Source organism: Zestomonas ipomoeae, from assembly GCF_057128665.1.
This window is the reverse complement of record NZ_JBSKHQ010000022.1, coordinates 1-85,593: the sequence shown is the minus strand read 5'-3', so window position 1 is coordinate 85,593 and position 85,593 is coordinate 1. Positions and strand designations below refer to the sequence as shown.

The 85,593-nt window shown below is 63.0% G+C and carries 80 protein-coding genes, 3 tRNA genes and 1 pseudogene; 41 read left to right on the top strand and 43 right to left on the bottom strand.

Translation table 11 applies throughout. The annotated features are described in order from the left end of the window. Positions 1–145: 145 nt before the first annotated feature. Positions 146–898 (bottom strand): TfpX/TfpZ family type IV pilin accessory protein, encoded by a 753-nt coding sequence (gene tfpZ, locus ACWKV7_RS20490; protein ID WP_483859544.1) that lies wholly within the window; start codon positions 896–898, stop codon positions 146–148. 305 nt (positions 899–1,203) lie between these two features. On the opposite strand from tfpZ, the gene ACWKV7_RS20485 reads away from it, so the two are divergent. From ACWKV7_RS20485 to yacG, 6 genes are all read left to right on the top strand, one after another. Beyond that, positions 1,204–1,701 (top strand): pilin, encoded by a 498-nt coding sequence (locus ACWKV7_RS20485; protein WP_483859543.1) that lies wholly within the window; start codon positions 1,204–1,206, stop codon positions 1,699–1,701. Between the two features lie 287 nt (positions 1,702–1,988). Continuing rightward, a complete protein-coding gene (gene pilB, locus ACWKV7_RS20480; protein ID WP_483859542.1) occupies positions 1,989–3,701 on the top strand; it encodes a type IV-A pilus assembly ATPase PilB in 1,713 nt (570 codons plus the stop codon). A 3-nt stretch (positions 3,702–3,704) separates the two neighbouring features. Continuing rightward, positions 3,705–4,922, top strand: coding sequence for a type II secretion system F family protein (locus ACWKV7_RS20475; protein WP_483859541.1), 1,218 nt, complete (start codon positions 3,705–3,707; stop codon positions 4,920–4,922). 2 nt (positions 4,923–4,924) lie between these two features. Beyond that, the gene (locus ACWKV7_RS20470) at positions 4,925–5,797 is read left to right on the top strand and encodes a prepilin peptidase (protein ID WP_483859540.1); all 873 of its coding nucleotides are present in this window, start codon (positions 4,925–4,927) and stop codon (positions 5,795–5,797) included. An 88-nt stretch (positions 5,798–5,885) separates the two neighbouring features. Further along, a complete protein-coding gene (gene coaE / locus ACWKV7_RS20465; RefSeq protein ID WP_483859539.1) occupies positions 5,886–6,494 on the top strand; it encodes a dephospho-CoA kinase in 609 nt (202 codons plus the stop codon). Then, entirely contained in the window at positions 6,491–6,691 is a 201-nt protein-coding gene (gene yacG / locus ACWKV7_RS20460; RefSeq protein WP_483859538.1) for a DNA gyrase inhibitor YacG, read from the top strand. The genes coaE and yacG overlap by 4 nt, the downstream gene beginning before the upstream one ends. A 372-nt stretch (positions 6,692–7,063) precedes the next feature. Here yacG and ACWKV7_RS20455 read toward each other — a convergent pair whose 3' ends face one another. Further along, positions 7,064–7,753, bottom strand: coding sequence for an energy-coupling factor ABC transporter permease (locus tag ACWKV7_RS20455; protein WP_483859548.1), 690 nt, complete (start codon positions 7,751–7,753; stop codon positions 7,064–7,066). Positions 7,754–7,922: 169 nt separating this feature from the next. On the opposite strand from ACWKV7_RS20455, the gene ACWKV7_RS20450 reads away from it, so the two are divergent. From ACWKV7_RS20450 to ACWKV7_RS20435, 4 genes are all read left to right on the top strand, one after another. After that, positions 7,923–8,351 carry a thermonuclease family protein gene (locus ACWKV7_RS20450; RefSeq protein WP_483859537.1) on the top strand — a complete coding sequence of 143 codons (429 nt, stop codon included), beginning with the start codon at positions 7,923–7,925 and terminating at the stop codon, positions 8,349–8,351. 17 nt (positions 8,352–8,368) lie between these two features. Continuing rightward, complete coding sequence (locus ACWKV7_RS20445; protein ID WP_483859536.1) at positions 8,369–8,998, top strand: DUF1780 domain-containing protein; 630 nt, start codon at positions 8,369–8,371, stop codon at positions 8,996–8,998. Between the two features lie 107 nt (positions 8,999–9,105). Further along, positions 9,106–9,279 carry a DUF3094 domain-containing protein gene (locus ACWKV7_RS20440; RefSeq protein ID WP_483859535.1) on the top strand — a complete coding sequence of 58 codons (174 nt, stop codon included), beginning with the start codon at positions 9,106–9,108 and terminating at the stop codon, positions 9,277–9,279. Between the two features lie 63 nt (positions 9,280–9,342). Further along, on the top strand, positions 9,343–10,638 hold the full coding sequence (locus tag ACWKV7_RS20435; protein WP_483859534.1) for an NAD(P)/FAD-dependent oxidoreductase: 1,296 nt from the start codon (positions 9,343–9,345) through the stop codon (positions 10,636–10,638). A gap of 157 nt (positions 10,639–10,795) precedes the next feature. On the opposite strand, the gene ACWKV7_RS20430 is transcribed toward ACWKV7_RS20435, so the two are convergent. The 3 genes from ACWKV7_RS20430 to ACWKV7_RS20420 form a co-directional block, all read right to left on the bottom strand. After that, positions 10,796–10,871 (bottom strand) — tRNA-Lys (locus tag ACWKV7_RS20430). A 6-nt stretch (positions 10,872–10,877) separates the two neighbouring features. Beyond that, positions 10,878–10,954, bottom strand: a tRNA-Pro gene (locus ACWKV7_RS20425). Between the two features lie 9 nt (positions 10,955–10,963). Then, positions 10,964–11,039 (bottom strand) — tRNA-Asn (locus ACWKV7_RS20420). A 210-nt stretch (positions 11,040–11,249) separates the two neighbouring features. Here ACWKV7_RS20420 and ACWKV7_RS20415 point away from each other — a divergent pair. Next, on the top strand, positions 11,250–13,553 hold the full coding sequence (locus ACWKV7_RS20415; RefSeq protein WP_483859533.1) for a DUF1631 domain-containing protein: 2,304 nt from the start codon (positions 11,250–11,252) through the stop codon (positions 13,551–13,553). A gap of 11 nt (positions 13,554–13,564) precedes the next feature. Continuing rightward, positions 13,565–13,894: a PilZ domain-containing protein gene (locus tag ACWKV7_RS20410; RefSeq protein ID WP_483859532.1), complete on the top strand. Its 330-nt coding sequence runs from the start codon at positions 13,565–13,567 to the stop codon at positions 13,892–13,894. A 36-nt stretch (positions 13,895–13,930) separates the two neighbouring features. Here the strand turns inward: ACWKV7_RS20410 and clpB are convergent, their stop codons facing one another. From clpB to rluD, 3 genes are all read right to left on the bottom strand, one after another. Then, the gene (clpB, locus tag ACWKV7_RS20405) at positions 13,931–16,495 is read right to left on the bottom strand and encodes an ATP-dependent chaperone ClpB (protein WP_483859531.1); all 2,565 of its coding nucleotides are present in this window, start codon (positions 16,493–16,495) and stop codon (positions 13,931–13,933) included. A gap of 170 nt (positions 16,496–16,665) precedes the next feature. Then, positions 16,666–17,388, bottom strand: a complete 723-nt coding sequence (gene pgeF / locus ACWKV7_RS20400; protein WP_483859547.1) for a peptidoglycan editing factor PgeF — start codon at positions 17,386–17,388, stop codon at positions 16,666–16,668. A gap of 8 nt (positions 17,389–17,396) precedes the next feature. Then, positions 17,397–18,371: a 23S rRNA pseudouridine(1911/1915/1917) synthase RluD gene (rluD, locus tag ACWKV7_RS20395; protein ID WP_483859530.1), complete on the bottom strand. Its 975-nt coding sequence runs from the start codon at positions 18,369–18,371 to the stop codon at positions 17,397–17,399. A 147-nt stretch (positions 18,372–18,518) separates the two neighbouring features. On the opposite strand from rluD, the gene bamD reads away from it, so the two are divergent. The 4 genes from bamD (at position 18,519) to ACWKV7_RS20375 (ending at position 22,855) form a co-directional block, all read left to right on the top strand. Next, on the top strand, positions 18,519–19,502 hold the full coding sequence (gene bamD, locus ACWKV7_RS20390) for an outer membrane protein assembly factor BamD (RefSeq protein WP_483859529.1): 984 nt from the start codon (positions 18,519–18,521) through the stop codon (positions 19,500–19,502). Between the two features lie 203 nt (positions 19,503–19,705). Next, positions 19,706–19,933: a PP0621 family protein gene (locus tag ACWKV7_RS20385; protein WP_483859528.1), complete on the top strand. Its 228-nt coding sequence runs from the start codon at positions 19,706–19,708 to the stop codon at positions 19,931–19,933. Further along, the gene (locus ACWKV7_RS20380; protein WP_483859527.1) at positions 19,923–21,515 is read left to right on the top strand and encodes a sensor histidine kinase; all 1,593 of its coding nucleotides are present in this window, start codon (positions 19,923–19,925) and stop codon (positions 21,513–21,515) included. The genes ACWKV7_RS20385 and ACWKV7_RS20380 overlap by 11 nt, the downstream gene beginning before the upstream one ends. A gap of 2 nt (positions 21,516–21,517) precedes the next feature. Continuing rightward, entirely contained in the window at positions 21,518–22,855 is a 1,338-nt protein-coding gene (locus tag ACWKV7_RS20375; RefSeq protein WP_483859526.1) for a sigma-54-dependent transcriptional regulator, read from the top strand. Positions 22,856–22,862: 7 nt separating this feature from the next. On the opposite strand, the gene thiO is transcribed toward ACWKV7_RS20375, so the two are convergent. Further along, positions 22,863–23,975 carry a glycine oxidase ThiO gene (gene thiO, locus ACWKV7_RS20370; RefSeq protein ID WP_483859525.1) on the bottom strand — a complete coding sequence of 371 codons (1,113 nt, stop codon included), beginning with the start codon at positions 23,973–23,975 and terminating at the stop codon, positions 22,863–22,865. 86 nt (positions 23,976–24,061) lie between these two features. Between thiO and ACWKV7_RS20365 the strand changes: the two genes are divergently transcribed. The 8 genes from ACWKV7_RS20365 (at position 24,062) to ACWKV7_RS20330 (ending at position 31,372) form a co-directional block, all read left to right on the top strand. After that, positions 24,062–24,574: a GspH/FimT family pseudopilin gene (locus ACWKV7_RS20365; protein ID WP_483859524.1), complete on the top strand. Its 513-nt coding sequence runs from the start codon at positions 24,062–24,064 to the stop codon at positions 24,572–24,574. Between the two features lie 119 nt (positions 24,575–24,693). Further along, complete coding sequence (locus ACWKV7_RS20360; RefSeq protein ID WP_483859523.1) at positions 24,694–25,179, top strand: GspH/FimT family pseudopilin; 486 nt, start codon at positions 24,694–24,696, stop codon at positions 25,177–25,179. 10 nt (positions 25,180–25,189) lie between these two features. Further along, entirely contained in the window at positions 25,190–25,714 is a 525-nt protein-coding gene (pilV, locus tag ACWKV7_RS20355; protein WP_483859522.1) for a type IV pilus modification protein PilV, read from the top strand. Positions 25,715–25,722: 8 nt separating this feature from the next. Next, on the top strand, positions 25,723–26,526 hold the full coding sequence (locus ACWKV7_RS20350) for a PilW family protein (RefSeq protein WP_483859521.1): 804 nt from the start codon (positions 25,723–25,725) through the stop codon (positions 26,524–26,526). Then, positions 26,523–27,128, top strand: a complete 606-nt coding sequence (locus ACWKV7_RS20345; protein WP_483859520.1) for a pilus assembly PilX family protein — start codon at positions 26,523–26,525, stop codon at positions 27,126–27,128. Before ACWKV7_RS20350 ends, ACWKV7_RS20345 begins: the two co-directional genes overlap by 4 nt. Before the next feature lie 11 nt (positions 27,129–27,139). Then, positions 27,140–30,646: a pilus assembly protein gene (locus tag ACWKV7_RS20340; RefSeq protein ID WP_483859519.1), complete on the top strand. Its 3,507-nt coding sequence runs from the start codon at positions 27,140–27,142 to the stop codon at positions 30,644–30,646. 1 nt (position 30,647) lies between these two features. Continuing rightward, positions 30,648–30,941, top strand: a complete 294-nt coding sequence (locus ACWKV7_RS20335) for a PilY2 family type 4a fimbrial biogenesis protein (RefSeq protein WP_483859518.1) — start codon at positions 30,648–30,650, stop codon at positions 30,939–30,941. 2 nt (positions 30,942–30,943) lie between these two features. After that, positions 30,944–31,372, top strand: a complete 429-nt coding sequence (locus tag ACWKV7_RS20330; protein ID WP_483859517.1) for a type IV pilin protein — start codon at positions 30,944–30,946, stop codon at positions 31,370–31,372. Between the two features lie 131 nt (positions 31,373–31,503). Here the strand turns inward: ACWKV7_RS20330 and ispH are convergent, their stop codons facing one another. The 7 genes from ispH to ACWKV7_RS20295 form a co-directional block, all read right to left on the bottom strand. After that, the gene (gene ispH / locus ACWKV7_RS20325; RefSeq protein ID WP_483859516.1) at positions 31,504–32,448 is read right to left on the bottom strand and encodes a 4-hydroxy-3-methylbut-2-enyl diphosphate reductase; all 945 of its coding nucleotides are present in this window, start codon (positions 32,446–32,448) and stop codon (positions 31,504–31,506) included. Between the two features lie 74 nt (positions 32,449–32,522). Continuing rightward, the gene (locus ACWKV7_RS20320) at positions 32,523–32,960 is read right to left on the bottom strand and encodes an FKBP-type peptidyl-prolyl cis-trans isomerase (RefSeq protein ID WP_483859515.1); all 438 of its coding nucleotides are present in this window, start codon (positions 32,958–32,960) and stop codon (positions 32,523–32,525) included. Then, the gene (lspA, locus tag ACWKV7_RS20315) at positions 32,953–33,459 is read right to left on the bottom strand and encodes a signal peptidase II (RefSeq protein WP_483859514.1); all 507 of its coding nucleotides are present in this window, start codon (positions 33,457–33,459) and stop codon (positions 32,953–32,955) included. Before lspA ends, ACWKV7_RS20320 begins: the two co-directional genes overlap by 8 nt. After that, a complete protein-coding gene (ileS, locus tag ACWKV7_RS20310) occupies positions 33,452–36,283 on the bottom strand; it encodes an isoleucine--tRNA ligase (protein ID WP_483859513.1) in 2,832 nt (943 codons plus the stop codon). Before ileS ends, lspA begins: the two co-directional genes overlap by 8 nt. Before the next feature lie 16 nt (positions 36,284–36,299). Next, positions 36,300–37,235: a bifunctional riboflavin kinase/FAD synthetase gene (gene ribF, locus ACWKV7_RS20305; protein WP_483859512.1), complete on the bottom strand. Its 936-nt coding sequence runs from the start codon at positions 37,233–37,235 to the stop codon at positions 36,300–36,302. Between the two features lie 73 nt (positions 37,236–37,308). After that, positions 37,309–38,853, bottom strand: a complete 1,545-nt coding sequence (gene murJ, locus ACWKV7_RS20300; RefSeq protein ID WP_483859511.1) for a murein biosynthesis integral membrane protein MurJ — start codon at positions 38,851–38,853, stop codon at positions 37,309–37,311. A gap of 74 nt (positions 38,854–38,927) precedes the next feature. Beyond that, positions 38,928–39,110: a hypothetical protein gene (locus ACWKV7_RS20295; RefSeq protein ID WP_483859549.1), complete on the bottom strand. Its 183-nt coding sequence runs from the start codon at positions 39,108–39,110 to the stop codon at positions 38,928–38,930. Here ACWKV7_RS20295 and rpsT point away from each other — a divergent pair. Then, positions 39,031–39,306 (top strand): 30S ribosomal protein S20, encoded by a 276-nt coding sequence (gene rpsT, locus ACWKV7_RS20290; protein WP_483859510.1) that lies wholly within the window; start codon positions 39,031–39,033, stop codon positions 39,304–39,306. The genes ACWKV7_RS20295 and rpsT overlap by 80 nt on opposite strands. Positions 39,307–39,379: 73 nt before the next feature. On the opposite strand, the gene ACWKV7_RS20285 is transcribed toward rpsT, so the two are convergent. The 5 genes from ACWKV7_RS20285 to rplU all read right to left on the bottom strand — a co-directional run bounded on the left by ACWKV7_RS20285 (position 39,380) and on the right by rplU (position 42,969). Then, on the bottom strand, positions 39,380–39,838 hold the full coding sequence (locus tag ACWKV7_RS20285) for a CreA family protein (RefSeq protein ID WP_483859509.1): 459 nt from the start codon (positions 39,836–39,838) through the stop codon (positions 39,380–39,382). A gap of 9 nt (positions 39,839–39,847) precedes the next feature. Beyond that, positions 39,848–40,966: a glutamate 5-kinase gene (gene proB / locus ACWKV7_RS20280; protein WP_483859508.1), complete on the bottom strand. Its 1,119-nt coding sequence runs from the start codon at positions 40,964–40,966 to the stop codon at positions 39,848–39,850. Positions 40,967–41,052: 86 nt separating this feature from the next. After that, the gene (gene cgtA, locus ACWKV7_RS20275) at positions 41,053–42,273 is read right to left on the bottom strand and encodes an Obg family GTPase CgtA (RefSeq protein WP_483859507.1); all 1,221 of its coding nucleotides are present in this window, start codon (positions 42,271–42,273) and stop codon (positions 41,053–41,055) included. A gap of 103 nt (positions 42,274–42,376) precedes the next feature. Beyond that, positions 42,377–42,634 (bottom strand): 50S ribosomal protein L27, encoded by a 258-nt coding sequence (gene rpmA, locus ACWKV7_RS20270; RefSeq protein ID WP_483859506.1) that lies wholly within the window; start codon positions 42,632–42,634, stop codon positions 42,377–42,379. A 23-nt stretch (positions 42,635–42,657) separates the two neighbouring features. Next, the gene (gene rplU / locus ACWKV7_RS20265) at positions 42,658–42,969 is read right to left on the bottom strand and encodes a 50S ribosomal protein L21 (RefSeq protein WP_044410409.1); all 312 of its coding nucleotides are present in this window, start codon (positions 42,967–42,969) and stop codon (positions 42,658–42,660) included. A 244-nt stretch (positions 42,970–43,213) separates the two neighbouring features. Between rplU and ACWKV7_RS20260 the strand changes: the two genes are divergently transcribed. Together ACWKV7_RS20260 and ACWKV7_RS20255 are read left to right on the top strand one after the other, a co-directional pair. Beyond that, positions 43,214–44,182, top strand: a complete 969-nt coding sequence (locus ACWKV7_RS20260) for a polyprenyl synthetase family protein (RefSeq protein ID WP_483859505.1) — start codon at positions 43,214–43,216, stop codon at positions 44,180–44,182. A gap of 95 nt (positions 44,183–44,277) precedes the next feature. Beyond that, on the top strand, positions 44,278–44,502 hold the full coding sequence (locus ACWKV7_RS20255; RefSeq protein ID WP_483859504.1) for a PA4570 family protein: 225 nt from the start codon (positions 44,278–44,280) through the stop codon (positions 44,500–44,502). Positions 44,503–44,548: 46 nt separating this feature from the next. On the opposite strand, the gene bamJ is transcribed toward ACWKV7_RS20255, so the two are convergent. From bamJ to ACWKV7_RS20220, 7 genes are all read right to left on the bottom strand, one after another. Continuing rightward, the gene (gene bamJ / locus ACWKV7_RS20250) at positions 44,549–45,166 is read right to left on the bottom strand and encodes a BamJ family beta-barrel-assembly machinery protein (RefSeq protein WP_483859503.1); all 618 of its coding nucleotides are present in this window, start codon (positions 45,164–45,166) and stop codon (positions 44,549–44,551) included. A gap of 73 nt (positions 45,167–45,239) precedes the next feature. After that, positions 45,240–45,731 (bottom strand): TIGR00645 family protein, encoded by a 492-nt coding sequence (locus ACWKV7_RS20245; RefSeq protein ID WP_483859502.1) that lies wholly within the window; start codon positions 45,729–45,731, stop codon positions 45,240–45,242. A 184-nt stretch (positions 45,732–45,915) separates the two neighbouring features. Next, entirely contained in the window at positions 45,916–46,257 is a 342-nt protein-coding gene (locus tag ACWKV7_RS20240) for a PA4575 family protein (protein WP_483859501.1), read from the bottom strand. 188 nt (positions 46,258–46,445) lie between these two features. Then, a complete protein-coding gene (locus ACWKV7_RS20235) occupies positions 46,446–48,857 on the bottom strand; it encodes a Lon protease family protein (protein WP_483859500.1) in 2,412 nt (803 codons plus the stop codon). 114 nt (positions 48,858–48,971) lie between these two features. Next, entirely contained in the window at positions 48,972–49,304 is a 333-nt protein-coding gene (locus ACWKV7_RS20230; protein WP_483859499.1) for a TraR/DksA family transcriptional regulator, read from the bottom strand. Between the two features lie 75 nt (positions 49,305–49,379). Further along, the gene (rtcR, locus tag ACWKV7_RS20225; protein WP_483859498.1) at positions 49,380–50,993 is read right to left on the bottom strand and encodes an RNA repair transcriptional activator RtcR; all 1,614 of its coding nucleotides are present in this window, start codon (positions 50,991–50,993) and stop codon (positions 49,380–49,382) included. Beyond that, positions 50,990–51,595, bottom strand: coding sequence for a YiiX family permuted papain-like enzyme (locus ACWKV7_RS20220; RefSeq protein WP_483859497.1), 606 nt, complete (start codon positions 51,593–51,595; stop codon positions 50,990–50,992). Before ACWKV7_RS20220 ends, rtcR begins: the two co-directional genes overlap by 4 nt. A 238-nt stretch (positions 51,596–51,833) precedes the next feature. Here ACWKV7_RS20220 and ACWKV7_RS20215 point away from each other — a divergent pair, with 238 nt between their 5' ends. From ACWKV7_RS20215 to ACWKV7_RS20170, 10 genes are all read left to right on the top strand, one after another. Then, positions 51,834–53,384 carry a TROVE domain-containing protein gene (locus ACWKV7_RS20215; RefSeq protein WP_483859496.1) on the top strand — a complete coding sequence of 517 codons (1,551 nt, stop codon included), beginning with the start codon at positions 51,834–51,836 and terminating at the stop codon, positions 53,382–53,384. 808 nt (positions 53,385–54,192) lie between these two features. Then, positions 54,193–54,585 carry a zinc-ribbon domain-containing protein gene (locus ACWKV7_RS20210; RefSeq protein WP_483859495.1) on the top strand — a complete coding sequence of 131 codons (393 nt, stop codon included), beginning with the start codon at positions 54,193–54,195 and terminating at the stop codon, positions 54,583–54,585. A gap of 14 nt (positions 54,586–54,599) precedes the next feature. Then, positions 54,600–55,826: an RtcB family protein gene (locus ACWKV7_RS20205; protein ID WP_483859494.1), complete on the top strand. Its 1,227-nt coding sequence runs from the start codon at positions 54,600–54,602 to the stop codon at positions 55,824–55,826. Positions 55,827–55,828: 2 nt separating this feature from the next. Further along, on the top strand, positions 55,829–56,419 hold the full coding sequence (locus ACWKV7_RS20200) for a hypothetical protein (protein ID WP_483859493.1): 591 nt from the start codon (positions 55,829–55,831) through the stop codon (positions 56,417–56,419). Positions 56,420–56,433: 14 nt separating this feature from the next. Beyond that, positions 56,434–57,252, top strand: coding sequence for a nucleotidyltransferase domain-containing protein (locus tag ACWKV7_RS20195; RefSeq protein ID WP_483859492.1), 819 nt, complete (start codon positions 56,434–56,436; stop codon positions 57,250–57,252). Continuing rightward, a complete protein-coding gene (locus tag ACWKV7_RS20190; RefSeq protein ID WP_483859491.1) occupies positions 57,249–58,091 on the top strand; it encodes a hypothetical protein in 843 nt (280 codons plus the stop codon). The genes ACWKV7_RS20195 and ACWKV7_RS20190 overlap by 4 nt, the downstream gene beginning before the upstream one ends. Positions 58,092–58,264: 173 nt before the next feature. Then, entirely contained in the window at positions 58,265–59,302 is a 1,038-nt protein-coding gene (gene rtcA / locus ACWKV7_RS20185; RefSeq protein ID WP_483859490.1) for an RNA 3'-terminal phosphate cyclase, read from the top strand. Positions 59,303–59,307: 5 nt separating this feature from the next. After that, positions 59,308–59,622 (top strand): hypothetical protein, encoded by a 315-nt coding sequence (locus ACWKV7_RS20180; RefSeq protein WP_483859489.1) that lies wholly within the window; start codon positions 59,308–59,310, stop codon positions 59,620–59,622. 100 nt (positions 59,623–59,722) lie between these two features. After that, positions 59,723–60,574 (top strand): universal stress protein, encoded by an 852-nt coding sequence (locus tag ACWKV7_RS20175; protein ID WP_483859488.1) that lies wholly within the window; start codon positions 59,723–59,725, stop codon positions 60,572–60,574. Positions 60,575–60,698: 124 nt separating this feature from the next. Continuing rightward, complete coding sequence (locus ACWKV7_RS20170; RefSeq protein ID WP_483859487.1) at positions 60,699–61,826, top strand: GGDEF domain-containing protein; 1,128 nt, start codon at positions 60,699–60,701, stop codon at positions 61,824–61,826. Positions 61,827–61,883: 57 nt separating this feature from the next. On the opposite strand, the gene ACWKV7_RS23780 is transcribed toward ACWKV7_RS20170, so the two are convergent. The 5 genes from ACWKV7_RS23780 to ACWKV7_RS20135 form a co-directional block, all read right to left on the bottom strand. Beyond that, the gene (locus tag ACWKV7_RS23780) at positions 61,884–63,815 is read right to left on the bottom strand and encodes a methyl-accepting chemotaxis protein (RefSeq protein ID WP_487249229.1); all 1,932 of its coding nucleotides are present in this window, start codon (positions 63,813–63,815) and stop codon (positions 61,884–61,886) included. Positions 63,816–64,192: 377 nt separating this feature from the next. Further along, positions 64,193–66,514 carry a methyl-accepting chemotaxis protein gene (locus ACWKV7_RS23775; RefSeq protein ID WP_487249228.1) on the bottom strand — a complete coding sequence of 774 codons (2,322 nt, stop codon included), beginning with the start codon at positions 66,512–66,514 and terminating at the stop codon, positions 64,193–64,195. A gap of 115 nt (positions 66,515–66,629) precedes the next feature. Continuing rightward, positions 66,630–67,403: a substrate-binding periplasmic protein gene (locus ACWKV7_RS20145; protein ID WP_483859486.1), complete on the bottom strand. Its 774-nt coding sequence runs from the start codon at positions 67,401–67,403 to the stop codon at positions 66,630–66,632. Positions 67,404–67,477: 74 nt separating this feature from the next. Further along, the gene (pbpC, locus tag ACWKV7_RS20140; protein WP_483859485.1) at positions 67,478–69,793 is read right to left on the bottom strand and encodes a peptidoglycan glycosyltransferase PbpC; all 2,316 of its coding nucleotides are present in this window, start codon (positions 69,791–69,793) and stop codon (positions 67,478–67,480) included. Between the two features lie 161 nt (positions 69,794–69,954). Beyond that, positions 69,955–70,323 (bottom strand): darcynin family protein, encoded by a 369-nt coding sequence (locus ACWKV7_RS20135; protein WP_483859484.1) that lies wholly within the window; start codon positions 70,321–70,323, stop codon positions 69,955–69,957. A 78-nt stretch (positions 70,324–70,401) separates the two neighbouring features. Between ACWKV7_RS20135 and ACWKV7_RS20130 the strand changes: the two genes are divergently transcribed. Together ACWKV7_RS20130 and ACWKV7_RS20125 are read left to right on the top strand one after the other, a co-directional pair. Then, positions 70,402–71,085, top strand: coding sequence for a TetR/AcrR family transcriptional regulator (locus tag ACWKV7_RS20130; RefSeq protein ID WP_483859483.1), 684 nt, complete (start codon positions 70,402–70,404; stop codon positions 71,083–71,085). Positions 71,086–71,089: 4 nt separating this feature from the next. Then, positions 71,090–71,383: a hypothetical protein gene (locus ACWKV7_RS20125; protein WP_483859482.1), complete on the top strand. Its 294-nt coding sequence runs from the start codon at positions 71,090–71,092 to the stop codon at positions 71,381–71,383. 26 nt (positions 71,384–71,409) lie between these two features. Here ACWKV7_RS20125 and ACWKV7_RS20120 read toward each other — a convergent pair whose 3' ends face one another. After that, complete coding sequence (locus ACWKV7_RS20120) at positions 71,410–72,138, bottom strand: substrate-binding periplasmic protein (protein WP_483859481.1); 729 nt, start codon at positions 72,136–72,138, stop codon at positions 71,410–71,412. A gap of 202 nt (positions 72,139–72,340) precedes the next feature. Beyond that, entirely contained in the window at positions 72,341–77,248 is a 4,908-nt protein-coding gene (locus ACWKV7_RS20115; RefSeq protein ID WP_483859480.1) for an alpha-2-macroglobulin family protein, read from the bottom strand. Positions 77,249–77,390: 142 nt separating this feature from the next. On the opposite strand from ACWKV7_RS20115, the gene ACWKV7_RS20110 reads away from it, so the two are divergent. Both ACWKV7_RS20110 and ACWKV7_RS20105 read left to right on the top strand, forming a co-directional pair. Further along, positions 77,391–78,056, top strand: coding sequence for a hypothetical protein (locus ACWKV7_RS20110; RefSeq protein ID WP_483859479.1), 666 nt, complete (start codon positions 77,391–77,393; stop codon positions 78,054–78,056). 50 nt (positions 78,057–78,106) lie between these two features. After that, on the top strand, positions 78,107–79,456 hold the full coding sequence (locus ACWKV7_RS20105) for an MATE family efflux transporter (protein WP_483859478.1): 1,350 nt from the start codon (positions 78,107–78,109) through the stop codon (positions 79,454–79,456). 52 nt (positions 79,457–79,508) lie between these two features. On the opposite strand, the gene ACWKV7_RS20100 is transcribed toward ACWKV7_RS20105, so the two are convergent. The 8 genes and pseudogenes from ACWKV7_RS20100 to ACWKV7_RS20065 form a co-directional block, all read right to left on the bottom strand. Then, on the bottom strand, positions 79,509–82,181 hold the full coding sequence (locus ACWKV7_RS20100) for a T6SS phospholipase effector Tle1-like catalytic domain-containing protein (protein WP_483859477.1): 2,673 nt from the start codon (positions 82,179–82,181) through the stop codon (positions 79,509–79,511). Continuing rightward, positions 82,166–82,681, bottom strand: coding sequence for a Tli1a family immunity protein (tli1a, locus tag ACWKV7_RS20095; RefSeq protein WP_483859476.1), 516 nt, complete (start codon positions 82,679–82,681; stop codon positions 82,166–82,168). Before tli1a (ACWKV7_RS20095) ends, ACWKV7_RS20100 begins: the two co-directional genes overlap by 16 nt. Further along, positions 82,678–82,968, bottom strand: a complete 291-nt coding sequence (locus ACWKV7_RS20090; RefSeq protein ID WP_483859475.1) for a hypothetical protein — start codon at positions 82,966–82,968, stop codon at positions 82,678–82,680. The genes tli1a (ACWKV7_RS20095) and ACWKV7_RS20090 overlap by 4 nt, the downstream gene beginning before the upstream one ends. Continuing rightward, the gene (gene tli1a / locus ACWKV7_RS20085; protein ID WP_483859474.1) at positions 82,953–83,468 is read right to left on the bottom strand and encodes a Tli1a family immunity protein; all 516 of its coding nucleotides are present in this window, start codon (positions 83,466–83,468) and stop codon (positions 82,953–82,955) included. The genes ACWKV7_RS20090 and tli1a (ACWKV7_RS20085) overlap by 16 nt, the downstream gene beginning before the upstream one ends. Continuing rightward, positions 83,465–83,755, bottom strand: coding sequence for a hypothetical protein (locus tag ACWKV7_RS20080; RefSeq protein ID WP_483859473.1), 291 nt, complete (start codon positions 83,753–83,755; stop codon positions 83,465–83,467). The genes tli1a (ACWKV7_RS20085) and ACWKV7_RS20080 overlap by 4 nt, the downstream gene beginning before the upstream one ends. Continuing rightward, on the bottom strand, positions 83,740–84,270 hold the full coding sequence (tli1a, locus tag ACWKV7_RS20075) for a Tli1a family immunity protein (protein ID WP_483859472.1): 531 nt from the start codon (positions 84,268–84,270) through the stop codon (positions 83,740–83,742). The genes ACWKV7_RS20080 and tli1a (ACWKV7_RS20075) overlap by 16 nt, the downstream gene beginning before the upstream one ends. Positions 84,271–84,433: 163 nt before the next feature. Continuing rightward, positions 84,434–85,246 carry a toxin Tle1 chaperone Tla1 gene (tla1, locus tag ACWKV7_RS20070; protein ID WP_483859471.1) on the bottom strand — a complete coding sequence of 271 codons (813 nt, stop codon included), beginning with the start codon at positions 85,244–85,246 and terminating at the stop codon, positions 84,434–84,436. A 20-nt stretch (positions 85,247–85,266) separates the two neighbouring features. Continuing rightward, positions 85,267–85,593 (bottom strand): annotated as a pseudogene (locus ACWKV7_RS20065) (type VI secretion system tip protein VgrG); the annotation flags it as partial.

Genomic DNA, 85,593 nt, shown 5'->3' with positions numbered 1-85,593 from the left:
GGAGGTCATGCTTCTCTCGTCCTCATGGGGGGCTAATCATCCCCTAACGAGGTGTCCACGAGAATTAGACCAGGACAGACCTCCTTCACCTCGGCATGCACAGACTAAAAAGAGTTCAGGCTCGGCGCGAACCGAAGCCAGCAGCTCACCAAGGAGTTAGATCCACAATCGAAACGACTTCAGCGGTCTCCTTGTGAATTAAGACGACCATAGGACGTGCTCCGGCCATCAGAGGCAGCCAGGCATCAGCCTCAGGCCAGCGCTCAAGCTCGGCATCGACAAGACCAGCCTCATTGAATAAGGACAGCCTTTCCAGCGGAGCGGCTCTCGTCTTGATCGATGACACAAGCGCAGAAAGAGGGCGGTACAGTTCGGGGCGCTGGGGAATATCACTTCCTCCCAGGGCAGACTCAAACATCAGCTCCTGACGCTGCTCGGGATCCTTCGGGCTTTCAGCTCCCACCCAGCGCGGCCCCAACCATGGAGCGTCACGATACTCGGGCAGGGCATCATCAAGCCTGCGAGCATCGATATCCAGCGCGCGCACCACATCGAATCGATCAACGTTGTATACCAGCCAAGCCGGACGCCCCTCCGCAACCGTCCAAACACCATAGGCAAGCGCTGAAAGCTGCAATAGGAGAATCACCGCCAGATCGAACACCAGAGCCTTCTTGCCCACTTTGAAGACCAGCAGCGTCAACAGCGGCCCAATGGTCACATCGACCGCTAGCAGCATCACAAAAACATCGGTAACACCGACCGCCTCATGTAAAGGAGCGGGATACCAGACTGCAAAGACCAGCAACAACATGGCCAACGCGACCACAGCCGAACCACCGAGGTGAATAGCGAACGCCTTGAAGCGAGGAGAGCGGAGAAAGGATCCGAGCATCATGACTGCACCAGAACAAGAGACGCGTCATCTTACTATTGCAACGCCGCCGACTAGAAACCAGGGATGCTAAACTGGCAATACACTAGCGAAAACGTGGAGCACTTCAAACAGCGCTCGGACGAGTCACCACCGACATGACACTTTTCGTCAGTTATCGCCCCTCCCCTACCTGCCATTAAGCCGAATCACTCTCCGAAAGCTACGCCAGATGGCCGAAGGGCAAGGGATTGGAGAAATTGGCACGGGCTCTGCAAGTCCACCGACAGCGCAACGCCACGTTGCCACACACAAACTCGGAGAGACTCATGAAAGCACTGCAAAAAGGCTTCACATTGATCGAACTGATGATCGTCGTCGCGATCATCGGCATTCTGGCGGCGGTCGCGCTGCCGGCCTACCAGGACTACACTGTCCGCGCCAAAGTGTCGGAAGCCGCTATCGCAGCAAGCTCCATCAAAATTGGCGTTGCCGAAATGTTCGCCAACAGAGGCATGGCTGGCGTTGCCGCTTATGCGGCGGAAATTGCGGCTGATCAGGCGAACTTGCAAACCGATAAAATTAACGCCATCGCGGTTGGCGCCGACGGCACTATCTCGATCACCTTCCTGACTGCCGCTGCTGGCGAAAGAGAGGGCGTCCCGCAACTCGCCGCCAACAACGTACTGGCCTACTCCCCGTTCATTCAAGAACAGGCCATTTCTGACCAAAACGCCACCGGCAGCATTACTTGGCGCTGCAATCCAGCCGTGGTTGCCGCAACAACCATTCTCCCGAAATATCTGCCAGGCGAATGCCGCAACTAATCTAGTCGGCAAGCTCCATGGCAAGCGAGACCACGTTCTTCGAACGTGGTCTTTTTTTTTCCGCAAAACATGTTTTTCACTTCGGCCTTTGTCCCGCCGCCTGCTGAAAATGCGGACAAGCAGCCGAAATAAAATCAAAGCACCCCATAAAATGCAGCTTCATCGCAGATGAGCATTTGGATCCGAAACCGCTGCTCAGCTGGCTGCCAGCCACTCCTCCGCCCCTCTTACGTTTGGCACACCTCATGTAACTAGGCTATAAGGCAACAATAGTTATGGAGCCTACAATGAACGATAGCGTGTCCCTCACCGGGCTTGCCCGCCAGATGGTTCTGGCCGAATTGCTGGATGAAAAAACCGCTCAGCAAGCGCAAAACCAGGCCCAGCGCAACAAGCTGTCGCTGGTTACCTACCTCGTGCAGAACAAGCTGGTGAAGAGTCGCGCCCTCGCCGAGCTAGCGTCCGAGCAGTTCGGCGTCTCCTTCGTTGACCTGACCGCCATTGACAAAGAAGGCCAGCCTAAAGATTTAGTGAGCGAAAAGTTGGTGCGCCAACACCGCTTACTGCCGCTCTATAAGCGAGGCAATAAACTCTTTGTCGGCATATCCGACCCCACCAACCACCAAGCCATTACGGACGTTCAGTTCAGCACAGGCCTGAACACCGAGGCAATTCTGGTTGAGGACGACAAGCTCGGTGACGCCATCGATAAGTTCTTTGATAGCGCCACGAGCGGCATGGGGGATCTTGCCGATGTCGACCTGGACGGTTTGGACGGACTGGATGTCGAATCGGTCAATGATGATTCCGAGGCGCAAGGCGAAGCCAACGCCGCAGACGATGCTCCCGTGGTGCGCTTCGTCAATAAGATGCTGCTCGACGCCATCAAGGGTGGCTCCTCCGACCTTCACTTTGAGCCCTACGAAAAAGCCTATCGAGTGCGTTTCCGCACCGATGGCATCCTGCATGAAATCGCCCGCCCGCCCATCCAGCTGTCACCTCGTATCTCCGCCCGCCTGAAGGTTATGGCTGGACTGGATATCTCCGAGCGACGCAAACCTCAGGATGGGCGCATCAAGATGCGCATCTCAAAAACCAAATCCATCGACTTTCGCGTCAGCACCTGCCCAACCCTCTGGGGCGAGAAGATCGTGATGCGGATACTTGACTCTTCCAGCGCACAGATGGGTATCGACGCCCTAGGCTATGAAGAATCGCAGAAAGAGCTCTACATGTCCGCGCTCAAGCAACCCCAGGGCATGATTCTGGTAACCGGCCCCACAGGCTCCGGCAAGACCGTTTCGCTATATACCGGGCTAAATATTCTAAATACTGTGAGCGTCAATATTTCCACAGCCGAAGACCCGGTGGAAATCAACCTGGAAGGCATCAATCAGGTCAACGTCAACCCCAAGCAGGGCATGGACTTTACCGCCGCGCTCAAGTCGTTTCTGCGCCAGGATCCAGACATCATCATGGTCGGCGAAATACGTGACCTGGATACAGCCTCCATCGCCATCAAAGCAGCCCAGACCGGACACATGGTAATGTCGACCCTGCACACCAACAGCGCAGCAGAAACCTTGACTCGCCTGCGCAACATGGGCGTACCTTCCTTCAACATTGCCACCTCTGTAAACCTGATCATTGCCCAGCGACTGGCGCGCAAGCTCTGCAGCAATTGCAAGAAGGAAGTTCAGATTCCACGCGAGACGCTTATCGAGGAAGGATTCCCGGAGGACAAGATCGGCACCTTCAAGATTTATGGCCCGGTCGGCTGCGAAAGCTGCAATGGGGGCTACAAGGGCCGTGTCGGGATTTATGAAGTAGTTAAAAACACCCCAGCCCTACAACGTATTATCATGGAGGAAGGCAATTCCATTGACATTGCCACACAAATGCGTAAGGACGGCTTTAATGACCTGCGGACCTCGGCGCTGCTGAAGGCCATGCAAGGCGTTACTAGCCTCGAAGAAGTCAACCGCGTGACCAAGGACTAACCCATGGCGGAAAAAGCGTTAAAAACCAGTACTTTCGCCTGGGAAGGCACCGACAGGAAGGGCTCTAAGGTCAAGGGCGAACTCAGTGGGGTTAACCCTGCCTTGGTCAAGGCTCAGTTGCGCAAGCAGGGAATAAACCCCCTCAAGGTCCGAAAAAAGTCAGCCGCCTTATTTAGTGCTGGCAAGAAAATCAAACCCATGGACATCGCACTGTTTGCACGGCAGATGGCGACCATGATGAAGGCCGGCGTGCCCCTGCTGCAATCGTTCGACATTATCAGCGAGGGTTTCGACAACCCCAATATGCGTAAGCTCGTTGATGATCTGAAACAACAGGTAGCCGCCGGTAACAGTTTCTCCACTGCACTACGTACCAAACCAGAATACTTCGATGACCTCTTCTGCAACTTGGTGGATGCTGGCGAGCAGGCTGGCGCACTGGAGAACCTTCTGGACCGAATTGCAACCTACAAGGAAAAAACCGAGGCACTAAAAGCCAAGATAAAAAAAGCAATGAACTATCCAATTGCGGTAATTGTAGTAGCCGTGATTGTCTCCGCAATTCTACTCATTAAAGTAGTCCCCCAATTCGAATCTGTTTTTTCGAACTTTGGCGCAGAGCTTCCGGCTTTCACTCAAATGGTGATTGCCCTTTCCAAGGCTCTCCAGCAGTGGTGGTTCATTATTCTACTGGCCTTCTTTGCGTTAGGTTTTATTCTGAAAGAAGCGCACAAGCGCTCTAAAGGCTATCGGGACTGGGTAGATCGCACGGTACTCAAGGCCCCTATAGTTGGCGATATCCTTTATAAGTCAGCTGTAGCTCGATTTGCCCGTACCCTCTCAACCACTTTTGCGGCCGGCGTTCCACTTGTCGAGGCCCTGGATTCAGTTGCCGGAGCAACGGGCAACGTCGTCTTCGTCAATGCCGTTAATAAAGTGAAGCAGGACGTTACTACAGGCATGCAGCTCAATTTCTCCATGCGAACTACCGGAACCTTTCCCAGCATGGCCATCCAGATGACGGCCATCGGCGAAGAGTCAGGCGCACTGGATGAAATGCTGGACAAGGTAGCCAGCTACTACGAAGCGGAAGTTGATAATGCCGTGGATGGTTTGACCAGCCTTATGGAACCCTTGATCATGGCCGTGCTGGGTGTACTAGTCGGCGGTTTGATTATCGCGATGTACCTACCGATCTTCCAACTGGGTGCCGTGGTTTAACCATGTCGGTAATAGACTTCCTGGCCAGCCATGTGCTGGCCTTTGTTTTATGCGCTCTTCTCATCGGCCTGCTCATTGGCAGCTTTCTGAACGTAGTGATCTACCGCTTGCCGGTCATCATGCAACGCGACTGGCGGGCGCAGGCCCGTGAGGCTTTGGAGCTTCCAGAAGAAGCAAAGGGCGAGACATTCAACCTGATACTACCGAACTCCCGCTGCCCTCATTGCAGCCATGAGATCAAGCCTTGGGAGAATATCCCCGTAGTCAGCTATCTGTCCCTCGGCGGTAGGTGTTCCGCCTGCAAGGCGCCGATCAGCAAGCGTTATCCCTTGGTTGAGCTGAGCTGTGGATTGTTGTCGGCTTATGTCGCCTGGCATTTCGGCTTTGGCTGGCAGGCGGGGGCAATGTTGTTGGTTACCTGGGGCTTGCTGGCGATGAGTCTGATCGATGTCGATCATCAACTGCTGCCGGACGATCTGGTATTGCCGCTGCTATGGCTCGGGTTGATCGCCAATAGTTTCGGGCTGTTTACCAGCCTGGGGGATGCGCTTTGGGGGGCGGTGGCAGGTTACTTGAGCCTGTGGTCGGTGTATTGGGTGTTCAAGTTGATCACCGGCAAGGAGGGCATGGGCTATGGCGACTTCAAGCTGCTGGCGATGCTGGGCGCCTGGGGTGGCTGGCAGATTCTGCCGCTGACCATTCTGCTGTCTTCTCTGGTGGGCGCCGTGCTGGGCATTATCATGCTGCGCCTGCGCAATGCCGATTCCAGCACGCCCATACCGTTCGGCCCCTATTTGGCCATTGCGGGCTGGATCGCTCTGCTCTGGGGTGATCAAATAACCGGGATGTATTTGCAGTTCGCCCGTTTCCAATGACCTTCGCTTTTTCCCTATCCGAGCCGTTGCCGCCCATCGGCAGCCCTTTGGTTTTGCACACCGTTCCGCCAGCAGCCTAGGAGCCTTTATGAAACCCTGGATTCTAGGCCTTACCGGCGGCATCGGCAGCGGCAAGAGTGCTGTCGCCCAGCACTTCAGCGAACTCGGGGTGCATGTGGTCGATGCCGATCATGCCGCGCGCTGGGTAGTGGAACCCGGCAGACCGGCACTGGCGCAGATCGCTGCACATTTTGGCGAACAGGTACTGACCGCCGATGGCCAGTTGGACCGCACGGCATTGCGCCAACGCATCTTTCAGAACCCAGAAGAACGTCGCTGGCTGGAAGCCCTGCTTCACCCGCTGATTGGCAAAGAGATCACCACCCATCTGGAGCGAGCCTCCTCGCCCTACGCCATTCTTGTTTCGCCGTTGCTGGTGGAGTCGGGCCAGATCCCTTTGACTCAACGCGTTCTGGTCGTGGACGCACCAGAGCACGTGCAGGTGGAGCGCACCATGCTGCGCGACCAGACCACCGCAGAACAGGTGCAAGCCATTCTCAAGGTCCAGGCCACCCGCGAAGAGCGGCTGCGGCACGCGCATGATGTCTTGGTCAATGACCGAGACCTGGGATGGCTGCAGAATGAGGTCGAGCGACTGCATCGCTTCTATTTGACGCTACGCGGAGACCAGCCATGAGCAAGATCACCACCATCGACTGCCCGACCTGCGGCGCCCCCGTCGAATGGGGCCCGCAGAGCCCGCACAGACCGTTCTGCTGCGAGCGCTGCAAGCTGATCGACTTGGGCGCCTGGGCTGCCGAGGAGCACGCGATTCCCGGCGATCACCTGGAAGACGAGCTGTTTTCAGGGGACTTCCCGCCACAGGAACATTGAGCCGGACGCGCTCACCAAGATCGACGAAGGCAATGGGCAGATGTATGGCCGCTCCCGGAGGCGTCACGCGGCCAGCATGCAGTACGCCCAAGCGCAATCCCTCCCCTCCAGGTTGGGCAGCGAGAAACCTCCGCTCGCGAGCCAGGTAGGCAGAAGCGCGGATGCGCACGCTGCGCGCTCCCGCACAAATGCGCTCAGTAGCGCACCCAGAGCGGTCCAGCTTGTTCGCTGCACCTCTAGCGCATCTGGCACCTAGTCACGAACACCCACCCTTTCGCTCATTTAACAGACTCATCAGCATGGTGGACACTGCGGACACATGCCTGAGCCAGATCAAATGCCCTGCGCCATGCATTCAGCAAATGGCCGCGATTAATTACCCGGCTCGTCATCCCTCCAGGGGGCCTGTAGGTAGCGGGTACGGTTGAACGTTTCCAGCCAGTCGGGGCAAAACACCACCAGGGCCGTGACTACCGTGCCGTTGATGAACGCCTCGGGAAACATCACCAGCCAGAGATAGCCGGCGAAGTCTGCCAGCCAGGGCGGCATGGGGAAGCGCCCATCAAGCCATAGTACCGCCAGCCCGGCCAGCACACAGGTCAGCGCCGCCAAGGCCGCAGGAAAGAAGCCGGCGCAGAAGATATAGACAAACAGATTGCGGGGCTGCGCCCGCTCCACCAACTGAGCACAAACCTCTGTGACCAGCACCGGCAGTAGCACGATCAAGACCCCGTTCAGCCCCAACGCCAGGAAATCCTGATAGCCCAGGGTGCACAGGCCGAGCTGCGCAAGCAGCGCGCAAAGCAGCGCCAGCGGCCAATCAAGCAACAAGGTCACGGCGGTCATGCCAAGAAAATGCAAGGAAAGACCCGACTCGAAGTCACGTCTGACCAACCATAGCAGGAACAGCGCCACCACCGTGCCAAACAGCAGGTGCTGGCGCCGACTGTCGCTGAACAGCTCGAGCCAGGGCACGCGCCAGAGGGCCCAGCCCAGCGCCGCCAGGTACAGCACCCAGCCCAAGAGCAGGCTTACAGACGAAAGCAACTCGGCAGAGATCATGTATTCCTCTTCAATCAACGGCAAAGTCGTCGCGCGAGGGGCAGAACCCGCTCGATCCATCGCCCGATCTCATGCCCCTGCAACCGGCGCGATTCCCGGGCCAAGACACAGCTTATGACCGGCGCTTCGGCTAAAGTCGCCACCCTTCTCCGGCAGCCGAGTATTCGCCATGCGTTCGTTCACCCTTCTCCTTTCGCTCTGCCTGCTGCTTGCCCTGCCAGTGCAGGCCGCGGAAAAGACCTACGGCCGTGTGCGTGTCGATCAGATCGTCAGCATCTACGACGGCGATACCTTCCGCGTGACCATTCCCTCCTGGCCATCGGTAATCGGCCAGCGAGTGCCAGTGCGCATCTTCGGGATCGACACACCGGAGTTGCGCGACAAGCGTCCCTGGGTTCGCGAGCAGGCGCGCCGGGCCAAGCAGTTCAGCGTCGAGCATCTGCGCCGCGCCAAGCATATCGAGCTGCGGGAGATTCGCCGCGACAAATACTTCCGCCTCCTGGCCGAAGTCTGGGTCGACGGACGCAGCCTGGGCGACCTGTTGCTCAAGGCCGGGCTGGCCAAACCTTACGATGGCGGTACCAAGAGCGCATGGTAGCGCGCTAAGCTGAGGGCATGGATGACTCGGACTATCTGCGCCTGCTCACTCACCAGGCCGAACAAGCCAATGCCTTCCTTTCCAACGCGCGCAAGTGGGAGCGCGAGCGCTGGGTCTGCCAGCGCCTGCTGCAAGCGCTGAATGTCAGCCACCGGGTCGAGGAGTTCAGCCCCGCCGCCCAGGAGCCGCCGGACGTATTGTTCCGCGAAGCCAGCTTCGAGGTGTTCTTCGTACTCGACGAAGGCCGGCGCCTGAACGAGGAATGGCGGGTCGAACTGGAGCGACGTCGCAGCGCCTTCTCCCTGCGCCAGTTGGTACGACGCGAAGCCCGCCCTCGCCGCATCGGCGCAACCGAGCTGATCGCCCGCCTGGCCCCCACGCTGCGCAAGAAGGCGCACAACTATCGCGAACGGGGCCTCGATCTCGGCGAGCTGGATCTGGTTGCTTTCGTCAATCTCAAGCGCGCCGTGCCGGATTTCAACAGCCATTTTCCGCCCCCCACCGAATACCTGCGTCAGGGCTGGCGTTCGCTGTCGCTGGTAGGGCCGACCTTCGCCCGTGTGCTGTTCGCCCACCCCGACGCACCGGACTTCCTGCGCGCCAACCTCGGTCGCAGCGTACTGTTCGATGTCGGCATCAGCCTTTGAGAACCTTTGCTGCGGTAAAGCGCCAAACTTGGTTCGAATGTCGACCTGCGCATTGAGCCCGTGCAAAGCGCACCGCTAGAATGCCACCACTTGAGCGAGGCCCTGCCATGACCAGCCGTTTGACTCCAGAAGACCAACAGCGCGTCGACCAGTACCTGAGTGCACCGCAGCACCAGATCGAGCGCAAACCGTTTCGTCCCGGACTGCTGCTGCTGATCACCCTCGCCTCCGTCATCGGCCTCGGCTTGATCAGCCGCGCCCTGAGCAGCCTGGTGCTATGAGCCGCTTAGCGCTCGCCCAGCCGCCCACCTCCAGGATTCCCCAAAGCCTTATGAGATGTTTTCATGTCCCATCGCATAGTCATCGTCGGCGGCGGCGCCGGCGGCCTGGAGCTTGCCACCCGCCTGGGTAGAACCCTGGGCAAACGCGGCCTGGCCGAGATCGTATTGGTCGATGCCAACCTTACCCACATCTGGAAACCGCTGCTGCACGAAGTAGCCGCTGGCTCGCTGAACTCCACCGAGGACGAACTGAACTACGTGGCCCAGGCCAAGTGGAATCATTTCGAATTCCAGTTCGGCCGCATGCTGGGGCTCGACCGCGCGCGCCGCTGCATCACGCTATCGGTGACCCTGGGCGAGAACGGCCCCGAGTTGAGGACCGAACGCGAGCTGAGCTATGACACGCTGGTAATAGCTGTCGGCAGCACCACCAACGACTTCGGCACCCCAGGAGCCGCGGAGCACTGCATCTTCCTCGATACCCGCGCCCAAGCGGAGCGTTTCCATCGTCAGCTACTCAGCCACTATTTGCGCGCCCATGCCAGCGGGCTCGACGACAGCCAGGTCAGCGTGGCCATCGTCGGCGCAGGTGCCACGGGCGTGGAGCTGGCCGCCGAGCTGCACCATGCAGCCCATGAGCTTGCTGCCTATGGACTCAAGGGCATTCGCCCGGAAAACATGCGCATCACGCTGATCGAAGCAGGCCCGCGCGTATTACCGGCGCTGCCGGAGCGCATCAGCCAGCCCGTGCACAAGACCCTGGAAAAGCTTGGCGTGCGCGTGCTCACCGGCACCGCGGTCAGCGAAATCTCCGAGCAGGGTCTGAAAGCCGGCGAGACGATAATCCCCGCCAGCCTCAAGGTGTGGGCCGCCGGCATTCGCGCTCCGGCCTTCCTCAAGGAGCTGGATGGCCTGGAGAGCAATCGCATCAATCAGTTGGTAGTCCGTCCGACCCTGCAGACCACTCGGGACGAAAACATCTTCGCCTTCGGCGACTGCGCAGCCTGCCCGCAGGGCGACAGCGAGGGACGCAATGTGCCGCCGCGGGCCCAGGCCGCCCATCAACAGGCAACGCTGTTGGCCAAGGCCCTGAAGCTGCGCCTGCAAGGCAAGGAACTACCGGAATACCGCTATCGCGACTACGGTTCGCTGATTTCCCTGGCGAGTTTTTCCGCCGTCGGCAACCTGATGGGCAATCTGACCGGCAGTGTCATGCTCGAGGGCTGGCTGGCGAGAATGTTCTACATCTCGCTCTACCGCCTGCACCAGGTCGCCCTCTATGGCCCCTTCCGCACCCTGCTGCTGATGTTGACCGACCGCATTCGCCGCAGCACCGAACCGCGCTTGAAGCTGCACTGAACCACAGGGCGGCGCACGGGCACAGCCCTGCGCCGCCCGGCCCAGTCGACACGGCGCACAGAGCAAGAGCCAGCGCGGTCGCAAGAAATCAGGAGTGGGATCAGTTGCCACGTCTAGGACCGTTGCGGCCCTGGGCATTCAAAACAGAGTGGGAAAATGGTGGGTCGTGTAGGATTCGAACCTACGACCAATTGGTTAAAAGCCAACTGCTCTACCGACTGAGCTAACGACCCTGAAAATGGTCGGGGTAGAGAGATTCGAACTCCCGACATCCTGCTCCCAAAGCAGGCGCGCTACCGGACTGCGCTATACCCCGCTTGGAAGTTGGCTCCGCGACCTGGACTCGAACCAGGGACCCAATGATTAACAGTCATTTGCTCTACCGACTGAGCTATCGCGGAACGACGAGCTTCCAATCTCTTTACTGGCCCGGCATCGCCGGATTCCCGTATCAGAGGCGCGCCATTTTACGTTTCCCGGCGCCCCTGTCAACCCTTGGAAAGACCTTTTCGGACAATGCCTTGCGAACGGCCGTGTGACTGCTATATCTGATTCAAACGCAGTAACCCCTGCAGGCGATCCCGGCCTGCAGCGCCGCAAGCAGGAAGGCCATGAGTCCCCAGGACACCCCGCCCCCGCCCAAGCCCCTTGCCCCCCTGGCCAGCCGCGGCATCCAGCCACGCCACGGCCAGTTGGTGCAGGAATGCCGCAAGCTGGCGATGAATCATCTGGCCGAGCATCTGGGCAATGTATTCGCGCAGGTCGACGATGCCCTCTTCGAATGCGCCGAGCAGGCCGACAGCAACCAGTTGCAAACCCTGTTCTTCGACAGCATGCGCGATATCCGCAAGCAGCGGCCGCAGATGGAACGCCTCTACCACCAGCGGATCGCCCAGAGCCTCGCCGACTTTCTCGAAGGCCGACTCAGCTCACCGGAGCAACCAGCGGAGCCGGATATCGATCAGCTCGCCCTGGTAAAGGACGAAGACTACGAAGAGAGCCTGCTGATCACTAACATGGTCAGCCGGGTCAAGGGGCGCTGCGTGCAGCAACTCTTTGCCCTCGACCAGCGCATCGCGCTGCTCAACCGAGGACACAAGCTTGACGAGGACGCCAATCCGTTCGGGCCACAGGTGGTGGCGCAGGGATTTCGCGAGGCCTTGCTCGTCGGCGCACTGCCGCCTCGCATCAAGGCGGTCCTCTACGCGCTGTTCGAGCGCCACGTGATGCAGAGCCTGGGCGTTCTGTATGACGCACTGAACGAGCGCCTGATCGAAGGCGGGGTACTGCCGAACCTGAAGTACGCCGCCAAGCGATCCAGTGAGCCGCCGCCCGGCCCCCAGCCGTCCTCCGCCCAGGCGGCCAGCCACCCGGCGAGCGGCGCGACGCACGGTGCCCACTCGCCGCCGAACCTGAACGGGCCACCCCCCATTGAACCTGCCGCACTGCTCTCCGGTTTGGCCGCCCTGCTCAGTGAGCGGCGACAGCACGCACCCGATACGCCCTTGTTCGGCGAGACCCGCAGCATCTCCAGCTTCACGCCACCCGATGCGCGGCACACCTACAGCGTCAACGAACTCCTGGATGCCCTGAACCGCCTGCAGCGGCAATCGGCCCACGACCTGGCCCAGCGCCTGCATCGGCCGCAGCAGGTGATCAATCTCAAGGAGGACCTTTACCACCAACTCGAAGCCGGCAGCGCACTGCCCGGCCAGCAGAAGCTTTCCGAGCAGGAAGCCGATGTGATCGACCTGGTGGGCATGCTCTTCGACTTCATACTCGACGACGAGAACCTGCCGGACAGCTGCAAGACCGCGATCTCGCACCTGCATACGCCGTATCTGAAGGTTGCCCTGCACGACCAGGCGCTGTTTACCCATCACCAGCATCCGGCACGCCGCCTGCTCAATGCGATGGCACAAGCCGGCAATCTGCACGCCGGTGGAGAAGACGAACAGAGCCTGCTGGCGAAGATCCATTGGGTGATCGAGCGGGTGATCCACGACTTCAGCGGCGACATACAGCTCTTCGATGAGCTGCTGGAGGATTTCAATGACTACGTCGCGACCTTGCGGCACAAGGTGGAGCTGCGCGAACGGCGCGCCGTAGAGGCCGTCAAGGGCCGCGACAAGCTGTTCGCCGCCCGCCAGGAGGCCCAGGCGGTAATCGGCCGGGCCCTGGCCGAACGCACACCGCCGACATTGATACGCAACTTCCTCGAACAGACCTGGAGCGATGTGCTGGTTTTCGTGCTGCTGCGCCACAGCCAACGCAGCGCCGAGTGGCAACGCGCCTGCGATGTTGCCGAACAACTGGCCTGGAGCGGCACGCCCCTGGACACTGCCGGGCGCGAACGCCTGCAGGGCTTGCGGGTAGGAATGCTGAACGAACTGCGCGCCGGCCTGGAGCTGCTCGGCGGCTATCCCGAGGAAGCCATGCGTCGCCTGCTGCGCGAGCTGGTGGCCTGCCAGCACGCCGTACAGGGGCACCAACCCCAACTCGCCGCCCGCCTGCACTCCCCGCTGCCGGAAAGCCCACTGGGCGCCATGCTGGGCGAAGAAGCGGCCCTCCCCGCCGAAGCGATGAATGCCTCCGGCCTGTCGCCCAAAGCCCAAGCCCTGGCGCAGGAACTGGAGAATCTTGAGTTCGGCACCTGGTTCGAGTTCGCCACGGGTGCGGAACGCCAGACCCTCAAGCTCTCCTGGTTCAGCCCCACGACGCACAATTACATGTTCGTCGACCACAGCGGCCAGCGCGTGGCCATCAAACCTCTCAGCCTGCTGGCCTGCGAGATGGAGCAGGGACTGGCCCGCCTGGTACCGCCCGAGCGCAACGAGCCCCTGATGGATCGCGCGCTGCATGCGATCTATCGGGTATTGCAACGCCTCAGCGGGCATGCGCCCGCCGCCCACTGAAGGAGTTCTCCATGGAAGATCGCCGTCAGCACAGCCGCCATCACGCCGAGCTGCAGCTGGAAGTCTTCGATCTGCACAGTCCAAGGCGCTTCGGGCGAGTGGTCGACCTGTCCGCCGATGGCTTCATGCTGCTCAGCGAAGAACCGCTTCGCACCGACATGCTCTATGAATGTCGCCTGGTGTGCGAAAAGACAACCGATATGGTCGATATCCAGCTCACGGCGGACTGCCTGTGGAGCAGGGCCGGCGCCGACGAACAGCGTTGCTGGGCCGGCTTTCACATCATCGATATTGCCGACGACCAGGCCGAAGCCCTGGCACGCCTGTTGGCAAAACTGTAGGCGGCCGCTCGCGAGCAGGCCGCCTGAACGGAGCGATCACGCAAAGACGATCTCGCCGTCCTCCACCTTGGCTTCCACGCGCGCGCCCGGCTCGAATTTGCCGGCGAGGATCTGCTGCGCCAGCGGGTTCTCGATCCAGCGCTGGATAGCCCGCTTGAGCGGCCTGGCGCCGTAGACCGGGTCGTAACCGACGGCCACCAGCTTGTCCAAGGCGTCCTGCGACAGGTCCAGGGACAGCTCGCGCTCGGCCAGGCGCTGGCGCAGGCGTTGCAACTGGATTTCGGCGATGCCGACGATCTGTTCCTTGGCCAGCGGCTCGAAGACCACCACCTCGTCGATACGGTTGATGAACTCCGGGCGGAAGTGGCTGCTCACCGCGTCCATCACCGCCGCGCGCTGGGCCTCGTGATCGCCGACCAGCTCCTGGATCTGTGCCGAACCGAGGTTGGAGGTCATCACGATCACGGTGTTCTTGAAGTCCACGGTACGCCCGTGGCTGTCAGTCAGGCGACCGTCTTCCAGCACCTGCAGCAGCACGTTGAACACGTCCGGATGAGCCTTTTCCACCTCGTCCATCAACACCACCGAATAGGGTTTGCGCCGCACCGCCTCGGTCAGGTACCCGCCCTCTTCGTAGCCGACGTAGCCCGGAGGCGCTCCAATCAGGCGGGCGACCGAATGCTTTTCCATGAACTCGGACATGTCGATGCGCACCAGCGCCTCCTCGGTATCGAAGAGGAATTCGGCCAGCGACTTGCACAGCTCGGTCTTGCCGACCCCGGTCGGGCCGAGGAACAGGAACGAGCCGCTCGGCCGGTTCGGATCTGCCAGCCCGGCGCGGGAGCGACGCACGGCATTGGCCACCGCGGTGACCGCCTCGTGCTGGCCGATCACGCGCTTGTGCAGCTCATCTTCCATGCGCAGCAGCTTCTCGCGCTCCCCTTCGAGCATCTTGGAAACCGGAATGCCGGTCCACTTGGATACCACCTCGGCAATCTCTTCGTCGGTCACCTTGCTGCGCAGCAGCTGGTTCTCCTTCTTGCCGTGCTGGTCGACCATCTGCAGGCTGCGCTCCAGGTCGGGGATGATGCCGTATTGCAGCTCGGCCATGCGCTGCAAGTCGGACTTGCGCCGCGCAGCCTCGAGGTCGGCCTTGGCCTGCTCGATCTTCTGCTGGATCTGCGCCGAGCCCTGCACCTCGGCCTTCTCGGACTTCCAGATTTCCTCCAGGTCGGCGTATTCCCGCTCCAGCCTGGTGATGTCCTCCTCCAACTTGGCCAGGCGCTTGCGGGTGGCTTCATCCTCTTCCTTCTTCAGCGCCTCGCGTTCGATCTTCAGCTGGATCAGCCGGCGATCCAGGCGATCCAGGGCTTCCGGCTTGGAGTCGATTTCCATGCGGATGCGGCTGGCGGCCTCGTCGACCAGGTCGATGGCCTTGTCCGGCAACTGGCGATCGGTGATGTATCGATGGGACAGCTTGGCCGCGGCGATGATCGCCCCGTCGGTAATGCTGACCCCATGGTGCACCTCATAGCGCTCCTTGAGGCCCCGCAGAATGGCAATGGTGTCCTCTTCGGACGGCTCGTCCACCAGCACCTTCTGGAAACGCCGCTCCAGCGCGGCGTCCTTCTCGATGTATTGCCGATATTCGTCGAGCGTGGTGGCACCGACGCAATGCAGTTCGCCACGGGCCAGGGCCGGCTTGAGCATGTTGCCGGCGTCCATCGCGCCCTCGGCCTTGCCAGCGCCCACCATGGTGTGCAGCTCGTCGATGAACAGGATGACCCGACCTTCCTGCTTGGACAGCTCATTGAGCACGGCCTTCAAACGCTCCTCGAACTCGCCACGGAACTTGGCGCCGGCGATCAGCGCGCCCATGTCCAGGGCCAGCAGGCGCTTGTCCTTCAGGCCGTCTGGCACCTCGCCGTTGACGATGCGCTGGGCCAGCCCTTCGACGATGGCGGTCTTGCCGACGCCAGGCTCGCCGATCAGCACCGGGTTGTTCTTGGTGCGCCGCTGCAGGACCTGGATGGTGCGACGGATCTCATCGTCGCGCCCGATCACCGGGTCAAGCTTGCCGTCCTCGGCCCGCTTGGTCAGATCGACGGTGTATTTATCCAGCGCCTGGCGCGCTTCTTCGGCATTGGGGTCGTTAACAGCCTCGCCACCGCGCAGGTTGTTGATGGCGTTTTCCAGCGCCTTCTTCGATACGCCCTGGCTCAGCAGCAACTTGCCCAGCTTGGTGTTTTCGTCCATCGCCGCCAGCAGCACCAGCTCGCTGGAGATGAACTGATCACCCTTCTGCTGCGCCAGACGGTCAGCCTGGTTGAGCAAGCGCGCCAGGTCCTGGGACAGATTTACATCGCCGGTGGGATTCTGGATTTTCGGTAGACGGTCCAGCTCCTTGGTCAACGCCTCGCGCAGACCGTTGGTGTCGAAGCCCACCTGCCGGAGCAGGGGCTTGATCGAGCCGCCCTGCTGCTCGAGCAACGCCTGCATCAGATGCAGCGGCTCGATGGCCGGGTGATCAAGGCCGACGGCGACGGATTGGGCGTCGGACAATGCCAATTGCAGCTTGCTGGTTAAACGGTCGATACGCATGAACTCATCCTTCCTGTTGAACGCAGGCCGGTGCCACTACACGCACCCTGACGAAAACCTGCCTAGATGCAGGTTAGATGAGGACGATTGTGGCCGATTCAAGGCGACCGTCTTTGATGCAGGTCAGTTACCGTCGACGTATGCAGGCTGGACGCCGGCACCGCCAGATCTCAGTCCAGCCAGATCAGCGATGCGAAGCGCCCGGTGCGTGCGCTGCGGCGGTAGGAATAGAAGCGAGGATCACTGTAGGTGCAAAACCCTCCACCATAGACGGCGGTGACGCCTCGCGCGCCAAGGCGGATGCGAGCGAGCCGATAGAGATCAGCCATGAAGCGTCCGGCATTGCGACTGGGCAGGAACGCTTCCTCCGCCGCGGCGTGACCGGCGATGAACGCATCGCGCACCTCGGGGCCGACCTCGAAGGCGGCCGGCCCGATGGCAGGACCGAGCCACACCAGCACCTCGGCCGGCGCCACCGCCAGCGCATCGAGCGTCGCTTCCAGTACGCCGCCGGCCAGGCCGCGCCAGCCGGCATGAGCCGCAGCGACCCGCTGGCCGGCGCGGTCGCAGAACAATACCGGCAGGCAATCGGCGGTCAGCACGGTGCAAGCGACGCCCTGCTCGCCGGTATAGCTGGCATCCGCCTCAACCACAGCAGCCGGGTCGGCGGGAACAACGACCATGCCGTGAACCTGGCTCAACCAGGCCGGCCGACACCCCAGCGCGTCATCCAGGCGCACGCGATTTTCCGCCACGGCGGTGGGTTCATCATCGACGTGCGTGCCGAGGTTGAAGGTATCGAAAGGTGCGCGACTGACCCCGCCGCGACGGGTGGTGATGCACGCCCTGACCCGCGACGGAGCGGGCCAGTCGGGGATCAGCCAGTCATGCAGTGGGCCGCTCAACCGACAAAGGCCTCGCTGTCCTGGCGCAACAGCTCCAGCATGCCCACGAAGTCATCGGGCAAGGGCGCCTCCCACTTCATGCGAGCCCCCGTGAGCGGGTGATCCAGCTCGAGAAAGCGGGCATGCAGTGCCTGACGCGGAAAGTCCTTGAGCGCCTGCACCAGAGCCGGGCTGGCAGCAGGCGGGATGCGGAAGCGACCGCTATAGAGCGGATCGCCAACCAGCGGAAAGCCGACATGGGTCATGTGTACGCGGATCTGGTGGGTGCGCCCGGTTTCCAGCTTGACCCGCGAGTGGGTGTGGGAGCGAAAACGCTCCAGTACCCGATAGTGCGTGACGGCCGGCTTGCCCCCCTCGATCACCGCCATGCGCTGGCGATTGGCCGAACTGCGGCCGATCGGCGCATCGATCCGGCCGCCGGAGGTGATCACGCCGATCACGATGCACTCGTAGATGCGGCTCACCGTGCGCTTCTGCAACTGATCCACCAGCCGCGTCTGAGCCTGCAGGGTCTTGGCCACCACCATCAGGCCGGTAGTGTCCTTGTCCAACCGATGCACGATGCCAGCGCGCGGCACGTTGATCAGCTCCGGCACATGGTGCAGCAGGGCATTGAGCAGGGTGCCGTCGGCATGTCCTGCGGCCGGATGCACAACCAGGCCGGCGGGCTTGTTCAGCACCAGCAACTGGTCATCCTCGTAGACGATATCCAGCGCGATGTCCTGCGCCAGCCACTCGCCCTGGGCCTGCTGCTCGGCGGTCAGCTCCAGCAGCGAACCGCCGTGCACGATATCCCGCGGACGCACCACCGCGCCGTCGACGGTGAGCCGGCCGTCCTTGATCCAGGCGGCAAGGCGCGAACGCGAATGCTCGGAGAACAGCTGGGCGGCGACTTGGTCGAGACGTTGCCCGCCCAGTTCGGACGGCACCTCGGCACGGAGTTGAATCGTTTGCTCGGGAATCGGAGGCATGCTCTGCAACGGCGGGGGCGCGGCCTTTGGTTTCGGCGGCGCGCTTGTGGTTAAATACGGCGTCTTTGCCCTGGGGAAACCAGGGCGCCCATCATAACAGGACGGCTCCGCCCAAGACAGCCAGCCGTCACAGGGACGCAAGCCGCCATGCAAGTGAAACACCTGCTGCTGATCGCCATCCTCGCCCTCACCGCCGCCTGCTCCTCCAAGGAAGTGGTCGACGAGAATCTGAGCGAGACCGAGCTGTACCAGCAGGCACAGGCCGATCTGGACAATCGCAGCTATACCAGTGCGATCAGCAAGCTGAAGGCCCTGGAGTCACGCTATCCGTTCGGCCGCTATGCCGAGCAGGCGCAGCTGGAACTGATCTACGCCTACTACAAGAACGTCGAGCCGGAAGCCGCCAAGTCCGCCGCCGAGCGCTTCATTCGGCTGCACCCCCAGCATTCCAGCGTCGATTACGCCTACTACCTGAAGGGCCTGGCATCGTTCGACCAGGACCGCGGCCTGCTGGCGCGCTTCCTGCCGCTGGACATGACCAAGCGCGACCCCGGCGCGGCACGCGACTCCTACAACGAGTTCGCCCAGCTCACCAGCCGCTTCCCCAACAGCCGCTACGCACCGGACGCCAAGCAGCGCATGATCTATCTGCGCAACCTGCTGGCCGCCTATGAGATCCACGTAGCCCACTACTACCTGAAGCGCCAGGCCTATGTGGCCGCCGCCAACCGCGGCCGCTACGTGGTAGAGAATTTCCAGGAAACCCCCTCGGTCGGCGACGGCCTGGCAGTGATGACCGAAGCTTACCAGCGCCTTGCCCTGGACGAGTTGGCCGCCACCAGCCTCGAAACCCTGAGGCTGAACTATCCCGACCATGCCAGCCTGGAAAGCGGCCAATTCGTGCCCCAGGAAGAGGAGGCCGACAACCGCTCCTGGCTGGCCAAAGCCACCCTCGGCCTGATCGAAACCGACACCCCGCTGCCGCCGGGCGAAACCCGCGCCAGCCAGGACGTGATCCGCCAATATGAAGACGCCGAACAGGAAATCCCGGACGAATTGCAGCCGGAAAATCAGGAGCAAGAGAAGAAGCGTTCCTGGTGGAGCTACCTGACCTTCGGCCTGTTCGACTGAAGAGACCCACTCGCTTCGCCAAAGGAGGCTTCGGCCTCCTTTTTCATTACCCCACACTCTTCGCCCGGACCATCTCCGGCGCCCATCCAGGCAATTTGGCGCACATCGCAGCGAACAACGCACAGCACGCAACCAGAACGCTGTGCTGGCGCGTCGTCCTTGGCTAAACTGCCCGCTTGTTCATGAATAGAGCGTCTAAAGGCATGTTCCGCCTGTTGTTCTGGATCGCCGTGATCGCCGCCGCCGTTTGGCTCTGGCGTCGCTTCAACCGCCCCGCACAGCCCACTGCCAAACAGGACGGTGCCACGCCCATGGTGCGTTGCGCCCACTGTGGCGTACACGTGCCTCGCGACCATGCGCTGCCGGAAGGTCGGCTGTGGTACTGCAGCCAAGCCCATCTTGAGCAAGGCTCACGACCCAGTGATCACTGAAAGCCTGACACTGAGCGGTACTGCCGGCCGACGCATCCTGAGGCTCTATCACCTCTATCGCTTGAGTATCGGCCTGCTCCTGATACTGCTGATTTCCAGCGATCTGGACGATGAACTGCTCAATCTGGCCAACGAGCAGATGTTCCGCTACGGCAGCTGGGCATACCTGATCGCCAACATCCTGATCGCCGTGCTGGTACAACGTCCCAAGCATGTACTGCAGATTTTCAGTCTGGCGCTGCTGGACGTGACCTTGCTGTCCGGCCTGTTCTATGCAGCAGGGGGTACGCCCAGCGGCATAGGCAACCTGTTGATCGTCGCGGTCGCCATCGCCAACATCCTGCTGCGCGGACGTATCGGCCTATTGATTGCCGCCGCAGCCGCCATCGGCCTGATCTATCTGACCTTCTACCTCAGTCTCAACCATCCCGCAGCCTCCGGACAGTACCTGCAGGCTGGCGCCTTCGGCGCCCTCTGCTTCGCGGCAGCCTTGTTTGTCCAAGGCTTGAGCCGACGCCTGCAGCTCAGCGAAACCCTTGCCGAGCAACGAGCCGCCGATGTAGCCAGCCTGGAGGCGTTGAACGCCCAAATCCTGCAACGCATGCGGACCGGCATCCTGGTCCTGAATGCCCAGCATCGGGTGCTGCTTACCAACCAAGGGGCTCTCACGCTGCTCGGCTGTACCGAACTGACCGGCAAGATCCTCGACCCGCACTGTCCAGAGCTGGTCAAGCGCCTGCAACAATGGCTGCACAACCCCACCCTGCGCCCGCAAAGCCTGCAAAGCACGTCGGCCGGCCCGGTGTTGCAGCCGAGCTTCGTTTCGCTACAGCGCGGCGATGAACTGCACACCTTGATCTTCCTTGACGATATCTCGCAGATTGCACAGCAGGCACAGCAGCTGAAGCTCGCCTCGCTGGGCCGCCTGACCGCCGGCATCGCCCATGAAATCCGCAATCCGCTAGGCGCCATCAGCCATGCCGCCCAGTTGCTGCAGGAATCGGACAACCTGGAGGGGCCAGATCTGCGCCTGGCGCAGATCATCCAGGACCATTCGCGACGGATGAACCTAGTCATCGAGAACGTGCTACAGCTCTCCCGCCGGCGCCAGGCCGAGCCGCAGTTGCTGGACCTGAAATACTGGCTGCACCGCTTCGCCAGCGACTTCCGCAGCTCCATCGGCCCGGGCCAGACACTGCACCTGCAAACCGACGGCAGTAGCATCCAAACCCGCATGGACCCACACCAACTAACCCAAGTGTTGACCAATCTGGTACAGAATGGCCTTCGCTACAGCGCCCAGCGCCACCAGCAGGGCCAGGTCTGGCTCAGGCTGTTTCGCGACAAGAGCAGCGACCTACCAGTCCTGGAAGTTCTGGATGACGGAGCCGGGGTCCCTCCCGAGCAGGTACAGCACATCTTCGAACCCTTCTACACCACAGAAAACAAGGGCACCGGGCTAGGCTTGTATATCTCTAGGGAATTGTGCGAGAGCAACCAGGCCCGCCTCGACTACCAACCTCGCGAAGAAGGCGGGAGCTGCTTCCGCATTACCTTCGCCCACCCGCGCAAACTGAGCTGAACATGAGCCGCCAAAGAGCCCTGATCGTCGACGACGAACCCGATATCCGCGAACTTCTGGAGATCACTCTCGGCCGCATGAAGCTCGACACCCGCAGCGCCCGCAATCTCAAGGAAGCCCGCGAGTGGCTGGCCCGCGAGCCGTTCGACCTGTGCCTGACCGACATGCGCCTGCCCGACGGCACCGGCCTGGACCTGGTGCAACACATCCAGCTACGCCACCCGCAGGTACCAGTGGCCATGATCACCGCCTATGGCAGCCTGGACACGGCGGTCAACTCGTTGAAGGCCGGCGCCTTCGATTTCCTGACCAAACCCGTCGACCTTGGACGCCTGCGCGAACTGGTCGCCACCGCGCTACGCCTGCGGGCACCCGACAGCGAAGAAGCGCCGGTGGACAATCGGTTGCTCGGCAACTCCCCGCCCATGCGTACGCTGCGCAACCAGATAGCCAAACTGGCACGCAGCCAGGCGCCGGTCTACATCAGCGGCGAGTCCGGTAGCGGCAAGGAACTGGTTGCCCGCCTGATCCATGAAATGGGCCCTCGCGCCGAACAGCCATTCGTGCCGGTCAACTGCGGCGCCATTCCGTCCGAACTGATGGAAAGCGAATTCTTCGGACACAAGAAAGGGAGTTTTACCGGAGCGATAGAGGACAAGCAGGGCCTGTTCCAGGCCGCCAATGGCGGCACCCTGTTCCTTGACGAAGTGGCCGACCTGCCATTGCCGATGCAAGTCAAACTCCTGCGAGCCATCCAGGAAAAAGCCGTGCGCGCAGTCGGCGGCCAGCAGGAAAACATCGTCGATGTGCGCATCCTTTGCGCTACCCACAAGGACCTGGCGGCGGAAGTCGCCGCCGAACGGTTCCGCCAGGATCTCTACTACCGGCTGAACGTGATCGAACTGCGCGTTCCTCCGCTGCGCGAACGCCGCGAAGATATCGCCCAACTTGCCGACACGATGCTCAAGCGCCTGGCCGAAGGCAGCGGCCTGCCCCCCGCCACGCTCACCGACGAAGCCCTGGAAAAGCTCAAGAACTACCGCTTTCCAGGAAACGTACGGGAACTGGAAAACATGCTCGAGCGGGCCTACACCCTCTGCGAGGACGACCAGATCCAAGCCCGCGACCTACGTCTCACAGACACCTCCAGCGCCTCCGAAACAGGGGAAACAAGCCTGGCCCAGATCGCCAACCTCGAAGACTATCTGGAAGAGATTGAGCGGAAACTGATCATGCAGGCCCTGGAAGAAACCCGCTGGAACCGCACGGCAGCCGCGCAACGACTAGGCTTGACCTTCCGCTCGATGCGCTATCGGTTGAAGAAACTGGGGATAGACTGACACCGTCCTAAACAGTACTGAGACGCCCTACTGGTGCATATGGGGACGGGCTGACGATGGGTTCACGCCCAAGCAATAGATCGGCTAACAACCGGCATGACGCTGGCCCCAGCACCAAGCCGTTGCGGTAGTGCCCGCAATTAAGCCAAAGTCCACCAAGGCCCGGAACCGGCCCAATGAACGGGACGCCCTCCGGTGAACCAGGTCTCAGCCCCGCCCAATGCCCCACAGGCTCGGTATGCGCCAACGCTGGCAACATCTCGACAGCAGAGGACTTAAGACTATTCAGAGCGGCTGGCGACGGAGTCTTGTCGAACCCCTCATACTCAAGAGTACTGCCTATCAGAACATGACCGTCGCGCCGAGGAATCGCATAGCGCCCTCGGGCCAACACAATACTCGGTAAAAAATTTTCTGCGCACTTATAGAGAATCATTTGCCCTTTCACCGGCTCCACCGGAATCAGCAATCCCAGATGAGTCAAAAGACCAGCGCTCCAGGCGCCAGCCGCCAGCACCACATGAGGAGCAAAGAGATCCCCACCCGAGGTGCGTACGCCTTTAGCACGTCCGCGCTCGATCAATATTTCGTGAACAGTCACATGCTCTCGTAAGATGACATTCTCCCGGGCGACCAAGTCAGTCTTGAGCGCACGGAGAAGCCGTGGGTTACGAACATTAGCGATTTCCGACATATGAATTGCGTGAGAAAAACTCGGGCCAAGCGCGGGGATGGCAGACCTGACAGCTTCCATACCCACGGAACACATTGACCTCCCCTCCCGACTCGCCCACTCAAGCGCCTCTTTCTCATCATCAAGATCAAGCCAATACAAGCCACTTACTGAAACTTGCGCATCAATGCCCGCCCTTCGGAGCAGTCGCTCGGCCAAGAGGGGATAGAAACCTTGTGACCAATGGGCCAATGCGGTGACGGGCGTCGGGTAACGCCAGGGATATAACGGCGAAACGATCCCTCCTCCCGCCCAAGAGGCTTCCTTCCCGGCCTCCTGCCGATCCAAGACCATTACCCGAACTCCGTCGTCCGCCAACTCAAGAGCGGTCAGAAGACCAATCACCCCTCCCCCAACAATCAACACATCGGTTGCCGCCCCACGCATTCGATCTATCAACGCTTGCTCACCTCTGTGCAGAATGGTTTCCTATAGACGCCCATGGAGGGTTCATATATCAAAAGGATTTGATCATGACGGCACACTCGCAGAATGGCGTCACCCTATTTGAGCTGATCGTAACTCTCGCCTTAATCAGCCTGCTGTCCAGCATCGCGCTTCCAAGCCTCGCCGAACTTTTCATCGAAAATCAACTTACAGCAAGACGGGAAGCGCTGATTAGCTCCCTGCAAAATGCCCGCGCCTATGCAATCCTACAAAAAAGCGATGTGGAGGTGTGCGCCTCCGCCGATGGCATGACTTGTCAGTCCGATTGGAACAAGGGGTGGCTGACACGAATCATCAAGGACAGCCGTGTAATAGACCATCAAGCTTTCACTGACATACCGGCAAGCTTGAAATGGCATGGCTTCACACGAAGCATCCGCTACTTCCCTAACGGCACGAGTTCGATCAGCAACGGACGCTTTCTGCAATGCCACCAGAAAGCCCTCCGCTGGCTTGGTGTCCTGAACCGGCAAGGCCGGCTGGGACCGGGCAATCCCAACCAGGTCAAAGAAGCCGCCGCCCGATGCAGGGCGCAATAGCGAACCCGGTCACACTGCCGACGCCAGTCATCCGCCTCCTGAAACCGACCGTCAAAGCGACAACGACACATGCCGTACCGTTGTGCAAGATTGCAGCATCCGGAAAATAGGAGCTGTAAATGTACGTTCTCCATCGCAGCCGAGGGTTTACGCTAGTCGAGCTGATGATCGTAGTGACCCTGCTTGGAATCTTCGCAACCATCGCGGTGCCCAGCTTTCGAGACTTGATCGAGCGAAATCGCATACAAAGTGCGAGCGAGGAGCTTTACAACGCCTTCCTCTATGCCCGTAGCGAAGCACTGACAAGGAAAAAGTCCGTGACTCTAGAAACCAATAGTGGCAACGACTGGGGCAAGGGGTTCAGTATCAAAGAAGGGGCTACAACCCTCCAAGAACATCAAGGCTTCCCGCACCAGGGCATGACTGCCAACAGCACCCAGAATACATTTACATTCTTTCCAAATGGCACACTATCTCCCGCGGCACCCATGGAAATAGCAGTGTGTTTCGACGGCAATGCAGCCAAAGGCCGTCTAATGAAAGTCAATGCCAGTGGACGCATTACTTTACAGGCCGCGAACGAGCCCCCCGCTAGCTGTGGTTAAGGATTGAATAATGAAGAGCAAAAAAGGCTTCAGCATGATCGAAGTTCTGGTTGCACTGGTACTTATCAGCATTGGCGTGCTCGGATTGGTAACCATGCAAAGTCGTAGCATCCAATACACTCAGGACTCTGTGCAGCGCAATGCCGCAGCAATGCTCGGCAATGACTTGCTGGAGATTATGAGGTCCGACACTGATGAGTTGCTGGATGCGAAGGCGCGATTGGTAACCAACTCGAATTTCTATAAAGCCAAAGGCCAGGACTTCCCAGTCGCGCCAGCTAGCTGCACCCCTTTGCCGAAAGACTCCAAGAACAAACTTGCCTGCTGGGCTCAGCGCGCGGCAAAACTTCTTCCTGGTGCTACAGAGCTTCTCAATAGCCAGTTCTATGTTTGTCGGAGCCCCGAACCCGGCACCTGCGACAATAACAAGGGATCTGCAATCGAAATCCAGATTGCTTGGCGAGTACCTGACGGGGCCTGTTTTAACGAAAACGACCCAACACTTTGCACCTATAGTATCCGCTCTGAGCTATGAGGCCTAACATGATGCGACTTATCCATGCCGAGAAAGGACTCTCCTTGGTGGAGTTGATGGTAGCCTTGGCCATCAGCAGTTTTCTCATACTGGGGATTACCCAAATCTATATCGACAATAAGCGCAACTACCTATTCCAACAGGGACAGGCAAGCAACCAAGAAAATAGTCGGTTCACTTTACTCCTGCTGGAGCAACAGCTGACAAAGACTGGCTACCGTCGCATGCCGGACAACCTTTTTGAAAATGCGTTCAAGGCGGATGCTCCCGCAGACTGCGAAACCTTCGCAGCCGGCGAGTCGATCACCTTAGCAAAGGCGAAGAAAGCCGGCGAGTATGGAATATGTATACGCTACCAACCGGCCAGGAAAGGCGAGCATGATTGCCTTGGCAACGAAATCGCCGGCATTCCGGATGAACCTTTCGCAGCGGCAAATCCAGTTGTTACCAGATTGACTTTTGTACCTGGGGACCAGGGCGAACCTGGGATGCTACTCTGCAATGGCGCCGAACTCATCAGCGGATTGGCGGACCTCAGGTTCGAATTCGGTATTGGCCCCAATAAAGCGGATCGCAGTGTAGATAGTTTTGTAACGGCAGATGCATTAGCTGGCCGCCCCATTCGCGCCTTACGGTACTCCGCCCTAGCAGCAACAGAAGCCAAATATTTGCGAGACGGCGATGACAGTTTGGCGCGTAAGGAATGGATGACTATATATCCGGATAGTAAAAGCGCACTGGAAGCGAACGAAAATGGTCGCCTCTACCAGCTAGCCCAAGGAAACCAGACCCTTAGGAATCTGATGCCATGACTTACCGACCACCATCCCAACAAAAGGGCGCCACCCTGATCATCGCGCTGGTTATTTTGTTAGTAGTAACTTTGCTAGCAATATCCAATATGCGCGAAGTTACCCTTGAAAGTCGTATTACAGGAAACGTAGTTGAGCAGAGTCGCCTATTGAATGTGGCGGAAGCCGGTTTGAGGGAGGGCGAACGCCGCTTCTTCAATACCATCACTCCTCCGGAGCCGGGCACGGGTTGCGCCGATAGCAATGCTATTCGCCCCTGCGTATTGCATCTTGACACCATAGGCGTTTCGCGCGCCGCGATACATGACGACCCCAATAAGGCACTAACAGGTAAAACCGAAACCGGCGCCAATCGACTTTGGATGCGTTATCGCGGTACCGATCCTGACAACATCACCAAGATCGACACTGATCGAACGGCGGTCTGGCATACCTTCCCCGTCCCTGCTGGAGAGCAGAACAACGAAGCTGAAAATCCTGAATACGGCAACATGATGCGGGGGATTGGCACCTTCTATTACGAAACTAATAGCAAGGCCGAGAACAAGGCCGGCAATCAAACCATTCTCCAGGCGGCCCACGCGCGCCTCTACACCAATTGATTGGAGCACGTATGAATACCAGAATCGCAAGCGCCGGAAAGAGCTTGCTGGCAGCAAGTTGCGCCTGGACCATACTCACAATGGCCCAGCAGGCTCAAGCAGCTTCTACTCTAAGCGTGAGCCAGCAACCGCTCTTCTTGACCCAAGGTGTTGCCCCGAACCTACTGTTTACTTTGGACGACTCGGGCAGTATGGCTTGGGCCTATGTACCGGATGGCATCTCAGGAGATAGTGGTCGTCGTGCAGCGCGCTCCAATGATTACAACGCAATGTATTACGACCCCAACTACACCTATGAAGTGCCAAAGAAGGTTTCTCTATCCAATGGCGAAGTAGCAATCACGAATTACGCGGAACCACCGTTTACCGCTGCCTGGATAGATGGCTACGACACTTCGAAAGGCACGACAAACCTGTCCACCAGTTATAGGGCCCAATGGGGGAACAATGCATGGCTAAATTGCCTTGACAACTGCACCGGAAGCTATAGCCGTGCGTATTATTATACTTACAAGCCGAGCGGAACCTGCCCAACCAAACCGAACACAACGAACAGTTGCTACACCCACAACTTTGTTCAAGGTTCCGCACAAGAGCGAAACTTTGCAATCTGGTACTCTTTTTATCGAAATCGTATTCTAGCTACAAAAACCGCAGCAAACCTGGCATTTTATCGACTACCAGAAAGCGTACGGTTGACCTGGGGCGCCCTAAACTCTTGCAGCATTGGTGGTAACATTAGTGGTTGCCAGTACAACGCGCTGAAGCAATTCAATAAGCAACATCGCGTGAATTTTTTTCAATGGCTCGCCGACAGTCCAGCAAACGGCGGAACGCCGCTACACTCTGCCCTGAACCGGGCAGGACAATTTTTACAAAACAACTCTACCGCGTACGCAAGTGACGACGGGAAAACGTATTCTTGCCGCGCTAGCTATCACATCATGATGACCGACGGCATCTGGAACGGTCGCAGCGTAACTCCGGGAAATGTGGATAACCAAGGCCGAACCCTGCCGGATGGCAAGGCTTATACGCCTATTGCCCCCTATAAAGATGATAATGATAGCTCCCTAGCCGACCTAGCGTTTCTATATTGGGCAACCGACCTTCGACCTGGGATCGATAACAAGCTAAAGGCATATACCGCTTTCAAGAGCGGCAATGACAGTAAAGATTACACTGACCCACGAAACAATCCCGCCACTTGGCAGCACATGGTCAACTACATGGTGGGCGTGGGCCTGTCCAACTCCCTGACATTGTCGACCGCACCGACATGGCAAGGCAGCACATTCGCAAATTATGAAGAACTAATGACAGGAACAAAGACTTGGCCCGGTATTGGAAATGATACGATTCCTGGCAACGTGTACGATCTCTGGCACGCAGCCATCAACTCGCGAGGAGAGTTCTTTAGCGCTGACGCACCCGACACGCTGGTAAATGCGTTCGCCAAGATTTTGACTCGAATAGCAGAACGCAAAACCTCTGCTGCGAAACCTGCCATGTCATCAGCCTTAACCAACGATGGCACAGGCGACAAATTTGTTCGTTATGGCTACCAGTCCAGTTTCGCTAGCGATAAGAACTGGGCCGGCGACCTTGTCCGTAACAAAGTAGAAACCACGGCGAATGGATCAGTTAAAACCCAGGAATGGAGCGCAGCTGACAAGCTGGATGCCAAAGCCAGTAGCGGCCGCAATATCTACGTCTCCAGCCAGGAAGCGACCAGCAGCACCAAGCTAAAGCCATTTACCTGGGCAAACGTTCAGAACGATCCGCTTGGACAGTTACTCAATAGAAATCCGGATAAAAACAACCAAGCCGATAGCAATGGAGCGAAGCGTCTCGAGTTTATCCGAGGTGATCGTAGTCTTGAGGACAAGGATTTCCGCAAGAGGCATTCTGTATTGGGCGATATTGTTCACTCATCTCCCGCAGTAGTCGGCCCAGCACAATATCTAGCCTATCTGGCCGACCCCATCGAACCAGGCGGCGACTATGCAGCCTTCAAGAGCGCAATGCAGAGTCGCACGCCCCGAGTATACGTGGGCGCAAACGACGGAATGCTACATGGTTTCAATACAGCTACCGGCGAAGAGGAGTTCGCCTTTATTCCCACAGCCGTTTATGAAAAGCTCAATCGGCTTACCGGTGTAGGCTATCAGGGAGGCGCACACCAGTACTTTGTCGATGCAACCCCAGTGACAGCCGACGTCTACTTTGACGGGCAATGGCGAACCGTGCTGGTTGGCACCCTAGGCGCAGGCGGACGTGGCCTCTTTGCGCTCGACGTAACCAACCCCAGCCAGGTCAAGTTGCTCTGGGAATATGATGCAACCACCGACCCTGACCTTGGCTATACCTTCGCAAAACCCACTATTGCTCGCCTGCATAGCGGCGAATGGGCTGCGGTGCTCGGCAATGGCTACGGAAGTGATAATGACAAGGCGGCACTCTTGATGATCAATATCAAGACAGGCCAACTTATTAGCAAGCTCGAAGTCAAGGGAATCGAAGGAATAGCGAATGGCCTGTCCACGCCGAAATTAGCGGACAATAACAGCGATGGAATAGCAGATTATGCCTATGCGGGCGATCTCCAAGGGAGCGTTTGGCGCTTTGACCTGATTGGCAGTGTTCGAAACGACAACCCAGCCGCGAACCCCCAAGTGGATCCGCTTAAGCCAGGGAAAGTTTCGGCAAACCAATTCAAGGTATCGTTCAGTGGAGCGCCGCTGTTCCGCGCCACAGCGGCGAACGGAACCCGCCAACCGATAACAGCCCCGCCATCCTTGGTTCGCCACCCTACTCGTACCGGTTACGTAGTCGTCGTTGGGTCCGGCAAATACTTCGAAGATGATGACGCACAAGCGGACACCACTCGAGCGATGACGCTTTATGGTATTTGGGATCGCCAGACCCGCGGTGAAAGCGCCAACAGCACACCAAGCATTCAGCGCAGCCAACTGCTTGAACAAACCATGACATTGGAAACCAGCTCGAGCTTTGGCAAAGTTGCGCGCAACATAAGGTTGATCAGTCAAAATACGCCAAAGTGGTATAAAGACGGCAGTAGCGGCACTTCAACGGGTGACGTCAATCACTTTGGTTGGAGGCTTGATCTTGCCGTAAGTGGTGCCAAGAAAGGCGAGATGGTCTTGGAGGACATGTTTGCTGCTGGGCAGGTCCTCCTCTTCCAGACCCTTACCCCTAACGACGATCCATGCGCTGATGGTTCCACGTCTTGGACATATGGTATCGACCCCCATACAGGGGGCCGAACAAGCTTCACAGTCTTCAACTTGTCTCGAAGCACTACTACCCTTGATGGCACTTCGGACTATAACGGTCAAGTTGTTTCCGGCTTCCAACAGGATGGCCTAGGTGGCCTGACAATTACTCAGAATGAAAGTCGGCAGCCTGAAGCATGCACCTCCGATGAGTGCATTGAATTCAACCCCGGCCCGAACAGCACAGGACGCCAGACCTGGCGCACAATAGAGGACTACTGACATGCTTGTAATTCGCACTGCAGTCGCTTTTTTTCTGGCTATAATAGGCCCTCTCGCACTAGCTGCCGACTTCGAAGAAGTCGGCACAGTTCAGGAAATTCGAGTCGAGAAAAATATTGTGGTCATTGACGACAAGCTTTATGCATTACCCAATCAGGTCCTATTTGCAGATGCACCCGCATTGTTTCAATTGAAAGTCGGACAGCTGGTTTCTTTCTCAGGCTCGACTAGCTCTCCAATGCCAGTCATTGAGTCCTTATATATAGTCCAGAGCAATCCGGAAGTAGCGGAATGACAATGAAAGCCAACGAAAAAGGTTTTACCTTAATCGAAATGATGATAGTGGTGGCCATGATAGCCATACTTGCCGCGGTGGCGTTTCCTAGCTATGACGAGTATGTCAAACGTGGCAACCGAACAGAGGGACAGGCTCTGCTAAGCGAGGCAGCGGCAGCCCAAGAGCGGTATTTCTCTCAGAACAACGTATATATAACAAACCAAGCCGATATAGCCAAATTAAATCTAAGGGGGACGACCGGCGCAACGGTTAGCTCGGAGACGGGGAAATATACATTAATAGTAAGCAAGGCAAATGATGATGGTGGTTATACCTTGACGGCAAACCAGCAATTTCACGACACAGCTTGCGGAAACCTTGGCTTGACGGCTATCGGTAAAAAAAGCCGCAGTGGTAGCAAAAAAACCTTAAGCGACTGCTGGCGCTGAAGGTGTAGGTAGTTTTAAACAAGCGGTAATCCAACACCGGGCTCCGCTGGAGCCCGTCGAAACCGATGCAGATATCCGGCATCGGTTTTTTCTTGATCTTGCCCAGCAATCTTTGAAGCCACCGGGCTTCTTCAGAGCATTCTGACTCGTAACTCTTTCGGGACAGAGAACGTAATACCCTCCTCTGTACCTGGCAACTCCTCAACACCTCCCCCCCCCCAACTGCGCAATCGAGCCACCACCTCTTGCACCAAGACCTCTGGAGCCGACGCGCCTGCAGTAATTCCTATTTGATCAACCCCATCGAACCACTCCTTGTTCATGTCCGCCGCCCCATCGATCAGATACGCCGGCGTACCCATGCGCTCTGCCAATTCCCGGAGACGATTGGAGTTGGAGCTATTCGGACTTCCCACGACCAGCAACACATCGCACTCCGCCGCCAGCTGCTTGACCGCATCCTGGCGATTCTGCGTGGCGTAGCAGATGTCGTCCTTGCGTGGACCGCCGATGTTGGGGAAGCGGCGGCGCAGGGCGTCGATGACCCGGCTGGTGTCGTCCATCGACAGCGTCGTCTGGGTGACGAATGCCAGCGATTCGGGATCGCGAACCTGCAGGCGCTCGACGTCGGCTTCGTCTTCCACCAGGTAGATTTCACCGCCGTTGCTGCGGTCGTACTGGCCCATGGTGCCTTCCACTTCGGGATGACCAGCGTGGCCGATCAGGATGCATTCGCGACCGTCGCGGCTGTAACGGGCAACCTCGATATGCACTTTGGTGACCAGCGGGCAGGTGGCGTCGAATACCTTCAGGCCGCGCTGCTCCGCTTCCTTGCGTACCGCCTGGGAGACGCCATGGGCGCTGAAAATGACGATGACATCATCGGGCACCTGGTCGAGTTCTTCGACGAAAACTGCGCCACGGGAGCGCAGGTCTTCGACGACGAATTTGTTGTGCACCACTTCGTGGCGGACATAGATCGGCGGGCCGAAGACTTCCAGGGCGCGATTGACGATTTCGATGGCGCGATCGACGCCAGCGCAGAAGCCACGGGGATTGGCGAGTTTGATTTGCATGCTTGCTCTCGGATCGTCGCGCGAAGATTGAAACGAGTATGCGCCCTCCCCCACTCCGGTGGAGGGCATGTCCGCTAGGCGGGCTTGACCTCGATGACTTCCACTTCGAAGGAGAGGCTCTTGCCGGCCAGCGGATGGTTGAAGTCGACGGTCACCTGTCTGTCGTCGAACGCTTTGACCACTCCGGGAAGCTCGGCATTCGCAGCATCCTGGAAGATCACCATCAGCCCCTCTCCGAGCTCCATGCCATCGAACTGGCTACGCGGCATGACTTGTACGTTCTGCGGATTGGGCTGGCCAAAGCCCTGCTCCGGCTCGATCTGCAGCACGCGCTTGTCGCCGGCCTTGAAGCCGTACAGTGCCTGCTCGAAGCCGGGCAACAGGTTGCCGTCTCCGACCTTGAAGGTCGCCGGGCGCTTGTCGAAGGTGCTGTCCACCACTTCGCCAGAAGCGAGCTTGAGGGCAAAGTGCAGGGTGACTTCCTTATCCGGACCAATGCGTTGCTCAGTCATGGGCGGGCTCTCCGGACTTATGACTCTTGAACATGTCTAGCGCCAGCATGATGGCGCCGACCGTGATGGCACTGTCAGCCAGGTTGAAGGCCGGGAAATACCAGCGGTTCTGCCAGTGCACCAGGATGAAATCGACGACGTGGCCATAGACTACGCGGTCATAGAGATTGCCCAGCGCACCGCCGAGCACCAGCGCCAGGGCAATGGCCAGCCAGGTTTCGTCGCGCTTGAGACGCTTCAACCAGACCACCAGCACGCTGCTGACGCCTACGGCGATGGCGGCGAACAACCAGCGCTGCCAACCGGACTCGCCGGCCAGAAAGCTGAACGCGGCACCCCGGTTATACACGTGAGTCCAGTCGAAATAACCGTCGAGCACTGTGACGCGCTGACCATAGTCGAGCAACTGCAGTACCAACTGCTTGCTGCCCTGGTCGAGAACGAATACCAGCACAGCCAGCCACAACCACACCAGGCGCCCGAAACGCGCATCAGACATGCTTGCGCACCTCGCCTGGGCCTTCGATGTTGCTCACGCAGCGCTCGCACAGCTCGGGATGGGCAGCGTTGGCACCGACATCGGCACGGAAGTGCCAGCAGCGGCCGCACTTGGCATGGGCGGACTTGACGATCTTCAGCTTGAGCCCGGACAGCTCGCTGCTGACCGCATCCGCCGGCGCATCGGCCAGCGGCGCGGTAGCGGCGGCGGAAGTGATCAGCGCAAAGCGCAGCTCGTCGCCCAGTTGGGCCAGGGCCGCCTGCAGCGACTCGTCGCCATACAGGGTGACTTCCGCCTGCAGGCTGCCGCCGATGGCCTTGGCCGCCCGCAGATTCTCCAACTCCTTGTTGACGGCAGCCTTCACCGCCATGATCCGGTCCCAGTACTCGCGATCCAGCTCGAAGCCTTGCGGCAGGCGCTCCAGACCTGCGTACCAGGTATTCAGCATGACCGACTCGTTGCGCTCGCCCGGCAGGAACTGCCAGATTTCGTCGGCGGTGAAAGACAGGATCGGCGCGATCCAGCGCACCAGCGCCTCGGCAATGTGGTAGAGCGCGCTCTGGCAGGAGCGACGCGCCACGCTGTCGGCGGCGGTGGTGTACTGACGGTCCTTGATGATATCGAGATAAAAGCCACCCAGCTCCTGCACACAGAAGTTGTGCACTTTGGAGTAGACGTTCCAGAAACGATACTCGCTGTATGCTTCGATGATCTCCGCCTGCAGGCGCGCCGTGGCATCGACCGCCCAGCGGTCGAGGTCGAGCATCTGGTCGGCCGGCAGCAGATCCTTGGCGGGATCGAAGCCGTTGAGGTTGGAAAGCAGGAAGCGCGTGGTGTTGCGGATACGCCGGTAGGCGTCGGCGCTGCGTTGAAGGATCTGGTCGGATACCGCCATCTCGCCGGAGTAGTCGGTGGACGCGACCCACAGGCGCAGGATATCGGCGCCCAGGCTGTCGATGACCTTCTGCGGTGCGACGACGTTGCCCAGGGACTTGGATTGCTTGCGGCCCTGCTCATCGACGGTGAAGCCGTGGGTCAGCAGTTCCTTGTACGGTGCGTGCCCGTCGATGGCACAGCCGGTCAGCAGCGATGAATGGAACCAGCCACGATGCTGGTCGGAGCCTTCCAGGTAGAGGTCGGCGCGCGGGCCTCCGTGATGACCGAGGTCGTGCGAGCCGCGCAATACGTGCCAGTGCGTGGTTCCGGAATCGAACCACACGTCCAGGGTGTCCCGGCTCTTGTCGTACTGGCCCGCATCGTCACCCAGCAGCTCGGCGGCGTCGAGCTTGAACCAGGCCTCGATGCCTTCCTTCTCGACACGCTGGGCGACCTGCTCCATCAGCTCGACGGTGCGCGGGTGCAGTTCACCGCTCTCCTTGTGCGTGAAGAAGGGAATCGGCACGCCCCAGTTGCGCTGGCGCGAGATGCACCAGTCCGGGCGGTCGGCGATCATGCTGTGCAGGCGGGCCTGGCCCCAGGCGGGGACGAACCGGGTCTGCTCGATGGCGGCCAGCGAGCGCTGACGCAAGGTGGCACCGTGGTTCGGTTGCTTGTCCATGCCCACGAACCACTGCGCCGTGGCACGGTAGATCAACGGGGACTTGTGCCGCCAGCAATGCATATAGCTATGCTGGATCGCCTCATGCTTGAGCAGCGCGCCGACTTCCTTGAGCTTGGCGACGATGTTCGGGTTGGCCTTCCAGATGAACTGGCCACCGAAGAACGGCAGCGAGTCGACATACACGCCGTTGCTCTGCACCGGATTGAAGATATCGTCATTGCTCATGCCGTACTGCTTGCAGGTACGGAAGTCGTCTTCTCCATAGGCCGGCGCGGAGTGCACGACACCGGTGCCGGCCCCCAGCTCGACATAGTCGGCCAGGTAGACCGGCGAAAAGCGTTCGTACAGCGGATGGCGGAAACGGATCAGCTCCAGCGCGCTGCCTGCCGCAGTGGCGAGCACCTCGCCTTGCAGGCCGTAACGCTGCAGGCAGCCCTCGACCAGCTCCTCGGCCAGCAGCAGCAGGCGCTCGCCAACGTCGACCAGCGCGTAGCTGAACTCGGGGTTCACGTTCAGCGCCTGGTTGGCCGGGATGGTCCAAGGCGTGGTGGTCCAGATGACGATGCTGGCCGGCTTGCCCAGGCTGGCTAGGCCAAAGGCCGCGGCAAGCTTGTCCGCGTCCTCTACCGGGAAGGCCACATCGATGGCATCCGACTCTTTATCCTGGTATTCGACCTCGGCCTCGGCCAGTGCCGAACCGCAGTCGAAACAGAAGTTGACCGGCTTCAGGCCCTTGAACACGAAGCCATTCTTGACCATTTCCGCCAGGGCGCGGATTTCACCGGCCTCGTTGGCGAAGTTCATGGTCAGGTAGGGGTTGTCCCACTCGCCCAGCACGCCCAGGCGAATGAAACCAGCTTTCTGTTCCTCGACCTGCTCGGCAGCGTAGGCTCGGCAGCGCTCGCGCGTCAGGTCGGCCGGCTGGTTCTTGCCGAAGGTGGTTTCGACCTTGTGCTCGATCGGCAGGCCGTGGCAGTCCCAGCCCGGCACGTAGGGCGCATCGAAACCGGCCAGGGTCTTGGAACGGGTGATGATGTCCTTGAGGATCTTGTTCAGCGCATGACCGATGTGGATGCTGCCGTTGGCATAGGGCGGGCCATCGTGCAACACGAACTTCGGGCGGCCCTCGCCGATCTGCCGCAGCTTCTGATACAGGCCAATACTGTTCCAACGCGCCAGGGTCTCCGGCTCGCGCTGGGGCAGACCGGCCTTCATCGGAAACGCCGTATCCGGCAGATTGAGGGTCGCTTTGTAATCGGTCATGTCGTTCGGCTCTTTGTTAAAGCGGTTGGCCCAGCCAGTAGGCACGGGCGGCGGCGACATCCGCGTGGATTGCCGCCTTGAGCGCCTCCAGGGAGGCGAAACGCTGCTCGTCGCGCAGCTTGTGGTGGAATGCCACCGTCAGGCGCTGGCCATACAGATCGCCAGCATATTCCAGCAGATGCACCTCCAGATGCGGGCTACCGTCCCCCTCCACCGTCGGCCTCTGGCCAATGTTGGCCACGCCATGCAGGCGGTGCTGCCCGTGCAGCGCACTGACCAGAAACACCCCGTGCAGCGGCGCCTTGCGGCGCTTGAGCTGCACGTTGGCGGTCGGCGTGCCGAACTGGCGGGCCAGCTTCTGCCCATGCAGCACTCGCCCAGCCAGGGCGTAGGGTCGCCCCAGCAACCGCTCGGCCAGCTCCAACTCGCCGGCTTGCAGGGCCTCGCGCACCCGGGTGCTGCTGATCCGTGCGCCATCCAGCTCGACGGTCAACGCCGCCTCCACGGAAAAGCCGTGCTGCTCACCGGCTTGCATCAGAAAGTCGAAGTCCCCGGTACGGCCAGCGCCAAATCGAAAGTCGTCGCCCACTTCCAGATGCCGGACACGCAAGCCCTCGACCAGCACCTGGCGCACGAACTCGGCGGCGGACAGCTCGCGCAGGCGGCGGTTGAAGGCCAGGCACAATACGCGGTCGACGTTTTCGGCGGCCAGCAACTCGAGTTTCTCGCGCAGACGGGTCAGCCGTGCCGGAGCCGTGTCCGGCGCGAAGAACTCCCGCGGCTGAGGCTCGAAGATCACCACGCAACTGGGTACGCACAGCTCGATGGCGCGCTCGCGCAGGCGCGCCAAGATCGCCTGGTGACCGCGATGCACCCCATCGAAATTACCGATGGTGGCAACGCAGCCCTGGCTCAGCGGACGCAGATTGTGAAGACCTCGGACCAGCTGCATAGCCTGCTACTTGCTTACAAAGTGGCCGATTATACGCACAGGCGGCTATCGGTGACAGGCAGCACGTCCGCCTTCAGCCCACCGCACGCCGGGCAAAATCCCGCGGGCGGAAGCCGAGCGCCAACAACGCACCGAAATAGGCCAGCAGCCCGGCCAGCACCAGCGCCCCCAGGCGCAGCAAACGCAGCGGCATGTCGCCCTGCCCCCAGTCAGGCATGAAGTGCAGCACCGCCAGCAGCGCCGCAACCATCGCCGCCACAGCCACCGACAGCTTGCCCAGGAACAGCGCCCAGCCCGATTGGGGCTGGTACATGCGCCGGCTGCGCAGCTGCCAGTACAGCAAGCCCGCATTCAAGCAGGCCGCCAGGCTGATGGCGAGGGCCAGGCCGGCGTGCTTCAGGTCCAGGCCGAAGACGAACAGCGCGTTCATCGCCTGGGTCGCCAACAGGCTGACCACGGCAATGCGCACCGGCGTTTTGATGTTCTGCTGGGCATAAAAGCCCGGCGCGAGGATCTTCACCAGGATCAACGCCAGCAGTCCAACGGAATAGGCGACCAGCGCCTGCTGGGTCATGGCCGCGTCATGGGCGCTGAACCTGCCGTACTGGAACAGCGCGACGATCAGCGGCTCGGCGATGATCGCCAACGCCAGCGTGCAGGGCAGCGCCAGCAAGAAACACAGGCGCAAGCCCCAGTCGAGAAGCTTGGAATACTCCTCGCGATCGGCGCTGGCATAGGTCTTGGCCAAAGCCGGCAACAAGATGGTCCCCAGCGCCACACCGAGCACCCCGGCAGGCAATTCCATCAGGCGATCGGCGTAATACATCCAGGACACCGAGCCCGCCACCAGGAAGGAAGCGAAGATGGTGTTGATGATCAGCGAGATTTGGCTCACCGACACCCCGAATATCGCCGGCCCCATCTGCTTGAGCACCCGCCACACACCGGTGTCGCGCAAGCTCAGGCGCGGCAGCACCAGCATGCCGATCCGCCGCAACGACGGCAGCTGCCAGAGGAATTGCGCCAGCCCTCCCACCAGCACTGCCCAGCCCAGGGCCATGATCGGCGGATCGAAGTAGGGCGTGAGCCACAACGAGAACACGATCATGCTGACATTCAGCAGCGTCGGCACGAAGGCCGGCACGGAGAAACGGTTCCAGGTGTTGAGCACCGCTCCTGCCAGGGACGACAGCGAGATCAGCAAGATGTAAGGAAAGGTCACCCGCAGCAGGTCGGTGGTCAGGGCGAAGCGCTCGGGCTCGTCGGCGAAGCCCGGGGCGCTGATCCAGACGATCCAGGGTGCTGCCAGAATGCCCAGCAGGGTTACCAGCGCCAACACCAGGGTCAACAGGCCTGCGACATAGGCGAGAAAGGTGCGGGTCGCCTCTTCCCCCTGCTGGGTCTTGTACTCCGCCAGGATCGGGACGAACGCCTGGGAGAAGGCGCCTTCGGCGAAGATGCGGCGCAGCAGGTTGGGCAGCTTGAAGGCGACGACGAAGGCATCGGAGGCCACGCCGGCACCAAAGGTGCGCGCGATGATGGTGTCGCGAACGAAGCCCAGCACGCGCGAGAGCATGGTCAGGGAGCTGACGGCGGCCAGGGATTTGAGCAGGTTCATGAAGTTCGGCGGTCCGCAATGCCGGCACAGGCGCCCGGCGGATGAAGGCGACGAGTGTAACCAGCCGCCGCTGGTCAGGCCAGTGCGGCAAAACACTTCCAGACTTGACAGATGCGCCAGGCATCGAAATAATTCGCGGCCTTATTTGTATCCCCCCAGTTTTCGAGGAGTTCGACGGTGGCCAACAGCCCTTCCGCCAAAAAACGCGCAAAACAGGCTGAGAAGCGTCGCAGCCACAACGCCAGCCTGCGCTCCATGGTTCGCACCTACATCAAGAACGTGGTCAAGGCCATCGACGCCAAGGACCTGGAAAAAGCCCAGACAGCCTACACCCTGGCAGTTCCGGTCATCGATCGCATGGCCGACAAAGGCATCATTCACAAGAACAAAGCCGCTCGTCACAAGAGCCGCCTGAACGGCCACATCAAGGCCCTCGGCGCTGCCGCTGCCTAAGCGACGGACGTTCTGAAAAAACCGACCCACTGGGTCGGTTTTTTATTGCCCGCGAGAACCACGAAAGCCGGCACTACCGGCGCTCGCCACTCCACGGCAGGATCGGAATGGCGGTTACCGCATTCTGCGGACTGCCCTCGATCACGCGATCGCTATACACCAGATAGACCAGCGCATTGCGCTTCTTGTCGAAGAAGCGCACCACCTGCATGGTCTTGAAGACCAGCGAAGTGCGCTCCTTGAATACTTCCTCGCCATCCTCGAGCTCACCCTTGAAGCGAATCGCCCCCACCTGGCGGCAAGCAATGGAGGCCTCGGCGCGATCCTCGGCCAAGCCCAGACCACCCTTGATACCGCCGGTCTTGGCCCGCGACAGGTAACAGGTCACCCCCTCCACCTTCGGATCGTCGAACGCCTCGACCACGATCTTGTGGTTTGGCCCGATCAGTTTGAAAACCGTGGAAACCTCGCCTATCTCCTCCGCCGACACCCAGGAGGAAACCAGTAGCAATGCCAATCCCAGCTTCCGCATGTTCGCTCCTCAGACCAGAATCAGATTGTCGCGATGCACCAGCTCCGGCTCATCGACATAGCCGAGCAGCCGCTCGATGGCATCGGACGGCTGCCCAATGATCTTCTGCGCTTCGAGCGCACTGTAGTTGGCCAGGCCACGCGCGATTTCGCGCCCCTCGGCATCCAGGCACAACACCATTTCACCGCGCCGGAAGTTGCCCTGCACCGCCTTGACCCCGACCGGCAACAGACTCTTGCGGTCGGTGACCAATGCCTTCACCGCACCCGCGTCCAGCTGCAAGCTGCCGCGCGTCTGCAGATGACCAGCCAGCCATTGCTTGCGCGCCGCCAGCAGACCGCGCTCGGGCGCCAGTAGCGTACCCAGACGCTCTCCCGCCTTGAGCCGATCCAGCACCCGCTCGATCTGCCCACCGACGATGACCGTGTGAGCACCGGAGCGCGCCGCCAGGCGCGCAGCCCGCAACTTGGTCTGCATGCCGCCGCGCCCCAGCGCGCCCCCCGTGCCACCGGCCACCGCGTCGAGACTCGGATCGTCTGCCCGCGCCTCGTGGATCAACCGGGCATCGGGATTGGTGCGCGGATCAGCATCGAACATGCCGTCGCGATCGGTGAGGATCACCAGCAGATCAGCCTCCACCAGGTTGGCGACCAGCGCCGCCAGGGTGTCGTTGTCGCCGAAGCGGATCTCGTCGGTGACCACGGTGTCGTTCTCGTTGATCACCGGGATGGCACCGAACTCGAGCAGGGTCCGCAATGTGCTGCGCGCATTCAGGTAGCGCTTGCGATCGGACAGATCGTCATGGGTAAGCAGAATCTGCGCCGTGTGCCGGCCATGCTCGGCGAAACTGGACTCCCAGGCCTGCACCAGCCCCATCTGGCCGATTGAGGCGGCCGCCTGCAGCTCATGAATGGCCTTGGGCCGCACCTTCCAACCCAGCCGACTCATGCCCGCCGCCACCGCGCCGGACGATACCAGCACCAGCTCGACGCCCGCCTCGCGCAGCGCCACCATCTGCCGCACCCAGACCGCCATGGCAGCACGATCCAGACCACGACCATCGGCGGTCAGCAGGGCGCTACCGATCTTCACCACCCAGCGCCGCGCGCCGGTCACCTTGTCCCGCATGATCACCAACCTTAGCCAGAGAGCGGCGCAGACAATGGGCGCGCCCTGTGCGAGTAAGCCGTCAACGCGCCGCCGGGGCGCACCTGTCAATCACGGACGTAGATAATTTCCGGGCCGTCCTCGTCATCCTCGAAGTCATCGAAGTCGTCGTCGCCGACATCATCGACACTTTTCAGACCGGAGCGGCGTAGCGCACGCCTATCATCCAGTGCCTGCAGGCGAGCCCGCGCCTCATCCTCGATGCGCCGATCCAGAGCGGCCAGCGCCTCGGCGTACTCGGGCTCCTCGGCGATGCGCAGAGTGCGCTCGTCGAGATAGCGCATGATGTCCTGGCTGAGCGCCTCCGTTCCTTCACGCTCCAGAGCGGAGATCACGTACACCGGACCCTCCCATCCAAGCCGCTCGACCACGTCGCGCATGCGCTCTTCGCGCTCGTCCTCGAGCAACTGGTCAGCCTTGTTCAGCACCAGCCAGCGATCGCGGCCGGCCAGCGCCGGGCTGAACTTCTCCAGCTCGCTGATGATGACTTCCGCGGCGTCGGCCGGATCGCTGCCATCCGGCGGCACCATATCCACAAGGTGCAGCAGCAGACGGGTACGCGCCAGATGCTTGAGGAAGCGAATGCCAAGACCAGCCCCCTCGGATGCACCCTCGATCAACCCCGGGATATCGGCGACGACGAAGCTCTTGTAGCGCCCGACACTGACCACGCCCAGGTTCGGCACCAAGGTGGTGAACGGATAGTCGGCCACCTTTGGCTTGGCGGCAGAGACCGCGCGAATGAAAGTACTCTTGCCGGCATTGGGCAATCCGAGCAGGCCGACATCGGCCAGCACCTTCAATTCCAGCTTGAGATCGCGCGCTTCGCCCGGCTTGCCCGGCGTCGTCTGCCGCGGCGCCCGATTGGTACTGGACTTGAAGCGGGTGTTGCCTAGGCCGTGCCAGCCACCCTGAGCCACCATCAGGCGCTGTCCAGGCTTGGTCAGGTCGCCGATGACCTCCTGGGTGCCGGCGTCAACCACCGTGGTGCCGACCGGCACCGGCAGGATCAGGTCATCGCCCTTGGCACCGGTACAGTCGGTGCTGCCGCCCTTCTCGCCATTCTTGGCCGCGAAGCGACGGGTGTAGCGGTAGTCGACCAGGGTGTTGAGATTCTCGTCAGCCACCAGGTACACGGAGCCGCCGTCACCGCCATCGCCGCCGTTGGGGCCACCCTTTTCGATGAACTTCTCGCGGCGAAAGCTCATCATGCCATTACCGCCGTCACCGGCCTTTACAAAAATCGATACTTCATCGACGAATTTCATGGAACGCCTCCCGCCCTGGGGCGGGCTGAGTCAAACGAGGAACATAGGATACAGAAACAAAAAAGCCCCGTCGCATGACAGGGCTTTCCCAGCAACGTCGCGATTAGGCCGCGACGACGCTCACGTAGCGACGACCGAAGGCGCCTTTCACTTCGAACTTGACCACGCCGTCGGTTTTCGCGAACAGGGTGTGATCCTTGCCCATGCCAACGCCGTAACCGGCATGGAACTGGGTGCCGCGCTGACGCACGATGATGTTGCCGGCCTTGATGACCTGGCCGCCGTACAGTTTCACGCCAAGGCGTTTACTTTCTGAGTCGCGACCGTTGCGGGTAGAACCGCCAGCTTTTTTGTGTGCCATGAGTCATATCCTCCTAAAAGGGATCAGGCCTGAATGCCAGTGATCTTGATTTCGGTGAACCACTGACGGTGGCCCTGACGCTTCATGTGGTGCTTACGACGGCGGAACTTGATGATGCGCACTTTGTCGTGACGGCCTTGGGAGACCACTTCAGCGACGACTTTGGCGCCATCGACCACCGGAGCGCCGATCTTCACGTCGTCGCCATTGCCGATCAGCAGAACGCGATCGAAAGTCACGGATTCGCCAGTGGCGACTTCCAGCTTCTCGATCTTGAGGAATTCACCTTCGGCAACCTTGTATTGCTTGCCACCGGTAACGATTACTGCGTACATGGAATATCTCCGTTGATCCTGCTCACCCAGCGCTTTATAGGAAGAGGTGTTGGCTGGCATGGCTGCTCGGGGCCGGAAGGGACGCCCGTGCAATTGCGTAAGGCAGGTAGATGCCCAGGGAAGTTCAGGGTGCGCGATTGTACGCAAGCCACAGCAGCGACGCAAGCACCGCAGAGCCTTGCCTTGACAGCCCCTACCCCTCCCCCTAGCATGCCGCGCAACCTACGAGGAGCGCTTTCCGCCGATGCAACCCCAGGCCTTCTACCGCGTGGTGGCGGACGACTTTTCCGCCGTCGACGCCATCATTCGCCAGCAGCTGGTTTCCCGCGTCCCACTGGTGGAAAAGATCGGCGACTATATCATTTCCGCCGGCGGCAAACGCCTGCGCCCGTTGCTGGTGCTGCTGTGCGGCAAGGCCCTGGGGCGCCACGACGACGATCTGCGCCTGCTGGCCGCCACCATCGAGTTCCTGCACACCGCCACCCTGCTGCATGACGATGTGGTCGACATGTCCGACATGCGTCGCGGCCGCTCCACCGCCAACGCCCAGTGGGGCAACGCGCCCAGCGTGCTGGTTGGCGACTTCCTCTATTCGCGCTCGTTCGAAATGATGGTGCAGCTCGGTTCCATGGATGTGATGCGCATCCTTTCCAAAGCCACCCGCGTGATCGCCGAAGGCGAGGTGTTGCAACTTTCCAAGGTACGCGACGCCAGCACCACGGAAGAAACCTACATGGAAGTCATTCGCGGCAAGACCGCCATGCTCTTCGAGGCCTCCACCCACAGCGCCGCCGCCCTGGCCGGCGCCAACCAGGAACAGAGCGAGGCACTGTGTCGCTTCGGCGACCACCTGGGCATTGCCTTCCAACTGGTCGACGATCTGCTCGACTACCGCGGCGACAGCGACACCCTGGGCAAGAACGTCGGCGACGACCTCGCCGAGGGCAAGCCCACCCTGCCGCTGATCTACTGCATGCGCGAAGGCACTGAGCAGCAGGCGGCTCTGGTTCGCCAGGCCATTCAGAAAGGCGGCCTCGAAGATCTCGAACGCATTCGCGAGGCGGTGGAGAGCAGCGGCGCCCTGAACTACACCGCCCAGCTCGCCCGCGACTACGCCGAGCGAGCGATCGCCTGCCTGGAAGTCCTGCCAGCCAGCGAATACCGCGACGCCCTGGTGGAGCTGAGCCACTTTGCTGTAGCCCGCACGCACTGAGTGACCTGCGCTTTCCGACAGGAAGCGCAATTGGCACTTGCTATTAAGATAATAAGAATTATTCTCATCTCTTGATTAATTCAAGGAGATGAGCCATGACCTATCTGATCGATGCTTGGCTGGACCGCCCGCACCCCTATCTGCGCATTCTCAACCGAGAGACCGGCGAGGTGTGCGCGCTGCTGGAGCAGGAGGCGCTCGAAGAACTCCGCGAACAGGGCGAACTGGATCTGGGAGAGCTGAGTTCCAGCGAACCGCCGGTTCTGAAGGAGCTGGTACGCACCCTCTTTCTCTACTGCTACGCCAGAGCCTTGCGCTGAGGCAGCACCCACATCGCGCCAAGGCAATGCGGGTGCCCGGAAATGCTTAGAGCACGTCCAACAGTTCGACGTCGAACACCAGCACGCTGTGCGGCGGAATGCTGCCGACGCCCTGGGCGCCGTAGGCCAGCTCGCTCGGCACGTGCAGACGCCATTTGCTGCCGGCGTTCATCAGCTGCAGGGCCTCGGTCCAGCCGGCGATCACGCCACCGACCGGGAACTCGGCTGGCTGGCCGCGCTGATAGGAGCTGTCAAATACGCTGCCGTTGATCAGCGTGCCATGGTAATGGGTACGAACGTGGTCTTCACGGCTTGGGCGCGGGCCCTCACCAGCCACCAGCACCTCGTACTGCAGGCCCGACGGCAGCACCGTCACACCTTCGCGCTTGGCGTTCTCGGCGAGGTAGGCCCGGCCTTCCCCCGCGGCTGCCTCGGCCTTGGCCTGGGCTTCGGCCTGCATGCGCTCGCGAATGACCTTGAAGCTGGCCGACAGCGCTGCCTGGTCGACGCGGCTGGACTGACTGTTGAAGGCGTCGCTCAGACCGGCCAGCACCGCATCCAGACTCACGCCCGGCGGCGGGTTGTCGCGCAACTGGTCGCCCAACTGGCGACCGATGCCGTAGCTGACCCGCGCTTCGTCGGTGGAAAGATTGAGTTCGGACATGGGACTGCTCCGCTGAGGGCTGAAAGGCCGGCCAGACTAGCACAGCACACCGGCCAGCCCCAGGCCGTACACCTCATTCGTGCTTGGTCAGCTTGTCCAGGTAGCCCATGGCGAAGGCCGAGCCGACGAAGGTCATGTGGATGATCACGTACCACATGAGATGGCCGGTGTCGTAGCTCTTGGCGTCCATGAACACCTTGAGCAGGTGGATGGACGAGATGGCCACGATGGAAGCCGCCACCTTCATCTTCAGCGAGCCGGAATCCATCTTGCCCAGCCAGCTCAGCTTCTCGGTGCCGTCCTTGATGTCCAGCTGCGAGACGAAGTTCTCGTAGCCTGAGAGCATCACCATTACCAGCAGGCCGCCGACCAGGGACATGTCGACCAGCGACAACAGCACCAGGATCAGCTCGGTTTCGGCCATGGACAGCACGTTGGGCAGGATGTGCAGGACCTCCTGGAAGAACTTGATGGCCAGCGCCAGCAGGGCCAGGGAAAGCCCGAAATAGATAGGAGCCAACAGCCAGCGGGAGGCATACATGAAGTTTTCGATAAAGCGTTCCATGGGTTCTCACACAGCCAAGAGAAGTGGCGCCGAGTATACCTAGCCGCCCACGACTGACAACGCCCCGCTCCCTGCCAGCCCGCCGGATGCGCATGACAGTTTCGCTGCTTTGTGGATAACTTCTCGGCACCGCCAAGCGCGCCGATGTCGCAGAGGCCGGCAGAGCACCGACAGGAAGGTGGCCTCAGGTTTCCGGACGGAACAGGTAGTCGCCGAGATGACGACAGCGCTCGCCGTTCAGCCGACGCAATTCGGCTTGCAGATGGAGGCGCCAGATCATCGGCTCCTCACACTCCACATAGCCCTGGGCGGAGAGGTTCTCGACAATCGCGGCGAGCACGGCCTCGGCTACGAAAGGCCCATGGAATGGGCCTTGCGCCTTGATGGCGGAAGGCTGGGCACCGGACATGCCGGCGGCGCACAGTAAGGTCCACAGTCCCCGCTCACCCGCGAGCGGGCGAATCACGCACTCGATGCGTGTCACCAAGCCCAGGCATTGGCGGGTAAGACAGAGGCTGCGCGACATGGCGGCGATCCTCGCAAGGTCCTGGCCTCAGCCTACACCTCGGCGGGTCGCCGGGCAAAGGCCCGGTTATCCACGCAAGCTGTGGATAACTCTGTGCATGACCTTGGGGAAACCCGTCCAGGGCTAATGGCGTGGCGGGCTGGGCCGATCAGTTTAATGACTGACCAGCCACCTGGCGAACGACCACCCTACTCATCGTCCTTCTTGCCCTTGCCTTCCTTGTCTTCTTCCACCATGCCCATCTCCGAAATCTCCCGCAGCCGCTCGACCACCCGGCCATTGATGCTGCCCTCAGGGAAGCGTCCCTGGGCGTCCGGGGTGCCGGCCGACTGGCCGACCAGCAAGCTGAGCGCCTCGTCCACCTGGCGCACCGCGTAGACATGGAACTGGCCGTCGCGCACCGCCTCCAGCACGCGCGAGTCGAGCATCAGGTTGGTGACGTTGGCATAGGGAATGATCACCCCCTGCTCGCCGTTCAGCCCGCGCGCCTCGCAGAGACGGAAGAAGCCTTCGATCTTCTCGTTGACCCCACCGACCGCCTGCACTTCGCCGAACTGGTTGATCGAGCCGGTGATGGCGAAGCATTGCTTGAGCGGCGTGCGCGACAGTGCCGAGATCAGCGTGCAGACCTCGCCGAGGGAAGCGCTGTCGCCGTCGACATAGCCGTAGGACTGCTCCAGGGCGATGCTGGCGGAGATTTCCAGAGGGAATTCCTGGGCATAGCGACTGCCCAGGTAGCCGGTGAGGATCATCACGCCCTTGGAGTGGATCGGCTGGCCGAGATTGACCTCACGCTCGATGTCGACGATGCCGCTGCCCCCCGGATAGACGGTGGCGGAAATGCGCGCCGGCACACCGAACGCCGAGTCGCCCACTTCCAGCACGGTAAGGCCGTTGCACTTGCCGATGGCGGCGCCGTCGGTATCGATGAGGATGATGCCGGCCAGCATGTCGTCGAGGATGCGCGCCGAGACCCGCCCGGTGCGGGTGGCCTTGGCCTTCAGAGCGCGCTCGATATGGCCGACGTCGGTGACGCTGTCGCTGGCCAGACTGCGGATGAAGTCAGCCTCGCTGACCAGTTGGAACAGATCGCCGATGCGCGCGGACAACCGTCCCTGGTGCTCGGCCAGGCGCGCGCTGTAGGTCGCCAGGCGGGCGACCGCGGCGGAGGTCAGCGGCGCCATGCCCTCCTCCGAGGTGCGGGTCTTGAGCAACTGGGCGAACTGTTCGAGGCTGTCCTCGGCCAGCGGGATTTCCTCGTCGAAATCCACCAGCACGCGGAACAGCTCCTGGAAGTCCGGGTCCAGCTCCTGCAGCGTGTAATAGAGCTGGCGTGAGCCGATGATCACCAACTTGATCTGCAGCGGAATGGTCTGCGGCGTCAGGGTCACCGTGGCCAGGCGCCCCAGCTCCGCCAATGGTGACTCCATCTTCAGCTTGCGCGAGTGCAGGGCGCGCTTGAGCGCATCCCAGACGAAGGGCTCGCCGAGCAGCTTTTCCGCCTCCAGCACCAGCAGGCCGCCATTGGCGCGATGCAGCGCGCCCGGGCGCAGTTGCCGGTAGCTGGTATAGAGCGCGCCCTGGTCGGTGTTGTATTCGATGCGACCGAATAGGTTGTCGTAGGTCGGATGGGATTCGAACACCACCGGCGCACCGCCATCGACATGATGACCGACCACCAGGCTCGGGCTGTATTGTTCCTCCAGCATCTCGCGGCGCTGCGCGTCGGGCTTGTCGTCGATCAACTGGTCGACCACGGTCTTCAGCAGGTTGACCTGCACCGCCTGCAGATAGGCACAAACGCCGGCATTCTCCGCATAGGCTTCCGATAGCGGTGCCAGTAGCGGCTGCAGCGCCAGGGTGATGGTTTCCTCATTGAGCTGGCGCAACTGGTTGCTCGACTCGCGCTTCCATTGCGGCAGGCTGGCCAGCTCCTCGTTCAGGCGCTCCTCCAGCGCGGCGATATCGCTGTGGAAGCGCTCGCGCTCGGCTTCCGGCAACTGGGCGAACTCGGCTTCGTCGAGCGCCTTGCCCTCTTTCATCGGGGTGAAGGCAATGTTGCTGCTGTCGCGATACAGCGCCACTTCCTTCTCCAGCGCCAGGCGCTCGATCACATCCAATGCCTTGTCATAACGCTGATTGAAGGCACGGTCGATGGCGTTCTTTTTCTGCTGGTAGGTCGGATGCTCGAATACCGCCGGAAAAGTCGCCAGCAGGTTGTCGATCAACTGGTTGATGTCGCTGATGAACGCCGCCGCGGTGCCGGCCGGCAACTCCAGGGCGCGCGGTTCGCGCGGTTCGTCGAAGTGATTGACGTAGACCCAGTCGGCCGGCGTAGCCTGGCGCTTGGCCTCGGCCTTTAGATAGCGCTGCACGAAGGAGAAGCGGCCGGTACCCGGCTCGCCCATGACATAGACGTTGTAACCGGGGCGCGGCATGGCCACGCCGAACTGCAGCGCTTCCACCGCACGCTCCTGGCCGAGCACGCCGCGGAAGGGCTCCAGGTCATCGGTGGTGGTGAAGTCGAACTGGGTGGAATCGAAGGGACGGGTCAGGGCTTCGGGTGCCAGGCGCAGGCCGGCAACATCGAGATCGGGCATCGGGAGTCCTTGCATCGGGTGGCCGACTGGCCACTGGGTCTTGCCCGGCATTCTGGCGCCGCACGACGATCACTGGCAAGGCGACAAACGCTGCGCCCGTGCAAAGCCGCACAATCAGGCGGCACCGCTCTGCTGCCGTGCACAAGACAGGCAATGCTCGGCCATCGGCAGTACCCGCAGGCGATCGTCGCTGATCGGCTCGCCGCAGAGCGCGCAAGCCCCGTAGCTGCCGGCGGCCAGCCGCAGCCTGGCCAGGCCGACCAGCCGCAGCCCGGCCTGCGCCTCTGCCAGCAAGGCCTCGAGAACCTCGTCGTTCTGCCGCTGCGCGGCCTGCTCGGCGAAATCGGGGGAGTGGCTGCGCGCCAGGTCCTGGCTGATGGCGCTGGCCCTGGCGGCATAGTCGGCGGCCAGGGCATCGAGAGCGGCACGGGGATCGAAAGCAGGCATGACTGAACTCCCAGCAATGGACTCCCGCAGTGTGCGCCGCGCGCGGTCGAAGGTACTGACGCACATCAACGCGCCTTATGCTTCGCCCAGCGCCTTCCAGTCCAGACCGAAGCGCGCCAGGTACTTGCGCAGGCGGTCGGCGTCGTTGGCCTTGCTCTTGCTCTGGCGCGACACGGCAAACAGCTGCCGGCCGGCCTCGGACAGGCTCGGCGCCTGCCGGCAGACCTCCAGCACCGCGCGCAGTTGCAGGCGGTCGAACAGGTCCAGTTCGCTCAGCGCCTGCTCGCCGAGCAGCGCCAGCAACTCGGCGTCGCCCCGCTCGCTCCCCTGCCAGGCACGGCGCAGACGGCCGATCTCCTCCTCCACCAGGGCCTCGTCGATGCGGCCGCTGTCGGCCAGGGTGGCCATGCGCGTGATGGAGGCGGACAGCTCGCGGAAGTTGCCGCTCCAGGCCGCCTCCGCCGAGCTGGCGAAGGCCAGGTAGCGGCGCCGCGCCTCGACGTTGAAGCGCACCTGGCGGCCCAGCTCGCGGGCGTGGCGCTCCAGCTCGAAGTCGATGTTCGGCTCGATGTCTTCGCGGCGCCCGGCCAGCCCCGGCAGCTCGAAAGTCCAGAGGTTGATGCGGGCGAACAGGTCCTCGCGGAACAACCCCTCGGCGACGCGGCCGCGAAGGTCGCGGTGGGTACCGGCGATCAGCAGGAAGTCGCTCTCCACCTCGCGGTCGCCGCCCAGTGGGAAGAAGCGTTTCTCCTCGATGGCCTTGAGCAGCATGGCCTGCTCGTCCAGGCCCAGTTCGCCGATCTCGTCGAGGAATAGCATGCCGCCGTCGGCCGCCCGCAACAGGCCCTCGCGGGCATTCTGCGCACCGGTGAAGGCGCCCTTGATGTGGCCGAACAGCGCGGACATGGCGCCGTCGCCACGCAAGGTCGCGCAATTGACCTCGACGAAACGCCCTTGCACCTGGTGCCGAGCCCGCTTCAGCTCGTAGATGCGCCGCGCCAGGAACGACTTGCCGGCACCGGTGGGACCGACCAGCAGCATCGGCGCCTTGGAGCGCACCGCGACCCGCTCGATCTGCTCGATGGAGCGGTTGAACGCCTCATTGCGTGTAGCGATGCCGGACTTGAGGAACGCCAGGGTCTGCTGTTGCTCGCGCAGGAAGCGCGAGGCGATGCGGTCGTAGCGCGACAGGTCGAGGTCGATCAGCGCATGGGTGCCACAGGCCTGTCGTTCGAGGTCCGTGCGCCGGGCCGGCGAGGTCTGCACCAGGCGCGCCGGCAGGTAGCGCGCCTCGGTGAGCAGGAACCAGCATATCTGCGCGACGTGGGTACCGGTGGTGATGTGCACCAGGTAGTCCTCGCGCTCGGTATCGAAGGCATAGCCGGCGGCGAAGTCGTGCAGCGCACCGTAGACTTCCTCGAAATCCCAAGGGTTGCGCAGCGTCATTTCATGCAGGCGCACTTCAGTTTCTGGCGAAATCTGCGCGATGTCCTCACGCAGGCGCTCGGCCAGCCGCAGGTCGCGGGCGTCGGCGCCATGGATCAGCTCCAGGCGGTCGATCAGCAGGTCCGGCTGCTGACACAGGCCGACGCTCGGCCGCCATTTGCTCCAGCGATTGGCGCCCTTGCCCACATGGTCGAGAGTGGTGCCGATAAAGCCGATAGCGACGGTCTTGCGCCCACCGCTCATTGCTTGACCACCGTTTCCAGCAGCGGCGAGTCGAACATCGCCACCGGCGAGATCACCGTCTCCTCCAGTGGCACCTCGTCGCCGTAGCGTTCGCGCAGCTTGGCCCGCACCGCCGGGGCGCTCAGGTCGAAGTCGCGGATCTGCTGCAAGCCGCCGATCTCGATGCCGAGGGCACGCTGGTAGAGCTTCCAGACCAGCTCGGAGCAATACAGGCGCTGGTCCGACCACTCGAAGGTCAGGTCATAGCGCCGACCGAGCAGCGGTTCGGCCTCGGCATGCAGCCGGCGCAGCGCCGCGGCGTCGAGCAGCCGCGGCGCTTCGCGCAGGCGCTTGACCACGTAGTGCCCGCCCTCCCCCCTGGCGATCCACTGCGCCAGCGGCGTGAAGCGCACCGTGGCGCTGGCCTCGAATACCTGCGGCTGGCCATTGCGATACAGCACCACGCCCATGTGGCTGTAAGGCGAGCGGGTGACCTGCTGCACCGCCTGGCTCTGGGCGGAGCGGGAGGTGTGGAAAATCAGGTCGCCTTCCTGCACCTGCGGCGCGGCGAAGGCAGTAGCACTCAGCAGGTAGAGCGCGAGCGACAGCGTACGAAATGACATCGGGTCGATCCTTGAGAGACATCCAAACGCCAGCATGCTATCTGAAAAGATAAACACGTATCCATTTGAATATGAAAACTGCCAAACATATCTTGAAGAGCCTTGTGGAGAATTTCCCAATAAAAAATTTAATCCTTTAAAAACAGTTAGTTAGAAAAATACAAAACAGAATTTAAAAAGCTGGCACAGCTCATGCTCTATCCATGGCATACACGGACCAACAGAGCGAGATGCCAAGATGGCCAACACCACCCTGTTCAACAGCCAAGCGGCAAAGCTGCCGGCCAGCGATGCGCTGAACCAGCACAACGCTCCGGCCTACGCCTACTCGCCCAAGCACAAGCTGGCGCAGTTGGTGATGACCGGTTGCCTGAACCAGACCTTTTACGCCAACGCCGAAAGCCAGCTGGCCGAGGTGCTGGAGCTGGTGGCCCAGCTGGACGCCGCCTACGTGGCCAAGGCAGCGCTCTATGCCCGGCAGAAAGGCCATATGAAGGACATGCCGGCTCTGCTCACGGTGGCCCTGGCCGCACAGCGCTCCTCGCTGCTGCCGGCGCTGTTCGAGCAGGTGGTGGATAACGGCAAGATGCTGCGCAACTTCGTGCAGATCCTGCGCAGCGGCGTGACCGGTCGTAAGTCGCTGGGTTCGCAGCCCAAGCGCCTGGTGCAGAACTGGCTGAACGCCGCCAGCGAGCGGCAACTGCTACAAGCGGCCGTGGGCAACCAGCCGTCGCTGGCCGATGTGGTGAAGATGGTTCACCCCAAGCCGAGCGAAGCCTGGCGCGAAGCCTTCTTCGCCTGGCTGATCGGCAAGCCGGTGGACGCCGAGGCCCTGCCACCGCTGACCCGCGACCTGCTGGCATTCCGCAGCGGTGCGAGCAGCGAGCTGCCGGACGTGCACTTCCAATTGCTCGGCAACGAGAGCCTGAGCGACCGGCAATGGGCGCAACTGGCGGAACGCATGAGCTGGCAAGCACTGCGCATGAACCTGAACACCTTGGCGCGCAACGGCGTGTTCAAGCTCCAGGGTCGGGCGCGGATGGTCGCCAAGCGCTTGGCCGATCCGGCCGCTGTGGCCAAGGCGCGGGTGTACCCGTACCAGTTGCTGGTCGCCTACAAGATGGCCGGCGAGGACGTGCCGGTGGAGGTTCGCGAGGCGCTGCAGGATGCCCTGGAGCTGTCGCTGCACAACGTGCCGGAGCTGGCAGGTAGTGTGGTGGTCTGCCCGGACGTGTCCGGCTCGATGCACAGCCCGGTCACCGGCTATCGGCAAGGGGCGACCACGGCGGTGCGCTGCATCGACGTGGCGGGCCTGGTAGCGGCGGCGGTACTGCGCAAGCAGCCGCGAGCACGGGTGCTGCCGTTCGAGAACAAGGTGGTGGATGTGCGTCTGAACCCACGCGATAGCGTGATGAGCAACGCACAGGAGCTGGCCTCCATCGGCGGCGGTGGCACCAGTTGCTCGGCACCGCTGGCCAAGCTGGCGGACGAGCGGGCCAAGGTGGATACGTTGATCCTGGTTTCCGATAACGAATCCTGGATCGACGCGCGGCGCCGCGGGGCGACCGAGACCATGCTGCAGTGGGAGCGGATCAAGCGATCCAACCCCCAGGCCAAGCTGGTCTGCATCGACCTGCAGCCCTACGGCACCACCCAGGCGCAGGAGCGCGAGGACATCCTCAACGTCGGCGGTTTCGGCGATGCGGTGTTCGACGTCATCGCCCAGTTCGCCAGCGGCCAGTACGGCGCCCGGCGCTGGGTCGAGGCGATCGAGGCCATGGAACTATAACCATGCGCTCCGTCCGGGAGGGACGGAGCGCCAGATTTGAAAATTCGCGTGCTGCCGAATGCCGCCGGGACTACATCCAAAGACGTCTCGGTAACTCTTGTCGGCAGCGCACGAAGGCACGAATGCCAGTGGCTGTACATACGGTCTGAGCCGGTTCGATTCCGGCCCGCGGCAACGCGGATCAGTCACTTCTCTTGTCGTGCCACAGGGTTCTGTACGAAAAGTCGCCGAGCGAAGGTCAGGCAAGGCAAAAACAGGCGAAGAAGCGGAGTTTACGGCTGTAAATGAGCATTCTGAGCCTGTTTTTAACGCAGCATCACCGAGCGCAGGCACTTTTCGTACAGAACCCAGGGTTTTGCGACGAATACTGGTGGAACTACATCCTTCTAAGATCGTGGTTGCGGGTTCGAATCCCGTCGGCTCCGTCACTGTGGAGCCGTAGCTCAATGGTTAGAGCACGCGTTTCACCACCCCTTGTCGTCGCATCTTTTTTCCCGCTCCGGCGGGCGGCAGCGAATGCCGCAGGTATTACATCTGGTCGCGGGTTCGAGTCCCGCCCCGGCAACGGGTAGCTCAGTGGTAGAGCAGATAACTATCGATGCCTGTTCTTTTGTCGCTGCCAACTTCATCGGGCGACCGATGAGCGAGATTGCCCCGGCGAATGCCGGTGGAACTACAGGATGCTGAGGTTGCGGGTTCGACTCCCGCCAGCTCCCCGGAGCTGAAGCTGAAGCGGATAGAGCGCAGCACTGTTCCGCCACTATCGTCGCCGGTTTGAAGCGATTGCTGAATCGCAATGGAGTACGGAATGAAAAGCGGAAAAATGCGGCGCCAGGAAATCCTCACACGGCGCCGCCAGCGCGCAGAGCGTGCCGAGAAAGTTGCCCAGGTGCAGGCGATGCCGGTGTGGTTCCAGCCCACCGCCCCGATCGTGGTGAACCTCGCCAACCTGGCGCCTTACAACAGCTACGGCGCGCCGGAGTTCGTCAAGCGCGGTTGGTACGAGGACCAGCGCTTCCGCTGCCAGGACTGCGGAGCGGACCAGGTCTGGACCGCCGCCCAGCAACAGTGGTGGTACGAGATCGCCAAGGGCTACGTGTACAGCACCGCCATCCGCTGCCGCCCCTGCCGTCAGGCCCGGCGCAGCGCGAAACAATCGATGAACGGCCAGCGAGCTGGCCAGGCCGCCGAATCGGCGTAGTAAAGGACAACGAGATGAAAGAACACAACTACCAACTGCTGGAAGTCGCCAACGGTAAGCCGATCAAGCTCTGGACCCAGGGTGTGCCGGTGGAGGAAGACGCCAAGCAGCAACTGATGAACACCGCGAAGATGCCGTTCATCTTCAAGCATCTGGCCGTGATGCCGGACGTGCACCTGGGTAAGGGCTCGACCATCGGCAGCGTGATCCCCACCGTCGGCGCCATCATCCCAGCCGCTGTGGGTGTGGATATCGGCTGCGGAATGATCGCCGCACGCACTTCGCTGACGGCCTCCGACCTGCCGGATAACCTGCACGGCCTGCGCAGCGCCATCGAGCGTGCCGTACCGCACGGACGAACCTCCGGACGCGGCGCACGCGACCAAGGTGCCTGGGAGGACGTGCCGAATGCCGCCGACCAGGCCTGGAAGGCCCTGGCCGGCCGCTTCAAGGCGATCACCGACAAGTACCCGCGCCTGGAGAAGACCAACAACCGAAAACACCTAGGAACCCTGGGAACCGGTAACCACTTCATCGAAGTCTGCCTGGACGAGGCCAACCGCGTCTGGTTCATGCTGCACAGCGGGTCGCGCGGTGTGGGTAACGCCATCGGCAGCCACTTCATCGAACTGGCCCAGGCCGATATGCGCCAGCACATCGCCAACCTGCCGGACCGTGACCTGGCCTACTTCGAAGAAGGCAGCCAGCACTTCGACGACTACGTGGAAGCGGTGGGCTGGGCCCAGGACTTCGCCAAGCAGAACCGCGCGCTGATGATGCACGCAGTGATCGAAGCGGCGCGCAAGGTCATCGCCAAGCCGTTCGAAGCCAACCTGGAGGCGGTGAACTGCCACCACAACTATGTGCAAAAGGAGCAGCACTTCGGCCAGGAAGTCCTGGTGACCCGCAAGGGCGCGGTCTCCGCGCAGAAGGGCCAGCTCGGCATCATCCCCGGCTCCATGGGCGCCAAGAGCTTCATCGTGCGCGGCCTGGGTAACGAGGAGGCGTTCTGCTCCTGCAGCCACGGCGCCGGCCGCACCATGAGCCGGACCAAGGCGAAGAAGCAGTTCACCGTGGAAGACCAGATCCGCGCCACCGCCCACGTCGAGTGCCGAAAAGACGCCAACGTGATCGACGAAATCCCGATGGCCTACAAGGACATCGACCAAGTGATGGAAGCCCAGCGCGAGCTGGTGGAAGTGGTGCATACCCTGCGACAAGTTGTGTGTGTGAAGGGATAGAAATGCTGAAGGAAATCGAGCAGACGCGCAGCGATTCGCTGCGCGACCGGATGGATGACGCAGGCTGCGTATTTCAGTTCGTCGTTATGCAAGTCGAGCCCGGCGTTGTGGTCGACGAAGCCGTGCATCGTCAGGCGCTGCGAGGACTGCATCAGCGCTTGATGGTGGAAGCCCTGGACTGGCATCGCCAACTGATCCAGAACCCACAGTATGCGGATCGGCCGGAGCCGGAGATCGACTGGGCGCAAGACAAGGCCATCGCCCATGAGGCATGTGCCGCGGATCTGCTCTCAGACGATTCATCGTTCTATAAAGCGTTTCTCCGGCCGCCGTATGGCACAAGGTTCAAGGGCGGCGAGCAGGAGGCTCAGGCCGTATTCCAGGAATGGGTCAACCTACTCGGACTGGTGGAGGCCGATCAGCCGGATGTCATCGACTGGGTCTCGAACCTCACCATGGACTACGAGAATGGCGACGAGCCCTGGAGCAACTACTTCGACTATGGATTGGAATGGTGGGGCGTATGGTGCCTGACAATCTGGAATCCACGACGCCGAACCATGGGCGCATTGATCGCCAGCACCACAGATTGAACAAGGATTGAGAAATGGATATGCAAGACCGCCACCCCCTCTCGCCCGAGATGCGCGAGCGGGTGCTGGAAGAACTGGCGCGAGTCGAGCGCGAGCGCAACGTGACCGTGCTCTACGCCTGCGAGTCGGGCAGCCGCGCCTGGGGCTTCGCCTCGCCGGACAGCGACTACGACGTGCGCTTCGTCTATGTCGAGCGCCCGGACTATTACCTGCAAGTACGCGAGCCGCGCGACGTAATCGAGCGGCCACTGGACGACGAGCTGGACGTGAGCGGCTGGGAGCTGCGCAAGGCCCTGCGCCTGCTGCGCAACTCCAACCCGGCACTGCTGGAATGGCTGGACTCGCCACTGGTGTATCGCTGCGAACCGCAGGCCACCAGCCGGCTGCGTGAGCTGGCCGAAGGCTTCTATTCGCCCCGCGCGGCGCGCCACCACTATTTCTCGATGGCGAAGAAGAACTTCCGCGGCTACCTGCAAGGCGACGAGGTGCGCTACAAGAAGTACCTCTACGTGCTGCGCCCATTGCTGGCGGTGCGCTGGATCGACCAGGGTCGCGGCCGGCCGCCGATGCCGTTCGAGGACCTGCTGACGACCCTGGACGACCCGTTGCTGCTGGCCGCGATAGAGGAATTGCTGGCGCTCAAGCGCCAGACCGGGGAGGCCGAATACGGGCCGCGCTGGCCGCTGCTGCACGCGTTCATAGAAGAGCAGCTCGCCCGCGCCGAGCCGCCGACGCCGTTGCCGCGTGGGCAGGGAGATGAGCCGGCGCTGGAGGCGTTCATGCGGGAGGCCGTTTCGGCATATGCCGAGTGCGGGAATGGAAAGGATCAATGAAGACGAAAGGCCCGGCACAGACGCCAGCGAAATGCCGGCTGGCAGTGAAGTTCGCACGGCATGCCCCCGTCGCGGTGATACTGCGACGGGGGCCAACCAACTGGGTGCAAATGATCAGGTGGGACCTGAAAACCAACAGCTTTGCTGCAGGCCAGTGGTTCCGAGGACGAATCTATGAAGATGAGAGCGACCTGTCGGAAGACGGCGAACTCTTCCTGTATCTCGCGCGCAAGGAGTATCGCTGGCAGTGGAACGACGGTTGTGGCGGATCCTGGACGGCGATCAGCCGTCCGCCCAATTTCACCGCCCTCAATCTTTGGCCCCATCCCGGCTACTGCGGGGGCGGGATATTCAGCGCCCGACGCGATGTGCTGCTGAATATCGCGTTTCCCAAACTGCTACATGAGGGCACGCCAGGTGTTACAGCGAAAAGCAGTGGGCGCGATTCATGCTCGCTGCAAATCCTCCTCCGTAGCGGCTGGGAACTACTCGACCGTCGAGCAGATGAGCTCAAAGAGTATTACTGGCGGACAGAGACGCGGCTGAGGAAGCAAACCTCGAATGGCATCGCCGTGACCTGGCAAACCCTGGAAGACAAGAGCGCCATGTTCCGCAACGCGTTCACGGTGACCAACATTCATGGCGAGCACACCCTCGGAACCGCGGACTTTGTCGACTTCGATCAGGGAGGCAGGCTGATTCAGGGAAAGAACGGCCGGCTGCTGGTATGCAGCGATTCGAATGCCCAAGCACTCGACTGGCAGGAACTCGCGGACTTTTCCCAGTCCCGCCCCGCAGAGCTGGCGCCACCGGCCTGGGCCAGAGAATGGCCGCCTTGACCAATACCTGCGTGCTCGCCCCCGGTTGCGGTCCGGCTGCGCTGTAGGGGCGAATTTATTCGCCTGACCAAGCTCCGCCTGGGCGAATGAATTCGCCCCTACGACAACCCCGCAAAGATCGAAGAGGCGACTACTGCACGCGCCACCCAAGCAAGAACAATGAAAGGAAACGCATGAACAAGAATGTACTGGACCTGGACGGCGCCATCGGCGGCGGCCAGGTCCTGCGTAGCGCGCTGAGCCTGTCGATGATCAGCGGACGCCCGTTTCGCATCGTCAATATTCGCGCCCAGCGCAGCCGGCCCGGCTTGTTGCGCCAGCACCTGACTGCGGTGCGGGCCGCCGCCGAGGTGTGCGGGGCCGAGTTGGCCGGCGCCGAGCTGGGCTCGCAGACGTTGAGCTTCCGGCCGGGCGCGATCCGCGGCGGCGACTACCGCTTCGCCATCGGCAGCGCTGGCAGTTGCACCCTGGTGTTGCAGACCGTGTTGCCCGCGCTGCTGCGCGCACCGGCGGCGAGCCGGGTGTCGATCAGCGGCGGCACCCACAACCCGGCCGCGCCGCCGGCGGACTTCATCGAGCGCAGCTGGCTGCCGTTGTTGCGGCGTATGGGCGCAGAGGTGGACTTCCGCCTGCTGCGCCATGGCTTCGCGCCGGCAGGCGGCGGCGAACTGGAGTGCACGGTGAGCCCGGCTGCGCTGCGCCCGCTGCTCCTGGAGCAGCGCGGCGAGCAGCGAGAGCAGCATGCCTTCGCACTGATCAGCGACATTCCGGGCCATGTGGCCGAGCGCGAACTGGAACGGGTCGCCAAGCGGCTGAAGTGGCCACGGGACTGCCTGCATTTTCGCGGGCTGGACCGCGGGTTCGGGCCGGGCAACGCGTTGCTGCTGGAGGTCGTCTGCGAGCAGGTGACCGAGCTGTTCAGTGCCTTCGGCCAAGCCAACCTGCGTGCCGAGCGGGTCGCGGATATTGCCATCGAGGAAGCCCGCGCCTGGCTGCAGAGCGAGGCAGCGGTGGGCGAACATCTGGCCGACCAGTTGCTGCTGCCGATGGCCCTGGCCGGCGGCGGCGCGTTCACGACCCACCGGCTGAGCGATCATTTGCGCAGCAATATCCAGGTGATCGAACGCTTCCTGCCGGTGACGTACCATTGCGAACCGCTCGCCAACAGCCTGCGAGTGACCTGTCGCCCCAGAACCACGCACAAGGACTAGCATCCATGACTCTCCGTACGCTGACTCGCACCGGATTCGTCGGCCTCCTGGTACTCGCCTGCCTGCCGATAGCACCCGCCGTGGCCGAGGTTCGCATCGAAACACGCGAAGGCGAAGGCCGCCTGCTGGTCAAGAGCCCTTACGATGACGACCTGATCCGCGTGTCGTCCGTGGGGACGCGGGATATCGAGCGCCTGGTCGAACAGGTCCGCTCCCAGGCCGAGACGATAAAGGCGCTGGAACGAGCACTGCAGGAAACTCAGCGCTCGGTCCGGGACCTCGAACGCAGCCTGGCGGATGTAAAGGGCAAGCTGCGCTGACTGCGCCTCCGTGCCGCCTTTGATTTCATTGGGGCCCTTGCTAAGGTGACCCTTGATCCGTCCCGCTTGATGGCGGGGCCAGGCGAGAGCGAGAACGACCATGACCCATGTAACGGCCTGCATCGATGGTTCCCAATCCGCCGCGGCGGTATGCGATTACGCGGCCTGGGCAAGCCAACGCCTCGCCGCACCGCTGTGTCTGTTGCACGTGCTGGATCGCAACCAGTATCCGGCCAAGGGCGATCTGAGCGGCAACATCGGCCTCGGCAGCCGCGAGCACCTGCTCGCCCAGCTGGCGGCACTGGACGAACAGCGCGGCCGGCTGGCGCAGGAAGAGGGCCGGCTGATGCTCGAAGCCGCCAAGGAACGGGCCGCCGACTACGGCATCGCCAATCCGCAGTTGCGCCAGCGCCATGGCGACCTGGCCGACTGCCTGAGCGAGCTGGAGGGCGAAATCCGCCTGCTGGTGATCGGCCGCCAGGGGGAAGACAGCGATCGTGTCAGTCAGTTGATCGGCAGCCACCTGGAGAAGGTGATCCGCACCCTGCACCGGCCGATCCTGGTCACGCCCGGCAGCTTCATCGCACCGGAAAGCCTGATGCTTGCCTTCGACGGCAGCGCCACCACCCGCAAGGGTGTCGAGATGATCGCCGCCAGCTCGCTGTTCAGCGACATGCCGGTCCATCTGCTGATGGTGGGCGCCGATACCAGCGACGCGTGGGAGCAACTCGAGGGTGCGCGACGGGTGCTGGAGAACAAGGGCATCGAAACGCACTGCGCGATACGCTCCGGCGAGGTCGAACCGGTGCTGCACGACTACCAGGCCGAGCACGACATCGACCTGCTGGTGATGGGGGCCTACGGGCACTCGCGCATTCGCCAGTTCCTGGTGGGCAGCACCACCACCAGCATGCTTTGCACGACGCGCACGCCCCTGTTGCTGCTGCGCTGACCCAGGACTTTCTCTCGAAACCGCCACCGTTTATCGCCACCAGGCAACCGCAATGGCAGAACGCCATAAAGCTGACGTCCCAGCAGCTATGCTTAGGCTTGGCCGCCTTATGTGACGCCAGCACATGACCGTTTCCGAACTGCCCCTGCAATCACACGCCTTCGTAATCTGGCGCGAGGCCCAGGACATGCGCACGCGCACACGCCTGGGCGGGGTCTTCTACCTGATCGGCTGGCTGTTCGTCTGGCTGTTCAACGAACGGCCGAGCGAGCACCTGGCGCTGGGCCTGTGCGGCAGCGCGCTGTTCGCCGCGCTGCTGGCCCTGCGCCTGCTGCACGTACTGCCGGACCCGGAAACGCCGCAAGCGCTGCAACGCTGGATCGACCGGCACTGGCTGCTGGTCATGCTGACCGCGCTGGGCTGGGGGCTAGGGGCTGGCTGGGCGTTGCACAGCGGCGATGCCGACTCGCGCATGATCGCCATCATCAGCACCGTGGCCTTCAGCACCGCTCTCATCTACAACTTCCCGATGCGCCGTGGACGCACCCTGTTTTCCATCCTGCTGTTCTATCTGCCGGGCATGACGATGCTGGCGATGCAATGGCGTGGACAGTATGCAATCTTCGTCACCCTCGCCGTGTACATCGGCTACCTGGCGCTCGCCCTCAGTCGCAGCCACCGCGAGTATCGCGGCAACCTGCTGATGGAGCAGCAGTTGCTGGAGCAGCGCGAACGGTTCGAGCTGCTCAGCCGCACCGACAGCTTGACCCTGCTGGGCAACCGCTATCAGTTCAACCAACTGTTCAGCGTGATGGTGGCCAACGCCCAGCGGCGCGACAGCCCGCTGTCGCTGGTACTGATGGATCTCGACTTCTTCAAGAAAATCAACGACTGCCATGGCCACGCCATTGGCGACGCCTGCCTGCAAGCCTTCGCCGAGCGCATGCGGCAGACCTTCCGCCGCGACGGCGATGCGTTGCTGCGACTCGGCGGCGAGGAGTTCGGCGTGCTGATGCCGGATACCCCGCTGGAGCAGGCACGGCAGCTGGCCGAGCGCTTTCGCCGCGACCTGGCCGAACAGGGCGTGGAGCTGCTGGGCATGCAGTTGCCGCTGACCACCAGCATCGGCGTGGGCTGCTTCGACGGCAGGCGGGACCACAGCGCCGAGGAGTTCTTCAAGCGGGTGGACGATGCGCTCTATCGGGCCAAGGCCGAGGGCCGTGATCGCCTGGTGGCCGCGCAGGAAGCCTGAACCACCCCCACAAGCGAAAAGCCCTCCCGAGGGGAGGACTCTTCGCCAGCGCTAGCCTTACAGGCGGAACTTGCCCATCTGCTTGGCCAGGTCATCGGCCATGCGGCTGAGGGTCTGGCAGTCCTCGCGGCAACTGCGCACTTCATCGGCGGTGGCATGGGCCAGGTCGGCGATGCCCTGCACATTGCGGTTGATTTCCTCGGTGACCGAACTCTGCTCCTCGGTAGCGGTAGCCACTTGGTGGTTCATGTCGCTGATCTTCTCCACCTGTTCGGTGATGGCGCCGAGGGACCGCCCGGTGCGCTGGCTGGCCTCGACCCCGGTGCCGGTGGCGGCCTGACCGGCGTGCATCGAGCTGACCGCGGTTTCCGCGCCCTGCTTGAGGCGCTGGATCATCTGCTGGATTTCGTCGGTGGACGCCTGGGTGCGGCTGGCCAGGGTGCGCACTTCGTCAGCCACCACGGCGAAGCCGCGGCCCATCTCGCCAGCCCGTGCCGCTTCGATGGCGGCATTGAGGGCGAGCAGGTTGGTCTGCTCGGATATGCCACGGATCACCGCCAGCACCTGGTCGATGGACGCCACCTGCTCGGCCAGTTCGCCGACTGCCTCGGCAGCGCCGCCGATCTCACCGGACATCTTCTCGATATGGGCGATCGACTGGCCGACCACCTGGCGCGCCTGCACCGCCTCGTCACGGGCATTCTGCGACACCTCGGCGGCGCTGCCGGCGTTGCGGGCGATTTCCTGCACCGTCAGCCCCATCTCGTGCACGGCGGTGGCAACCATGTCGGTCATTTCCTGTTGCTGGCCCGCGCGACCGGCAGTGTTCTCCACCACCTGGGCGACTTCGCCGACCGCGGTGCGCAACCGCTCGCTGGTAGCCAGCACGTCGCCGATCAGCGACCGCAGGCTTTCCAGGAAGCGATTGAAGCCTCGGGCCAGGTCGCCCAGCTCGTCGCCCCGGGACTCATCCAGGCGCCGGGTCAGGTCGCCGCCGCCACCACCGATTTCCACCAGCGCCGCGGTGACCTGGCGGATCGGTCGCACCAGGCCGCGAGCCAGCAGCACCACCAGGCCGAGGAACAACAGCGCCACACCGATGCCGATCAGGCTGGTCATCCACAGTGCCTGGCGCGCCTCGGCGTAGATTTCCGCCTCCGGCACCTCGCTCACCAGCAACCAGTCGAGAGCCTGCAAGGGCTGGGCGATGGCCAGGTAGGCCGCGCCGTCACGCTCGAAGTGCACCGCACCGCCAGACTTGCCGAGCAGCTTGGCGGCGGCGTCGGCGCCGACTAGTTGGGCCAGGTCGCGGTTGTCATTGAACTCGGATTGCGGGTGCACCTTGACCCGCCCGTCGGCACTGACCAGATAGACCCGGCCTGCCTCGCCGAAACGGAAGTCGCGAATCATGTCGGACATCGCGGTGAGGCTGAAGCCCAGGCCAGCCACGCCGAGGGTCTTGCCGCCGGCGGCCACGCGCTGGTTGATGAACAGCGTTGGCTGGCGGGTGCTCTGGTCGATGTCGATATCCAGCGAGCGTTCCTTGCCGCTGTCGACGAAGCCGTAGAACCAGGCGTTGTCCGCAGGCCCGCGGCTGAGGGTGCGATTGAGTCCCTTGCCGGTGAAGTAGTTACCGCTGTCGAGGGCGACGACAAAGGTCACCAGGGCGTTCTGCTGGGCCTGCACACCCGCCAGGTAACGGGCGAAGGCATCGCGCTGGGCGGCATCCTCGCCGTTGACCAGCCAGTCGGTCACCAGGGTATTGCCGGCGATGCCACGGGCGGCGGTGAGCGGCTCGGCAAGCACCCGTTCGAGGTCGTTGCGAATGGCCAGGATGCTGGCCGGTAGCGCCTCTTCCACCAGATAGCGCTCAGCCAGGCGATTGACCACCGCCGAGTAGATGCCGACCACGATGAGAATGCTGGCCAGCAGGGCGGCGCCCATGCTGAGGATCAATTGCCACTGAATGCTGCGTTGCCAGAGGCGCATGCGGGGTCACCTATTTATTGTCATGGGAGCGAAGCAATTGGATACAGTATTGTGCACAAAAAACAAGAGCTCTATCGGTGTTGACCTTATCGTCAGTTTTTCGCCGGCCTTGAGCGCCCGTTCAAAAGCATAGCCAGTGGCAGACCAGTGGTCTGTTCGCAATCACGGTAGCTGCCGGATCGACTGAGATCGGAGCGGGCGGCCCCGGATGCACTGGCGCCTATCCGGCTATTGGCTAGGGGCGAATGAATTCGCCCCCACACGCATGGCCTTCCCGCAGGGGGCGTGCTCGCTCGCGAGGCGTGCTACATGGGCAACGGTTCGCCAGCAGGCTGGCGCCAGGGCGGCTCCAAGCGGAGCCGCCCTCTGCGAACAACTTATGCTTTGAATAGCGCTGCCTGCGCGTGCAGCTCCTTGGCCAGCTGTTCCAGCCGCAGGCTGGTCTCGGTCATGCGGGTCGCCGCCGCAGCGTTCTGCTTGGCCACGTCGCTGACGTTGTGAATGTTGCCGCTGATGCTTTCCGCCACCACATGTTGCTGCTCGGCGGCGGTGGCGATCTGCTCGTTCATCTGGGTGATGATGTGCACGGCGGCGGCGATGCGTTCCAGCGCCTCGCCGGCTTCGCCGGCGGTGGCGACGTTTTCCTGGGCGCGCTCATGGCTGTGGTTCATCACGCCGACCGCCTGCTTGGCGCCCTTCTGCAACTGCTCGATCATCGCCTGGATTTCGGCGGTGGATTGCTGGGTGCGCTGCGCCAGGGTACGCACCTCGTCGGCCACTACGGCGAAGCCGCGGCCCTGCTCGCCAGCGCGGGCCGCCTCGATGGCCGCGTTCAGTGCCAGCAGGTTGGTCTGCTCGGCAATCGAGCCGATCACCTCCAATACGCCACCGATGCGCAGGGAGTCCTCGTCGACCCGCCGGATCACCGCCACCGCCTGCTCGATCTCTGCCGCCAGCTCGACGGTGGCCTGGATGTCGGCGGTAACGATGCGCTGCCCGGCGGCGGTCGCCTGGTCGGCTTCCTGGGCGGCCTGCGCCGCACCCTGGGCGCTGCGCGCCACCTCCTCGATGGTGGCGGCCATTTCGGTGGCGGCGGTGGCCACCTGGTCGCTTTCCTGCTCCTGGCGCAGCGCGCCCTGCTGGGTCTGCACGGTCAGCGCGGCCAGCTCGTCGGTGGTGGCGTTCTGCGTCTGCGCCGCCTCGATCATCTTGCCGATCATGGCGCGGAACTTGTCGAGCATCTGGTTCATCGCCCGCGCCGCGTCGCCCAGTTCGTCCTGGCTCTCGGCGGGCAGGCGACGCGTCAGGTCGGCGTGCTGTTCGATCTGGCCGATAGTGCCGGCCAGCGCGACGATCGGCCGGGTGATCCAATTGCCCACCAGATAGCCCACCAGGCTGCCGGCCACCAAGATCAGCAGGCCGATCAGCAGGCCGTTGCGCAGCGATTCACGGGCCAGCTCGCCACTGGCGGCGAAGGCCTCGGCCTCGTCGATCTCGCTGAGCAGTGCCCAGCGCAGGCCGGGAATGTCCAGCGGTGTGAAGGCCGACAGCACCGGCACGTTGCGGTAGTCGGGGAAGATCAGGAAGCCGCTCTGGCCATCCAGCGCCGCGCGGCTGCCGGCACTGTCCACCGGTTGCAGGCCGATGGCGGTGCCCTTGGCTTCGATCCGCGTCAGCAGGTCCGCCGCCACGCCGGCCGCGCGCAGCGCTTGCAGGTAGCCGGCCTGATCCTCCAGCAGGAAGCGGCTCTGGCTGCGCATACGCTTGTCCTCGCCGACCAGGTAGGTCTCGCCGCTGGCACCGAGGCCGGATTCGCTCCAGTGTCCGTCATGGGTCATCACCGCGTTGATGCGATCGATCGGCATCTGGAAGATCAGTACGCCGAGCACCTGGCCGTCGCTGTGCACCGGGTAGGCGACGAAAGCCGCCGGGTCCTCGTAGGACGGCGTGTAGGGCGCGAAGTCGCTCAGCGGAACCCGCTCCGGGTCAGCGCCTTCCAGGGCCGCCCGGAAGACCTCGCCGAGCTTGCTCTGGGCGTACGGGCCGGTCTTCAGCGAGGTGGCGAAATCCAGTTCCTTGAACACGCTGTAGACGATGTCGCCACTCTGCGCCTCGACCAGAAAGATGTCGTAGTAACCGAAGCGCTTGAGGTAGTTGCGAAAGCGCGGGTGGTAGCGCTGGTGCAGTTCGCCGTAGCGACTGTCGTCGGCGGGATCGATGAGCGCATCCTTTTCCCCCAGCGGGTTGGGGTTGGCGGCGATGAATGTGTACTGCAAGGCCAGGGTATCGGCCGGCAACGTCTGCAGGTAGCCGGGCATGGGGTTGCCCTGCCCCGGGTTGCGCTCGGCATAGACGCGGCCGAATTCGCGCTCGTAGTAGCCGGCCAGGGCTTGCTTCTGTTGCGTCAGGTCGTCCCCCAGGCCGCGGTAGTCGCGGAACGCCTGGGCGAAGCCCTGCATGGCGTCCTGGGTCATGGTGCTGTCGGCGAGGGTGCGCACCTGGTTGCGAATGGTGGCGAAGTAGGCCTCGATCTGCTGCTTCTTGGTGTCGCGGATCACCGTCAACTGGTTGCGCGCGAGTTGCTCGATGGCGAGGTGCCCGGAGCGGTAGGATTGCCAGCCGGTCAGTGCGCCGGTCAACAGGCTGGGGATGATGGCCAGCAGGATGGCCACCGCAGCTAGCTTGCGCTTGATGCTCATGGAACTCTCCTCGCACCGCGGCTGAAGCGGCGCTCAAACGGCAGGAGTCCTTCCCGAGATGCCCGTTACGACAGGTTGAGTATAGACGCAACGACTGCGCGCCCCGGTCGACCGCTCACGGCGACAGGTTCTGCTCGTCGACCCGCCCGGGTACCGGCTCTTCCGGCAGCCAGCGACGGTGGATGCGGGCGAAGCTGCCATCGACCTTCATGTCGTCCAGCGCCTGCTGCCAACGCTGTACCACGCGGTCGGCGGTGCCCTGGGAAAAAACGATGTAGCTGCCGCTGCTCATGAAGGTGTGTACCCGTTCCACCTCGTCCATCGTGGCGCCGATCTCGGCCAGCAGGCTGGGCAGCAGTTGGTCCTCGTAGACCATCAGCGGCACCCGTCCGTAGAGCGTCATCCGCGCCATCTCGTGGGGCTTGGGCACCAGTTCCAGATTGGTAAAACCGAGACCACGCAGCACCTGGTGGGAGTACCACTCGCGCGGTACGGCGATGGCCGCCACCGCGCGCGCATCATCGAGGCTGGCAATCTGCAGGCCGGCACCGCGCCGGCTGTAGAAACTGGTGGAGCTGCGGCTGATGGGCCCGACCCATTTGAACAGCGCCTCCCGTTCCTGGGTGCGCACTGCCACGAACAGCGCGACGTTGACGCGGCTGCGGGCCAGTTTGTAGCCGCGGGCCCAGGGCACTACCTGGATTTTGCCGCTGTCGCCGGTGCGCCGCAGCAGCTCCTCGACGACCTCGGTCGCCATGCCATCCGGATGGCCGTCGCGGCTGAAGTTGATCGGTGGGTTTTCCTCGGTGTACAGCTCCAGCTCCACGGCGTGCGACTGGCCCGCGACAAGCCAGGATATGCTCAGCAACAAAGCCAGCCAGGCAGCCATGATTACCACCGTTCGAGTCGTTCTGCGGTTCCTGCAGTGTAGCCGGCTCGCTGGATGGCCCCGCAGGCGCGCCCTCAGCGCACCACGCTGAACTCCACCCGCGCCGTCTGCCCCGCCTCGTCGAGCACGCTGAGCTGGTAGCGACCGACACGTTCGAAGCGGTGATTGAGCGGCTCCTGGGCGCTGGTGTCGGCCAGCGGTTCGCCATCGAGGAACCACCAGCGCCGCCCGGCGCCGCCGAGGGTGGTGAGCGACAGACGTACCGGACCGCTGCTGCCGGCGGGGGCCTGGAGGCGGTCGCCGTCGCGCACGCCGACGATGGATAGCGGCGTGGCGGCGGTTTCCGGCGGTGGAGGGCAGCGTGGGTCGATGGCCGGCAGGCGGGCCGCGCGCCGCTCACGGCGCGGCAGCCAGGGTTCCAGCGGCGCCGGCCAGAGGGCGATGTCCACGGGCCGGGCCTGGGCGCAATCGGCGGCCACCCGGCGCCCCGCCGGGTTGAGCCAGACGCGTTCCAGCAGGCCCAGGCCGAGGGGCTGGTCGGCTGCCTGCAAGGTCGGCGGCGTAGTGCCGTCGAGGGTCCAGGCAAAGCGCTGGCGCCGGCAGTTGCCATCGTCCCTGGCCAGCGGCTGACCCAGCGGCCAGCAGATCGCAGCCACGCCGATGTTGTCCGGCACCGGCTCGACCGGCGGGGCGATGCCACGCTGGCTGTCGCGGTTGACCAACAGATCGTGCACCTGCAGCAGCAGCGGCGCCGCCGACGCCAGGCCGAACTGGCCGGGCACCGGCGTGCCGTCCGGACGGCCGATCCATACCCCGATCAGATAGCGCGGCCCCACGCCGATGGCCCAGGCGTCGCGAAAGCCATAGCTGGTGCCGGTCTTCCAGGCCAGCGTCGGGCGCTGCACCAGCTGCGCGCGCGGATCGCGGTCGGGCCGCGCCTGACCGCTGAGAATGCGCCGCACGATCCAGGCCGCACCAGGCGACAGCAGACGGCGCTCACGCAGTGCGTCCTGCGGCTGGTAGCGGGGCCGCGCAGCTTTTCCGCCGCGGGCGAAGGCACTGTAGCCGGTGATCAGCTGCTCCAGCCGACTGCCGGCGCCGCCGAGGATCAGCGCCAGGTTCGGCTCGGCCAGCGCCGGCAGCGCCAGGGGCACGCCGACGTTGCGCAGCTCACCGGCGAAGCGCTTCGGCCCGTAGGCCTCGAGCAACTGCACCGCCGGCAGGTTGAGCGAGGTGGCCAGGGCCTCGCTGACGGACACCGGGCCGCTGAAGCCGGCGGAAAAGTTACCGGGCCGGTAGTCGCCATAGCGGCGCGGCACGTCCTGCAGCAGCGACTCGGAATGAACCAGGCCGGCATCCATCGCCAGGCCGTAGAGGAAGGGCTTCAAGGTGGAGCCCGGCGAGCGCTGCGCGTGCACCATGTCCACATGGCCGAAGCGCTTGGCATCGCCGATATCGACCGAGCCGAGGTAGGCGCGTACCGCCATGCTGTCGTGCTCGACCACCAGGATCGCCGCCGAGGTGCGCTCCGGCAAACGCGCGCGCCACCCCAGTAGCAGGTCCTCCAGACGTCGTTGCAGCGAGGCGTCCAAGGTGGTGCGGATCAGCGGCGGGCTGTCCCGGCGATTCAGCCGTCGTGCCAGCAGCGGCGCCAACCGCGGCTCCTGGCGCGGCGCGAGGAACACCGGTTCCTGCAGCGCCTCGTTCACCGCGGCCTGCGGCCACACCTGGAATTCCGCCAGGCGGCGCAGCACCTTGTCCCGCGCCGCCTGGGCGCGCTCGGGATGGCGATCCGGCCGCAGCCGGCTGGGCGCCTGGGGCAGCACCGCGAGCAAGGCCGCCTCGGCGCGGGTCAGGCTGGCCGGCGACTTGCCCAGGTAGCTCCAGCTGGCCGCCGCCACGCCCTGCAGAGTGCCGCCGAACGGCGCGCGGTTGAGGTACAGGCCGAGGATTTCCTGCTTCGACAGATGCCACTCCAGCTGCAGCGTGCGCCAGAGCTGGCGCAACTTGCCAGGCAGGCTGCGGGCGTGCGGATCGAGCAGACGCGCCACCTGCATCGACAACGTGCTGCCGCCAGAGACCACCCGCCCGCCGCTGAGGTTCTGCCAGGCGGCGCGGCCCAAGGCCAGCGGGTTGACCCCGGGATGGCGGTAGAACCAGCGGTCCTCGTAGGTCAGCAGCGCCTCCAGATAATAGGGCGACACCTCGTCCGGGCCGACCGGATAGCGCCAGACGCCATCGGCATCGGCGAAGCGCCATAGCGGCGTGCCGTCCTCGGCCAGCACCACGCGGGCCAGATCGTCGTCCGGCAGCGGCAGCGGAAACAGCAGGTCGGCCAGGTACAGCGCGCCGACCAACGCCAGCGGCAAGGCCAGCCAGGGGCGCCGCATCCGGCGTCCGGCCGCGTACAGCCACGACAGCAGACATCGAGCAGAACCGAGCCAGGGGATGCGAAAGTCGGACATGGGCAATGGCGGATGGGCAGAGGTGCGCAGCATAAGCGAGTCGCCCACAAAAGAAAGCGCCCGGATGCGCATCCGGGCGGGGTGACTCAGGCCGCCAGCGGATCGCGGCCATAGTTGCGGGCATAGGCATTCTCCACACCGGGGAGGATTTCCAGGATGGCGAAGTAGCGATCCCAGAACGGCGTTTCCCGCAGGTCTTCCACCAGCAGCTCGTAGGCATGGTGATCGGTAGCCTCCCACAGCCAGAGATCGGTGACCCGTGCGTTGTAGAACTCCACGTCGAAGAAGCGCAGCCGGACCTTCTCGCGATGCTTGCGCAGGATCGGCTCGAAATGCGCGTGCAACTGGCGAAAGCGCTCGTCGATGCTGAAGCCCAGCCACTCGGGCGTGGTCTTTACCAGCATGAAGACGGTCAGCGGCGTAGATGTGTCGGCGGAAATGGCAGAAGTGCTCATTGAGATACCTCGGGTTGGTTTGGAAATGCCGGGTTAGAATATGAGCTATCACTCACATTCCCTACTCGCATCCCGACCATGTCCGAACGCCCCTCGCGGCCCCCTCTCACTCCGCGCAAACTGCCGGCCCAGTCGCGCGCGGCCGCCACCGTCGCTGCCGTGCTGGAGGCCGCTGCTCGCATTCTGGAGGAGCGCGGCTTCGCCGGTTACACCACCAATGCCATCGCCGAGCGCGCCGGTGTCAGCATTGGCTCGCTCTACCAGTATTTTCCCAACAAGGATGCGCTGACCGTCGCGCTGATCGAACGGGAAACCGCCACCCTGCTGCAGGAAGTGGAAGCCGCCTGCCAGTCGGCGGACCGCGATACCGGCCTGCGGCTGGCGATCCGCGCCGCCGTGGCGCACCAGCTGCGCCGCCCCACCCTTGCCCTGCTGCTGGATTTCGAGGAGGCCCGCCTGCCGATCGGTACCCGCAACCAGCGCGTCGCCGACCAGTTGCAGGCCCATCTGCTGACACTGCTCGAGGGCGCACCCAAGGGCGCCGTTGCGCCGCAGGTGCTCGCCGGTGACATCCTGGCCATCGTCAAGGGCCTGGTGGATGCCGCCGGCATGCGCGAGGAACGCGACGCCGCCGCCCTCGAGCAACGGGTGAGCCGTGCGGTGTTCGGCTACCTGGCTGCCAGCGAAACGCCCGATCTGGGAACTCGCCCGCGCTCCGCCCGGCCAAACGCCGGACGGGCACGATCTGCCAACAAAGGATGACCCCATGCGTGTAGAAGGTTTTTTCGAATGGCTGGGCCAGATGCTCGGCGCCCTGATCCGCTTCATCGTCGAGGGGCTGGGGGACTTCTTCGCCCTGCTGGGCGACGCCGGCAGCAGCTTTCTGCGCGGGCTGACACAGGCGCTGGGCATGAGCCCGTCGCTGCTGGGCATCCTGGTGTTGCTGATCGGCTTGTTGCTGCTCTACTGCGCGGTGCGGGCCTTCCTGCGCCGCTCGTTCATCCTGGGCCTGGTCTGGCTGCTGCTGGGGCTATGGCTGATCAGTTGGTTGATCTACTAGCCGGCCGCGACGGGGCTGCCTGGCCTTCACGGTTGCGCCACGTCGGGGCCGGCCCAGCGGCGAATGATGCGTTGTAGCGTGCCGTTGGCGCGCAGCTTGGCCAGGCTTCTCTCGAAGCGCACGGCCTTGGCCTGCGCCCCCTGGCGGAAGCCGATATAGCGCGGTTCCACCGACAGCGGCGGTTCGAGGAACTCCAGCCGATCCGGCAGGCCCTGCTGGATCGCCAGCGTCTGCAGCAGCAAGGGATCGCCGACGATCAGGTCGACCCGCCCGGCCACCAGCATAGGGATCAGCAGGTCGGAGCGGGTCGCCGAATCATCGACCTTCAAGCCGGCGCGCTCGAATTCCTGGCCGTAGGCATAGCCGAACACGGTGGCGATGCGATACGCGCGCAGGTCGCTGAGCTGGCGGTAGCGAATGTTGCAGCCGCGCCGACAGGCGAACACGTTGCTGCCATCGCGCAACGGTCCGACCAGGATGTACTGCTTGCGCCGCTCCGGCGTGCCGAGGAACTGGAAGCCCAGGTCCGCCCGGCCGCTGTCCAGCAGGTACTTGACCCGTTCCCAGGGCACCAGCTTCCACTCGCTGGCAACGCCAAGGTCGTCGAGCACCGCAGAAACCAGCTCGACATCCAGACCAGCCGGTCGCCCGGTCTGGGGGTCGCTGTAGTTGTAGGGGAGATAGCCTTCCTCGGTGACCACGCGCCAGGTTTCTGCACACCAGGCGAACGTGGCCCACCAACAGCTCAAGGCCATACCCAGAATCTGGAAGCCACGCATGATCGTCCCGGAGAATATCGCCCAGCCTGGTTAACCAGCATAGGCCACCGACTCTGAACCGACAGGCGAACGGCGTCTCGTCCACGGCACGTGACAGGCAGGCTGCGAGGCCGGCGAGGGCCTACCCGCTCGCCGGCCTGCCTCCTTCAGCAGACGCGCCACCGCGCCTGCCGCGGGGTCAGCGCCGCTCCCTGACCACCAGTTGCGCCGGCGCCTCGCCGAGGGCCTGCCAGTTGGGCCGGTACATGGATTCCACCTGCGGCGGCGGCACCCGGTAGCTGCCGGGGGTGACGGCACGGGCCAGGTACAGCAGGTGGCTGTTCTCGTAGCTGCTGACATCCACGGCCGCGACATAGCGGTCGTCGCGGAACTCCTGGTGCTTGATGCGCGAACGCTGCATGCGTTCCTGCCAATCCTTCACCGCGCTGCCGGCATCCTCCAGGCTGGCGGCGCTCTGCGCCAGGTTCTGGTTCTCCAGCTCCAGTCCGGCCGGCAGGAGGTCGACCACCAACGCATCCGGAACCCGCGACTTGGCGGAAACGACGATATGCACCAGCACCAGTTCGCCGCTTTCCAGCGCCGACAGGTTCAGCGGCTTGCCGTCCATGCCCAAATAGGCGCGTTCGATGCTGAGGTTCTCGCCCCCTGCCGGCGGCGCCTCGACCGGATAACCGGAGACGCTCAGCCGCTGATACAGCGGCGCGCTGCCCGGATTGCTGAGGCTGAGCGGTTCGGCGAGGCCGGCGCCCTCCAGCTTCAGCGCCGATTGCTGGGCATTCAACTCGCGAATCTGCCCCGCCACGTCGAGCACCGCCAGCCAGTCGGGCTCGGGGGTGCCGAGCAGGCGGCGGCCGGCGAGGAACAGCGCATTGCGTTCCTGGGTCGACAGCCAGTGCTCGCCGGCCAGCTCATCGGCCAGCTCCACCAGGCGCTCCTCGCGCTGGCCGGCGGCCAGGTCGTGCTCCTCCAGCAGCGCCAGAATCAGCGCCTGGTCACGCAGCTGGCTGCCATAGTCGGCCAGCCAGTCGTTCTCCTTGCGCGGCAGGTGCAGGCCGGCATACAGCGCCTCGTCTGCGCGCGGCTGGTCGCCCATCTTGGCCAGGGCCACCGCCAGTTGCACCAGCGGCAAGCCGGAGCGGACCTCGCTGCGGCGCTCGTAGAGCGTACGCAAGGCACCGAGCGGGGCCTGTTGGCTGCGAGCCAACACGTAGCCGGCATAGGCCTGCACGGCGAAGCGGGTATGGTCGGCGTCGTCGCTGTAGTCGACCTCGATCACGTGGCGGTCCTGCAGGTAGCGCAGCAACCGTTCATTGGCCTTCTTCAGCGCCTCCGGCGGTACCGCGAAACCCTGCTCGCGGGCGCGCAGCAGGAAGTCGGTGACATAGGCGGTCAGCCAGTACTCCTCCTCGCTGTCCTGCCCCCAGAGGCCGAAACCACCGTTGTAGCGTTGCATGCTCAGCAGCCGCTCGATGCCCAGTTCGATCTTGCGCCGCCGATCCGCGTCCGGTTCGCCTTCCAGGCCGAGGCGCTTGAGGGTATCGGCGTCGGCATAGAGCGACGGATAGAGGCCGCTGGTGGTCTGCTCCAGGCAGCCATAGGGGTAGGCCTTGAGCGCCTGGATGTGTTCGCCGAGGTTCAGCGGCGGCCGGCTGGATACCGACAGCAGCGCTTCCAGCCCGGCCGGCTCGTATTGCGCCAGGGTGCCGGCGGGCAGGCTCCAGGGCTCGTCGCGCAGCACAGCGCGGAACTGCCTGGGCATCGCCGGATAGGCCGGACGAATGCCCAACTGCCAGTCGCGGGCGAGCGGCGGCAACGTCTCGCCGGGCAGGTCCAGGCCGTTCACCGTCAGGCTCAGGTGACCCTGGCCGTAGCCGCCGAGGGCGCGTACCGGAATGCGCAAGGTAGTGCGCTGGCCCTCGGCGAGATCCATGCGCTGGCTGGCAGCGCCGTCGGCAAGCTGCAGTTGTCCGGAGGCTTGCAGTTGTACCTCGACGGTCTGCGCCTTGCCGGACAGGTTGGTCAGGTCCAGCGCCACCGTGGTCCGGTCGCCCCCGGCGAGGAAGCGCGGGGCCGACAGCTCGGCCACCAGCGGCGCGGCGACCACGGTCTTGGCCTCGGCCATGCCGTAGTGCTCGCCGGTCCAGGCCTGGGCCATCAACCGCAGTTCGCCGTTGAAATCGGGGATGTCCAGGCTGACTTCGCCTTCGCCCTGCTCGTTCAGCAGCAGCGGCTCGCTCTGCAGGGCGACGATCAGCACACTGGTGTCCGGCCGCTTGCCTCCGGCCGCCAAGGCGGCGTCACCGCCGAAGGCCAGCTTGGCGATGCGCCCCTGGCCGGCTTCGATCAACTGGCCGTAAACGTCCAACTGGTCGGCACCATAGGCCTTGCGGCCGAACAGCGCGGCGAACGGGTCGGGAGTCGGATACTCGGTGATGTTCAGCACGCCGACGTCGACCGCGGCGACCAGCACCCTGACCTGCTCGGGCACGCTGCCGTCGGCATTGCGCGCCTGCACCTTGACCTTCAGCGGCTGCTTGGGCCGCATCTTTTCCGGCGCCTCCAGGGTCAGTGCCAGCTTACGCGGTGCGCGGTCCAGAGGCAGGTGCAGAAGGCCGACGGCACGCTTGGGCGTGACGTTCGCCTTGCGCTCGCCGGGACGTACCACGAGCGCGCTGACATAGAGGTCGTGCCGCTCCCAATCCTTGGCAACGGGAATCTCGAAGGTCTTGCCCTCTTCCGGCACGTCGATAGCCTGCCACCACAGGGGTCCGTCGCTGGACTCCACCAGCAGATAGCCATTGCCGGCGGTCGGCGGGGTGACGGTGACCTTGGCCACGTCGCCGGCGACATAGCCGGGCTTGTCCAGCGCCAGCTTGACCTGGTCGGGGCGCACCGCGCCGCCGTCGGCGTTGTCCTGCCAGCGCCAGCCGGCCCAGAAGCGCAGGCTGCTGACCATGCCGGTCTGCGGGTCTTCCACTTCGACGCGGTAAGGGCCCCACTCCACCGGGAAGGCGATCTTGGCGGTGCTGCCTTGCTTCAGGCCAAGGGTCTGCTCGTCGAGGGTGAGGAACTTTTCGTTGTAGTGATTGCTCCAGCCGTCGCTCTCGGAAAAGCTCCAGAAGTAGTCGCGGCGCTCGCGAATCAGGCGCACCTTGAGGTTGTCGGTGGCCAGCTTGTTGCCGGCCGGATCGGCCAGCAGCACTTCGAACTCGGCCAGGCCGTTGTAATCCACCTCTTCGCCGTCGAACAGCCCACGCAGCCCCGGCAGGCGCTCGGCCGGCCAGACCGGCTGCACCAGCCGGCGGGTGATCGGCCGGCCACCGGACTCCTGCAGGCTGGCCTGGAGGATCAGCTTGAGCGGCGAGCGAGCCTCGGTCCAGCGACTCTCCAGATCGATGCTGGCGAGCCCTTCGGCGTCCAGGGTGGCTTCTTCCAGGTCGATGTCCTGGCTCAGCTCCTGCTCGGTGATGGAGCCGAACTGGTAGCCCGGCAGCGCCGCCACCGCATCGCGCAGCGGGCGCACGTAGAGCTGCCCGCTCAGGCGATTGCCGGCCGCCGGCGCACCGTAGAGGTAGCGACCGTTGACCTCGAACTGCGCGTTTTCAGCAGGGCTCAGCGGCGCCTCGCTGCCCTTCAGCTCCAGCGCCAAGCGTTCGGGCAGGAAGTCTTCGACAAGAAACTCATAGAGCTGCGGCTTGCCGTCTCCCAGCTCATAGACCAGCTGCCAGCGCCCGGTTGGCGCATCCGCGGACAGTTGCAGCTGATACTGGTACAGACCGCTGTCGTCGGCATTCCAGACGAAGCGGCGACTGACCTGCTCGTCCGGCCGGCGCACCTCCACAGTGATCGGCTGCGGCTTGACCGCACGCCCGTCGGCATCGCGCAGCAGCGCATTGAGCAGTACGGTTTCGCCCGGCCGGTACAGGTCGCGCGGGCCGAACACGAAGAATTGCAGCGGATGCGCGGCGGGCCCGGCGATGTCGAACTCCGCCAGGTCCAGCGCGGCCGCACTCAGACGCAACAGGCTGGTCTGTTCGTCCTGGCGGGCCAGCAGCACCTCGGCCTTGGCCGGCAGCGGCAACTCGGCATGGCCCTGCGAATCGGTCTTGCCCTCGGCCAGTACACGTCCTTCGCCATCGAGCAGTTGCAGCTCCACTTTGCCCAGCGCCTGGCCACCGGCCAGGGCCTGAGTGAATACATCCAGGCGATTGCGGTAGCGATGGGCGGAGAGGCCGATGTCGCTCAGGCTGAACAGCGTCGCCGGCTGCGAATAGCTGTAGCTGCCCGCCTCGCGCATCACCGCCAGGTACACGCCCGGCTGCTTGAAGGGCTCCAGGCCGGCGATCGGCAACAGCAGGGTTTCGCGGGTATTGCGCTGCGGCTTGAGCTCGAAGCGGCCGCCGTAGACCAGGTCGGCCATCGGCAGGAGATCCTGGGCCTGCCAGGTGTCCAGGCTGCTGTCGCGTCCCCAGCGGCTGAGAAAGCGCGGCAGCGCCTCGGGTTTGATGCGGAAAAATTCGACGTTGACCTGGTCGACGTTCAGCGCGATCACCGGCAGCCCTTCGGCCAGCCGGGTCGGCAACAGCGAGCCGCTGCTGGCGAAGCCGATGCTGGCCTGCAGATCGCGAGTCTTCAGCTCGCTGACATGCTCCTTGGCCAAGCTGGCGTCGTTCACCCCGCGTAGCCTGGCATCCACGGTCAGCACCAGCTTGCGCTTGGGCTCCAGATGGCGCAGGTGCAGCTCCATGAGGTTATCGGAAAGCTCCCAGGCGCCGTCCACCTTGCCGTTCTTGCTGTCGACCAGGTGCAGTTTGTCGGCGAATTTCTGCTCGGGATCGAGCGGCACGGAGAAGGTCACCGACAGCGCGCTGGCGCCGTCGAGCTGTACTTCAGAAACGTCCACCACGCTCAGTTCGCGCCCGGCGTAGCGCTCGGCCAGGGCGGGCAGATCCTGCGCCGGCTTCGGCGCCACCGGTGCAGCACTCTGCGCCGCTGGCGCGGCGTTGCCGGTAGGCTCGGGGGTGGAGGAATCGCACGCACTGAGCAGGCTCAGGACGAGGGCCAGAAGTAATCCTTTCTTCAGCATTACAGGCTCCCAGGGACGGGGTTTCGGTAGCCGCACACTATAGCCGAGCGCCACTACCGGCATGAGGACGGTGCGATGGAATCGCCAATTCGTGCACAGCGGCACTTGCTATCATCGCGCGCCGCCCAGGACGAGACCCGCCATGCTGGAATCACTTCGCCTCAAGGAACGCTTGCACGAGACCGGAATCGGTGCGGCCGGCATCCTGCTCGGCCTGCTGGGACTGGCGGTAGCCCTGCTGACCGTGCCGGGCAATGCGTATTTGCTGATGCGCGCCGAGACGCGGTGCATTGCACGGGGCCTACTCTGCGATCCGCACTGGGTGGTCGCTGCCCAGACTCTTCAGTTGTTGGTCGGGCTTGGCTTCGGCTTCCTCGCGCTGCGCCTGTTATACAGCGTCGCGTGCGCCTTCTTCAGTCCGCTGCCGAGCGACCTGGCGCGGTTTCTCGGCCAGTGCCGGTGCCTGCAGGTAGTCGATCTGCAGGCAGGCGAGCGCGAACTGCTGCTCCGTGCCGTTCAGGTAGGCGAGAGCGAAGAAGCGCAGGCCCATATCGATATTCGCCTGCGCGCCCCGACGCTCTTCACCTACGAGGCCCTCGGCCCCGGCGTGCCCGATGCACTGCGAGGCACACCGCAACCGGCCGCCACACTGTTCGTAGCGGGTGCCCGCCTGCACTTCAGCCTGGATAGCCGCAGCCGCAGCCAGCGCCACTGCGACATCCGCTTCCACTGGCAACACGCCGGGCGCCACCAGAGCGGGCGCCTGCAGATCGCGGCCAGGCGCATTTCCTTCCACCGCCAAGCTTGAGCGGTTGGCGACTGCGTTAGAATCGCCACCCCACTCTGGAGCATTCATCGATGTCTCTGCTGCGCGACGCCTGGCAACATGCGCCGACCCACCGCAAGGTATGGGCGCTGGCCGGGCCGATGATTCTCAGCAACCTCTCGGTGCCGTTGGTGGCGCTGGTCGACAGCAGCGTCGTCGGCCACCTGCCCCACGCCCACCAGCTCGCCGCGGTGGCGGTCGGCGGCAGCCTCTACACGCTGCTGGTCTGGGCCATGGGTTTCCTGCGCATGGGCTCCACTGGCTTCGCCGCCCAGGCAGCCGGACGCGGCGACGGCGGCGCCCTGCGCCAGGTGCTCACGCAAGGCCTGCTGCTAGCGCTCGGTTTCGCCCTGCTGTTCGGCCTGCTGGCGATCCCCTTCACCGGCTTCGCCCTGGAGCTGATGCAACCGTCCGCGGCACTCGACGGGTTGACCCGCACCTATTTCCATACCCGCCTGTGGGGATTGCCGGCAGCCCTGGCCAGCTATGCGCTGATCGGCTGGTTCCTCGGCACCCAGAATGCCCGAGCGCCGCTGGCGATCCTGCTGACCACCAACCTGCTGAACGTGGCGCTGGACCTCTGGTTCGTGCTCGGCCTGGACTGGGGCGTGCTCGGCGCCGCACGGGCCTCGGTGATCGCCGAATGGAGCGGCGCCCTGCTCGGCCTGGCCCTCAGCCGCCGGGCCCTGGCCGAACACCCCGGGCGCATGGATTGGATGGCGTTGCGCCGCTGGCCCAGCTGGCGCCCGCTGTTGGCGGTGAACCGCGACATTTTCATCCGCACCCTGGCGCTGGAGCTGGTGTTCTTCCTGATCACCGTGCAAGGTGCGCGCCTGGGCGACGCCACGGTGGCAGCCAACGCACTGCTGCTCAATGGCTTGCTGTTGATCGCCCACGCGCTGGACGGCCTGGCCCATGCGGTGGAAGCGCTGTGCGGCCACGCCATCGGCGCACGCCAGCGCGACGCCCTGCGCCGCGCGCTGATCGTCGCTGGCGGCTGGTCGCTGCTGGCCAGCCTCGGCTTCGCCCTGTTCTTCCTGCTTGGCGGCCACTGGTTCGTGTTCATGCAGACCGACATCCCGGCCGTGCGCAGCGTGGCGCTGGCCTACCTGCCCTACCTAGCCGCGCTGCCGCTGGTGACGGTCTGGAGTTACCTGCTCGACGGCCTGTTCATCGGCGCCACCCGCGCACGGGAAATGCGCGACGCCATGCTGCTGGCGCTGGCCCTGGCACTACCACTGGCCTGGGCGCTGCAAGGGCTGGGCAATCACGGCCTGTGGCTGGCGTTTCTCGCGTTCATGGCCTGGCGCGGGCTGCTGCTGGGCCTGCTCGGCTGGCGCCTGGCCCGGGCCGATGCCTGGATCGGCCAGGCACGCGACTAGCCACCGACGGCAGGCCAACCGCCTGGCGGGCGCATACCTCCGCAGCCCTTGCTCAGCGCTCGTCGTCCAAGACTTCCAACGCCTCACCGGCTTTCTCCAGCCAGCCGGGCCGCTTGTCGGGGCTCGGCGCCGGGGCGACGTCCAGGTTGTCGAGCACTGCACCGAGCAGTCCCCCAGCACCCTTGCCCTCCTTCGCCTCTTTGGCGGCTTCCGCCACCTGGTACGCCTTGAGAATGGCCGCCAGCTCGGGGGTGGTGGCGGTCTGCTCGCTGAGCGGCGGCGGTACCGGCAGGGCCTTGGCCAGCTCCAGCGCCTTGCCAGTGTCCTTGGTGAAGGCACGCACCTCGTCCAGGCCTTGCAGCATCGGCAGAGGGATGCCGGTCAGGCTGTCGAACGCGGTGATTTCCGGCATTTCCGGTAGGCCGACCTTGCCACGCAGCACCTGGGTGCCCAGAGACGGCAGGAAGATGCCGAGCAGGTAGCGCGGGTCGCGACGCTTGACCGCCAGACCGATGCTGGCGGTAGCCACCGCCACGCCGATCACCTGACCCCATTGGGCCAGTGGCGACAGGCGCTTGCTCGCCTCATCGTCGAAGAACACCGCCCGGTAACGGAAGTAGTCGCTGAAGACTTCGCGGCCATTGAGCTTGGAGTTCATGAACCAGGCGCGGGAGTCGTGCACGTGGTCGTCATACAAGGCCACCAGCAGCGCGGCCTGTGCATCGGTGGGCCGATCCTTGCCAATGAACAGCCGCTCGTTCTGCTCGGTGCCATGGGTTTTCATGCGCTTGTATTCGTCGGCCTCGTCCTGCTCGTTAATCAGGTAGATCAAGCCGCCGAGCAGGACGTTGAAGATGCTGGCGGACTGCATTCCGCCCTCGCCGGTGCCGTCACCTTCGCCGAGGTTCCACTTGCCCTCGTAGTCTCGCTTGAAATCCAGCGCGCCATTCTTCAACTGGCGCTGGTCGAGGTTGGGCTCGAACTCCTTGTGGGTATTGAGGCTGATCGGACCACTGCCGGTGCGCCGTTCGTATTCCGCCTTGATGCGTTCGGACTCGGCCTTCTTCTCGGCGGCCCGACGCTCCGCCAGGATGCGCTCCTCATCGGTGCGGTAGTGACGCTGGGTCGGCTGGTCGCCACGGGCCACCGCATCCTCCTCCAGTTGCAGCTCATGCAGATACTTGAAGGCATCGCGCTCGGCTTCGGTCATGTCCTGGCTCTTGCCCGTGGCGTCGCCTTTGGCAACGTGCTGGTAGAACGCCTGCCGGTACAGCGTTTCGTTGACGAAGCGGTCGATGCGCCAGGCGGTCAGCACTTCCAGTTCACGAGACAGTACGTCTTCAATGGGGCCGCGGCTGAGTTGCTCCTGCCAGTTGTTGAAGCGGCCTACCAGGGATTCGCTTATGGCGAACTCAATCTGGGTCTCTGGACTCATCTCCAGCCACTTCGGCTGATCCTTATCTAGCGCCAGGGGCGGCACCTGCAGGGGCGCGCCGGCCTTGAACGCCTCGTCGTACATATGGTGCAGAGCTATCTGCGACAGCACATATTGGCCGCCTTCGCGGGCCTTGCCTTGGTCGCCCGGTGGGTAGCCGCCGCCGACATCGGAGTGCACGCCTGGGTAGACATACTCGTAGGTGCCAGTGCGGTAGCGGGACGGCGACTTTGGATTCTTACGGTCGTCCTTGCGGCGGATCGAATCCAGCGGGAAGCAGCCGCGCTGCTCGTGGGCTGCTGCCAGGTGCACGCAGCGCTGTAGAAAGGTCGTGGAATCCGGCAGGCGCATGGTGTCGTCGGCCCAGCCCATATGGCCTGCGGCGAAGGGCGCGAGATAAGCGAAGCCCACCGAAGCCACGGTATCGAACAGGCCCATGAACACGATGCTGATCGGTAGCCCGGCGAACAGATGGCGGGTTACGCCGTTTTCCTCGATGCGGGTCAGTTGCTCCAGCCAGTTGGAGAAGCAGCGCGCCTCGGCCGCACCGCGAGAGAAGCCGTAGACGAACAGGCGCAGCGCCTTGATTTCCGCGCCGCTACCCTGCTCATGCCGTTGCTTCAACGCCTGCTCCAGCTCCTGTAGGTCCTTCTGCAAGGCCGCCTTACGGCGGGCATTGCCGTCCAGTTGACCACCGGTCAGCACTTCCGTGACCAGCCCGGTGCCCATGGCTTCGACCAGGGTATAGGCTTCTTCCGATACCAAGGGCGGTTTGCCGCAAGCCCTGCGCAGTGCGTCGATAAGCCTGGTCATGCCCCAATTGATGCGCTTCTCGCCGCCGGTGGCCATGGTCAGGCCAGAGCCCACCGGTTTGTACTCGCCGATTTCCTTGAACTCGGTGCCCACGCCTTGCATGTAGTAGCGGTAGCAACCCACCTCCTCTGGCACTCCGACCTTCGGGTCCAGGCTGGCATGGTAGAGCCGCGCCACATTTGTGGTGGTAGGCGGTCGGGCCTTGCTGTCCCAGGGCTCGTGGTTGTTGGTGCCGTCGAAAAACAGGCTGATATTTAGTGCCTTGACGCAGGGTGGGCTTGGCGCGGCGCGGCCGGCGGCCGCCTCGTGCACACGGGCATCGCACCAGGCCTGGCGCTCGACCTCGCGCTGACGGCGCAGGTTGGCGGCCACTTCCATAGGTTTTTTCGGCAGCAGGCCACCGTAAGGAAAACGCGGCGTGTGGTGCACCGCCTGTGCTGGAGGGTGGTCGGACTGAGGAGTCAGGGTTTCGAACATTGGCTGGGCTCTTCCATATTGAGCGGGTAGTTGTAGGGGTGGCTCGGGAAACCGTAGTAAGTAGGGCCTGCTGAGACCTTGATCTGATCACAGGGCAGGAAATGGACGTTGACCACGCCGAGCTTTTCGTAGGGGGCCACCTCGACCATAACGCGATGGCGGGTGTAGCGAGTTCGATGCTCCGCTGCCGCCTTATGCCAAGCATCTGAATACATCGGAGTTGGCCAGTATCGGGACGCACCAGGATTCGGGTCCTTTTCCCATTCCACCACCACAGTCAGGCCGGCCTGCCACTTGACCGGCAGGCTAGCGCAACAGGTTTGCCCTCCTCCGCTATGAGGGTTTGCGTTCGAGCCCCCGCTTCCATTGACGCTGAACCAATTGATGGCGGCGGAGGTATGGTTGTAGCCCTCGATGGGTGCGCCAAGGCGTTGCGGCGGTTGGGCGTGACAGGCGCCGAGGGTCAGAACGGCCAGCAGCAGGACCAGGCACTTGCTCATATGGCGCCGCATGGGTGGCACTCCGATGAATGACTGACGGTACGCGAGGCAATCCGGGCAGCGTGTTCCCGGATCGCGCTGGCGCTTATATGGGCTACAGGAACGGCCGCCGCTTCGGCCACGCTGGCATCGCACCAGGCCTGGCGCTTTAGCTCGCGTTGGCGGCGCAAATTGGCAGCCACTTCCATGGGTGTCTTCGGCAGCCGGCCGCCCTTGGGAAAGAGCGGGGTCGGGCGTACCGCCTCCGGGGCGGGGCGGTTGGACATGGCGATCAGGGGCTCGAACATTGACTGGGCTCTTCCATATTGAGCGGGTAGTTGAAGGGATAGCCAGGCTGACCTGGCAGCGCATTGACCGCCGCCACCTTGATCTGATTGCAGGGCAGGAAATGCACATCGACGGTGCCGAGACGTTCGTAGGGCGCCACCTCTACGACGGCGCGATGGCGGGTATTTAGCTTCTCATCCTCATCTGCCGCTTGGCGCCAGGCATCGGAGTAGATTGGGCCGGGCCAATTTTCCGAAGCATAGGGCGTTGGATCCTTCTCCCACTCCACCACCACGGTCAGGCCGGGCTGCCATTTGACCGGCAGGCTTACGCAGCATGTTTGGCCCCCACCACCATGCGGACCGACGTTCGACCCGCCGCTTCCATTGACACTGAACCAATTGATCGCAGCAGACGTGTGGTTGTAGCCCTCGATGGGCGCACCAAGGCGCTGCGGCGGTTGGGCGTGGCAGGCGCCGAGGGTCAGAACGGCCAGCAGCAGGACCAGGCACTTGCTCATATGGCGCCGCATGGGTGGGACTCCGATGAAAGACTGACGGTACGCGAGGCAATCCGGGCAGTGTGTTCCCGGATCGCGCTGGCGCTTATATGGGCTACAGGAACGGCCGCCGCTTCGGCCACGCTGGCATCGCACCAGACCTGGTGCTCCAGCTCGCGTTGGCGGCGCAAATTGGCAGCCACTTCCATGGGCGTCTTCGGCAGCCGGTCACCTTTGGGAAAGGGCGGGGTCGGGTGCCCCCCCTCCGGATTGAGGCGGTCGGACGGCGGGATCAGGGTTTCGAACATTGGCTGGGCTCTTCCATGTTGAGCGGGTAATTGAAGGGGTAGCCAGGCTGACCGGGAAGCGCGTTTACAGCTGCCACCTCGACCTGGTCGCAGGGCAGAAAATGCACGTCGACGGTGCCTAAGCGTTCATAAGGCGCTACCTCGACCACGGCACGATGATGGATGTAGTGAGTACGGTGCTCCTCGGCCGCCTTGTGCCACGCATCGGAATACATTGGAGTTGGCCAAGATCGGGATGCACCAGGATTTGGATCCTTCTCCCACTCCACCACCACGGTCAGGCCGGGCTGCCATTTGGTAGGCAGGCTGACGCAACAATTCTGGCTACCTCCCCCACTGTTGGGGCTGAGGTTAGGGCCGCCGTCGCCATTAACGCTGAACCAATTGATGGCGGCGGAGGTATGGTTGTAGCCCTCGATGGGCGCACCGAGGCGTTGCGGTTGTTGGGCCTGGCAGGCGCCGAGGGCCAGGGCGGACAGCAGCAGGGCGAGATATTGGCTCAGATTGCGCAACATGGACGGAACTCCGGTGAGCTGAGAAAACAGCGGACGTAGCCCGGATAGATCGTGGCACGCGATGCGCTCCGGGAAGCGTGAGCCCGGATTGCGCTGGCGCTTGTCCGGGCTGTGGAGCTAGAGGGCTGGCGGGCGATTCGCGTACGCCGTCCAGAGAGATCGCTCAGGCGCATAGCTCACTCCGGCTCGGTGCGCGGGTGGAGTTGGCGGCCAGCCAGTCCAGCACGAAGTCATCCCGCGAGGCGTCGAAACGTTCGGCGCGGTCGGCTGCCAGTTGGCCATGCATCAGGTGGCGGATCAGGCTTTCCTGCTGGGCCAGGCCATAGTGCTGAGGGATCAATGCGTAATCCCGACGGAAGGCTTCGGCGGCGGTCCAGGCCAATAGCATGTCTACCTGTGCCTTGTTCAGACTCATGGGCGGCAGTGGTGCCGGCACGTCCGCCGGATGTGCCGGGCTGCCGGCGTACTCGGCAGCTTTGCCGTCGCGATCGATCCAGTACCAGGCGAGCGCCGGAGCGTGGAACCAGACGCTCTGTGTCGGATCGAGCATTTCACACACGGCGAGGAACAAGCGAGGGTCGTAGTAGCGCAGCAGGCCGCTGCTCTTGCCCTGCTCCCATTCGGCCTGGGTGCAATGGCTCAGGTGTTGGGCCAGACGGTCGAACGGCCAGTCGCTGAGCAAGGCGAGCAGGCGGTGTTCGCGGTGTACCTGGCCGGCGCAGTCCGCCAGCCAGGCCGTCTGCTGCGGGTCGGTCCAGAGTACGCGCAGCAGCAGCGGCCCTTGGGCAGCGAGTGCTGCCTCGGGCGTGCCCTCCAACAGCCGGGCTTGAGCAGGAGGGCTCGGCAGCGACTGCAACGTCGATTGCAGCGGATAGTCGAGGGCGGTGGCATCGATCAGCAGATCGATATGGGCAAGCTTGGCGGCACGAGCCTGTTCTTCCAGGGCGTCGAGCCAGGTGGCGGCATTGGCATGCATGGTCGGTCCTCGATCAGGGCTTAACGGGGCGTCAAGGCTTGGACTTGGTTGCGGGCGCGGTTCAGGCACTCTTCGCAGACCGCCGGTTGCGGCTTGTCCGTGCAGTTGGCCAGGGCCTGCTCCAGCACCTCCCCCGCCTTGTCCTTGTCTGCCATGCCCGGCAGCAGCGGGCCGAGGATCTTGATGCCCGAGCCCTTGCCCGGCGAGCCGCCGGCGTTGAGCTTGGCCAGCGGGCCGTTGATGGTGATGCCGCCGGGGTCGAGCTTGATGAAGCTGCCGCCGGCTTTGACGGTGAGTTCGATGCCGGCTTCGATGACCATCTTCTGCCCGGCCTTGAGGTGGATCTC

Bases quoted from the DNA above. Each gene is read 5' to 3' on its own strand.
- tfpZ (WP_483859544.1), bottom strand. From the start codon at position 898: ATGATGCTCGGATCCTTTCTCCGCTCTCCTCGCTTCAAGGCGTTCGCT.
- ACWKV7_RS20485 (WP_483859543.1), top strand. From the start codon at position 1,204: ATGAAAGCACTGCAAAAAGGCTTCACATTGATCGAACTGATGATCGTC.
- pilB (WP_483859542.1), top strand. From the start codon at position 1,989: ATGAACGATAGCGTGTCCCTCACCGGGCTTGCCCGCCAGATGGTTCTG.
- ACWKV7_RS20475 (WP_483859541.1), top strand. From the start codon at position 3,705: ATGGCGGAAAAAGCGTTAAAAACCAGTACTTTCGCCTGGGAAGGCACC.
- ACWKV7_RS20470 (WP_483859540.1), top strand. From the start codon at position 4,925: ATGTCGGTAATAGACTTCCTGGCCAGCCATGTGCTGGCCTTTGTTTTA.
- coaE (WP_483859539.1), top strand. From the start codon at position 5,886: ATGAAACCCTGGATTCTAGGCCTTACCGGCGGCATCGGCAGCGGCAAG.
- yacG (WP_483859538.1), top strand. From the start codon at position 6,491: ATGAGCAAGATCACCACCATCGACTGCCCGACCTGCGGCGCCCCCGTC.
- ACWKV7_RS20455 (WP_483859548.1), bottom strand. From the start codon at position 7,753: ATGATCTCTGCCGAGTTGCTTTCGTCTGTAAGCCTGCTCTTGGGCTGG.
- ACWKV7_RS20450 (WP_483859537.1), top strand. From the start codon at position 7,923: ATGCGTTCGTTCACCCTTCTCCTTTCGCTCTGCCTGCTGCTTGCCCTG.
- ACWKV7_RS20445 (WP_483859536.1), top strand. From the start codon at position 8,369: ATGGATGACTCGGACTATCTGCGCCTGCTCACTCACCAGGCCGAACAA.
- ACWKV7_RS20440 (WP_483859535.1), top strand. From the start codon at position 9,106: ATGACCAGCCGTTTGACTCCAGAAGACCAACAGCGCGTCGACCAGTAC.
- ACWKV7_RS20435 (WP_483859534.1), top strand. From the start codon at position 9,343: ATGTCCCATCGCATAGTCATCGTCGGCGGCGGCGCCGGCGGCCTGGAG.
- ACWKV7_RS20415 (WP_483859533.1), top strand. From the start codon at position 11,250: ATGAGTCCCCAGGACACCCCGCCCCCGCCCAAGCCCCTTGCCCCCCTG.
- ACWKV7_RS20410 (WP_483859532.1), top strand. From the start codon at position 13,565: ATGGAAGATCGCCGTCAGCACAGCCGCCATCACGCCGAGCTGCAGCTG.
- clpB (WP_483859531.1), bottom strand. From the start codon at position 16,495: ATGCGTATCGACCGTTTAACCAGCAAGCTGCAATTGGCATTGTCCGAC.
- rluD (WP_483859530.1), bottom strand. From the start codon at position 18,371: ATGCCTCCGATTCCCGAGCAAACGATTCAACTCCGTGCCGAGGTGCCG.
- bamD (WP_483859529.1), top strand. From the start codon at position 18,519: ATGCAAGTGAAACACCTGCTGCTGATCGCCATCCTCGCCCTCACCGCC.
- ACWKV7_RS20385 (WP_483859528.1), top strand. From the start codon at position 19,706: ATGTTCCGCCTGTTGTTCTGGATCGCCGTGATCGCCGCCGCCGTTTGG.
- ACWKV7_RS20375 (WP_483859526.1), top strand. From the start codon at position 21,518: ATGAGCCGCCAAAGAGCCCTGATCGTCGACGACGAACCCGATATCCGC.
- thiO (WP_483859525.1), bottom strand. From the start codon at position 23,975: ATGCGTGGGGCGGCAACCGATGTGTTGATTGTTGGGGGAGGGGTGATT.
- ACWKV7_RS20365 (WP_483859524.1), top strand. From the start codon at position 24,062: ATGACGGCACACTCGCAGAATGGCGTCACCCTATTTGAGCTGATCGTA.
- ACWKV7_RS20360 (WP_483859523.1), top strand. From the start codon at position 24,694: ATGTACGTTCTCCATCGCAGCCGAGGGTTTACGCTAGTCGAGCTGATG.
- pilV (WP_483859522.1), top strand. From the start codon at position 25,190: ATGAAGAGCAAAAAAGGCTTCAGCATGATCGAAGTTCTGGTTGCACTG.
- ACWKV7_RS20350 (WP_483859521.1), top strand. From the start codon at position 25,723: ATGATGCGACTTATCCATGCCGAGAAAGGACTCTCCTTGGTGGAGTTG.
- ACWKV7_RS20345 (WP_483859520.1), top strand. From the start codon at position 26,523: ATGACTTACCGACCACCATCCCAACAAAAGGGCGCCACCCTGATCATC.
- ACWKV7_RS20340 (WP_483859519.1), top strand. From the start codon at position 27,140: ATGAATACCAGAATCGCAAGCGCCGGAAAGAGCTTGCTGGCAGCAAGT.
- ACWKV7_RS20335 (WP_483859518.1), top strand. From the start codon at position 30,648: ATGCTTGTAATTCGCACTGCAGTCGCTTTTTTTCTGGCTATAATAGGC.
- ACWKV7_RS20330 (WP_483859517.1), top strand. From the start codon at position 30,944: ATGAAAGCCAACGAAAAAGGTTTTACCTTAATCGAAATGATGATAGTG.
- ispH (WP_483859516.1), bottom strand. From the start codon at position 32,448: ATGCAAATCAAACTCGCCAATCCCCGTGGCTTCTGCGCTGGCGTCGAT.
- ACWKV7_RS20320 (WP_483859515.1), bottom strand. From the start codon at position 32,960: ATGACTGAGCAACGCATTGGTCCGGATAAGGAAGTCACCCTGCACTTT.
- lspA (WP_483859514.1), bottom strand. From the start codon at position 33,459: ATGTCTGATGCGCGTTTCGGGCGCCTGGTGTGGTTGTGGCTGGCTGTG.
- ileS (WP_483859513.1), bottom strand. From the start codon at position 36,283: ATGACCGATTACAAAGCGACCCTCAATCTGCCGGATACGGCGTTTCCG.
- ribF (WP_483859512.1), bottom strand. From the start codon at position 37,235: ATGCAGCTGGTCCGAGGTCTTCACAATCTGCGTCCGCTGAGCCAGGGC.
- murJ (WP_483859511.1), bottom strand. From the start codon at position 38,853: ATGAACCTGCTCAAATCCCTGGCCGCCGTCAGCTCCCTGACCATGCTC.
- ACWKV7_RS20295 (WP_483859549.1), bottom strand. From the start codon at position 39,110: ATGGAGCGCAGGCTGGCGTTGTGGCTGCGACGCTTCTCAGCCTGTTTT.
- ACWKV7_RS20285 (WP_483859509.1), bottom strand. From the start codon at position 39,838: ATGCGGAAGCTGGGATTGGCATTGCTACTGGTTTCCTCCTGGGTGTCG.
- proB (WP_483859508.1), bottom strand. From the start codon at position 40,966: ATGCGGGACAAGGTGACCGGCGCGCGGCGCTGGGTGGTGAAGATCGGT.
- cgtA (WP_483859507.1), bottom strand. From the start codon at position 42,273: ATGAAATTCGTCGATGAAGTATCGATTTTTGTAAAGGCCGGTGACGGC.
- rpmA (WP_483859506.1), bottom strand. From the start codon at position 42,634: ATGGCACACAAAAAAGCTGGCGGTTCTACCCGCAACGGTCGCGACTCA.
- rplU (WP_044410409.1), bottom strand. From the start codon at position 42,969: ATGTACGCAGTAATCGTTACCGGTGGCAAGCAATACAAGGTTGCCGAA.
- ACWKV7_RS20260 (WP_483859505.1), top strand. From the start codon at position 43,214: ATGCAACCCCAGGCCTTCTACCGCGTGGTGGCGGACGACTTTTCCGCC.
- ACWKV7_RS20255 (WP_483859504.1), top strand. From the start codon at position 44,278: ATGACCTATCTGATCGATGCTTGGCTGGACCGCCCGCACCCCTATCTG.
- bamJ (WP_483859503.1), bottom strand. From the start codon at position 45,166: ATGTCCGAACTCAATCTTTCCACCGACGAAGCGCGGGTCAGCTACGGC.
- ACWKV7_RS20245 (WP_483859502.1), bottom strand. From the start codon at position 45,731: ATGGAACGCTTTATCGAAAACTTCATGTATGCCTCCCGCTGGCTGTTG.
- ACWKV7_RS20240 (WP_483859501.1), bottom strand. From the start codon at position 46,257: ATGTCGCGCAGCCTCTGTCTTACCCGCCAATGCCTGGGCTTGGTGACA.
- ACWKV7_RS20235 (WP_483859500.1), bottom strand. From the start codon at position 48,857: ATGCCCGATCTCGATGTTGCCGGCCTGCGCCTGGCACCCGAAGCCCTG.
- ACWKV7_RS20230 (WP_483859499.1), bottom strand. From the start codon at position 49,304: ATGCCTGCTTTCGATCCCCGTGCCGCTCTCGATGCCCTGGCCGCCGAC.
- rtcR (WP_483859498.1), bottom strand. From the start codon at position 50,993: ATGAGCGGTGGGCGCAAGACCGTCGCTATCGGCTTTATCGGCACCACT.
- ACWKV7_RS20220 (WP_483859497.1), bottom strand. From the start codon at position 51,595: ATGTCATTTCGTACGCTGTCGCTCGCGCTCTACCTGCTGAGTGCTACT.
- ACWKV7_RS20215 (WP_483859496.1), top strand. From the start codon at position 51,834: ATGGCCAACACCACCCTGTTCAACAGCCAAGCGGCAAAGCTGCCGGCC.
- ACWKV7_RS20210 (WP_483859495.1), top strand. From the start codon at position 54,193: ATGAAAAGCGGAAAAATGCGGCGCCAGGAAATCCTCACACGGCGCCGC.
- ACWKV7_RS20205 (WP_483859494.1), top strand. From the start codon at position 54,600: ATGAAAGAACACAACTACCAACTGCTGGAAGTCGCCAACGGTAAGCCG.
- ACWKV7_RS20200 (WP_483859493.1), top strand. From the start codon at position 55,829: ATGCTGAAGGAAATCGAGCAGACGCGCAGCGATTCGCTGCGCGACCGG.
- ACWKV7_RS20195 (WP_483859492.1), top strand. From the start codon at position 56,434: ATGGATATGCAAGACCGCCACCCCCTCTCGCCCGAGATGCGCGAGCGG.
- ACWKV7_RS20190 (WP_483859491.1), top strand. From the start codon at position 57,249: ATGAAGACGAAAGGCCCGGCACAGACGCCAGCGAAATGCCGGCTGGCA.
- rtcA (WP_483859490.1), top strand. From the start codon at position 58,265: ATGAACAAGAATGTACTGGACCTGGACGGCGCCATCGGCGGCGGCCAG.
- ACWKV7_RS20180 (WP_483859489.1), top strand. From the start codon at position 59,308: ATGACTCTCCGTACGCTGACTCGCACCGGATTCGTCGGCCTCCTGGTA.
- ACWKV7_RS20175 (WP_483859488.1), top strand. From the start codon at position 59,723: ATGACCCATGTAACGGCCTGCATCGATGGTTCCCAATCCGCCGCGGCG.
- ACWKV7_RS20170 (WP_483859487.1), top strand. From the start codon at position 60,699: ATGACCGTTTCCGAACTGCCCCTGCAATCACACGCCTTCGTAATCTGG.
- ACWKV7_RS23780 (WP_487249229.1), bottom strand. From the start codon at position 63,815: ATGCGCCTCTGGCAACGCAGCATTCAGTGGCAATTGATCCTCAGCATG.
- ACWKV7_RS23775 (WP_487249228.1), bottom strand. From the start codon at position 66,514: ATGAGCATCAAGCGCAAGCTAGCTGCGGTGGCCATCCTGCTGGCCATC.
- ACWKV7_RS20145 (WP_483859486.1), bottom strand. From the start codon at position 67,403: ATGGCTGCCTGGCTGGCTTTGTTGCTGAGCATATCCTGGCTTGTCGCG.
- pbpC (WP_483859485.1), bottom strand. From the start codon at position 69,793: ATGCGGCGCCCCTGGCTGGCCTTGCCGCTGGCGTTGGTCGGCGCGCTG.
- ACWKV7_RS20135 (WP_483859484.1), bottom strand. From the start codon at position 70,323: ATGAGCACTTCTGCCATTTCCGCCGACACATCTACGCCGCTGACCGTC.
- ACWKV7_RS20130 (WP_483859483.1), top strand. From the start codon at position 70,402: ATGTCCGAACGCCCCTCGCGGCCCCCTCTCACTCCGCGCAAACTGCCG.
- ACWKV7_RS20125 (WP_483859482.1), top strand. From the start codon at position 71,090: ATGCGTGTAGAAGGTTTTTTCGAATGGCTGGGCCAGATGCTCGGCGCC.
- ACWKV7_RS20120 (WP_483859481.1), bottom strand. From the start codon at position 72,138: ATGGCCTTGAGCTGTTGGTGGGCCACGTTCGCCTGGTGTGCAGAAACC.
- ACWKV7_RS20115 (WP_483859480.1), bottom strand. From the start codon at position 77,248: ATGCTGAAGAAAGGATTACTTCTGGCCCTCGTCCTGAGCCTGCTCAGT.
- ACWKV7_RS20110 (WP_483859479.1), top strand. From the start codon at position 77,391: ATGCTGGAATCACTTCGCCTCAAGGAACGCTTGCACGAGACCGGAATC.
- ACWKV7_RS20105 (WP_483859478.1), top strand. From the start codon at position 78,107: ATGTCTCTGCTGCGCGACGCCTGGCAACATGCGCCGACCCACCGCAAG.
- ACWKV7_RS20100 (WP_483859477.1), bottom strand. From the start codon at position 82,181: ATGTTCGAAACCCTGACTCCTCAGTCCGACCACCCTCCAGCACAGGCG.
- tli1a (WP_483859476.1), bottom strand. From the start codon at position 82,681: ATGAGCAAGTGCCTGGTCCTGCTGCTGGCCGTTCTGACCCTCGGCGCC.
- ACWKV7_RS20090 (WP_483859475.1), bottom strand. From the start codon at position 82,968: ATGTTCGAGCCCCTGATCGCCATGTCCAACCGCCCCGCCCCGGAGGCG.
- tli1a (WP_483859474.1), bottom strand. From the start codon at position 83,468: ATGAGCAAGTGCCTGGTCCTGCTGCTGGCCGTTCTGACCCTCGGCGCC.
- ACWKV7_RS20080 (WP_483859473.1), bottom strand. From the start codon at position 83,755: ATGTTCGAAACCCTGATCCCGCCGTCCGACCGCCTCAATCCGGAGGGG.
- tli1a (WP_483859472.1), bottom strand. From the start codon at position 84,270: ATGTTGCGCAATCTGAGCCAATATCTCGCCCTGCTGCTGTCCGCCCTG.
- tla1 (WP_483859471.1), bottom strand. From the start codon at position 85,246: ATGCATGCCAATGCCGCCACCTGGCTCGACGCCCTGGAAGAACAGGCT.